The sequence below is a fragment of the Lentzea sp. NPDC051208 genome (genome assembly GCF_040682435.1).
GTDB lineage: Bacteria > Actinomycetota > Actinomycetes > Mycobacteriales > Pseudonocardiaceae > Lentzea > Lentzea kristufekii.
In genome coordinates, this window is the sequence record NZ_JBFBAW010000001.1 from 464,778 (window position 1) to 580,120 (window position 115,343).

Annotated in this window: 100 protein-coding genes (2 of these 100 cut by a window edge); 48 read left to right on the forward strand and 52 right to left on the reverse strand. The window is 69.9% G+C overall.

From position 1 onward, the window contains the following. The 3 genes from AB0M48_RS01930 to AB0M48_RS01940 all read right to left on the reverse strand — a co-directional run. Window positions 1–52, reverse strand: the 5' portion of a protein-coding gene (locus AB0M48_RS01930) for a hypothetical protein (RefSeq protein WP_363835380.1). Its footprint begins 863 nt before the window's first position; the window shows 52 of its 915 coding nt (coding positions 1–52); its start codon is at window positions 50–52; its stop codon lies off the left edge, out of view. Window positions 53–73: 21 nt separating this feature from the next. Further along, window positions 74–520 carry a hypothetical protein gene (locus AB0M48_RS01935; protein WP_363835382.1) on the reverse strand — a complete coding sequence of 149 codons (447 nt, stop codon included), beginning with the start codon at window positions 518–520 and terminating at the stop codon, window positions 74–76. Between the two features lie 77 nt (window positions 521–597). Next, complete coding sequence (locus AB0M48_RS01940; RefSeq protein WP_363835384.1) at window positions 598–1,530, reverse strand: hypothetical protein; 933 nt, start codon at window positions 1,528–1,530, stop codon at window positions 598–600. 138 nt (window positions 1,531–1,668) lie between these two features. Between AB0M48_RS01940 and AB0M48_RS01945 the strand changes: the two genes are divergently transcribed. From AB0M48_RS01945 to AB0M48_RS01960, 4 genes are read left to right on the forward strand one after another with little or no spacing between them, the layout of a single operon-like run. Beyond that, a complete protein-coding gene (locus AB0M48_RS01945; RefSeq protein WP_363835386.1) occupies window positions 1,669–3,066 on the forward strand; it encodes a protein adenylyltransferase SelO in 1,398 nt (465 codons plus the stop codon). Continuing rightward, window positions 3,066–3,461, forward strand: a complete 396-nt coding sequence (gene tsaA, locus AB0M48_RS01950; protein WP_363835388.1) for a tRNA (N6-threonylcarbamoyladenosine(37)-N6)-methyltransferase TrmO — start codon at window positions 3,066–3,068, stop codon at window positions 3,459–3,461. The genes AB0M48_RS01945 and tsaA overlap by 1 nt, the downstream gene beginning before the upstream one ends. Window positions 3,462–3,503: 42 nt before the next feature. Next, window positions 3,504–3,671 (forward strand): hypothetical protein, encoded by a 168-nt coding sequence (locus AB0M48_RS01955; RefSeq protein ID WP_319983989.1) that lies wholly within the window; start codon window positions 3,504–3,506, stop codon window positions 3,669–3,671. 34 nt (window positions 3,672–3,705) lie between these two features. Further along, entirely contained in the window at window positions 3,706–3,918 is a 213-nt protein-coding gene (locus AB0M48_RS01960; RefSeq protein WP_363835391.1) for a DUF3040 domain-containing protein, read from the forward strand. Between the two features lie 70 nt (window positions 3,919–3,988). Here the strand turns inward: AB0M48_RS01960 and AB0M48_RS01965 are convergent, their stop codons facing one another. From AB0M48_RS01965 to AB0M48_RS01975, 3 genes are read right to left on the reverse strand one after another with little or no spacing between them, the layout of a single operon-like run. Then, the gene (locus AB0M48_RS01965; protein ID WP_363835393.1) at window positions 3,989–4,543 is read right to left on the reverse strand and encodes a hemerythrin domain-containing protein; all 555 of its coding nucleotides are present in this window, start codon (window positions 4,541–4,543) and stop codon (window positions 3,989–3,991) included. 12 nt (window positions 4,544–4,555) lie between these two features. After that, a complete protein-coding gene (locus AB0M48_RS01970; RefSeq protein WP_363835395.1) occupies window positions 4,556–5,242 on the reverse strand; it encodes a hypothetical protein in 687 nt (228 codons plus the stop codon). Then, window positions 5,220–5,546 carry a plasmid stabilization protein gene (locus AB0M48_RS01975; protein WP_363835397.1) on the reverse strand — a complete coding sequence of 109 codons (327 nt, stop codon included), beginning with the start codon at window positions 5,544–5,546 and terminating at the stop codon, window positions 5,220–5,222. The genes AB0M48_RS01970 and AB0M48_RS01975 overlap by 23 nt, the downstream gene beginning before the upstream one ends. 80 nt (window positions 5,547–5,626) lie before the next feature. Here AB0M48_RS01975 and AB0M48_RS01980 point away from each other — a divergent pair, with 80 nt between their 5' ends. From AB0M48_RS01980 to AB0M48_RS01990, 3 genes are read left to right on the forward strand one after another with little or no spacing between them, the layout of a single operon-like run. Next, window positions 5,627–6,811, forward strand: a complete 1,185-nt coding sequence (locus AB0M48_RS01980) for a cytochrome P450 (RefSeq protein ID WP_363835399.1) — start codon at window positions 5,627–5,629, stop codon at window positions 6,809–6,811. After that, window positions 6,808–7,602 (forward strand): SDR family oxidoreductase, encoded by a 795-nt coding sequence (locus AB0M48_RS01985; RefSeq protein WP_363835402.1) that lies wholly within the window; start codon window positions 6,808–6,810, stop codon window positions 7,600–7,602. The genes AB0M48_RS01980 and AB0M48_RS01985 overlap by 4 nt, the downstream gene beginning before the upstream one ends. Continuing rightward, window positions 7,602–8,198, forward strand: coding sequence for an NAD(P)H-dependent oxidoreductase (locus tag AB0M48_RS01990; RefSeq protein ID WP_363835404.1), 597 nt, complete (start codon window positions 7,602–7,604; stop codon window positions 8,196–8,198). The genes AB0M48_RS01985 and AB0M48_RS01990 overlap by 1 nt, the downstream gene beginning before the upstream one ends. Here AB0M48_RS01990 and AB0M48_RS01995 read toward each other — a convergent pair. The 4 genes from AB0M48_RS01995 to AB0M48_RS02010 form a co-directional block, all read right to left on the reverse strand. Further along, complete coding sequence (locus AB0M48_RS01995) at window positions 8,108–8,695, reverse strand: phosphatase PAP2 family protein (protein WP_363835406.1); 588 nt, start codon at window positions 8,693–8,695, stop codon at window positions 8,108–8,110. The two genes, AB0M48_RS01990 and AB0M48_RS01995, sit on opposite strands and share 91 nt — an antisense overlap. A 5-nt stretch (window positions 8,696–8,700) precedes the next feature. Beyond that, entirely contained in the window at window positions 8,701–9,708 is a 1,008-nt protein-coding gene (locus AB0M48_RS02000) for an NAD-dependent epimerase/dehydratase family protein (protein WP_363835408.1), read from the reverse strand. Window positions 9,709–9,817: 109 nt separating this feature from the next. Further along, a complete protein-coding gene (locus AB0M48_RS02005) occupies window positions 9,818–12,055 on the reverse strand; it encodes a GH92 family glycosyl hydrolase (RefSeq protein WP_363835409.1) in 2,238 nt (745 codons plus the stop codon). Window positions 12,056–12,076: 21 nt separating this feature from the next. Beyond that, a complete protein-coding gene (locus AB0M48_RS02010) occupies window positions 12,077–12,685 on the reverse strand; it encodes a hypothetical protein (protein ID WP_363835412.1) in 609 nt (202 codons plus the stop codon). A 117-nt stretch (window positions 12,686–12,802) separates the two neighbouring features. Here AB0M48_RS02010 and AB0M48_RS02015 point away from each other — a divergent pair, with 117 nt between their 5' ends. Further along, complete coding sequence (locus tag AB0M48_RS02015; protein ID WP_363835414.1) at window positions 12,803–14,260, forward strand: hypothetical protein; 1,458 nt, start codon at window positions 12,803–12,805, stop codon at window positions 14,258–14,260. On the opposite strand, the gene AB0M48_RS02020 is transcribed toward AB0M48_RS02015, so the two are convergent. Then, window positions 14,250–14,993: an endonuclease/exonuclease/phosphatase family protein gene (locus AB0M48_RS02020; protein WP_363835416.1), complete on the reverse strand. Its 744-nt coding sequence runs from the start codon at window positions 14,991–14,993 to the stop codon at window positions 14,250–14,252. The two genes, AB0M48_RS02015 and AB0M48_RS02020, sit on opposite strands and share 11 nt — an antisense overlap. 142 nt (window positions 14,994–15,135) lie before the next feature. Beyond that, entirely contained in the window at window positions 15,136–17,121 is a 1,986-nt protein-coding gene (gene fusA, locus AB0M48_RS02025; RefSeq protein ID WP_363835418.1) for an elongation factor G, read from the reverse strand. A 283-nt stretch (window positions 17,122–17,404) separates the two neighbouring features. On the opposite strand from fusA, the gene AB0M48_RS02030 reads away from it, so the two are divergent. From AB0M48_RS02030 to AB0M48_RS02045, 4 genes are all read left to right on the forward strand, one after another. Then, window positions 17,405–18,001, forward strand: a complete 597-nt coding sequence (locus tag AB0M48_RS02030; protein ID WP_363835421.1) for an SGNH/GDSL hydrolase family protein — start codon at window positions 17,405–17,407, stop codon at window positions 17,999–18,001. A gap of 90 nt (window positions 18,002–18,091) precedes the next feature. Then, the gene (xylA, locus tag AB0M48_RS02035; RefSeq protein WP_363835890.1) at window positions 18,092–19,243 is read left to right on the forward strand and encodes a xylose isomerase; all 1,152 of its coding nucleotides are present in this window, start codon (window positions 18,092–18,094) and stop codon (window positions 19,241–19,243) included. A 1-nt stretch (window position 19,244) separates the two neighbouring features. Next, window positions 19,245–20,627, forward strand: coding sequence for a xylulokinase (gene xylB / locus AB0M48_RS02040; protein WP_363835423.1), 1,383 nt, complete (start codon window positions 19,245–19,247; stop codon window positions 20,625–20,627). Next, window positions 20,624–21,769 carry an ROK family protein gene (locus AB0M48_RS02045; RefSeq protein ID WP_363835425.1) on the forward strand — a complete coding sequence of 382 codons (1,146 nt, stop codon included), beginning with the start codon at window positions 20,624–20,626 and terminating at the stop codon, window positions 21,767–21,769. Before xylB ends, AB0M48_RS02045 begins: the two co-directional genes overlap by 4 nt. Here AB0M48_RS02045 and AB0M48_RS02050 read toward each other — a convergent pair. Beyond that, on the reverse strand, window positions 21,726–22,022 hold the full coding sequence (locus tag AB0M48_RS02050) for a DUF6223 family protein (RefSeq protein ID WP_363835428.1): 297 nt from the start codon (window positions 22,020–22,022) through the stop codon (window positions 21,726–21,728). The genes AB0M48_RS02045 and AB0M48_RS02050 overlap by 44 nt on opposite strands. A gap of 133 nt (window positions 22,023–22,155) precedes the next feature. Between AB0M48_RS02050 and AB0M48_RS02055 the strand changes: the two genes are divergently transcribed. Both AB0M48_RS02055 and AB0M48_RS02060 read left to right on the forward strand, forming a co-directional pair. Then, window positions 22,156–23,238, forward strand: a complete 1,083-nt coding sequence (locus AB0M48_RS02055) for a histidine kinase (protein WP_363835430.1) — start codon at window positions 22,156–22,158, stop codon at window positions 23,236–23,238. Then, entirely contained in the window at window positions 23,235–23,900 is a 666-nt protein-coding gene (locus AB0M48_RS02060; protein WP_363835432.1) for a response regulator transcription factor, read from the forward strand. The genes AB0M48_RS02055 and AB0M48_RS02060 overlap by 4 nt, the downstream gene beginning before the upstream one ends. Here AB0M48_RS02060 and AB0M48_RS02065 read toward each other — a convergent pair. The 5 genes from AB0M48_RS02065 to AB0M48_RS02085 all read right to left on the reverse strand — a co-directional run bounded on the left by AB0M48_RS02065 (window position 23,855) and on the right by AB0M48_RS02085 (window position 28,331). Then, window positions 23,855–24,250: a hypothetical protein gene (locus AB0M48_RS02065; RefSeq protein WP_363835891.1), complete on the reverse strand. Its 396-nt coding sequence runs from the start codon at window positions 24,248–24,250 to the stop codon at window positions 23,855–23,857. The genes AB0M48_RS02060 and AB0M48_RS02065 overlap by 46 nt on opposite strands. Further along, window positions 24,199–24,717 (reverse strand): hypothetical protein, encoded by a 519-nt coding sequence (locus AB0M48_RS02070; RefSeq protein ID WP_363835910.1) that lies wholly within the window; start codon window positions 24,715–24,717, stop codon window positions 24,199–24,201. Before AB0M48_RS02070 ends, AB0M48_RS02065 begins: the two co-directional genes overlap by 52 nt. Further along, window positions 24,707–25,009 carry a hypothetical protein gene (locus tag AB0M48_RS02075; RefSeq protein ID WP_363835433.1) on the reverse strand — a complete coding sequence of 101 codons (303 nt, stop codon included), beginning with the start codon at window positions 25,007–25,009 and terminating at the stop codon, window positions 24,707–24,709. The genes AB0M48_RS02070 and AB0M48_RS02075 overlap by 11 nt, the downstream gene beginning before the upstream one ends. A 969-nt stretch (window positions 25,010–25,978) precedes the next feature. Continuing rightward, complete coding sequence (gene ligA / locus AB0M48_RS02080) at window positions 25,979–27,973, reverse strand: NAD-dependent DNA ligase LigA (RefSeq protein ID WP_363835435.1); 1,995 nt, start codon at window positions 27,971–27,973, stop codon at window positions 25,979–25,981. Between the two features lie 127 nt (window positions 27,974–28,100). Beyond that, entirely contained in the window at window positions 28,101–28,331 is a 231-nt protein-coding gene (locus AB0M48_RS02085) for a hypothetical protein (protein ID WP_363835436.1), read from the reverse strand. 71 nt (window positions 28,332–28,402) lie between these two features. On the opposite strand from AB0M48_RS02085, the gene AB0M48_RS02090 reads away from it, so the two are divergent. From AB0M48_RS02090 to AB0M48_RS02105, 4 genes are read left to right on the forward strand one after another with little or no spacing between them, the layout of a single operon-like run. Continuing rightward, window positions 28,403–29,410 (forward strand): pyridoxal-phosphate dependent enzyme, encoded by a 1,008-nt coding sequence (locus AB0M48_RS02090; protein ID WP_363835437.1) that lies wholly within the window; start codon window positions 28,403–28,405, stop codon window positions 29,408–29,410. Then, on the forward strand, window positions 29,407–30,528 hold the full coding sequence (locus AB0M48_RS02095) for an ArgE/DapE family deacylase (protein WP_363835438.1): 1,122 nt from the start codon (window positions 29,407–29,409) through the stop codon (window positions 30,526–30,528). Before AB0M48_RS02090 ends, AB0M48_RS02095 begins: the two co-directional genes overlap by 4 nt. A gap of 36 nt (window positions 30,529–30,564) precedes the next feature. Further along, complete coding sequence (locus AB0M48_RS02100) at window positions 30,565–31,266, forward strand: helix-turn-helix domain-containing protein (protein WP_363835439.1); 702 nt, start codon at window positions 30,565–30,567, stop codon at window positions 31,264–31,266. Continuing rightward, complete coding sequence (locus tag AB0M48_RS02105) at window positions 31,263–31,520, forward strand: hypothetical protein (RefSeq protein ID WP_363835892.1); 258 nt, start codon at window positions 31,263–31,265, stop codon at window positions 31,518–31,520. The genes AB0M48_RS02100 and AB0M48_RS02105 overlap by 4 nt, the downstream gene beginning before the upstream one ends. Here AB0M48_RS02105 and AB0M48_RS02110 read toward each other — a convergent pair. Genes AB0M48_RS02110 through AB0M48_RS02125 form a run of 4 tightly spaced genes read right to left on the reverse strand, consistent with a single transcriptional unit; the run spans window position 31,483 to window position 35,193 of the window. Continuing rightward, on the reverse strand, window positions 31,483–32,541 hold the full coding sequence (locus tag AB0M48_RS02110) for an acyltransferase (protein ID WP_363835440.1): 1,059 nt from the start codon (window positions 32,539–32,541) through the stop codon (window positions 31,483–31,485). The genes AB0M48_RS02105 and AB0M48_RS02110 overlap by 38 nt on opposite strands. Continuing rightward, window positions 32,538–33,491: a D-alanine--D-alanine ligase family protein gene (locus AB0M48_RS02115; RefSeq protein WP_363835441.1), complete on the reverse strand. Its 954-nt coding sequence runs from the start codon at window positions 33,489–33,491 to the stop codon at window positions 32,538–32,540. Before AB0M48_RS02115 ends, AB0M48_RS02110 begins: the two co-directional genes overlap by 4 nt. Then, window positions 33,488–34,591, reverse strand: coding sequence for an alanine racemase (alr, locus tag AB0M48_RS02120; protein ID WP_363835442.1), 1,104 nt, complete (start codon window positions 34,589–34,591; stop codon window positions 33,488–33,490). Before alr ends, AB0M48_RS02115 begins: the two co-directional genes overlap by 4 nt. Then, complete coding sequence (locus AB0M48_RS02125; RefSeq protein ID WP_363835443.1) at window positions 34,576–35,193, reverse strand: M15 family metallopeptidase; 618 nt, start codon at window positions 35,191–35,193, stop codon at window positions 34,576–34,578. The genes alr and AB0M48_RS02125 overlap by 16 nt, the downstream gene beginning before the upstream one ends. Window positions 35,194–35,359: 166 nt before the next feature. On the opposite strand from AB0M48_RS02125, the gene AB0M48_RS02130 reads away from it, so the two are divergent. After that, on the forward strand, window positions 35,360–36,211 hold the full coding sequence (locus AB0M48_RS02130) for an NAD(+)/NADH kinase (RefSeq protein ID WP_363835444.1): 852 nt from the start codon (window positions 35,360–35,362) through the stop codon (window positions 36,209–36,211). A 113-nt stretch (window positions 36,212–36,324) separates the two neighbouring features. Beyond that, window positions 36,325–37,272: an alpha/beta hydrolase gene (locus AB0M48_RS02135; protein ID WP_363835445.1), complete on the forward strand. Its 948-nt coding sequence runs from the start codon at window positions 36,325–36,327 to the stop codon at window positions 37,270–37,272. Here AB0M48_RS02135 and AB0M48_RS02140 read toward each other — a convergent pair. Next, on the reverse strand, window positions 37,265–38,635 hold the full coding sequence (locus AB0M48_RS02140) for an MFS transporter (protein WP_363835446.1): 1,371 nt from the start codon (window positions 38,633–38,635) through the stop codon (window positions 37,265–37,267). The two genes, AB0M48_RS02135 and AB0M48_RS02140, sit on opposite strands and share 8 nt — an antisense overlap. Window positions 38,636–38,693: 58 nt before the next feature. Between AB0M48_RS02140 and AB0M48_RS02145 the strand changes: the two genes are divergently transcribed. After that, window positions 38,694–39,365, forward strand: coding sequence for a TetR family transcriptional regulator (locus AB0M48_RS02145; protein WP_363835447.1), 672 nt, complete (start codon window positions 38,694–38,696; stop codon window positions 39,363–39,365). On the opposite strand, the gene AB0M48_RS02150 is transcribed toward AB0M48_RS02145, so the two are convergent. Further along, the gene (locus tag AB0M48_RS02150) at window positions 39,362–40,153 is read right to left on the reverse strand and encodes a GNAT family N-acetyltransferase (RefSeq protein WP_363835448.1); all 792 of its coding nucleotides are present in this window, start codon (window positions 40,151–40,153) and stop codon (window positions 39,362–39,364) included. The genes AB0M48_RS02145 and AB0M48_RS02150 overlap by 4 nt on opposite strands. Before the next feature lie 10 nt (window positions 40,154–40,163). Next, on the reverse strand, window positions 40,164–41,156 hold the full coding sequence (locus AB0M48_RS02155) for a helix-turn-helix domain-containing protein (RefSeq protein WP_363835449.1): 993 nt from the start codon (window positions 41,154–41,156) through the stop codon (window positions 40,164–40,166). Window positions 41,157–41,254: 98 nt separating this feature from the next. Between AB0M48_RS02155 and AB0M48_RS02160 the strand changes: the two genes are divergently transcribed. Then, entirely contained in the window at window positions 41,255–42,217 is a 963-nt protein-coding gene (locus tag AB0M48_RS02160; protein WP_363835450.1) for an alpha/beta hydrolase, read from the forward strand. Here AB0M48_RS02160 and AB0M48_RS02165 read toward each other — a convergent pair. Further along, a complete protein-coding gene (locus tag AB0M48_RS02165) occupies window positions 42,201–44,258 on the reverse strand; it encodes a cellulase family glycosylhydrolase (RefSeq protein WP_363835451.1) in 2,058 nt (685 codons plus the stop codon). The two genes, AB0M48_RS02160 and AB0M48_RS02165, sit on opposite strands and share 17 nt — an antisense overlap. A 191-nt stretch (window positions 44,259–44,449) precedes the next feature. Here AB0M48_RS02165 and AB0M48_RS02170 point away from each other — a divergent pair, with 191 nt between their 5' ends. From AB0M48_RS02170 to AB0M48_RS02205, 8 genes are all read left to right on the forward strand, one after another. Then, entirely contained in the window at window positions 44,450–47,098 is a 2,649-nt protein-coding gene (locus tag AB0M48_RS02170; protein ID WP_363835452.1) for a glycoside hydrolase family 9 protein, read from the forward strand. 126 nt (window positions 47,099–47,224) lie between these two features. Further along, on the forward strand, window positions 47,225–48,256 hold the full coding sequence (locus tag AB0M48_RS02175) for a LacI family DNA-binding transcriptional regulator (protein WP_363835453.1): 1,032 nt from the start codon (window positions 47,225–47,227) through the stop codon (window positions 48,254–48,256). Between the two features lie 1,011 nt (window positions 48,257–49,267). After that, window positions 49,268–50,509, forward strand: a complete 1,242-nt coding sequence (locus tag AB0M48_RS02180; protein ID WP_363835893.1) for an ABC transporter substrate-binding protein — start codon at window positions 49,268–49,270, stop codon at window positions 50,507–50,509. After that, window positions 50,467–51,468: a sugar ABC transporter permease gene (locus AB0M48_RS02185; RefSeq protein ID WP_363835454.1), complete on the forward strand. Its 1,002-nt coding sequence runs from the start codon at window positions 50,467–50,469 to the stop codon at window positions 51,466–51,468. The genes AB0M48_RS02180 and AB0M48_RS02185 overlap by 43 nt, the downstream gene beginning before the upstream one ends. Continuing rightward, a complete protein-coding gene (locus AB0M48_RS02190) occupies window positions 51,468–52,280 on the forward strand; it encodes a carbohydrate ABC transporter permease (protein ID WP_363835455.1) in 813 nt (270 codons plus the stop codon). Before AB0M48_RS02185 ends, AB0M48_RS02190 begins: the two co-directional genes overlap by 1 nt. Before the next feature lie 2 nt (window positions 52,281–52,282). After that, window positions 52,283–53,659, forward strand: coding sequence for a GH1 family beta-glucosidase (locus AB0M48_RS02195; RefSeq protein ID WP_363835456.1), 1,377 nt, complete (start codon window positions 52,283–52,285; stop codon window positions 53,657–53,659). After that, on the forward strand, window positions 53,656–54,675 hold the full coding sequence (locus AB0M48_RS02200) for a LacI family DNA-binding transcriptional regulator (protein WP_363835457.1): 1,020 nt from the start codon (window positions 53,656–53,658) through the stop codon (window positions 54,673–54,675). Before AB0M48_RS02195 ends, AB0M48_RS02200 begins: the two co-directional genes overlap by 4 nt. A gap of 147 nt (window positions 54,676–54,822) precedes the next feature. Beyond that, a complete protein-coding gene (locus AB0M48_RS02205) occupies window positions 54,823–55,128 on the forward strand; it encodes a hypothetical protein (protein WP_319985737.1) in 306 nt (101 codons plus the stop codon). Window positions 55,129–55,213: 85 nt separating this feature from the next. Here the strand turns inward: AB0M48_RS02205 and AB0M48_RS02210 are convergent, their stop codons facing one another. Together AB0M48_RS02210 and AB0M48_RS02215 are read right to left on the reverse strand one after the other, a co-directional pair. Continuing rightward, window positions 55,214–55,435: a beta-galactosidase gene (locus AB0M48_RS02210; protein WP_363835894.1), complete on the reverse strand. Its 222-nt coding sequence runs from the start codon at window positions 55,433–55,435 to the stop codon at window positions 55,214–55,216. Window positions 55,436–55,542: 107 nt separating this feature from the next. After that, window positions 55,543–56,100, reverse strand: coding sequence for an NADPH-dependent FMN reductase (locus AB0M48_RS02215; RefSeq protein WP_363835458.1), 558 nt, complete (start codon window positions 56,098–56,100; stop codon window positions 55,543–55,545). Between the two features lie 88 nt (window positions 56,101–56,188). On the opposite strand from AB0M48_RS02215, the gene AB0M48_RS02220 reads away from it, so the two are divergent. The 7 genes from AB0M48_RS02220 (at window position 56,189) to AB0M48_RS02250 (ending at window position 68,026) form a co-directional block, all read left to right on the forward strand. Then, on the forward strand, window positions 56,189–56,788 hold the full coding sequence (locus AB0M48_RS02220; RefSeq protein WP_363835459.1) for a TetR/AcrR family transcriptional regulator: 600 nt from the start codon (window positions 56,189–56,191) through the stop codon (window positions 56,786–56,788). A 442-nt stretch (window positions 56,789–57,230) separates the two neighbouring features. Next, a complete protein-coding gene (locus tag AB0M48_RS02225; protein ID WP_363835460.1) occupies window positions 57,231–59,807 on the forward strand; it encodes a glycoside hydrolase family 9 protein in 2,577 nt (858 codons plus the stop codon). Between the two features lie 182 nt (window positions 59,808–59,989). Beyond that, complete coding sequence (gene chvE / locus AB0M48_RS02230; RefSeq protein WP_266043986.1) at window positions 59,990–61,075, forward strand: multiple monosaccharide ABC transporter substrate-binding protein; 1,086 nt, start codon at window positions 59,990–59,992, stop codon at window positions 61,073–61,075. 5 nt (window positions 61,076–61,080) lie between these two features. Beyond that, on the forward strand, window positions 61,081–62,604 hold the full coding sequence (gene mmsA, locus AB0M48_RS02235; protein ID WP_363835461.1) for a multiple monosaccharide ABC transporter ATP-binding protein: 1,524 nt from the start codon (window positions 61,081–61,083) through the stop codon (window positions 62,602–62,604). After that, on the forward strand, window positions 62,604–63,818 hold the full coding sequence (gene mmsB / locus AB0M48_RS02240) for a multiple monosaccharide ABC transporter permease (RefSeq protein WP_363835462.1): 1,215 nt from the start codon (window positions 62,604–62,606) through the stop codon (window positions 63,816–63,818). The genes mmsA and mmsB overlap by 1 nt, the downstream gene beginning before the upstream one ends. 34 nt (window positions 63,819–63,852) lie before the next feature. Further along, window positions 63,853–66,927, forward strand: coding sequence for a family 43 glycosylhydrolase (locus tag AB0M48_RS02245; RefSeq protein ID WP_363835463.1), 3,075 nt, complete (start codon window positions 63,853–63,855; stop codon window positions 66,925–66,927). A 13-nt stretch (window positions 66,928–66,940) separates the two neighbouring features. Beyond that, the gene (locus AB0M48_RS02250; RefSeq protein WP_363835464.1) at window positions 66,941–68,026 is read left to right on the forward strand and encodes an aldose epimerase family protein; all 1,086 of its coding nucleotides are present in this window, start codon (window positions 66,941–66,943) and stop codon (window positions 68,024–68,026) included. A 58-nt stretch (window positions 68,027–68,084) separates the two neighbouring features. Here AB0M48_RS02250 and AB0M48_RS02255 read toward each other — a convergent pair whose 3' ends face one another. Beyond that, the gene (locus tag AB0M48_RS02255) at window positions 68,085–68,417 is read right to left on the reverse strand and encodes a hypothetical protein (protein WP_363835465.1); all 333 of its coding nucleotides are present in this window, start codon (window positions 68,415–68,417) and stop codon (window positions 68,085–68,087) included. 213 nt (window positions 68,418–68,630) lie between these two features. On the opposite strand from AB0M48_RS02255, the gene AB0M48_RS02260 reads away from it, so the two are divergent. Both AB0M48_RS02260 and AB0M48_RS02265 read left to right on the forward strand, forming a co-directional pair. Beyond that, window positions 68,631–70,169, forward strand: coding sequence for an amino acid adenylation domain-containing protein (locus AB0M48_RS02260; protein ID WP_363835466.1), 1,539 nt, complete (start codon window positions 68,631–68,633; stop codon window positions 70,167–70,169). Continuing rightward, entirely contained in the window at window positions 70,166–70,405 is a 240-nt protein-coding gene (locus tag AB0M48_RS02265; protein WP_363835467.1) for a hypothetical protein, read from the forward strand. Before AB0M48_RS02260 ends, AB0M48_RS02265 begins: the two co-directional genes overlap by 4 nt. Before the next feature lie 4 nt (window positions 70,406–70,409). Here the strand turns inward: AB0M48_RS02265 and AB0M48_RS02270 are convergent, their stop codons facing one another. The 7 genes from AB0M48_RS02270 to AB0M48_RS02300 form a co-directional block, all read right to left on the reverse strand. Then, a complete protein-coding gene (locus AB0M48_RS02270; protein ID WP_363835468.1) occupies window positions 70,410–72,362 on the reverse strand; it encodes a family 43 glycosylhydrolase in 1,953 nt (650 codons plus the stop codon). Next, entirely contained in the window at window positions 72,359–73,996 is a 1,638-nt protein-coding gene (locus AB0M48_RS02275; RefSeq protein WP_363835469.1) for a ricin-type beta-trefoil lectin domain protein, read from the reverse strand. Before AB0M48_RS02275 ends, AB0M48_RS02270 begins: the two co-directional genes overlap by 4 nt. 63 nt (window positions 73,997–74,059) lie before the next feature. Next, window positions 74,060–75,535, reverse strand: coding sequence for a non-reducing end alpha-L-arabinofuranosidase family hydrolase (locus tag AB0M48_RS02280; RefSeq protein ID WP_363835470.1), 1,476 nt, complete (start codon window positions 75,533–75,535; stop codon window positions 74,060–74,062). Between the two features lie 39 nt (window positions 75,536–75,574). After that, a complete protein-coding gene (locus tag AB0M48_RS02285) occupies window positions 75,575–76,588 on the reverse strand; it encodes a cellulose binding domain-containing protein (RefSeq protein ID WP_363835471.1) in 1,014 nt (337 codons plus the stop codon). Between the two features lie 148 nt (window positions 76,589–76,736). Continuing rightward, the gene (locus AB0M48_RS02290; RefSeq protein WP_363835472.1) at window positions 76,737–77,774 is read right to left on the reverse strand and encodes a LacI family DNA-binding transcriptional regulator; all 1,038 of its coding nucleotides are present in this window, start codon (window positions 77,772–77,774) and stop codon (window positions 76,737–76,739) included. A 141-nt stretch (window positions 77,775–77,915) separates the two neighbouring features. After that, window positions 77,916–78,683 (reverse strand): FadR/GntR family transcriptional regulator, encoded by a 768-nt coding sequence (locus AB0M48_RS02295; protein WP_363835473.1) that lies wholly within the window; start codon window positions 78,681–78,683, stop codon window positions 77,916–77,918. Between the two features lie 293 nt (window positions 78,684–78,976). Further along, entirely contained in the window at window positions 78,977–79,204 is a 228-nt protein-coding gene (locus AB0M48_RS02300) for a hypothetical protein (protein WP_363835474.1), read from the reverse strand. On the opposite strand from AB0M48_RS02300, the gene AB0M48_RS02305 reads away from it, so the two are divergent. After that, window positions 79,191–81,353, forward strand: a complete 2,163-nt coding sequence (locus AB0M48_RS02305) for an RICIN domain-containing protein (RefSeq protein ID WP_363835475.1) — start codon at window positions 79,191–79,193, stop codon at window positions 81,351–81,353. The genes AB0M48_RS02300 and AB0M48_RS02305 overlap by 14 nt on opposite strands. 85 nt (window positions 81,354–81,438) lie before the next feature. Here AB0M48_RS02305 and AB0M48_RS02310 read toward each other — a convergent pair whose 3' ends face one another. Beyond that, window positions 81,439–82,812 (reverse strand): glycoside hydrolase family 6 protein, encoded by a 1,374-nt coding sequence (locus tag AB0M48_RS02310; protein WP_363835476.1) that lies wholly within the window; start codon window positions 82,810–82,812, stop codon window positions 81,439–81,441. Between the two features lie 457 nt (window positions 82,813–83,269). Here AB0M48_RS02310 and AB0M48_RS02315 point away from each other — a divergent pair, with 457 nt between their 5' ends. From AB0M48_RS02315 to AB0M48_RS02340, 6 genes are all read left to right on the forward strand, one after another. Then, the gene (locus AB0M48_RS02315) at window positions 83,270–84,643 is read left to right on the forward strand and encodes an endo-1,4-beta-xylanase (RefSeq protein ID WP_363835477.1); all 1,374 of its coding nucleotides are present in this window, start codon (window positions 83,270–83,272) and stop codon (window positions 84,641–84,643) included. A gap of 76 nt (window positions 84,644–84,719) precedes the next feature. Next, entirely contained in the window at window positions 84,720–86,096 is a 1,377-nt protein-coding gene (locus AB0M48_RS02320; protein WP_363835478.1) for a glycoside hydrolase family 43 protein, read from the forward strand. After that, window positions 86,093–87,430 (forward strand): PHB depolymerase family esterase, encoded by a 1,338-nt coding sequence (locus tag AB0M48_RS02325; RefSeq protein WP_363835479.1) that lies wholly within the window; start codon window positions 86,093–86,095, stop codon window positions 87,428–87,430. The genes AB0M48_RS02320 and AB0M48_RS02325 overlap by 4 nt, the downstream gene beginning before the upstream one ends. Before the next feature lie 25 nt (window positions 87,431–87,455). Next, window positions 87,456–90,290 (forward strand): glycoside hydrolase N-terminal domain-containing protein, encoded by a 2,835-nt coding sequence (locus AB0M48_RS02330; protein ID WP_363835480.1) that lies wholly within the window; start codon window positions 87,456–87,458, stop codon window positions 90,288–90,290. A 45-nt stretch (window positions 90,291–90,335) separates the two neighbouring features. After that, window positions 90,336–91,625, forward strand: coding sequence for a cellulose binding domain-containing protein (locus tag AB0M48_RS02335; protein ID WP_363835481.1), 1,290 nt, complete (start codon window positions 90,336–90,338; stop codon window positions 91,623–91,625). 23 nt (window positions 91,626–91,648) lie between these two features. Beyond that, a complete protein-coding gene (locus AB0M48_RS02340; RefSeq protein WP_363835482.1) occupies window positions 91,649–92,935 on the forward strand; it encodes a ricin-type beta-trefoil lectin domain protein in 1,287 nt (428 codons plus the stop codon). Between the two features lie 301 nt (window positions 92,936–93,236). Here the strand turns inward: AB0M48_RS02340 and mmuM are convergent, their stop codons facing one another. The 7 genes from mmuM to AB0M48_RS02375 form a co-directional block, all read right to left on the reverse strand. Then, entirely contained in the window at window positions 93,237–94,133 is an 897-nt protein-coding gene (gene mmuM / locus AB0M48_RS02345; RefSeq protein WP_363835483.1) for a homocysteine S-methyltransferase, read from the reverse strand. 183 nt (window positions 94,134–94,316) lie between these two features. Further along, window positions 94,317–95,342, reverse strand: a complete 1,026-nt coding sequence (locus AB0M48_RS02350; RefSeq protein WP_266043960.1) for a LacI family DNA-binding transcriptional regulator — start codon at window positions 95,340–95,342, stop codon at window positions 94,317–94,319. A 235-nt stretch (window positions 95,343–95,577) separates the two neighbouring features. Continuing rightward, a complete protein-coding gene (locus AB0M48_RS02355) occupies window positions 95,578–97,329 on the reverse strand; it encodes a glycoside hydrolase family 6 protein (RefSeq protein WP_363835484.1) in 1,752 nt (583 codons plus the stop codon). Between the two features lie 20 nt (window positions 97,330–97,349). Then, window positions 97,350–97,817 (reverse strand): hypothetical protein, encoded by a 468-nt coding sequence (locus tag AB0M48_RS02360; RefSeq protein ID WP_363835485.1) that lies wholly within the window; start codon window positions 97,815–97,817, stop codon window positions 97,350–97,352. Then, entirely contained in the window at window positions 97,802–99,070 is a 1,269-nt protein-coding gene (locus AB0M48_RS02365; protein ID WP_363835486.1) for a lytic polysaccharide monooxygenase, read from the reverse strand. The genes AB0M48_RS02360 and AB0M48_RS02365 overlap by 16 nt, the downstream gene beginning before the upstream one ends. Before the next feature lie 11 nt (window positions 99,071–99,081). After that, window positions 99,082–101,958 carry a glycoside hydrolase family 48 protein gene (locus AB0M48_RS02370; RefSeq protein ID WP_363835487.1) on the reverse strand — a complete coding sequence of 959 codons (2,877 nt, stop codon included), beginning with the start codon at window positions 101,956–101,958 and terminating at the stop codon, window positions 99,082–99,084. Window positions 101,959–102,201: 243 nt separating this feature from the next. Beyond that, complete coding sequence (locus AB0M48_RS02375; protein ID WP_363835488.1) at window positions 102,202–103,134, reverse strand: right-handed parallel beta-helix repeat-containing protein; 933 nt, start codon at window positions 103,132–103,134, stop codon at window positions 102,202–102,204. 182 nt (window positions 103,135–103,316) lie between these two features. Between AB0M48_RS02375 and AB0M48_RS02380 the strand changes: the two genes are divergently transcribed. Then, complete coding sequence (locus tag AB0M48_RS02380) at window positions 103,317–104,072, forward strand: pectate lyase (protein WP_363835895.1); 756 nt, start codon at window positions 103,317–103,319, stop codon at window positions 104,070–104,072. A 33-nt stretch (window positions 104,073–104,105) separates the two neighbouring features. Here the strand turns inward: AB0M48_RS02380 and AB0M48_RS02385 are convergent, their stop codons facing one another. From AB0M48_RS02385 to AB0M48_RS02410, 6 genes are all read right to left on the reverse strand, one after another. After that, a complete protein-coding gene (locus AB0M48_RS02385) occupies window positions 104,106–105,251 on the reverse strand; it encodes an enolase C-terminal domain-like protein (protein ID WP_363835489.1) in 1,146 nt (381 codons plus the stop codon). Further along, window positions 105,248–106,519 carry a sugar ABC transporter substrate-binding protein gene (locus AB0M48_RS02390; protein WP_363835490.1) on the reverse strand — a complete coding sequence of 424 codons (1,272 nt, stop codon included), beginning with the start codon at window positions 106,517–106,519 and terminating at the stop codon, window positions 105,248–105,250. The genes AB0M48_RS02385 and AB0M48_RS02390 overlap by 4 nt, the downstream gene beginning before the upstream one ends. A 10-nt stretch (window positions 106,520–106,529) precedes the next feature. Then, a complete protein-coding gene (locus AB0M48_RS02395; RefSeq protein ID WP_363835491.1) occupies window positions 106,530–107,411 on the reverse strand; it encodes a carbohydrate ABC transporter permease in 882 nt (293 codons plus the stop codon). After that, window positions 107,408–108,283 (reverse strand): sugar ABC transporter permease, encoded by an 876-nt coding sequence (locus AB0M48_RS02400; RefSeq protein WP_363835492.1) that lies wholly within the window; start codon window positions 108,281–108,283, stop codon window positions 107,408–107,410. The genes AB0M48_RS02395 and AB0M48_RS02400 overlap by 4 nt, the downstream gene beginning before the upstream one ends. Then, on the reverse strand, window positions 108,280–110,463 hold the full coding sequence (locus AB0M48_RS02405; RefSeq protein ID WP_363835493.1) for a pectinesterase family protein: 2,184 nt from the start codon (window positions 110,461–110,463) through the stop codon (window positions 108,280–108,282). Before AB0M48_RS02405 ends, AB0M48_RS02400 begins: the two co-directional genes overlap by 4 nt. A 275-nt stretch (window positions 110,464–110,738) precedes the next feature. Next, window positions 110,739–111,911 carry an MFS transporter gene (locus AB0M48_RS02410; RefSeq protein ID WP_363835494.1) on the reverse strand — a complete coding sequence of 391 codons (1,173 nt, stop codon included), beginning with the start codon at window positions 111,909–111,911 and terminating at the stop codon, window positions 110,739–110,741. A gap of 73 nt (window positions 111,912–111,984) precedes the next feature. Here AB0M48_RS02410 and AB0M48_RS02415 point away from each other — a divergent pair, with 73 nt between their 5' ends. Next, window positions 111,985–112,968 (forward strand): LacI family DNA-binding transcriptional regulator, encoded by a 984-nt coding sequence (locus AB0M48_RS02415; protein ID WP_363835495.1) that lies wholly within the window; start codon window positions 111,985–111,987, stop codon window positions 112,966–112,968. Here AB0M48_RS02415 and AB0M48_RS02420 read toward each other — a convergent pair whose 3' ends face one another. After that, window positions 112,969–113,904 (reverse strand): cellulose-binding domain-containing protein, encoded by a 936-nt coding sequence (locus AB0M48_RS02420; RefSeq protein WP_363835496.1) that lies wholly within the window; start codon window positions 113,902–113,904, stop codon window positions 112,969–112,971. A gap of 75 nt (window positions 113,905–113,979) precedes the next feature. Continuing rightward, window positions 113,980–115,343, reverse strand: partial view of an RICIN domain-containing protein gene (locus AB0M48_RS02425; RefSeq protein WP_363835497.1) — the 3' portion only. Its footprint extends 613 nt past the window's final position; 1,364 of the gene's 1,977 nt are visible here — the last part of the coding sequence; its start codon lies off the right edge, out of view — the gene reads right to left on this strand; its stop codon occupies window positions 113,980–113,982.

Below are 115,343 nucleotides of genomic sequence, written 5' to 3' on the forward strand. Positions count from 1 at the left end.
ACACGCGCACGTGCCGCTCCCCGGTCTCCGTCTCCACCACGATCTCGAGCATGCGGAGACTGTAGTAGCGGGCCTAAGCGGAGTTGCGAACGGCGTTGTACCCCTTGTACAGCGCGTCCCACGCCTTCTTGCAGCGGGCGTTGAGCTGCCCGTCCTCGCTCACCCCACCAGCCGCGAACCACGGCTCGCACGGCCCGATCTCGGCGAGCTGGCGGCGCACGTCGGAGAGCGCGGCCTGGCCCGCGGGCGGGAGCTTGGCTGCCTGCTTCTCGACCTCGTCGATCACCCCTGTCACGTCGGGCATGACGTGGCTGCAGTTGTCGGCCGGGGCGACGGGTTCGCCGCGCAGGCGGGCGGCGCAGTCCGTGAGCAGGACGCCGATCGCGTCGAGCCTGGGCTGCAGGTCGGGCAGCGGTGAGCCGGTGGCCGAGGTCACGGCCGGGGTGATCCTGGGCAGGGACGACGTCCCGGCACCGCACCCGAGCAGGAGGAAAGCCAGCGCAATGGCGGAGTAGCGCATGCCGAGCAGCGTAGCGAGACAAAAAGGCCGCCAGAGCCGGGGATGCTCTGGCGGCCTCGTCGTTCACCCGATCAGGTTCACGGGCGGATGTAGGACTTCACGCCGTCCGGGATGCCGACAGCGGCCGTGTCCACGACGTCCTCGCTCACCACGGCGGACTTGCCCTTGCAGCCCGGCTCGGACCAGATCTTCACCGCGCCGTCCGGGGAGAGCGACTTGAAGCCGCTGCGGAAGTCGGCGCACTTGGCCTCGACCTTGACGCGGGTCGAGAAGTTGTCGCCGTTGAAGTCGTCGAAGTTCTTGCCGGAGAAGAAGGTCACCGCGTTCGCGGGCTTGGCGCCGGGAGCCGGCGGAGCGGGCTGGGCGACAGGGGCCTCGGCGGGAGCGACGGCGCGCTTGCCCTCGGGGTTGATGACGAACCACTTGTTGCCGACGTTCTGGCCCTTGATGTCACCGGCCTTCTCGTCCTTGCTGAACAGGTAGATCGGGCGACCGCCGATCGTCACCTGGGTCGCGCCGTCCTGGCGCTTGACGAAGCCGATGTTCTCCCGCTTGATGCCGGGGAAGAAGAGCTTGGTGCCCTTGGCGACCGTGACCGGCGGCCACGTCTTCGCGCAGTCACCGTTGCAGTTGGACACTCCGCCGTTCACCGGGTCGTCGCTGAACCAGTAGACCGAGAGTCCCTTCCCGTTGACGACGGCGGGCTCCAGGCCGCCGGCGTTGGCGACGCGCAGCTCGACCCACTTCTGCTTGACCTCAGGGGATGCGGTGGCCGGAGCCCGGTCACCGGTGTTCTGGTCGGCCTTGTTGGAGTTCGCTGATCCGCGCACGAGGTCCACACCGGACTGCGGGTCGGTCTCCGCCGACGCGTCCGGCGCGTTCTGCTCCTGGGCCTGTTCCTGGGAAGGCGCAGGGGAACCGGACTGCGCGGCACCCTGACCGCAGGCCGTCAGAGCGACGACACCGACCGCGAAAAGGGCAGCAACGAACCCGACTTGCTTGCGACGCATTGTTTTTCTCATTCCTGAGTGGACTGTCGTCAACCTGTTCACCCCCCATCACGTACGGCCTCCCCGAACGGTTCAGCCGGGTTCGAGGTGAGAGCGCGGTCACAGTCACCGCGGAGCTCACCCGGTACCGTTGGAGGCGTGAACATCAGGCTGAGCAGCGACTTCGCGGACGCGGTACCGGAGATGGCGGTCTCGTGGGAGGCCACGCCCGTCCCGGAACCGGAACTCCTGGCACTCAACGAGCCACTCGCGGAGGAACTCGGCCTCGACCCGGCCTGGCTGCGCGCTGACGGTCTGCCCTTTCTGGTGAGCGGCCGCGGAGTCGCCCAGGCCTACGCCGGTCACCAGTTCGGCGGCTACTCACCGCGGCTCGGCGACGGGCGCGCGTTGCTCCTCGGCGAACTGACCGACACCGACGGGCGGCTGCGCGACCTGCACCTGAAGGGTTCCGGCCGCACCCCGTTCGCCCGCGGCGGCGACGGACTGGCCGCCGTCGGCCCGATGCTGCGGGAGTACGTCGTCAGCGAGGCCATGCACGCCCTGGGCGTCCCCACGACCCGAGCACTGGCCGTCGTCTCCACCGGCCACGCCGTCCAGCGCGAGGAACCGCTGGCGGGCGCCGTCCTGGCCAGGGTCGCCGCCTCGCACCTGCGCGTCGGCAGCTTCCAGTACGCCCGCAACACCGGCGACCTGGACCTGCTGCGCCGCCTCGCCGACCACGCGATCGCCCGCCACCACCCCGGCAGCACCTACCTGGAGTTCTTCTCGCACGTGGTCGCCGCCCAGGCGTCCCTGGTCGCCCGGTGGATGCTCGTCGGCTTCATCCACGGCGTGATGAACACCGACAACATGACGATCTCCGGCGAGACCATCGACTACGGCCCGTGCGCGTTCATGGAGGCCTACGACCCGACGACGAAGTACAGCTCCATCGACCATCAGGGCCGCTACGCGTACGGCAACCAGCCGATCATCGCCGAGTGGAACCTCGCCCGTCTCGCCGAGGCCCTGCTGCCGCTGTTCGCCGACGACCAGGACGAGGCCGTCTCGCTCGCTCTCGCGGCGCTGCGGACGTTCGACGCGCAGTTCGAGGAGGCCTGGATCGCCGGCCTGCGGGCGAAGCTCGGCGTGTCCGGTGACGTCTTGCCCCTGCTCAAGGACCTGCTCGCGTTGATGCACGAGAACCACGTCGACTTCACGTCGTTCTTCCACCTGCTCGGCAAGGCCGCCCGGGGTGACGCGGAACCGGCCCGCTCCCTGTTCCTGGACCTCGCGGCCATCGACGCGTGGCTCGCGCGCTGGCGGGAGCTCGGGCCGGACGGCGAGGCGATGGACCGGGTCAACCCCGTCTACGTGCCGCGCAACCACCTCGTGGAGGAGGCGCTGGCAGCCGGGGCGGACGGGGACATGGGTCCGTTCGACCGGTTGCTGAAAGCGGTTACCTCCCCGTTCGGCGAACGGCCCGGCCTGGAATACTTCGCGGCTCCTGCGCCGCAGGACTTCAGTGCCACCTACCGGACCTACTGCGGGACTTGATGAAGCTGCAGCCGATCGGCCACGTCGAATCGCCCCTCACCGACCGCTCCGCCGCGCCCAAGCAGGCGGACGAGGGCGCGCCCGAGGCCTTGCTCGTGTTCGCGCCCGAGTACGCACGGGCGATGCGGGAACTCCGACCGGGCCAGGAGGTCCTGGTCCTCACCTGGCTCGACCGCGCCGACAGGTCGGTGCTGGCCGTGCATCCCCGCAGCGACCCCGCCCGGCCGGAGACAGGCGTGTTCTCCACGCGGTCGCCGGACCGGCCGAACCCCATCGGCCTGCACCACGTCCGGATCACGGCGGTGGACGGCCTCGGCGTGCGGGTGGCGCACCTGGAGGCCGTCGACGGCACGCCGATCGTGGACGTCAAGCCGGTGCTGGGGACGGAACGCTGACCTGCCGGGGAGCGGGGTTTGACCGGCGGGTACCCCGTCGTCATGAGCCAACCAGTACCGCCGGCGGAGCCCGTGCCGACCACGCCGGGCCCCGACCAGCCACGCCCCACCGGACCCGACCAGCCCCAGCCGCCAGGACCGGATCCCGATCCCCTGCGCCCGCCCGGACCGGACCCCGACCCGCTGCCGCCGGAACCCAGGCCGATCTAGTGGTGTGAACGGCGAAAAACCGGGTACAGGCGTCGTGTCACTGCCGGACCTCACTCTGGAGCACACCATGCTCAGTCGAGAGGAACATCAGCGGCTCGTCGACATCGGGAACCACCTGCGCGTCTCCGACCCGGACCTGGCCCGCGCGCTGAGCGAAGGCCCCCTCTCGCAGAGGAACCTTCGTCAGCGCGCAGTCGCCGCGCTGGCCGCGCTGTCGTTCAGGAAGCGACAGGGATCGGCTGGCTGACGGCCGCCAGACGCACGGACGGGGCCGCGGTACTGCACCGCGACCCCGCCATCGTGTGCACTGAAGACGCTCAGGAGGAAGCCGCCTTCTGCAGCTCCTTGCGCAGCTGCTCCTTCGACATGCTCGACACGTTGTCCAGTCCCAGGTTCTTGGCCTGCATGAGCAGTTCCTCGCGCGTGGCCTGACCCGGCATCTCGCCGAGGTGGTCGGCGCGGCTGCGCGCGAACGCCTCGCCGAGCTCGTAGCGGCGTTCCGCGCTGAGCCGCTGGCGCATGCCCGGCAGGACGGTCTTCTCCTCTTCCTCCACGTGGTGGGTGATGGAGTCGACGACGTCCTGCAGCGCCTTCTCGTACTGCGGCGAGTCGTAGTCGGTGTCGAGGAGCTTGGCGAGCAGCTGCTCGGCCTCGGCGTGCTCCTCCTGGCTGTGCTCGACCTCGTCCTCCCCGCCCGCGTCCTTGGCGACCGGGTAGACCTCACCCTCCTCGGCGCGGCTGTGGGCGACGAGCAGGCCGCAGAGCACCGGGGTGAGCAGCGGCCGTTTCTCCGGGTGGTTCTTCAGCTCGTCGAACAGGCGCTCCACCTCGCGGTGGTCCTGCATGATCAGGTCGACGACGTCGTACTGCATGGTGGTTCTCCTTCAGTTCGGGTGATTCCTCGGATAGCGCGTGGAGATGGGCGCGATGCCGCGCCGTCCGATTCGGCCGAGCGCGACGCCGAAAGCGGTGATCACGGCGATGGCGACGACCACGGCGATGACGATCGACCAGGTCAGCGTGGTGCCGAGCAGCCCGGAGGCCGCACCGGCGATCACGCCGGCGACGAGTCCGTTGACGAGGTTCACGAGTCCGGCGACTCCCAGCGCGGTGCCGATCAGGCGTGGGCGCCGGGCGTTGCGCCAGCCGGTCTGGCCGGCGTCGACCTCAACGCCCAGGGTGTCGTCGTGCAGCTGGCGGACGAACACGTCCCTTGTGGACGGTTCGAGTTCGGCGTAGACGGCCCTGATGCGGTTGATCCCCAGACCTGCCTGGACGTCCTCGATGGTCAGCTCCACCGTGCGGAACAGGGTGGCGAGCCCGATCAGGAACAGCGCGGTGAAGACGACCAGCAGCAACGTGAGCAGCACGGTGCGCGGCACCACCTGTGCGACGAACCCGAGAGCGATCATGGACGCGGAGATCGTCGTCAGCAGGTGGCCCGCTCGTCCTGTCGCGTCGGTGATCGTCGCCGTGCGGATCATCTGCAACGTGTTGTGTTCCATCGTGAGGATCGTGAGCGCCGACGTCTTGTCCACTTCCGGCACGTCAGCGTCCGAGCGCGTGGGCAAGTTCCTTCTTCGTCATCGTGGAGCGGCCCTTGACGTTCTTCTTCTTGGCCTCGCTGTAGAGCTGTTCCTTGGTGAGGCCCTTCGGGCGGTTGGTGCCCGACCGCTGTCCGCCGCGCTTCTGCGGTGACATGTCCTCAGTGGACGACTTGCTCGCAGTCTTCGACTCACCGGCCTGGGCCCGGTTCTTGTTCACCGTCCGCGCCGCGATCTCCTTCGCGCGCTTCGGCGAGGCGCCTCGGTCCTCGGCGGAGTCCTTGATGTGCTCGTACTGGCGTTCTCGTTTCGCACTCGATCCCGCGGGCATCACGACCTCCTGACTCGATGCTGGTCCCGAATACCCCCGGTCAGGACGATTCACACCCGATCGATAGGGTAGCCGGGGTCATGGCGATCTCTTCCCGACTCGACACCGCGCGCGTGCTCGCGACGGTGCTGCTGCCCACCCTCGCCAAGGGCGTCATCGTCCGCAGGCCCGGTGTGATGGCGGCAGCTGAGAAGGTCCAGTCCGACACGAGGGCCATCGACACGATGCGGAGGCTGCGCGACCGCTACGGCCCGGAACCGGTGCGCCTGCGCATCACCGGCCGCAGCGTCGCGGTGCTGGTCGACCCCACCGACGTCGGCAGGCTGCTCGCCGGGTCGCCGGAACCGTTCGCGCTGGCCACGAAGGAGAAGAAGGCCGCCCTGAAGCACTTCCAGCCGCACGGGGTGCTCATCTCGGAGGGCCCGGAACGGGATCGGCTGCGCCGGCTCAACGAACGCGCGCTGCGACCGGAGAACGTGCCGGTGGAGGCGATCGTGCGCGACGAGGCCGACCTGCTCACCCGGCACGTGATGAGCACCGGCGAGCTGACGTGGGAGGCGTTCAACCAGGCGTGGTGGCGCATCGCGCGCAGGATCGTCCTCGGCAACGGCGCCCGCGGCGACGACCAGCTCACCGACGACCTGAAGGCGCTGCGTCAGAACGCCAACTGGGCTTTCCTGCACCCGAAGCAGCGTGACCTGCGCGAACGCTTCCAGCGCCGACTCGACGAACACCTGGCCCGGCGCGAGGAGGGCAGTCTGGCCGCGCAGCCCGGTGACCTGTCCGGTCAGGTGCCGCACTGGCTGTTCGCGTTCGACGCGGCCGGGATCGTCACGCTGCGTGCGCTGGCCATCGGGGCGCGTGGCATGAACGGCGTCCTGGAGTCCGCGCGGTTGTGGCCGACGACGCCGGTGATCCTGCGCGAGAGCACGATCGCCACCCGCTGGCACGGCACGTGGCTGCCGGAGAACACCGAGTTCGTCGTGTTCACGCCGTTCTTCCACCGCGACCCGGACAGGCTGCCGTTCGCCGACCGGTACGCCCCGGAGATCTGGGACCAGCCGCGCGACCCGGCGATCGTGCCGTTCAGCGCCGGGCCCGGCGAGTGCCCCGGCCGCGACCTGGTGCTGACCACCGCCGCGACGATGCTGGACACGCTCTCCGAGCACCTCGCGTTCCCTGCCCTGAGCGCTCCGCTGCCGGGCACGCTGAACCACTTCGGCATCCGCATGCCGGCCCAGCCGAAGGGTACTCGCGTGTCATGAACACACCCCGCTACGCCGTGGTGACCGGCTCGGACTCCGGCATCGGCAAGGCCGTGGCCGTCGCGCTGGCCCGCGGTGGCGTCGACGTCGGCATCACGTACCACGAGGACGCCGGAGGAGCCGAGAAGACAGCGCGGGAGGTCCGCGAGGCCGGTGTGCGCTGCGCGGTGCGGCAACTGGACCTCACCGACCTGCCGGACGCGGCCGGCGTCGTGGACGAGCTGGCCGCCGAACTGGGCGGCGTCGACGTCCTGGTGAACTGCGCCGGCACCGGGAGCAGCCAGAAGGCGCTGGACATGCCGTTCGACACCTGGCGGTCGGTGCTCTCGGTCGACCTGGACGGCGCGTTCCTGTGCTGCCAGCGCGCGGCCAGGCACATGATCCAGGCCGGACGCGGCGGACGGATCATCAACATCACGTCCGTGCACGAACACCTGCCGCGCGTGGGCGCCGCGCCCTACTGCGCCGCGAAGGCCGGGCTCGGCGCGCTCACCGAGGTGCTCGCACTCGAACTGTCCGAACACGGCATCACGGTCAACTCGGTGGCACCGGGCGAGATCTCGACGCCGATGACCGGCCAGGAGGACGTCGACCCGCACACCCAGGCCCGTCCGGGCGTGCCGCTCGGCAGGCCGGGCAGTGCTCACGAGGTCGCCGCCGTGGTGGCGTTCCTGGCGACCCCGGCCGCGAGCTACGTGACCGGGGCGTCGCTCGTCGTGGACGGCGGGATGTCGTTGATGGGGCCTCAGGCGAGCCAGCTCATGACCGACGAGAAGTGGAGGCAGACCTGATGCGTGCCGTGGTGCTCAACTGCACCTTGAAGAAGTCACCGGAGCAGTCCAACACCGATCTGCTCGCCCAGGTGGTGATCGACGAGCTGACCAAGAAGGACGTCGAGGTCACCTCGTTCCGGCTGGCCGACCACGAGATCCCGCCCGGCGTCGTGACCGACCTCGGCGGCGGCGACGAGTGGCCGAACGTCCACCGGCTGCTGCTCGACTCCGAGATCCTGGTGTTCGCGACCCCGACGTGGGTCGGCCGTCCGTCGTCGCTCGCGCAACGGGCGCTGGAACGGATGGACGCCATGATCTCCGAGACCGACGACCAGGACCGGCCGGTGGCCTACAACCGGGTCGCGGGCGTCGTGGTGACCGGCAACGAGGACGGCGCGCACCACGTGATCAGCGAGATCTGCGGCGGTCTCGGCGACATCGGCTACACGATCCCCGGCCAGGCGTGGACGTACTGGAACCGAGGCCCCGGCCCTGGTCCCAGCTACGCCGACACCGACGAGGGTCACGAGTGGTCGGAGAACACCGCCCGCACCATGGCCGCCAACCTGCACGCCGTCGCCCTGGCCCTGGCGGAACGCCCGATCCCGGCCTGAGCCAGCGCCACGACCGCGCCGATCGCCAAGCCGCCCAGGACGTCCGTGGGCCAGTGCACACGGGTCCTGAGGCGGCTGTAGGCGACCAGCAACACCAGCGGTGTCACGAAGAAGGCGGCGTCGCGGTCCGCCAGCGCGGTGGCGGTGCCGAACGCGGCCGCCGTCGTCGCGTGCTTGGACGGGAACGACGACGAGTCCGGGTGTTCCGGCAAGGCCTGCCGCGCCGGCATGTTCGCGACCACGGGCCGGCGCCGGTGCACGACCACGCTCACCAGGTGCCCCAGCGGCATGGCGACCACGGCCGCCGTGAGCGCACGTTTCGCGGTCTTCTTCTTGCCGCACAACGCGAGCAGTCCGGCGACGGGCAGCCACAGGAGGCCACCCCGCGCGGTCAGGCTGACGGCGATGATGATCGGGTGCGGACGCCTGGTGGGCAACGCCTCGCTGTTGTGCAGCGAGTCCTCGTCGAGTTCGTCTAATTCGTCCTCACCTGTCATGTGGCTCATCTACCCAGAACCGGGCTGGCCGGAACCTCCCGCCCCTGTCCCAGCCCCAGCACGATCGCCTTGAGCGCCTCCTGCGCGTCGAACTCCGGTTTCCAGCCGAGCTCCGTCCTGGCGCGCGAAGCGTCCAGCAGCGGTGACTTCAGGGCCAGGTCGACCCATCCGGGCGGCGTGGGCTGCAGGTGCAGCCTCCAGGAGACGTTCGCCAGTGACCGCATCAGCTTCGGAGGAACGGACACGTGCCGGCCACCGAGCACCTCGGCCAGCGCCCGGGGAGTGATGACGGGGTCCGCCACGAGGTTGATCCCGCCGTGCAGCCGCTGCTTCAGGATCCGCGCGACACCGTCGGCGACGTCGTCCGCGTGGACGAACTGCAGCACCAGGTCGCGCGGAATCGGCAGGACGGGAATCCGGTGCCGGAACACGGCTCTCGGCACCAGGCTGCCGAGGAAGTAGTCGCGGATCTCGGATCCGGCATCGGACTGCAGGATGAGGCCGGGCCGCGGCCGGGAGATGAGCAGGTCGGACTCGAACTTGTTGAGCATGTGCTCCACGGCGGCCTTGTGCCTGCTGTAGAAGGACGTCCTCACGCCGTCGACGGGCCACGACTCGTCGACACGACGGTCCTTGCTGCCGGGTGAGTACGCGCCGACCGACGACATGTGGACCAGGTGCGGCACACCGGCCTTCACCGCCGCGCTGAAGACCTGGGCGGATCCGGCCACGTTCGTCCGGTACAGCTGCCGTTCGTCCCGCGAGGGCTGGATGAGCCACGCCAGGTGCACCACGGCGTCAGCCTTCTCGAACGCGGTGCGCAGCACCTCCTCGGCGCCGGCACGCCCGATCTCGACGGGCGTCCAGGGCACACCCCGGTACGGCGGGGCGTCGCCGGGCGGGCGACGCGAGATGCCGTGCACTTCGACGTCCGGTTCCTCGGCCAGCCTGCGCAGGAGCGCCGTTCCGACGTTGCCACTCGCTCCGGTGACGACGATCTTGCGTGCGGGCATGGTTCCTCCGGGTGTCGGCCTGTGCTGCCGGATACCCGTTCAGGTGACGTCGAGAACCGCCTTCAGGACGATGTTCGTGACAAAGGACGAAGCGTGCCGATGGGCCGGATCAGTCTTCGAGACGGGAGACGAGCACCCCGCCGTGCTTGACGAACGACTCGGGCAACCACGGCTGGTCGATCCTGCGGCCGTTCCACCGCGTTTCCTGCACGTGGACACCCGGTGTGCCGGTGGCGAGGACCGTGATGCTCTTCGCGGTGATCCGGGCCTTCGGGAACATCGGGCTGGAGACGTGCAGCTCGGCGCTGCTCGGCGTGCGCGGGTACAGGCCGAGCGCGGCGAAGACGTACCAGGCCGACATGGTGCCGAGGTCGTCGTTGCCGGGCAGGCCGGACGGGCCGGTGCGGTAGACCAGCCTCGCCATCGCCCGCACCGTCTCCTGGGTCTTGCGCGGCTGCCCGAGCTCGTTGTAGATCCACGGCGTGTGGATGCCCGGCTCGTTCGTCGGGTCGTACCGCAGCGCGTCGCCGCCCGTCGCCCACGAGCCGTCCGCGCGCTTGAAGAACCCGTCCAGCCTGGAAGCCGCGACGTCCTTGCCGCCCATCGCCTCGGCCAGGCCCTGGACGTCGTGCGGCACCATCCACGTGTAGGTGGCGCTGCTGCCCTGCGCGAAGCCCAGGTCGGAGGCCGGGTTGAACGGCGTCACCCAGGTGCCGTCGGCCTTGCGGGCCTGCTGGTAGCCGGTGGCCGGGTTGAAGGTGTTGCGCCACCAGCCCGCGCGCTTCTGCATCTCCTCGCTGGGGCGGCCGAGCCTGCGGCCCAGGTCGGCGAGCGCCTGGTCGGCGACGGAGTCCTCCAGGGTCTCGGCGGCGCCTCCCCAGCAATGGCACGTGTCGTGCGGGGCGTAGCCGAGGCGCATGTACTCCGCGAGGTTCGGGCGCTGGCCCTCGCACTGACCGGGGCAGCCCTTGTCGGACAGCCCGTCCGGGTGCGGGACGGTCGCCTGGCGCAGCAGTGAGTCGTAGGCCGCCCGCACGTCGAAGTCCTTGGCGCCCATGGCGTACATGCCCGCGATGGCCGGGGCGGACGGGTCGCCGGTCATCACGTGCGTCGGGCCGGTGATGTGGACCCAGCGGTCCCACACGTCACCGTTCTCGCGCGAGGTCTGCAGCAACGACTGGGCGTACCCGCTCGCGACGTCCGGCGCGAGCAGGGCCAGCAGCTGGGTCTGGGCGCGGTACTGGTCCCAGCCGGAGAAGTTGCCGTACCGGGTGGTCCGGCCCACGTCGCTGATCACGTTGGGCTGCAGGAAGGTGTGGTAGAGCGCGGTGTAGAAGATCGTGCGCTCGTCCGCGGTGCCGCCGTCGATCTCGACCGCGCGCAACTGCTTCGCCCAGGCCTTCTTCGCCTCCTTCGCCACGTCCGCGACGGTCGCGCGCTTCGGGATCTCCGCCGCGAGGTTGCGCTTGGCCGCGTCGAGGCTGGTGTAGGAGATGCCGACGCGCATCCTCACCTCTTTGTCCGCGAAGGACACGTAGCCGCCGGATCCCCTGCCGGCGCGCGCACTTCCGGTCAGGTAGCCCTCGCCGCCGCTCGCGGTCGTGCTGCCGGGCCTGAGTTCGCCGTCGACCCAGGTGCCGTGAGCCGAGATCGGGCGGTCGAACGACGCCGTGAAGTGCAGGCGGTAGTAGGTCTTCTGGTTGTTCGTGCCGCCGTTCGCGCGCCTGCCGCAGAACGCGCCGGTCAGCACCGAACCCGAGACCGAGCCGGTCGCCGGGTCGATCGTGATGTCGGCGTCCTCGCTGCCGTTGAGCGAGTTCGAGGTGCGGAACAGCAGCGATCCGTTGACGGGGAAGGTGAACTCGCCGATGCCCGCGCGGGTCGTCACGGAGAGGTCCGCCGTGGCACCGGACTTCAGGCCCACCCGGTAGCGGCCGGCCTCGGCCTTCTCGTCGGCGTGGGAGAAGTCGCTCGCGAAGATCTGGTCCCTGGTGTCCGCGGTCGGCGACGAGGTGATCTCCCCGACGTGCGGCATGATCGGGATGTCCCCGGCGGCACCGGGATGGCAGCCCGCGCCGTTGACGTGCGTGAGGCTGAACCCGCGCACCCTCGTCGCGTCGTACGCGTAACCGTTGGCAGCGCCCGTGTTCGTCTGGTCGCCGCGCGTCGACGTCGGGCTCCACGAGATCATCCCGAACGGCCGCACCGCGCCCGGATACGTGTTGCCGCCGCCCGCCGAGCCGATCAGCGGGTCGACGTAGCGGGTGTCGTCTCTCACCGCCGCACTCGCGGGAGTCGCCAGCGCGGCGGTGAGGACAGTGACCAGGAAGACCGGGAGCGCTCTCACGTCCCGGGACCCTAACCGGTTTCAGTAAACGCAGGGTGGCCGGTAACCGTCGATCTTCAGGCCCTGGAACTCCAGTTCGTTCTTCGTGTTGCCGACGAACACCAGGCCACGGGCGTCGTCGAGCGCGTCGGCGAGCGGGTAGGACGGCTTGCCGAGCGCGGGCAGATGTGTCCAGTCCGTTGTCTCGAAACTGAAGAACCGCTTCACGAGCCTGCCGCCGGTGGACGGCACCTTGGTGACCCACTTGTCGCCACCGCTCCAGAACGACGCGGGACGCAGCTGAACGTGGAGGTCGTCGGTGGCGCGGTAGGTCATCCAGAAACCGGCCGACTCGGACAGGTCCGCCTCGGCCTCGAACTTGTTGCCCAGCCACACGACCATGACAGCCCAGTCGTCGGCCAGGAACTTGATCTTCGCCGTGTGCCCGTGCCGTCCCCTGGGCACGAGGATGCTGCCGGTCGCGGGTTCCGTGGCACCTTCACCACTGGCGATCCACTGCTGCAACCGGTCGATGGACGGGGTGGCGCACTCGCGGCCGCGCGAGGCGTTCGCCACCGCCGTGGAGCTGAGCGTGAACAGCACCGCGCACGCGATCACCGCGACGCGGCCGAACGTCGATTTCAAGCGCATCTGGCGGACCGTAGCGGAGATTGGTTTAAACCATTTCCGTTCACCGTTGACAGGGTCTCACTTGGCTACCTGGACAGCGGATTGTGAGGGCTGCGCGCGAGGGACACAGTGAGCCTCGTGCAGCCCGCCAGATGCATCGCATCCATAGGTGTCGTAACGGTTTTCGCCCTCCAACTGGCCACTCCGGCGCTGGCGTCGGCCGACTGCTCCCCCACTGTCGACGAGCGGTCGTTCGCCACGGCTCCCCAGCTCCGCGCTCTCAACGCCACCGTCGCCGGGTTCGGCGTCCGTGCGACCGGCAGCCCTGCTCACCACCGCCTGATCTCCTGGCTGGAACACCGCGTGGACCGGCTGCCGGGGGTGTCCGTGCGGTCCGAGCCCTTCGCGATCGAGCGCTGGCAACCAGGTCCGGGTCTGCTGTTCTCGGGCGGCGTCGTGCCGGTCGCCGGCGCGATCCCGTACTCCGATCCCGGCCTGCGTTCCGGCGAGCTGGTCCGCCTGCCCGCCGGTACCCCGATCACGGCCGCGAACGCGGGCGGCAGGGTCGTGCTGCGCGACTTCCCCGTCCTCGACCGCGGCTACCTCGCCGAACCGCTGCTGGACCGGGACATGGTCGACGCGGGCAAGGCCGGCGCCGCTGGCGTCGTCGTCGCCTTCCCGTTCCCGCACGAGCAGGTGAAGGGCTACTGGGACCCGCACGTCGGCACCCACTACCGCGTGCCGGGCGCGTTCGTCGGCTCCGACGCGGCCGCGAGGCTCGTGCCGGGCACCCGGACGACCATCAGCGTCCTCGCCGCGCGCCTCCCGGCCGTCACGCGCTCGCTGGTCGCGACGCTGCCCGGCCTGAGCAGCGAACGGATCGTCCTCGACACCAACACCGACGGCGTGGGGTGGGTGCAGGAGAACGGCACCGTCGCGCTGCTCGCGCTGGCCGAGCACTTCGCGCGCCTGCCGGTGCGTTGCCGGCCGCGCACCCTCGAGTTCGTCTTCGCGACGGGCCACCTGCACCGCCCGGCGGAGGGCAGCGAGTTCCGCGCCCGTGCGCTCGACGCCGAGTACGACTCGGGTTCCGTCGCCTTCGCGTTCGTGCTGGAACACCTCGGGACGCGGGAGTTCCTGCCTCGCGACGGTGCACTCCTGCCGACGGGACTGGCCGAGCCGTCCGGCTGGTTCGCGGGCAGTCCGGTACTGGCGCGGACGGCGGCGACGGCGCTGGCCGGGCGTTCGGTCGACCGCACCTTCGTCCTGCCGGGCAGTGATCCGCCGGTACCGGGCCGGGTGCCGCCGCAGTGCTCGTTCGGCGGCATCGGCACGCACTTCCACTCGCACCTGATCCCGACGATGGCGATGATCTCCGGGCCGTGGACGCTCTGGGCTCCCTCGTTCGGATCGGCTGCCGTCGACCACGACCGCATGCGACGCCAGGTGCTGGCCGCGGGTGACGCGATCACGGCGCTGGCCCCGTTGCCGCGTGCGCAGATCGCCGGGCCGTACCTCGGCCTGCGGCAGGCGCGGGCAGCCGGTGCGCCGACCTGTTCCCACGACCTGCCACCGGAGTGGGCGCCTAGAAACTGATCAACGCCTGGACGGCCAGGTGGTCGGACGGGTACTGGCCGTTCAGCTGGAAGGCGTTCATCGCGGCGGCCTCGACCGTGGCGCCGCGGGTGAGGATCCAGTCGATGCGCGGGCCGTCCGGGACGAGCGGGCCGTACCCGTGGAACGTCCCGTACGCCGGGGTCGTCCGCGGGCCGGCGAGCCACGTGTCGGCCAGTGCGGAGGTCAGGGTGGTGTGGGCCGGTGAGCCGGGGACGTCGTTGAAGTCGCCGGTGACCACGACCGGCAGCGTCTGGGCCTGGAGGCGGTCGCGGACGAACTCCGCGCTGCACAGGCGGGAGTGCGCCGACTCGTGGTCGAAGTGCGTGTTGACGGCCACGAACTGCTTGCCGGTCAGGCGGTCCGCGAACCGGACCCACGTGACCATGCGGATCACGTTGTTGCCCCATGATCGGGAACCCACGACGTCCGGGGTGGCGGAGAGCCAGTGGTGGTCGAACTCCAGCGGTTGCAGGCGGAGCGTGTCGAAGAAGATCGCCATGAACTCGTCGTGGCTGCCGCCCGCGCGGCCGAGGCCGATCCAGTCGTAGTGGTCCGGCAGGTCGTGCGCGATGTCGTTCAACTGTCCATACAGGCCTTCTTGCGTGCCGAGCAGGGCCGGCCGTTCCTTGAGCAGGAACTGGGCCATGACCGGACGTCGGGCAGCCCACGAGTTCGGCTCGGCGGTCGAGGCATACCGGAGGTTGAAGGACATGACGCTCAAAGGGTCCACTCGGCCGATCATGGCACAGGCCCGCCCTGGATCAGGGCGGGCCTGCGTTTACCTACGTTGAATCACACAAGATGGAAGCGAATGTTGGGCGAGTCGACGAAAAGCATGTCGACTCCCCCAACATTCACGCAGGCGCATAACCGGTCGGGGTGGCGGTGAAGCTGCCACGGCCTTGCGTCCGGCTCCGCAACCTCGTCACGTAGCCGAACATCTCCGCCAACGGCACGCTCGCCGTCACCACGGTCGCACCGGGCCTGGCCTCCGAACCGAGGATCCTGCCCCGGCGCGTCGCCAGATCACCCAGCACGCCACCGAGGTACTCCTCCGGCACGGTCACCGTGACCTCGGCGATCGGTTCGAGCAACGTCATGGCGCCGGCCTTCAGCGCCTCGCGCAGCCCGAGCCGGCCCGCCGTGCGGAACGCCATCTCCGAGGAGTCCTTGACGTGCGTGGACCCGTCGGTCAGCGTCACCCGCACACCGGTCACCGGGTGGCCGAGAGGTCCCTCGGCCAGCGCGTCCCGGCAGCCCTGTTCGACCGCGCGGACGAACTCCTGCGGCACGCGCCCGCCGGTGACGGCCGAGCGGAACTCGAAACCGGTCTCCAGCGGCTCGGTGTCGAGCACGACGTGAGCGAACTGTCCCTGCCCTCCGTCCTGCTTGACGTGCCGGTAGACGAATCCCGTGACGCCCGTGCCCACGGTCTCGCGGTACGAGACGCGCGGCCGTCCCATGGTGAGCTCGATGCGGTGCAGCGTGCGCGCCTTCTCCACCGAGACCTCCAGGTGCAGCTCGCCCTGGCCGGACAGCACCGTCTGACCGGTCTCCGGGTCCGTCCCGAACCGCAGGGACGGGTCCTCGTCGACCAGGTGCGCCAGCGCCTCGGTCAGCCGGGCGTTGTCCGCGCTGGTCCGCGTCTCCACGGCCACCGACACGACCGGATCGGCCGACTCCGCGGGTTCGAGCAGCAACGGAGCCGACGGCGCGCACAACGTCGTCCCGGTGCGGGCCGACTTCAGCCCCACCAGCGCCACGATGTCGCCCGCGACGGCCTGGTCGACCGGCGTGTGCCGGTCGGCCTGGACGCGCAGGATCCGGCCGATGCGTTCGTTGCGGCCGCCCACCTGGACCGTCTCTCCCTTGTGGAGGGTGCCCGAGTAGACGCGGACGTACGCGAGCCGTCCGGTGGCGGTGGCGTTCACCTTGAACACCAGAGCCGCGAACGGCGCGTCCGGATCCGGCTGCCGTTCCTGGCCGTCGACGCCGCGCACCGGCGGAACGTCCACAGGGGACGGCAGGTACGCGATCACCGCGTCCAGCAACGCCTCGACTCCGCGGTTGCGGTACGCCGAGCCGCACAACACGACGGTGGCCTGACCTCGCTGGGTCAGTTCCCGCAGAGCGTTTCCGAGAGTCTGCTCGGACAGGCCTCCCGCGAAGAACTCCTCCAATGCCTCGGGATGCAGTTCCGCCACCGCCTCCTCCAGGAGGCGACGACGCCGTTGTGCCTCTGCCAGCAGCGTTTCCGGCACAGGTCCCTCGGTCATGCCGTCGTCCCAGATCAGCGCACGCATGCGCACCAGGTCGACGACACCGCGGAACCCGTCCTCCACGCCGATCGGCAGCTGCACCACGAGCGGCACGGTGTGCAGCCGCGTGCGGATCGACTCGACGACCTGGTCGAGGTCCGCGCCCGCCCGGTCGAGCTTGTTGACGAACGCGATCCTCGGCACGCCGTACCGATCCGCCTGCCGCCACACCGATTCGCTCTGCGGCTCCACACCCGCCACACCGTCGAACACCGCGACGGCCCCGTCGAGCACGCGCAGGGATCTCTCGACCTCGTCGGCGAAGTCGACGTGTCCCGGTGTGTCGATGAGGTTGATGCGATGGGAGTCCCACGTGCAGGTCACGGCCGCGGCGAAGATCGTGATGCCGCGGTCGCGTTCCTGCGGGTCGAAGTCGGTGACGGTGGTGCCGTCGTGGACCTCGCCGCGCTTGTGGGTGCTGCCGGTGGCGAACAGGACGCGTTCGGTGAGCGTGGTCTTGCCCGCGTCGACGTGGGCAAGGATGCCGAGGTTGCGGACAGCGTTCAACGTGGTCGTGCGCATGGCTTCGTGCCTTTGGTGTCAAGGACTTACGGGGTCAGCGCGATGACCCGGCGAACTCCGCTCGGGAGTTCGTCAGACAGTCCGGCGCCCGGCGCGCAGCAGGCGACCGGCGCACGAGGACACGAGGATCACGTCGAAACGGGACGGGAGGACGACGGCGGCGGTACGCACGGCCGGTCTCCTCTCGCCTCGGTGATGATGATCGTGGAGTGTAGACACATGAGCGGTGCCTCACAACGCATTTGAGGCGGAACACCTCCACGACGCCCGTCGTTCACCAGGTATGCGCCTGTGTTTGCTCGGCGACTCGATCGCCGCCGGAGTGGGCAGCACGCGCCGGGAGGACACGCTCGGCCCGTTGCTCGCCGAACGCCTGCGAAAGGCGGGACACCGGGTCGACCTCGCCGTGCACGCGTTCGCGGGCGCCCGCTCTGCCGACCTGCGCGCCCAGGTGCGCACCGCGGTCGCGAGCGGAGCCGATATCGCGGTGGTGGTCATCGGCGCGAACGACCTGACCAGGTTCGTCCCCGCGCACGTCGGTGCCCGGCAACTGCACGACGCCGTCGCGGACCTGCGCGCGTCGGGGGCCGAGGTCGTCGTCGCTACGGCACCGGACCTGAGCATCGTCTCGCACGTCCCGCCCGCGTTGCGCGACGTCGTGTCGGCCGTGAGCCGCGACTACGCCCAGGTGCAGCAGCAGGCCGTCATCCGGGCCGGCGGAGTCGTCGCCCACGTCGAACGCGCCGTCACGCCCCGGTTCGCCGCCGATCCCTCGCTGTTCGCCGCCGACCGCTTCCACCCGTCCGCCGCCGGCTACCGCGCGATCGCCGAGGCTCTGGCACCCGCGGTCGAGGCCGCCGCGGACCGGCGAGGCGTCTGAACGATTACGACCATGCGTCTCCGGCGTTGCGATCAACGCCGCGGCGTCGTACTGTCCGCACTAAGTTCAAGCATTGAACGAATGAGGTGGATGATGAGCACGCCCACTCCGGCGGACAAGTTCTCCTTCGGTCTGTGGACCGTGGGCTGGCAGGGCCGCGACCCGTTCGGCGAGGCCACGCGCCCCGAACTCGACGTGGTCGAGGCGGTGCACCGGCTCGCCGAGCTGGGCGCCTACGGGCTGACGTTCCACGACGACGACCTGTTCGGCTTCGAGGCGACGCACCGCGACCAGCAGATCAGCCGGTTGCAGGGCGCGCTCGCCGAAACCGGTCTCGTCATCCCGATGGTGACGACGAACCTGTTCAGCCACCCCGTCTTCAAGGACGGCGGCTTCACCAGCAACGACCGCGGCGTGCGGCGGTTCGCGCTGCAGAAGGTGCTGCGCAACGTCGAGCTGGCGGCGGAGCTCGGTGCCAAGACCTTCGTGCTGTGGGGCGGGCGTGAGGGCTCCGAGTACGACGTGGCCAAGGACGTGCGGGCGGCGCTCGACCGGTACCGCGAGGCGATGAACCTGCTGACGCAGTTCGTCACCGACCGCGGTTACGACATGCGGTTCGCGCTCGAGCCGAAGCCGAACGAGCCGCGCGGCGACATCCTGCTGCCGACGGTAGGGCACGCGCTCGCGTTCATCACCTCGCTCGACCGGCCCGAACTGGTCGGTCTGAACCCCGAGGTCGGGCACGAGCAGATGGCCGGGCTGAACTTCGTGCACGGCATCGCGCAGGCGTTGTGGCACGACAAGCTGTTCCACATCGACCTCAACGGTCAGCGCAGCATCAAGTACGACCAGGACCTGGTGTTCGGGCACGGCGACCTGATGAACGCGTTCGCGCTGGTCGACCTGCTGGAGACCGCCGGCTACGACGGTCCGCGGCACTTCGACTACAAGCCGTCGCGGACCGAGGACATCACGGGCGTCTGGGACTCGGCCAAGGCGAACATGGCCACGTACCTGCTGCTCCGCGACCGCGCGGCCGCGTTCCGCGCGGACCCCGAGGTGCAGGAGGCGCTGGCCGTGGCGGGTGTCGCGGAGCTCTCGCAGCCGACGCTCAACGCCGGCGAGTCCTACGACGACCTGATCAAGGACACCGGGTTCGACCCCGACCAGGCGGGCGAGCGCGGCTACGGCTTCGTCCGGCTCAACCAGCTCGCCCTCGAGCACCTCACGGGAGCGCGCTGACATGACGCTCGTCGCCGGCGTCGACTCCTCGACGCAGTCGTGCAAGGTCGTGGTTCGCGACGCGGAGACCGGCAGGCTCGTCCGGGAGGGCCGCGCGGCTCACCCGGACGGCACCGAGGTGCACCCCTCGCACTGGTGGTCGGCTCTGCAGTCCGCGCTCGCCGACGCCGGCGGACTGTCCGACGTCGCGGCGCTGAGCGTCGCCGGGCAGCAGCACGGCATGGTCTGCCTCGACGAGGACGGCGAGGTCGTGCGCGAGGCGTTGCTGTGGAACGACACCCGTTCCGCGGCGGCCGCGGCCTCGCTGACGGACGAGCTGGGCGCTGCGCAGTGGGCGGCGCGGATCGGACTCGTGCCGGTCGCGTCGTTCACGATCACGAAGCTGCGCTGGCTCGCCCAGCACGAACCGGCCAACGCCAAGCGCACCGCCGCCGTCTGCCTGCCGCACGACTGGCTGACGTGGCGGCTGCGCGGCACCGGGTCGCTCTCCGACCTGGTCACCGACCGCTCGGACGCGTCCGGCACCGGCTACTTCGACTCGGTGTCGAACGAGTACGTGCCTGACCTGCTCTCTCTCGCGCTCGGCCGCGCCGACGTGGTGCTCCCCCGTGTCCTGGGCCCGGCGGAGTTCGTGGACGGACCGGTCCGGCTCGGCGCGGGCGCGGGCGACAACGCGGCGGCCATGCTCGGGGTCGGCGGCGGCACCGACGTCGTGGTGTCGCTCGGCACCTCCGGCGTCGTCACGGCCACCAGCGACGTCCGCGCGGAGGACCCGTCCGGCATCGTGGCGGGGTTCGCCGACGCCACCGGCCGCTACCTCCCGCTGGCCTGCACCCTGAACGCCGCCCGCGTGCTGGACGCGACGGCCCGCATGCTGGGCGTCGACCTCGCCCGGCTCAGCGACCTCGCACTGTCCGCGAAGCCCGGTGCGGAGGGTGTGGTGATGGTTCCGTACCTGGAAGGCGAGCGGACGCCGAACCTGCCGGACGCGACGGGTGCGTTGCACGGACTGACGCTCACAAACGCCACGCCCGCGAACATCGCCCGTGCGGCCGTCGAAGGCATGCTGTGCGGTCTTGCGGTCGGCCTCGACGCGCTCGCTGAGCAAGGTGCGGACGTCACAGGCGTGCGGCTCGTCGGAGGAGCAGCGGTTTCTCCCGCGGTGCGGGAGATCGCGCCGATGGTGTTCGGTGTGCCCGTGACGGTGCCCGCGCCGGATGAGTACGTGGCGAACGGTGCGGCGCGGCAGGCCGCGTGGACGCTCACGAACGGGACGACGCCTCCGGAGTGGACGCTGGCGGACAGCACGCGGTACGAGGCCGAGGCGGTGCCGGAGATCCGGGCGCGGTACGGGGACGCGGCACAGCGATACTTGAGTCGATGACCACCGTCGACCACCTGCGGCAGGTTCGCCTCGGCAACCTGCGCACGGTGCTGCTCGCCCTCGTCGACCGCCCCGGTTCGCGCGCCGACCTCGCGGCGCGCACCGGCCTGACGAAGGCCACCCTGTCCAACCTCACCGAGCCGTTGCTGGCGGGCGGGATCCTGGTGGAGGAGCCCGCCACGCTGGCCGGCATGGGCAGGCCGTCCAAGCCGTTGCGCTTCCACCCCGCCGGGCCGGTCGCGGTCGGGGCGGAGATCAACGTCAGCCACCTCGCCGTCGAGACGCTCGGACTCGACGGTGCCACGCTCGAACGCCGTCTCGTCCCCGCCGACATGCGCAAAGCGACGGCGGACGAGGTGCTCGACCGGGTCGCCGGACTGATCCGCGAGGTCACCGAGGGCTCCGAGCGCACGCTGCTCGGAGTGGGACTCGCATTCCCCGGTGTCGTGCACGACGGCGCCATCGTCCGAGCGCCCAACCTGCCCAAGCTCGTCGGCGAACGACTGGCCGAGAGGCTCGGTGAGCGAACCGGCCTCGACGTCCAGCTCGACAACGAGGCGAACCTCGCCGCGCTCGCCCACCTGTGGCCGCGGCACCTGGCGGGCGAGGACTTCGTGCACGTGACGGCCGACGTCGGCATCGGCGCGGGCGTCGTGCTGGGCGGCGAGGTCTACCGCGGGGTCAGCGGGTTCGCGGGCGAGCTGGGGCACGTCGTGATCGAGCGCAACGGCATCCGGTGCACGTGTGGCAGCCGCGGTTGTGTCGAGCGGTACGCGGGGCTCGACGTCATCCTGCGCGAGGCGGGACGACGCCGGCTCGACTCGTTGCGCAAGGCGCTCGAAGCGGGCGACCCCAAGGCCGCGGCGGCCGTGCGGACGGCCGGGGAGGCGCTCGGGGTCGGCATCGCGACGCTGATGAACCTCTTCGACGTCCCGACGGTCGTGCTCGGCGGCAGCTACGCCGTGCTGTACGACCACCTCCGCGAAGCCGTGCAGTCCGAACTGGACGGCAGGGTGCTCGCGGGCGGCGAACGGCACACCCGGCTGCTCGCCTCGCCCCTCGGCGAGTTCGCGGTGGTGCGGGGTGCGGCCGGGCTGATCACGAGGCGCGCGGTGCAGCAGCCCGAGCGGCTCTTCGCATAGCCAGGCCGCCCAGCACCACACCGGCCACGCCCACCGCGAGCGACACGTAGCCACCGACGATGCCGTAGCCGGTACCGGGGCCGCCCTTCGCCATCAACACCACCGCGACACCGATCACCGCCCCGACCGCACCCAGCACGACGGCCCACAGACCACGCCGTGTGAGCGCCAACAGTCCGAGCACACCGAGGACCACACCGACGAGCGACAACGTGCGGCCGGCGGACATCTCATAAGCAGCGGAAAGCAACATGGGCACCAGCCAACCGCCGAACCGGCGTCACGTCGTCGTGCGGGCGCAGACACCGCTGTACTGCGCGCGCAGTAGTCCGACAATGCTCCCGCTGAAGGATCTACCAGCGCGGACGGGGGATTAAGGTGCACGGATGAGCAAGCGCTGGCTGGACTGGGCGATCGCCGCGGGAGTCGCGACGAGCCTCGTCGTGGCGGGCCACCCCGCGACCGTTCCCGGCTACGCGCTGCTCGCCGCCAGCGGGCTGGTCCTCCTCGCGCGCACACGGTCGCCGAGAGCCGTGCTGGCGGCGACCGGGCTCCTCGCACTCGGCTACCAGGCCACCGGCGCGGACGTGCCGGTGATCGCCTTCCTGTTCGCCGTCTACTCGACGATGCGGGCGGGCCACCGCGTGTTCACGCTCGCCGGTTCCGTCCTGATGCTCGCCACGCTCCCCCTCGCCGCACTCGCCTCGCCGCGCGACCTCACCACGTACGAGGCGTTCGCGCAGACCCGCGACGTCCTGCAGATCGCGTGGCTGATCGCCGCCGCGGCCGCCGGCGAGGCGCTGAGGCAGGCCGAGCGCAGAGCCGACGAAGCCGAACGCACCAAGGAGGAAACGGCGCGACGACGGGCCAACGAGGAACGCCTGCACATCGCCCGCGAACTGCACGACTCGCTCACCCACCAGATCTCGGTGATCAAGCTGCAGGCCGAGGTCGCCGTCCACCTCGCCCGCAAACGCGGTGAGGAGGTGCCCGAACCCCTCCTGGTGATCCGCGACGCGGGCCGGGAAGCGTCCAGGGAACTCCGCGCCACGCTCGAAGCCCTGCGCGACGACGACAAGAACCCGCCGCACGGCATCAAGGACGTCCCCGATCTCGTCGAACGCGCCAGGGCCACCGGCTTGGACGCCCGGCTCACGATCGAAGGCCGCCACGACGACGTGCCGGCAGCGGTGGAGCGCACGGCGTACCGGATCGTGCAGGAGTCGCTCACGAACATCGCCCGCCACGCCGCCGCGGCGACCGCGCGGGTCCACATCGACTACCGCGAGGACACGGTGATCATCGAGGTGGACGACGACGGCACGGCGGCACCGGGGAACACCGCACCGGGCGTCGGGCTGCTCGGCATGCGCGAACGCGTCACCGCGCTGGGCGGCCACCTCCAGGCGGCGCCCCGGACCGAAGGCGGTTTCCGCGTGCAGGCCGAACTCCCCGTGGCACAGCCGTGATCCGCGTCCTGCTGGTCGACGACCAGCCGCTGATGCGCCGCGGTTTCCGCGCGCTGTTGGAAGCCGAGGACGACATCGAGGTCGTCGCCGAGGCCGGGACCGGCCGGGAAGGCCTCGACCAGGCCAGGAAACACCTCCCGGACATCGCCCTGATCGACATCCAGATGCCCGAGATGGACGGCATCGAGGCCACCGGGCACATCGCCGCCGACCCGTCCCTGGCGGGCACGCACGTCGTGATCCTCACCAACTACGGCCTGGACGAGTACGTCTTCCACGCGCTGAAGGCAGGCGCGGCAGGGTTCCTCGTCAAGGACGTGCAACCGGAGGACTTCCTGCACGCCGTCCGGGTCGCGGCCCGCGGCGACGCCCTCCTGGCCCCGTCGATCACCCGCAGGCTGATCGACCGGTACGTGAGCCAGCCGCTGCAACGGGACCTGAGCGTCGACCACCTCACCAACAGGGAACTCGAAGCCGTCGTGCTGGTCGCCCGCGGCCTGTCGAACGACGAGATCGCCGCGAGCATGGTGATCAGCCCGCTCACCGCGAAGACCCACGTCAACCGCGCGATGACGAAGCTGCACGCCCGCGACCGGGCTCAGCTCGTGGTGATCGCCTACGAGTCGGGCCTGGTGGTCCCGCAGGCCTCCGAACGCGGGTAGGCCTCCGCGCAGATCCGGTTCTCGGCGTCCGCGACGGACAGCGACCAGCGGATGATCCGCGCGTCGTTCGCTCCCGTCACCAGCTCGTCCTCCCGCGTGAACGCCACGGCCTGCACCGGTCCGGTGTGCCCGGTCAGCGTGGTGCCCGACCGGGTGCCGAGGTCCCACACGACTACCGCGTCGTCCTCTCCCCCGGAGGCCAGCGCGGTGCCGGACGGGCTGAACGCCAGCGCCACCACGGGCGCGGAATGGCCGGTCAGCGTCATCAGCTCGGCACCGGTGGCCACGTCCCAGACCTTCACCGTCCGGTTGGCGCCCGCCGTCGCGAACCTCGTGCCGTCCGGGCTGATCGCGAGGTGGAGTGCCGCTGCTCGCGCCGCGCTCGTTTCTTCAGCCGCCGCGTCGCCGACTTCGTGCGCCTGGCCTGCAACTCGGTGCGGACGCGGGCGTGCCAGCGCCGGTAGCGTCCCAGCCCGCGGCCCTGGAAGTCGTCCGCGTCGCTGGTGGTCGCGAGGTTCACGATGCCCCGGTCCACGCCGAGCCAGTCGACCGGCTCGAACAGCGGCTCCTCGGGCATCTCGCAGGTCGCGATCAGCAACCACATGCCGTCGCGGTGCACGAGATCACTCTCGCCCTTGCGGTACTCACGCAGGGTCTTGAGCTGCTCTGGAGAACCCGCGAAGCGCACGTCCTTCATCCGGTCCACCGTGGTCCAGATCGACACGGTGCCCGCGTCGTGGTTCCACGACAGGCACCGGTCGTCGAACGGCTGCGCCGCATCCGGCCGGAACCCGATCGGTTTCGACTCAGCCTTCACCCGGCGCTTCGAGCCAGGGCTTGCCGAGGTTCCCGGCGCGGATGGTCGCGTGCAGCGCGGCATAGGCGTCCGCGACTTTCTTGATCACGTGCTGGGCGGCCTGCGCGCCCAGACCACGGGCCTTCAATTCCGCGTAGGTGTGCTTGCGCAACGCGTACTCACGGAACACCCGGTGCTCGAACGCGATCCGCGACACCCAGTCCGCGGACTCGTTGCAGCCATGCGGAGTCGCCGCCAACGCGGACGCCTGCACGGCGTCCAGCAGCAGCTTCACCTGCACAACGATCTTCACGAAGCAGACCGTACATCGGCCTGGGCACCTCAAAGGGTTTAGTGGGATCCCGGCACAGCGGTGAGCGACCCCACAGCCCGTTCCGGAAACACTCCGGGCACCACGGCCGTTACACGTGTTGGTCGGTGCGGTCCGTGTCCCCCGGGCCTCACCTCATCGCCTTCGCGGAAGACCGCACAACCGGTACCGCGTCGAGCAACTCGCCGAGAGGCGACCGATCGCATCGGCCTTCCCGAACTCGCCCTCGAGCCGTCACTTTCCCCCGACGGACGGCTCGAGGGCGTCCGGTCGGCGCGGACCTCTCCTGCCGCGCCGACCACCCGGTTTTCTCGATCCTTTGCACAGCAAGAAGATCGAGGTGGCCGACGGTGACCGGCCACACAGACCCTCCTGGAACACAACGGATCCCCTCGCCGTTGTACAGGGTGGTCGGTGCGGAACGAGTCCCCGGGCCCCAACACAAAGCCTTCGCGGAGCGCCGTTCACCCGGAACCGCGTCGTGCACACCGCCGAGAGGCGACCGCCGCACCGACCAACAGACCACGCCCTCAAGCCGCACACCCCCCTCGGCGACTTGAGGGCCTTCCCACCACCGCATTCCCTTTACGCCGCACCAGATGGTCGGCGTGGAACGGGCCGCAGGGCCCAGCAGACCAAGGCCCTCGAGCCGTACACCCCCAGACGGCCCGAGGGCCCTTCCCTCTTCCGCAATTCCCTTGCACAGCAACACCATCCGGTGAGCCAGCACACAGATCACCAGGAAACACAACGGAACCCCGCACCGTTGCACCAGACGGTCGGCGCGGAACGAGTCCCCGGGCCCCACCACAACAGCCCTCGCGGAGCACCGTTCACCCGGAACCGCGTCGTGCACACCGCCGAGAGGCGACCGCCGCACCGACCACCCACACTCGCCCCCAGGCTGCCGTCCTCCCCCAGGCAGCGTGGGGGCTTCCCGCATCTGCGGGGTCAGGCGACTCCGGCGGCGATCAGCTTCGCCCAGATCTCGGCCTGGTCGACCACCTCGACGCCGAGCTTCTCCGCCTTCGTGAGCTTGCCTGCGCCGACGCCCTCGCCCGTGATGAGCAGGTCGGTGGTGGCCGAGACCGACGAGGCGGCGGTGGCGCCGGCTCGTTCGCACATCTTCTGGAACGTCGGGCGGGTGACCTTCTCGCCGGAGCGCGGGTCGCTGATGGAACCCGTGATCACGACGGACTTGCCTTCCAGGGGTGCGCCGGCGACGACCACCGGTGGCAGGTCCTCCTCCCGCACCTCCAGCGAGACGCCGCGTTCCCGCAGGCGTTCGATCTCCGGGCGCAGGCGGGCCAGGTGGAAGTTGAGGGACTCGGCGACCTTCTGGCCGATGTCCTCGACGGCCACGAGCTTCTCGACGCCCGCGTCGGCGACGGCTTCCAGGGAGCCGAAGCCCGCGCGGCACAGGCGGGCCGCGGTGCCTTCGGAGGCCATCGGGATCGACAGGCCGATCAGCGCGCGGCGCAGGCCCACTGAGCGGCTGCGGTCGATGGACTCGATCATCCGGGTCGCGGAGACCTCGCCCACGCGGTCGAACTCCAGCAGGCGTTCCTTGGTGAGCGTGTAGAAGTCGGACGGGTTCACCAGGTCGCCGGTCTCGGCGAGGCGCTCGATCCACACCTGGCCGATGGCGTCGATGTCGGCGGCGGCGCGGGACGACCAGTGGATCAGGCGGCGCACGGTCTGGGCGGGGCAGGCCGAGTTCGTGCAGAACAGCTCGCGGCTGTTGCCCTGCTCGGTCAGCGGCTGGGCGCAGGACGGGCACTCCGACGGCGGGACGATCTCCTGCTCGGCGCCGGTGCGCTTCGACTCGTCGAGCACGCCCGCGACGAACGGGATCACGTCGCCGGCGCGGCGGACCAGGACCGTGTCGCCGATCTTGATGCCGCGCGAGCGGATGACCTCCTGGTTGGCCAGCGTCGCGCGGGTGACGGTGGTGCCGCCGACGAACACGGGCTCGAGCCACGCGACCGGGGCGATCTTGCCGGTCTTGCCCACGTCCCACACGACGTCCTTCAGCACCGTCGTCTTCTCCTCGGCGGCGAACTTGTACGCGATGGCGCCGCGCGGGGACGACGACCGGGTGCCCGCGGCGGCGAACGCGTCGCGGTTCGCCAGGCGCAGCACGGCGCCGTCGAGGTCGTAGTCGAGGGTGTTGCGGGCCTGCTCGATGCCGCTGATCAGTTCCTGGGCCTCGGCCGCGGTGGAGCAGTGCTTCATCTCCGCGACGCTGAAGCCCAGCTTGCGCAGGCCCGCGTCGAGGTCGGAGTCGGCGCTCTCCGGCTCGGTCGTCAGGTCGAACGCGAAGAACTGCATGCGCCGGCCCTCGACCGCCTTCGGATCCTTGGCGCGCAACGTGCCCGCCGCCGCGTTGCGCGGGTTGATCAGCGGCTTGTCCGGGTGCGCCGCGTTGTACGTGTCGAACGTGGAGCGCAGCATCACGCACTCACCGCGCACCTCGACGCGCCCCGGCGCCTCGACCTTGTCCGGCACGCCGTCGCACAACGCGCGCGTGAGGAACGTGACGTCGTCGCCCGTCGTGCCGTCGCCACGGGTGACCGCGCGCGCAAGGCGCCCGTTCTCGTACACCAGCGCCAGCGACAGGCCGTCGAGCTTCGGCATGACGACGACGGGCTGACCGGGGAACCGCGCGAAGAACGACTCGACCTGCTCGGGCTTGTTCGCCTTCTCCAGGGAGAGCATCGGCCGCGAGTGCCGCACCGGCGCGTGCAGCACCGACGGCGCGCCCACGTGGTCCAGCGGGTTGTCCTTCGGCGCGAGCTCCGGGTGCTCCGCGATCAGGGCGCGGAACTCGTCCTCGATCGCGTCGTACTCCGCGTCCGCCACCAGCGGCTCACCCTGGTAGTACGCGTCACGCAGCTCGACGATCCGCCCGGCGAGCTCCTGAATCCGATCCCCAGCAGCACTCATGGGAGGGACGTTACCGGGCACCACCGACAAAAATGGACGGTCGAGCCTGGAAGTCCGCTCGAGTCGCGGTGGAGCCGATCGCCGCTCCACTTCGGACAGCGACAACGGAGCCGCCACACCCAGGCCTCTAGTCGCGCGGCCCGCGCAACGTCAGCACCACCCGCAACACGTGCTCGACGGCCGCCGGGAACACCGCTCCCCGCAGTTCGTCACGATGCACCAGGGTCTGCCCGGCGAACTCGACCATCCGCTCCGGCCCGACCCGCCGCACCACGAGCGCGGCGACCTCCTCCAGCTCGAGGCCGGGGTTGTCGAGGCGGGTCAGCGCGAACTCGACGATCAGCTCCTCGTCGCTCACCCTGCCACCTCCTCCCCCCGCAACTCGTCGGATTCTTCCACCGATACAGGTCGAGAACATGCGCTGGACCGATGATCCGGACCACCCGCACGCTGTCCCGCATGAAGTTCTCACGGCCAGAGGCCCGCAGCTGGCGATGTCCTCCCGCGCCCACCGGGGTGCGGGACTTCCACGCCGGGCTGCCCGGCTACGCGCCCACTCCGCTCACCGCACTGCCGGCCCTCGCCGCGGAACTCGGGATCGGCCGCCTGTTCGTCAAGGACGAATCCTCCCGGCTCGGGCTGCCCGCTTTCAAGGCTCTCGGTGCGTCCTGGGCCGTTCACCGCGTTCTCGAACGGCATTCGGGCCAGGTCACGCTCACCACCGCGACCGACGGCAACCACGGCCGGGCGGTCGCGCGGATGGCCCGGTTGCGTGGCCAGCACGCCCACGTCTTCGTGCCGCACACCGTGCCCGAGCCGGCGATCGAGGCGATCCGGGCCGAGAACGCCCAGGTCACGGTGGTCGAGGGCACGTACGACGACGCGGTCGCCAGAGCCGCCGAAGCGGACGGGGTCCTCGTGCAGGACATGGGGTGGCCGGGCTACGAAGAGGTCCCGGCCTGGATCGTCGAGGGCTACGGCACGCTCTGCCACGAGATCGACGAGCAGCTCGACTCCGAACCCGACCTGGTCGTCGTCCCGGTCGGGGTCGGCTCGTTCGCGCAGGCCGTGATCACCCACTACCGCGGCCGCGACTCCCGCACGAGGCTCCTCGCCGTGGAACCGGACAGCGCCGCCTGTGTCCTCGAAAGCCTGAAAGCGGGCGAACTCAGGACCGTCCCCACCGGCGACACGATCATGGCCGGACTCAACTGCGGCACACCGTCCGCCACCTCCTGGCCGTATCTGCTCAACGGCCTGGACGCCGCCGTGGCCATCTCCGAATCCGAGTGCACCAAAGCGATGCAGGACCTCCACGCGCAGAACGTCCACTCGGGACCGTGCGGCGCCGCACCTCTCGCCGGACTGCGTGCCATCCGTGCCGATTTCGGCCAACTCGACACCGTCGTGCTCATCAGCACCGAAGGACGCCCGTGAACCCACGTGACCTGCTGGCCCGACTCGTCTCCATCGACTCGGTCAACCCCGGCCTCGTCCCCGGCGGCAACGGCGAACACGAGATCGCCGGCTTCATCGCCACCTGGTTCCGCGCCCACGGCTTCGAGGTGCACCGCCTGGAGCGACGGCCGGGCAGGCCCTCGCTCGTCGCCGTCAAGAAGGGCACCGGTGGCGGGAGGTCCCTGATGCTCAACGGTCACATCGACACGGTCGGCTTCACGGGCTACGACGGCGACCCGCTGAAGCCGCACGTCGAGAACGGCAGGATGTTCGGCCGCGGCACGTTCGACATGAAGGGCGGCATCGCGGCCATGATGGTCGCCGCGGCCAGAGCCACCGAACGCCCGCTGCGCGGCGACGTCATCGTCGCGTGCGTGGCCGACGAGGAACACGGCAGCTTCGGCACGGAAGAGGTGCTCGACCACTTCACCGCCGACGCCGCCATCGTCACCGAACCCAGCCACCTCGAAGTCACCCTAACGCACAAGGGTTTCGTCTGGTTCGACGTCGAGATCGGGGGCAGGGCCGCCCACGGCTCGCGCCCGGAACTCGGCATCGACGCCATCGCCAAGGCCGGCCACTTCCTCGTGGCGCTGGAACAGCTCGGCCGCGACCTGCGAGACGGCCCGCGACACCCCCTGCTCGGCACCGGCACGGTCCACGCGTCGCTGATCAGCGGCGGCGAGGAGGCCTCGACCTACCCGTCGGCCTGCCGGATCACCCTCGAACGCCGCACGGTGCCGGGAGAGTCCCCGCAGCAGACCGAGGACGAGCTGCGCGCGATCCTCCACCACCTGACCGCGACCGTCCCGGACTTCACCGCCACCCTCACCCGAGGCCTCGCCAGGGACCCCTTCGAGGCCGACCCCGAAGCCCAGATCGTCCGCACGCTCATCGCGCAGCTCGGCGAGCCGCCGATCATCCGCGCGGAGCCGTTCTGGACCGACTGCGCCCTGCTGGACCGCGCGGGTATCCCCTGCCTGCTGTTCGGCGTCGACGGCGCGGGCGCCCACGCGGCCACCGAGTACGTCGACCTGGCGTCCCTCGACCGGCTCACCGACGTCCTGACCGGCACGATCACCGCCTTCTGCCACTAAGTTCACTCCCTGGGGAGCACGGGTGGGTGAACGGGGATGCCACGCAAGGAACGGCCGCTCGACGCGGGCGACTCGGCGGTGCTCGCGTTCGCGCGGGAGCTCAGGTCGCTGCGGGAACGGGCGGGCGGCCCGACCTACCGCCGGCTCAGTGCGCTGACGCACTACTCGGAGGCGGCCCTGTCCCAGGCCGCCTCCGGGCGCAAGCGGCCGACGCTGCCGGTCACGCTCGCGTACGTGCGGGCGTGCGGCGGTTCGGAGGAGGAGTGGGAACGCCGCTGGCACGCCGCGGCCGAGGCCGAACCCCGGCCCGAGCAGGACCCCGGTGCGCCCTGCGCGGGGCTGACCGCGTTCGGGCAGCAGGACGCCGACCGGTTCTTCGGCCGCGACCGCCTGATCGACCGGCTCACCCGCCTGGCCGGGGACGAACGCGTCGTCGTGGTCGTCGGCGCGTCCGGTGCAGGCAAGTCGTCGCTGCTCAGGGCCGGTCTGATGCCTCGGCTCGGCGACCGGGACGCGCTGTTCACGCCCGGCCCCAGCCCGATGCAGGAGTGCGAAAGAGCTCTGCGGGACGCCGCCGAGGACACCGTTCTCGTGGTCGACCAGTTCGAGGAGATCTTCACCCTCTGCGAGGACCGCGACACCCGCAGGCGGTTCGTCGACCGGCTGACCGCGCACCGGGTGGTGCTGGGCGCCCGCTCGCCACCCTGTCCGGCCACACCGAGCGGGTCTACGCGCTGACGTTCCCGGCCGACGGCCACACGCTGCTCAGCGCGGGCGGCGACCGGACCGTCCGAGCGTGGGAGGCCGACGTCGAGCACGCCGCCGAACGCATCTGCGCCACGGTGTCGCCGCCCCTGTCCGCCCCCGACTGGAACCGCCACTTCCCGGACGTCGACCTCACCCCGCCCTGCCGACGACCGTCGTCAGATCGACGATCTGGGCAGCTTCACCTCGTCACTCACTGCGTTCCCCTTTCCTCGCCACCTGTGTAGCGGGAGGGGGTTCTTCACGGTCGACGCCGGGAGCTGAAGAAACAACGGTGAACAACCGCGATCCTCGCCGCATGACCGGTTCCTCGACGTAACGCCAGCTGAGCGCCGCTGCCACGATCGTGAGCAGCGCCGCGACCGGACCGGCGGCGACGCCCAGTTCCGGGCGCAGCCACAGGGTGAGCGGGTAGTTCCACAGGTAGGCGCCGTAGGACAGCACGCCCAGCGCCACCAGCGGCCGGATCGGCGTCGCCACCCGCTCCCACCTCGACCAGACCAGCAACAGCACGGCCGTGCAGGCCGCGATCACCGGGCCCGCCACGAGGTAGGTCAGCGCGTGGCCGCGGAGAGGCACCACCGAGAGCACCGCCAGGCCGGTCAGGGCGATCGGCACGGTCCAGCGCGGCGCCGTGGTCAGCTTCAGCCTGGTCGCGGCGCCGATCACGAAGCACACGAACCACGACGTCGGCAGCGCGTAGGCGTTGTCGGCGTTCGGCCACAGCCAGACGAGCGTCGCCGTGCAGGCCGCGAGCGCGCCCAGCGCCGCGACGACCAGAACCGCGCCGGTCCTATTGCGCACCCAGGCGAACGCCAGCAGCGCGGGCCACAGCAGGTAGAACTGCTCCTCCGTCGCGAGCGTCCAGCCGTGGAACGCCGCCGGGCTGACACCGCTGATCGGCAGGTTGCCGGTGAACGTCACCAGGACGATGACCGTTTTGAGCAGCTTGTCCCGCTCCCCCAGCGGGTCGAACACGAGCGTCACGACGGCGAAGACCACGAGCAGCGCCACCAGCGCGGGCAGCAGTCTGCGCGCCCGCCGCAGGTAGAACCGCTGGAAGCCGACGCGTCCGGTGGTCGTGAGCTCCCTCTGCAGGACACCGGTGATCAGGTAGCCGCTCAGCGTGAAGAACACGACCACGCCGACGACACCCGCACCGGGGAACACGTCGGGGAACGCGTGCCGCAGCATCACGAGGAGGATCGCGATGCCGCGCAGCACGTCCAGTCCGGCGATGCGCCTCACCGCATCGCTCCGCGCACGAGCTTGTCCAGCAGGTCCGGATAGGACAGTCCGGCGGCCGCGAACATCTTGGGCACCTGCGACTCCGCCGTCATGCCGGGCATGGTGTTGACCTCGTTGAGCACGAACCCGTCCCCGGTCAGGAAGAAGTCGACCCGCGCGAGCCCGCGGCAGCCGAGCGCCTCGTAGACCTCGAGCGCCGCGTGTTCCAGCGCCTTGAGCTCGGTGTCGGCCAGCGGTGCCGGGATCACGAACTGGGCGCTGCCGTCGTACTTCACGGTCGTGTCGAACAGGCCGGGAACCCTGATCTCGAGCGGCGGACCGGTCCGGCGGCCCTCCTCCGGGTCGTCGAGGACCGCGATGTCGATCTCCCGGCCGCGCAGGACCTCCTCGACCAGCACGCGGTCGTCCAGTTCCAGGGCCTGGCGCACAGCGGGTTCGAGGTCTTCCTCAAGCTCGACGAGCCTCACCCCGAAACTCGACCCCGCCGCCACCGGCTTCACCACGGCAGGACCGGTGAAGTCCACAGTGGACGCGTTGGTGACCAGAACACCCTTCGCCGTGCGGACCCCGACCGCCTCGGCGACGAGCTTGGTGGCCCACTTGTCCATCGCGAGCGCGCCGGCCCGCAGCGGCGAGCCCACGTACGGCACGCCGGCCAGTTCGCACAGGCCCGCGAGCGTGCCGTCCTCCCCCAGCGGCCCGTGGACCAGCGGCAGCACCACGTCACAGGTGGTCAGGACGCCGAGCGCGGCGGCGAGGCTGCCGGACGTCAGCGGGTCGAGCACCTGGCCGTCCTGCCCGTGCCACCGGCCGTCGCGGCCGATCGTGAGCGCCACGGCCTGGTACTTCGCCGGGTCGAGCGCCTCGCGGACCGACTGCGCCGACGCCACCGAGACGTCGTGCTCGCAGTTCTGCCCGCCGCCGATCACGGCGACGCGGATCCCCCTCATCGGACGTTCCTCCGCACCCTCGCCCCGATGCCCGTCACGATCTCGTGCGGGATCGTCCCCGCCCAGCGGGCCCAGTCCTCCACCGTCGGCTCGCCGTCGTCGCCCGGCCCGAACACCACCGCCTCGTCCCCCGGCAGCACCGCGTCGTCCCCCACGTCGACCACGACCTGGTCCATCGAGATCACCCCGGCGACCGGCCGGCGACGTCCGGCCAGCCACACCTCCGCCCGCGCCGACGCGGTGCGCGGCAGGCCGTCCGCATAGCCCACCGGCAGCAGCGCCAGCGTCGTCGCGCGGTCGGTGACGTGCGCGTGCCCGTACCCGACCCCGGTGCCCGCGGCGACTCGCCGCACCTGGACCACCGGCGCCGTGAACCGCAGGGCGGAGCGCAGCCGGGTGGTCCCGGACGGGTCGATGCCCACCAGCCCGGCGCCGATCCGGACGACGTCGAGGTGAGTTCCGGGGTCCGTCAGCGCCGCGCTCGTGGCGGCCAGGTGCCGCACCGACGGCCGAAGCCCAGCCTGGCGAGCCATCTCGACTCCGCTGGTGAACGCGCGTTTGCCGGGCTCACTCACTCCAGGAATGTCGGCGCAAGGCAGATGTCCCATCACTCCGACGACCGAGACCCTCCCGGCCCGCTCCGCACGACGTGCCGCCGACATCAGCGACAGCCAGGACTCCGGCGCGGCCCCGTCCCGCGCCATCCCCGTGTCCAACTGGAGGTGCACCCGCACCCCGCCCTCCAGCGCCGCGAGGTGGTCCAGGCCCGGCACGCTCAGGTCGATCCCGTACCGGACGGCCGTGCGCACGTCCACGTCGACGGGGTTGAGCCAGCTGAGCACCGGAACGTCCACACCGGACTCCCGCACCTGCACGGCCTCCGCCAGCGACGTGACCCCGATCCAGGTGGCTCCCGCGGCCACCGCAGTGCGGGCGACGTCGCCGAGGCCGTGCCCGAACCCGTCGGCCTTCACCACCGCCATGACAGCGCCCCGCGCACACGCGACGAACCGTCTCGTGTTGTCGGCCACCGCGGTCAGGTCGATCTGCAACGCCGGCTCCAGGGCCGCCTGGCGCAGGCTCGTCACGCGCGCGCCCACGCAGGCACCTCCACCGGTCCGTAGACGGCGTGGCCGGCGCCGGTCAGCAACGCCCAGTAGCGGTCGCCGTAGGACCAGTGCCACCACTCGGTCGGGTAGTTGATCAGACCGGCGGCACCCAGCGCGCCGGCCAGCACCGTCCGGTTGTGGCGGGCCTCGTCGTCGACCGGCGCACCGAAGAAGCAGGCGCCGTCGCTCTCCTCGGGAGTGGCGTCGACCGCCGTGCCCATCCACAGCTCCGCACCCGACGTCGTGACCAGCGTCAGGTCCACGGCCGCGCCCGCGACGTGCGGAGCGACGGCCAGCGGTGCCACGAACCGGCTGGACAACCGGTCGAGCTCGACCCCGTCGGCGGTGGGGTGGAGCTCACGCAGTTCGGCCGTGTAGCGCTCGATGATCGCGCTCTGGCCGGCGATCGTGCGGTGCCCCTCGATCACCCGCAGGTCCACACCGGACGGAAGCAGCGCGCGAGCCACGTCGAGCCGCCGCGCGAGCCCTTCGCGCACCAGCACTCCGGGCGCGTGGTCCAGTGGCACCAAAGGATCCCCGTTGTCGAGCACGCGGACGGCGCGCACGATCGGATCGGCTAGCAGGATGGTCATGCGGCCAACCTAGGAACGTGCGTCCATCCTGGACTCCTCCTCCAGGCCACGCCCGCCCGCCGGACGACCGAATCAGGGGCGTGGACATCAGCCGTTCGGCCGAGGGACGCACGGCGCGCGGGATTTCGGCAGACTGGTGTCGTGACCCGACAGAGGACGATCTGACGTGCACGCCGCCGGCCTGGTGCTGCACCCCCGACGAGACTCCGCCGCCGCCGTCGAGGCGATCCTCGGCTGGGCGGCCAAGCGCGGTGTCGAGATCCTCGGCATCTCGGACGAGATCCAGCGCCTGCGCTGCGAGGCCACCCCGGTCACCGCGGACGAACTGGGCCGCCGGGCCGACCTGCTGGTGAGCCTCGGCGGTGACGGCACGATGCTGCGCGCCATGCGCATGGCCGACGGCGAACGGGCCCCGGTCCTCGGCGTCAACCTGGGCAAACTCGGCTTCCTGGCCGAGGTCGACGTCCCGGACCTGCCCGCCGCCCTGAGCGCCATCGACGCCCACGAGTTCACCGTCGAACCCCGCATCGCCGTCGACGCGCGCTTCAACGACCAGGAGGTCACCGCGTTCAACGACGTCGCCGTGGTCCGCATCCCCGGCGAGGGCAGCGCCCGCGTCGCCGTCCGGGTGGCCGGCCAGCCGTTCGTCAGCTACGCCGCCGACGCCGTCATCGTGGCCACCCCGACCGGCTCCACCGCCTACAGCTTCTCGGCGGGCGGCCCGATCACCAGCCCGTCCGTCGAGGCGCTGCTCGTCACCCCGGCCGCCCCGCACTCCGCCTACAGCCGGGGCGTGGTGCTGTCGGTGAACGACGAGGTCGACCTCGACCTGCTGCCCTCCAGCGGCCGCCTGGCCGTGGAGGTGGACGGTATGGTCGCCGGGTACGTCGAACCCGGCCAGCGGGTGTCGTTGCGCGGCCGTGCCGGTGCCGCGCGGGTGGTGCGGCTCGGGATGACGACGTTCTACCAGCGGGCCCGGCGCAAGCTGGGGCTCACCGACTCGGCCGAACTCGGGTGAGGCCGGCGGCGTCTGGCCGGCGGTCGCCCACCACCTCGTTCCCTGATCTCCACCCGTGCTCGAGCGCCGCTTGTTCGGATGTCCGCGCCGAGCAACGGATGGGGGCAAGGGACATGGAGCTGAACAGGCGCAGGGTGTTCGCGCTGGGTGCGGGCGCCGCGCTCGCGGCGGGCACGGGGGCCGCCGCTGCCGACACCGGGAGGACGGCACCGGAGCCGAACCTCCCCGGCTTCAAGCACAACTACGCCGAGGTGAACGGGGTACGCCTGCACTACGTGACCGGCGGGCGGGGCGAACCGCTGCTCCTGCTGCCGGGGTGGCCGCAGACCTGGTGGTTGTACAACAAGATCATGCCCGCGCTCGCGACGAAGTTCCGGGTCATCGCGGTGGACATGCGCGGCCAGGGCGGGTCGGACAAGCCGCAGGGCGGGTTCGACAAGAAGACGATGGCGACCGACATCCACGAGCTCGTCAAGAAGCTCGGGTACGACCAGGTCAACGTCGTCGGGCACGACCTGGGCAGCATGGTCGCGTTCTCCTTCGCGGCCAACTTCCCCGCCGCGACGAAGAAGGTCGCGTTCATGGACGTGCTGCACCCCGACGAGAGCTTCTACCAGATCCCGCTGCTGCCCCCGCCGGGCGGATTCAGCATCTGGTGGTTCGCGTTCAACCAGGTCATGGGCCTGCCGGAGCAGCTGCTGGCCGGCCGGTTCCGCTACCTGATCGACTGGCTGTTCGCCAACACCGCGTTCACGCCGTCCGCCATCGACGAGCGGTCGCGGCGGATCTACGCGCAGAACTACAACTCGCCGGACGCCATCCGCGCGAGCAACGGCTGGTACCAGGCGTTCCACCAGGACATCGCGGACGGCAAGACCTACGCCAAGCTGACGCCGCCGGTGCTGGGCCTGGCCTCGATCTCGTCCTACGACCAGTTCCTGGGCGCGCTGCCGAACGTCGCGAACCAGTTCGAGGTCGTGCGCGTCGACGGGTCCGGCCACTGGCTCGCCGAGGAGCAGCCGGACGTCGTCGCCCGCGAGATCACGCGGTTCTTCAGCTGACCGGACGTGCCGAGGGGATGAACGCCGCGATCACGACTGCCAGCAGCGCGGTCGCGGCGCCCAGCCCCATGATCAGCTGGAAGCTGAACGGCACGCCCACCTGCGTGAGCACGACGCCCGCCACCGCGCTCGACACCGACGTGCCGATCGCGCGCATCAGCGTGTTGAGGCTGTTGGCCGCGGCCGTCTCCGACGTCGGCACGGCACCCATGATCAGGGCGGGCATCGCGCCGTAACCCAGGCCGATGCCCGCGCCGATCACGGCCGAGATCACGACGAGCTGCCACACCGCGGTCAGCATGAAAACCCCTGTGCCGTAACCAAGAGCGACCACGAGCGCGCCGAGGACCAACGTGACGCGAGGGCCCCGAGCGTTCGAGATCTTCGCGCACACCGGCGCCGTCGCCATCATCACCAGTCCGGACGGCACCAGCACCAGGCCCGTGACGAGCAACGACTGCCCGAGCCCGTGGCCCGTCGAGGTCGGCAGCTGCAGGATCTGGGGCAGCACCAGCGACTGCGCGAACATGGCGAACGCGAACACCGCCGAGGCGATGTTGGTCAGCAGCACCTGACGCCGGGCCGTGGTGCGCAGATCGACCAGCGGCTGCGGCGACCGCAGCTCCCACCAGCCCCACAGCCCGAGCACGACGGCCGCGGCGACGAACAGGGCCGTGGTGGTGGCACCGCTCCAGGTGGACGCCTTCGACACGCCGAGCAGCAGGCAGACCAGCGCGACCGACAGCCCCAGGGCGCCGAGGACGTCGAACCGTCCGCCACCTCGGACCGGCGACTCCGGCACGACGACCAGGACCGCGATCAGCACGAGCACACCGGCCGCGGCCGACGTCCAGAACAGCATGTGCCAGTCGCTCTGCTCCACCAGGAACGCCGCCGCGGGCAGGCCGAGCGCTCCGCCGACGCCCAGCGAGGCGCTCATCAGCGCCGTCGCCCCGGCCAGCCGTTCCAGCGGCAGCTCGTCGCGCATGATGCTGATGCCGAGCGGGATGACGCCGACCGCGAGCCCCTGCACCACGCGGCCGATGACCAGCGGCACCAGCGAGTAGCTCAGCGCGGCGATCACCGAGCCCGCGATCAGCATGAGCAGGCTGACCAGCAGCATGCGGCGCTTGCCGTACATGTCGCCGAGCCGGCCGATGACCGGCGTCGCGACCGCGCCGGCCAGCAGGGTCGACGTGATCACCCAGGTGGTGTCGCCGGGTGAGGAGTTCAGCAGTGCGGGGAACCTCGGCAGGAGCGGGATGACCAGCGTCTGCATCAGCGACACCGTGATGCCGCCCAGTGCCAGGACTGCCACGACGACGTTCGGACGGGTCACCGGGGCCGTTTCTTCGCGGAGCACGTCACCGAGTCTAAGTCAGTCACTTGACTTAACATCGGGTGGTGCGAGGATGTCCCGGATGTCCGAAGCGGAGGTGACCATGAACAAGGTGGACAGCCAGTCCAAGACGGAACGCGCGCACGCCACCCGCGAGCTGATCCTCACGGCGGCCGAGCGGCTGTTCGCCGAGCACGGCGTGGTCGCGGTCTCGAACCGCCAGGTCAGCGAGGCGGCCGGCCAGGGCAACAACACCGCCGTCGGCTACCACTTCGGCACCAAGGCCGACCTCGTGCGGGCCATCGCGCGCAAGCACCTGGCGCACATCGAGGAGATCAGGCAGCGGATGGTCTCCGGCCTCGGCGACTCCCCCGGCCTGCGCGACTGGCTCGACTGCCTCGTGCGCCCGGTCACCGTGCACCTGGAAGCGGTCGGCAGTCCCACCTGGTTCGCCCGGTTCGGCGCGCAGGTCATGACCGACCCGACGCTGCGGCCGATCATCGTGGAGGAGACGCGCTCTTCGCCGTCCCAGGTGCGCATCCTGGCGGGCCTGAACGCCTGCCTCGCCGACCTGCCGGACGACGTGCGCGCCGAACGCCACGACATGGCGCGCCAGCTGCTGGTGCACATGATCGCCGAACGCGAGCGCGCGCTCGCCGACGGCACCCCGACCCCGCGGGCGAACTGGCCCGACGCCGCGGCCGGACTGGTCGACGCCCTCGTCGGGCTGTGGCGCGCTCCCGTCAGCCGTTAGGCCTTCAGCGCGTAGAACCTGATCGGCGAGTTCGGCTCGAACCCGATCCGCGGGTAGACCGGTGCTCCGGCGGCCGTGGCGTGCAGCGTGGCGCGGGTGATCCCGGTCGCCCGCCACGCCTCGTACAACGCCTTGCGCGTCACCGCCTCGCCGTAGCCCCGCCGCTCCGCTCCGGGCTCGGTCGCGACCAGCACCACGAAGAGCCGCCCGGCCGTCTCGACCGCACCCGCGCACGTCACCGGCACGCCGTCCCTGAGGCCCAGGTACGCGTGCACCCCGCTCTTCCACAGCGCCGAACCCGCGATGCCGTCACGTCCGGCCTCCAGGTCGAACCCGTAGGCACGGGAGTTGATGTCCGCGTACACCAGCAGCTGTGCGTCGGTCGTGACCCGCTCGAACGTCAGCTCCGCGTGCGAAGGCTCGGGGATCGGCAGCAGGTCGCCCGCCATCCCGGTGCCGGGAAACGCGAACTCCAACCCGGCACGGTCGGCCAGCGCGTCGAGGTCGGCACCCTCCGCCAGGCCCTCGAACACCCACAGGAAACCGGACTTCTGCTTCGTTCGCATGACGTCCGCGGCTTCGGCGAAGCGCTGCGCGAGCAGGTCGGCGCCGATGCCGGACTCGGTGAGCGTCACGCAGTTCCAGAACGGGAACAGGCAGTCCGCCCATCGCACGGCGATGCCGGGCAGATCACGCACGTCCGCGTCCGGGTTCTGGTCCAGCACCATGGCGCGCCACCCGACGGTGAGCTGCTCCACGGACTCCAGCGCTTCGGTCGACTCGATCATGCTCTCAAGCCTAGTCTGCGGCGTTCTCCCGCAGTCGCCGCAACATCAACGCCAGGTGCAGCCGGAACCGGCCGGCCGCCGAGTCGAGCTCGAACCCGAGCACCGACTCGACGCGGGCGAGCCGTGCGGTCATCGTGCTGTGGTGCCGGTGCAACGCCGCCGCGGCCTTGCGCACCGAAGCCGTGGCGCACAACGCGTCCAGCATCGGGATCATGCCCGGCTCCGCGGCGAGCCGGTCGAGCGCGCGCACGTCGGGCAACGCCTCGATGTCCGCGAGGGCGACCTGCTCGGCCAGAAGTGCCAGGCCGCCAAGCCTTTCCCACCAGACCACCGGCTCACTGTCCGATGTGTACCGCAACGCCGTCCGCGCGGCCTGCCAGGACTTGGCCGCGTCGATCGCGGGCAGCGACGGGCCTACCCCGAGACGTCCGGTGATCTCCGGGACCTCGGTGGTCAGCACCGCACGCACGGCCCCCAGCAGCACCGACCGTCCGGGCACCTCCCCGATGGCCGCCAGCACGCGCAACGGCGCCGTGGCGGCGATGCCGAGCAGGTGCAGCGCGCGAGATCGTTCCGCCGTGCCGACGCCGTCGGACAGGACGAGCTCGATCAGCGCGGGATCACCCAGTTCCGGCAGGGGCACGCTGGAGTGTTCGAGCAGCACGGCGGCGGCGATCGCGAACCGTTCCAGCAGCATGTCGTCCAGCGGCGCGGGCGCGCCCTGCCGGGCGACCCAGACCTCCACACCGCCTTCGAGCGCACGGACCGACGCCTTCACGGGCACCGGGCCCGCCGTGACCGCGCCCCCGGCGTCGGCGCGCAGCTGGAGGCCCTGGCCGGGCGCGTGCAGGCCGACCGGGCACCCGGCGAGTTCGGACGTGCTGCGCACCAACGCGTCCAGGCCCGCGCGTTCGGTGATCAGGCGATCGAAGAACCCGATCACCCTCACCGCGCTCTCGGCGTCGGCGTCCAGCCCGGACAACCTCAGCAGCAGGCCCTTCATGCCGTCACCATAGCCCCGACAGGTGGCTGGCCGAGTGCCCGAATCGCCCGCCACGTGTCGGCTGCCCGCACCGCCGTTCCGAGCCGAGGATTGATCCCATGAGCTACGACGTGGATCCCGAACTGCTGCCCTGGCTCGACATGCTGCCGCAGGTGGTCATGACCGACTACGAGGCACTGGTCGCCGCCCGCACCCAGCAGTCGGAGCTGGCGAACCTCATCCCCGTGTACGAGCCGGCCAACCCGATCGACGTCCGCGACGAGACGGTTCCCGGTCCTTCCGGCGCCCCGGACGTGCGGGTGCGCGTCTACGGCCGCGCCGGTCGCGAGAACCCCGTCCCCGGCCTGGTCTACATCCACGGCGGTGGGTTCGTCCTCGGCAGCGTCGAGATGTTCGAGGCGCACGTGCTGAAGCTCGTGGACCAGCTGGACGTCGTGGTCGTGTCCGTCGACTACCGGCTCGCTCCCGAGCACCCGTTCCCGGCACCGGTCGAGGACTGCTACGCGGCCCTCACGTGGACGGCGGCCAAGGCCGGCGAACTCGGCATCGACCCCGCACGGCTCGGCATCGGCGGCGAGAGCGCGGGTGGCGGGCTCACCGCCGGAACCGTGCTGATGGCGCGCGATCGCGGCGGCCCCGAGCTCGCCTTCCAGTTCCTCGGCATCCCCGAGCTCGACGACCGGCTCGACACGGACTCGATGCGGGACTACATCGACACCCCGCTGTGGAACCGCCCCAACGCGCTCTACAGCTGGACCGCCTACCTGGGCGCGGAACCGGGCGGCGACGACGTCTCGCCGTACGCCGCCCCGTCCCGTGCCACCGACCTTTCCGGGCTCCCGCCCGCGTTCGTCACGACCTGTCAGTACGACCCGCTGCGCGACGAAGGCGTCGAGTACGCGCGACGGCTCGCGCACGCGGGTGTACCGACCGAGCTGCGCCTGTACCCCGGCACGTTCCACGGTTCCTCGCTCGTCGAGAGCGCGGAGGTCTCACGCCGGATGTTCGCCGACGAGGTGGACGCGTTGCGCCGGGGCCTGAAGGTCACAGACTCCCGGTGACCGTGCTGCCGGACTTGGTCACGTAGTAGGTGACGGTGGCGCCACTCCAGTAGTGGAACGTCAGCGTCACCCGCGCGTTGTCGTTGACCTCGGCGAAGAACTCCGGGGTCAGCGTCGTCACGCCGGTCGTGTAGTTCGGCGCGAACGTCCGGTCGAACTCCTTGAAGGACGTCCAGTTGTGCGGGCCGGCGTTCGACCCGTCGGCGTACTTCGCCTCCATGGTGGCGAGCAGGTCGCCGCGGAAGGTGGTCGGGATCGCGAACGAACCGGTGGTGCCGGTCGCGGCGGACAGCACGGGTGTGTCGTGGGTGATCAGGTTGACCCGCCACGGCACACCTGCGGAGAAGTGGGCCGTCAGCACGGCGTTCGTGCCGTAGGCACGTGATCCGCTCAGCCTGGTCATCGCCGCGGCGGTCAGGGTGAGCTGGTCTCCCGAGATCGTGTAGTCGGTGCCGCGCACCAGTTCGGTCGTGCCCTGGCGCAGGCCGGTGAACGTGGTCCCGTTGGTGTTCAACGTGATCGTCTTGGCGGTGACGGCGCTCGACCGGGCGCTGAACACCTGGTCGGACGACGCCGTGCCGGAGCGGGTGGTCCAGCTCGACTTGATCTGCGCGATCAGTTCGGGGTCGCTCCACTGGAAGGACGTGCGGCCGAGGTGCTGGCCGTTGTCCCACAGCATCGTGGTGATCTTCTTGGTGCGGGCGTAGTAGCCGAAGTGCTCGAAGAACTTCAGCTTCTCGCCCTGTTCGATCGTGCCGGTGTGGCGGTCGAACCCGAGCAGTCCGTACTCACCCAGCACCACCGGGACGCCGCGCGCGACGAAGGTGTTGTGCACGCGGTCGAACGAGTCGGTCAGGTCCTTCTGCGCGGTCGCGTCGTACCGCGTCCCACCGGCCACGTTCACGCTGAACGGCCAGTAGCCGTAGTAGTGCACGGTCGCGGCCAGGTTCGGGTCGCCGAACCCGCGGATGGAGGTGGCCAGCTCGTCGAGGCGTGCCTGGTCCGACGACGTGTGCAGGGTGGGCAGCACCAGGAGGCGGTTCGCGTTGTTGCCGCCCGAGCGCCGCACGATGTCGCGGAAGGAGGCGTTCAGCTCGTGCAGCAGCTGTGCGTTCTGGGCGTCACCCGAGCTGCCGGTGAACTGCGGCTCGTTCACGCTCTCGAACACGAGCTTGCCCGGCGAGTCGCGGAAAGCCGTCGCCAGCTGCGTCCAGATCGCGTTGTAGCGGGCGAGCACGCCGGTGCGGTCGGACGGCATGGCCGCGATCCACTGCCACGAGTCGTGGTGAATGTTGATCATCACGTGGAAGCCGTCCGCCAGTGCCCAGCCGACGACCTCCTTGACGCGGTTCAGGTACGCCGCCTCGATCACGTGGTCCTGGCTCTGGTGCTGGCCCCACGTGACGGGGATGCGGATGCTCTTGAAGCCCTGCGCCTTCACGTTGTCCAGCAGGGCCTCAGTGACGCGCGGGTTGCCCCAGGACGTCTCGTCGCTGCCGGTGGCGTCCAGCGTGTTGCCGAGGTTCCACCCCGGCTGCATCGCCGCCACCTGCGCCATCGCGTCACCCGGCACCGGGTTCCCGGTGGTGGTCGTGGTGGTCGTCGTCGTCGTGGTGGTCGGCGGTGTGCCCGTGTCGCCGGTGCACGTGACCCCGTTGAGGGAGAACGACTGCGGTGCCGTGTTGGTGCCGGACCAGCTGCCGTTGAAGCCGAAGGACACCGAGGCGTTCGGTTCGATCACCGCGTTGTAGCCGGCGTTGACGGCGGTGGCGTCGGCGCCGGACGACGTGACGGTGGCGTTCCACGCCTGGGTCACCCGCTGGCCGGACGGCCACGTCCAGGTCAGGCGCCAGCCGTCGACGCGCTCACCGAGGTTCGTCACGGAGACGTTGGCGGTGAACCCGCCGTTCCACTGACTCGGTACCGCGTAGTCCACCTTGCAGCCCGGCGCCGCCGCGGCCGGGGCCGCGACCGCCAGGCCGATGCTCGCGGCCACCGAGACGAAAGCCGCCATGAGCGCGAAGCCGCGCCTTCCGGTCATGACACACCTCCCGATTCTGGGAGCGTTCCCAGGTGGCCGGACTGTAGTGAGCCGCGATCGAGGCGGACAGACGAGCCGTCGAATCGAGTCGAACGCGGAAACGCCTCTGTCGCACTGCTTTCGTGACCGTTACAGTCCCGAACCTGGGAGCGCTCCCAGATTCGTCCGAACTCCCGACTTCGGAGGCTGACGTGCACGGACGCAGAGCTGTCACAGCCGTCCTCGTCGCGGTGCTCGCGGTGGTGGCCGGTCCGCTGGTGTCCCCTTCGGCGGCCGCACCGGCGTTCAACTACGGGGAGGCGCTGCAGAAGTCGGTCTGGTTCTACGACGCCCAGCGCTCGGGCAAGCTGCCCGCGAACAACCGGGTGAGCTGGCGCGGGGACTCGGCACTGCGCGACGGCGCCGACGTCGGCCTCGACCTGTCCGGCGGCTTCTACGACGCGGGCGACCACGTGAAGTTCGGGCTGCCCTTCGCGTTCAGCGTGTCGATGCTCGCCTGGGGTGCCGTCGAGAACCGGGCCGCCTACGTGAGCTCCGGTCAGCTCCCGCACCTCATGGCGAACCTGCGGCACGGCACGGACTGGATCATCAAGGCGCACCCGTCCCCGAACGTCGTCTACGGGCAGGTCGGCGCGGGCAACCCCGACCACGCGTGGTGGGGTTCGGCGGAGGTCATGCCGATGGCCCGTCCTTCGTACAAAGTGGACAGTTCGTGCCCCGGCTCCGACCTCGCCGGCGAGTACGCGGCCGCGATGGCGTCGGCGTCGATGGTCTTCAAGGACACCGACCCGACCTACGCGACCACTCTCCTCACGCACGCCAAGCAGCTCTACACGTTCGCGGACACCTACCGCGGCAAGTACAGCTCGTGCATCACGGACGCCGCGAGCTTCTACAACTCCTGGAGCGGCTACCAGGACGAGCTCGTCTGGGGCGCCATCTGGCTGCACCGCGCCACCGGTGACGCGAGCTACCTGACCAAGGCGAAGACGGAGTACCAGAAGCTCGGCACCGAGCCGCAGAGCACGGAACGCTCCTACAAGTGGACCATCGCCTGGGACGACAAGTCCTACGGGGCCTACGTCCTGATGGCGAAGCTGACCGGCGAGCAGACCTACGTCAACGACGCCAACCGCTGGCTCGACTTCTGGACCACCGGCTACAACGGCAACCGGGTGCGCTACTCCCCCGGTGGCCAGGCGGTGCTCGACAGCTGGGGTTCGCTGCGGTACGCCGCCAACACCGCGTTCGCGGCGCTGACCTACTCGGACTGGCTGTCCACACGCGACAGCGCACGCGCCAGGACCTACCACGACTTCGGCGTTCGGCAGATCAACTACGCCCTCGGCGACAACCCGCGCAACGCGAGTTACGTCGTCGGGTTCGGCACCAACCCGCCGCGCAACCCCCACCACCGGGGCGCGCACGGTTCGTGGGCCGACAGCATCCAGGAGCCCGCTGTCAGCCGGCACGTGCTCTACGGCGCGCTGGTCGGTGGTCCCAGCACCAACAACGACGCCTACACCGACAGCCGCAGCGACTACGTGATGAACGAGGTCGCGCTCGACTACAACGCGGGCTTCACCGGTGCGCTCGCCCGCCTGTACGGGGAGTTCGGCGGCACTCCGCTCGCCTCCTTCCCGACCGCCGAGACCCCGGACGGCCCCGAGCTGACCGTGCAGGCGTCGGTGAACCAGAGCGCCGCCCAGTTCACCGAGATCAAGGCGTTCGTGCTCAACAAGAGCGCGTGGCCGGCACGGACGTTCAACGGCACGCTGCGCTACTACTTCACGCTCGACGGCGCCACCACACCCGGCCAGATCACGGTCACCACGAACTACAACCAGTGCGGCACACCCGGCGCGCCGGTGCAGCACAGCGGCGCCGTGTACTACGTGGAGATCCCGTGCACCGGTGTGGCTCCGGCCGGGCAGTCCGCGTTCCGCAAGGAGGTCCAGTTCCGCATCACCAGCGCGGGCACGTGGGACCCGGCCAACGACTGGTCCCACACCGGCCTCGGCAGCGGCAACACCGTCGCCCAGACCGACCGGATCACGCTGCGCCAGGACGGCAAGACGGTGTGGGGCAACGAGCCCGGCGGCGCCGTGGAGGACAGCGAACCACCTTCGGTCCCGAGTGGACTGACCGCCTCCGACGCCGGTCCGACGAGCGTCACGCTGACCTGGACGGCCTCGGCCGACAACGTCGGGGTGACCGGGTACGACGTGCTCAGCGGCACTACCGTCACGGCATCGGCGACCACGACCAGTGTGCGGGTCACCGGCCTCACGCCGGACACGCCGTACTCGTTCTCGGTGCGCGCCCGGGACGCGGCGGGCAACGTGTCCGCGGCCAGTGCTCCGGTCGCCACGCGCACCCTCCCCGGCGTCGCCTCCACTCTCACGGTGCAGCACAAGGGATCCGGCGCGGCCACGACGAACCAGATAGGTGCCACGCTCCAGCTGACGAACCGCGGCACGGCGCCGGTCAGCCTCACCACCACGACGATCAGGTACTGGTTCACCGGCGACGCGCCGTCTGCGACCTACCAGGTGTGGTGCGACTGGGCGCAGATCGGATGCGCCACCGTCCAGGCACGGGTGGTCAAGCTGCCCACCGCGCGCACGGGCGCCGATGCGTACGTCGAGGTCTCCTTCAGCTCCGGCAGCCTCGCGGTCGGAGCGAGCACAGGCGACATCCAGGTGCGCGTAGCGAAGTCCGATTGGTCCTCTTTCGACCAGACCAACGACCACAGCTACCGCGTCAGCAACGCACTCACCGACTTCGACAGGGTCACCGCCCACACGGCCGGTTCCCTCACGTGGGGCGTCGAGCCCTGACGAACTTCGGGACGGGACGTTCTGCACGGCACAGGCGTCCCGTCCCGTTCCCACTCGCGGTCGCGCTCTCACGAACCCGACACACGAGCGTTTCGTCACACCGGATCACCGTCGCGGGCTCCTACGATGAGCGTCATGACGGAGATCGACCGGCAGCGAAGGCCCGGCCCGCGGATCGAAGAGGTCGCCCGGCTGGCCGGCGTGTCCAAGTCGACGGTCTCCAGGGTGATCAACGGCGAGCAGTACGTGAGCGCCAAGGCCCGCGACGCCGTGCACACGGCGATCACCGACCTCAAGTACAGCCCGAACCAGGCGGCCCGCTCCCTCGCGGGCAACAGGGCGAACGCCATCGCGCTGATCGTCTCCGAACAGGGCAGCAGGGTGCTCGGCGACCCGTTCTTCGCAGGGGTGCTGCGCGGCGTGCACGCGGAGCTCACCGGGCGGCGCATCCAGCTGCTGCTCATGCTGAGCCGGCCGGAGGACCACGACGACCTCCTCGCCTACCTGGCGAGCGGCCACGTCGACGGCGCGCTGCTGGTGAGCCTGCACGGCGACGACCCGCTGCCGCTCCGGCTCCAGGAGTTCGGCCTGCCGGTGGTGGCAGGCGGCCGCCCCCTCGCGGCGGGCTCGGTCCCGTTCGTCGACTCGGACAACTTCACCGGCGGCCTCGACGCCGTGCGGCACCTGGTCTCACTGGGACGCACCCGGATCGCGACCGTGGCGGGCCCGCGCGACATGGCGGCGGGCCTCGACCGGCTCAGCGGCTGGCGACGAGGCCTCGGCGAGGCGAAGCTCTCCGCGGACCTCGTGGCGGAAGCCGACTTCACACCCGAGAGCGGCGCCATCGCCATGTCGGAACTGCTCGACCGCGCCCCCGGGATCGACGCCGTCTTCGTCGCCGCCGACATCATCGCCCTGGGCGTGCTGAAGGTGCTGCACGCCCGCGGCAGGCGCGTGCCCGAGGACGTGGCGGTCGTCGGGTTCGACGACTCACTGCTCGCGTCGACCGCGACCCCGCCGCTCACCACCGTCCGCCAGGACGTCGAGCAGCTCGGCCGCACGATGACGTGGCGGCTGCTGGGCGAGCTGGCGGGCGACGCCGGTCTTCCGCCCTCGCTGCTGCTGCCGACGTCTCTGGTGCTCCGCGCGAGCGCCTGATGCCGCGCGTGGCCTGAGCTGGGCTGGGCTGGGTGTCCGCTGGGCGGCGGTGTCTGCTGGGCGGCGGTGTCCGCTGGGGCGCGACGCCAGCAGGGCGCGGTGCCTGCTGGACAGCGGGGCGTGCACGACACGGTGCCAGCAGAGCGCGGCGCCACCCCAGGGGCGCGGCGCCATTAGGACGTGGCGCCAGCAGGGCGGCAGTGCATGCACGACACGGTGCCAGCAGAGCGCGGCGCCACCCCAGGACGCGGTGCCATTAGGACTCGATGCCAGCAGAGCGCAGGCCACTGAACACAGGCTTCGTCGAGGGCGGCGGCTGCCAGAGGCGGCTGCCAGAGGCGGCGGCTGCCAGAGGCGATGCACGCGGCCGAAGGCCGCCGGCACCTGACCCCGCCTCCTCCTGCCCCTGCCTCCTCCTGACCCCGCCTCCATCGACGCCGCCTCCTCCACCCGGCGTGGCCCTGCCTGACGCGGTGCACCTCTGACGTCCCAACCCGACACAGCACCCGCCTCGCACCGCCCCACCAACGCACCGCCTCAGCCCGCCCACGGCCCAGCAACGCGGTGCGCACCCGACTCCATCCAACCCAGTCGCTGCCCCCGAAAGCCGCCCCACGCAACCCCTTCCGCGCCCAACGCAGTCCTCCAAATGGCGCCGTCTCCCACCGACGCCACCCCTCACCTGACGCGCCCGCCCACCCAACAATCTCCCCACCCGCCGCCTCCCGACTCGACGCGGTGCGTGCCGGGAGAAGCACGGACTGTTAACCCATCGGACATATTTCCGGGAACGCTCCCAGGTTTCAAAACTGTGACCTGAACCATGAACCACGAGGTCACCCGGTCGAGCGACAGCGAAAGTCCCTGGCACGGGCCGAAGTGTGTCTTGACACACGTTCGAAGCCGGGACGACACTCCTCGACGTCTGGGAGCGCTCCCAGAACCCGCCGCCGAGACCAGAGGAGTTCTCCCGTGCGACACCGTTGGATCAGCGTGCTGATCTGTGCCGCCGTGTCCGCCGCCGCCACCACAGCGTGCGGGACAGGTGGGGCCAGTCAGACCGCGGATGGCAAGACCGAGCTGACGATCGCCACGTTCAACGAGTTCGGTTATGAAGAGCTGTTCAAGGAGTACGAGGCGGCTCACCCGGACGTCAAGATCACGCAGCGCAAGACCGGTCAGGGTCAGCCCCACCACCAGAACCTGTTCACCAAGCTGGGTGCGGGTTCCGGCCTCGCGGACATCGAGGGCGTCGAGGAGGGCTACCTCAGCCAGGTGATGTCGAAGGCCTCCCAGTTCAACGATCTCAAGGAGATCGGCCCGAAGATCGAGGACGGGCGCTGGCTGGACTGGAAGACCCAGGCGATGACCACCAAGGACGGCAAGCTCATCGGCTACGGCACCGACATCGGTCCGCTGGCCATGTGCTACCGCAAGGACCTGTTCGCGCAGGCCGGTCTGCCGTCCGACCCCGAGGGCGTCAAGGCCCTGTTCGCCACGTGGGACAGCTACTTCGCCGCCGGCGACCAGTTCGTCGCCAAGGTCCCGGGCGTCGCGTGGTTCGACAGCGCCGCGCAGGTCTACAACGCGATGCACAACCAGCTCGAGACGGGCTACTACGACAAGTCCGACAAGCTGGTCGTCGACACCAACGCCGACATCAAGTCCAACTGGACCGCGGTGACCGGTGCCGTCGCCAAGGGACAGTCGGCTCGCCTCGGTGCGTTCAGCAACGAGTGGAACACCGGCTTCAAGCTCGGCAAGTTCGCCACGAAGACCTGCCCGTCGTGGATGCTCGGCGTGGTCGAGACGCAGGCGGGCCCCGAGAACAAGGACAAGTGGGCGGTCACCGACGCGTTCCCGAACGGTGGCGGCAACTGGGGTGGCTCGTACCTGAGCGTGCCGAAGCAGAGCAAGAACGCGAAGAAGGCCGCCGAGCTCGCCGCCTGGCTGACCGCGCCGGAGCAGCAGATCAAGGCGTTCAAGGCGAAGGGCACCTTCCCCAGCCAGAACAAGGCCCTCGAGGCGCCTGAGCTGCTGGAGCAGACCAACGCCTACTTCGGCGGCGTCAAGGCCGGCGAGCTGTTCGCCACGCAGGCCAAGAAGATCAAGGCCGCGCAGTACAAGGGTCCGGCCGACGGCCAGATCCAGGAGACGGTCTTCAGCCCGGCACTGCAGTCGGTCGAGCAGGGCAAGAACGCTGACGAGGCATGGACGACCGCCGTCGAAGGCGCGAAGAAGGCGGCCAAGTAGTGACCGCCACTCTCTCCAAGGTTGACCGCGGGCGAGTTCAGGAGACTCGCCCGCGGCCTCCGCGGCGGTACCGGCTGTCCAATCTGGACACCAAGGTGTCGCCGTACCTGTTCGTCGCACCGTTCTTCGTGCTCTTCGGGGCGATCGGGTTGTTCCCGCTGCTCTACACGGCCTACGTCTCCCTGTTCGACTGGGAGGTCGGCGCCGACGAGCCGCTGTTCATCGGTCTGGAGAACTACCGGACGCTGTTCGAGGACGACCAGTTCTGGAACGCGCTCTTCAACACCTTCAGCATCTTCCTGCTCTCGAGCGCGCCGCAGATCGTCGTCGCGGTGCTGATCGCGGCGCTGCTGAACGCGAACCTGCGGGCCCGCACCGGGTGGCGCATGGGCGTGCTGCTGCCCTACGTGGCGAGCCTCGTGGCGTTGACGATCATCTTCGGCAACCTGTTCGGCCCGCAGTACGGCCTGGTGAACGACGTGCTCGGGCTCGTCGGCATCGACCCGATCGACTGGCAGGCCAGCACGTTCGGCAGCCACGTCGCCATCGCGTCGATGGTCAACTGGCGGTGGACCGGCTACAACGCCCTGATCATCCTCGCCGCGATGCAGGCGATCCCCCGTGACGTCTACGAGGCGGCGCTGGTGGACGGCGCGAGCGCGCTGCGGCAGTTCTTCAGCATCACGCTCCCGATGCTGAAGCCGACGCTGATCTTCGTGGTCGTCACCTCGACCATCGGCGGCCTGCAGATCTTCACCGAGCCGAAGCTGTTCGAGCCGTCCGGCGGCAGCGGCGGCGGCACGGAGCACCAGTACCAGACCGTCGTGCTCTACCTGTACCAGTCGGCGTTCCAGGGTCTCGACCTCGGCTACGCCTCCGCGATCGCGTGGGTGCTGTTCATGATCGTGATCATTGTCGCCGCCCTCAACTTCTTCCTCACCAGGAGGGCCGTGCGATGATGAGACGACCTTCCTTCGCGATCTACGGAATCCTCGGCGCGTTCGTGCTCGGTTCCGCTTTCCCGTTCTACTGGTCGTTCCTGGTCGCGAGCCGCGACAACTCGGTGCTGACCGGCGACTTCACGCTGATTCCCGGCGGGAACTTCTTCGCCAACGCGGCACGGGTGTTCGACACCGTGCCGTTCTGGAAGGCCCTGGGCAACAGCTTCCTCGTGTCCGGCACCGTGACGTTCTCGGTGGTGCTGCTCTCGACGCTGGCCGGGTTCGCGTTCGCCAAGCTGCGCTTCCGCGGCAGGGGCGTGCTGTTCCTGTTCGTGGTGGCGACGCTGGCGGTGCCGACCCAGCTCGGGATCATCCCGCTGTACATGGCGATGGCCGAGTTCGGCTGGGCCGGCAGGCTGGAAGCCGTGATCGTGCCGAACCTCGTCACCGCGTTCGGCGTGTTCTGGATGCGGCAGTACCTGCTCGACGCCATCCCCGACGAACTCGTCGAGGCCGCGCGGATGGACGGCTGCAGCCTGTGGCGCGCGTTCTGGCACGTCGCACTGCCCGCCGCCAGGCCGGCCGCCGCGATGCTGGGCGTGTTCACGTTCATGCAGTCCTGGAACGACTTCCTGTGGCCGTTGGTCGTGCTCAACGCCGACAACCCGACGCTGCAGGTCGCGCTGGAGAAGCTGCAAAGCGGTTACTACGTCGACTACTCGCTCGTACTCGCCGGAACCACGCTCGCGACGGTTCCGGTGCTCATCGTCTTCCTCGTGCTCGGGCGGCAGATCGTCGCCGGTGTGATGCAGGGCGCCGTCAAGGGGTGAAAATGGAGAACATTGTTTTCCCGCAGGGTTTTCTGTGGGGAGCCGCGACCGCCGCGTTCCAGGTGGAAGGTGCGACCGACGTGGACGGCCGCACAGACTCCATCTGGGACGAGTTCTGCCGTCAGCCCGGCAAGGTGGTGGGCGGCGACTGCGGTGAACCCGCCGCCGACCACTACCGGCGCTTCGAGCAGGACGTCGCCATGATGGCGGACCTGGGAATCAAGGCCTACCGGTTCTCGATCGCCTGGCCGCGCGTGCGCCCGGACGGCGGGAAGGTCAACCAGGCTGGGCTCGACTTCTACCAGCGGTTGATCGACTCGTTGCTGGCGCACGACATCGTGCCGTGGCCGACGCTGTACCACTGGGACCTGCCGCAGAAGCTGGAGGAGGTGGGCGGCTGGGCGAACCGCGACACCGCGTTCCGGTTCGCCGACTACGCGGCCGCCACCGTCGAGGCGCTCGGCGACCGGGTCGGCACCTGGACGACGATGAACGAGCCGTGGTGCTCCGCGTTCCTCGGCTACGCGGGCGGAATCCACGCCCCCGGCCGCACCGAGCCGGCGGCGGCCGTCGCCGCCGTGCACCACCTGTTGCTCGCGCACGGGCTCGCGTCCGACACCATCCGCGCGGCCCAGCCGGATGCCAAGGTGGGCATCACGCTCAACATGTACCCGATCATCCCCGTGGACCCCGGCAACCCGGCGGACCTCGACGTCGCGCGCAGGCTCGACGGGCTGCAGCAGCGGATCTTCCTGGACCCGTTGCTGCGCGGGGAGTACCCGGCCGACATCCTCGAGGACCTCGAGCCGTTCGGGTTCAGCGAGCACATCAAGGACGGCGACCTCGGTGTCATCTCGGGGCCGATGGACATGCTCGGCGTGAACTACTACACCGAGCACTACGTCAGCTCGTCGCCCAACGGTGAGGCTGGTCCGTCGCCGTGGGTCGGCGTGCAGCACGCGTCGTTCCCGCCCCGGGACGCCCCCATGACCGACATGGGCTGGGAGGTCAGGCCGGACGGGCTCACCACGGTGCTGATGCGGGTGCACCAGGACTACCCGCGGCTTCCGCTGTACATCACGGAGAACGGCGCCGCGTTCCGCGACGACTTCTCCGGCAACGGTGCGATCGACGACGTGGACCGCACCGGTTTCATCGCGTCCCACCTGCGCGCCGCCCACGCGGCGATCGAGGCGGGCGTCGACCTGCGCGGTTACTTCTGCTGGTCGCTGCTGGACAACTTCGAGTGGGCCGAGGGGTACGCGAAGCGGTTCGGCATCGTCCACGTCGACTACGACACGCAGATCCGCACGCCGAAGATGAGTGCGAGGTGGTACAGCAGGGTCGCGCGCGACAACGCGCTGGTCGCCGTCTCATGACGGAAAGCAGGAGTCGGCGCCCCGGCCCGCGCATCGAGGAGGTCGCGCGCGTGGCCGGGGTGTCGAAGTCGACCGTCTCCAGGGTGATCAACGGCGAGAAGTACGTGAGCGAGCGGTCCCGCCAGTCGGTGCACCGCGCGATCGCGCTGCTCGGGTACAGCCCGAACCACGCCGCGCGCACCCTCGCGGGCAGCAAGGCGAACGCGATCGCGCTGGTGATCTCCGAGCAGGGCAGCCGGGTCCTCGCGGACCCGTTCTTCGCCGGCGTGCTGCGCGGGGTGCACGCGGAGCTCGCGGGACGGCACGTCCAGCTCCTGCTGATGATGAACCAGCCGCTCGACGGTGAGGACCAGATCGCGTACCTCACCGGCGGGCACGTAGACGGTGCCCTCGTCGTGAGCCTGCACGGCGAGGACCCGTTGCCGAGAACGTTGTACGAAACAGGACTGCCCATCGTGGTGGGGGGCCGCCCGCTCGCGGGCGGCTCCGTCCCGTTCGTCGACGCCGACAACTTCAACGGCGCCCTCGGCGCCGTCCGCTTCCTCATCTCCCTGGGCCGCGAGAAGATCGCCACGATCGCCGGGCCGGTCGACATGGCGGTCGGCATGGACCGCCTGAGCGGCTGGCGGTGCGGGCTGGCGGAACACGGCATGGGCGTGGAACTCGTGGTGCACAGCGACTTCACACCCGACAGCGGTGCGCTCGCGATGGAGGAGCTGCTGCGCAGGGCACCCGATCTCGACGCGGTCTTCGTGGCGGCGGACATCATGGCGCTGGGCGCGTTGCGGGTGCTCCAGGCGCGCGGCTACCGGATCCCCGACGACGTGGCGGTGGTGGGGTTCGACGACTCCGTGCTCGCGTCGACGGCCGTACCGCCGCTCACCACTGTGCGACAGGACGTGGAGGGGTTCGGCCGGACCCTGACCTGGCGGCTGCTCGCCGAGCTGGCCGGCGAGGAGAAGCTGCCGCACTCCATGCTGCTGCCCACGTCACTGGTGCGCCGATCGAGCGCGTGATCGTGCTTGCCCGCCAACGGTTCGATCGCCCCCGCGTCGAATCGACTCGAACCATTCGACGCGGAAGTAATTCCTCCCGGGCCTGAACCACAGCCAGGACCAGGCCGTATTACGACATGCGAGTGGGAGAGAGAGCGGGGGTTGCGGATGCAGGCGGGCCGATTCTTCGACGAGTCACCGGACGAGGGTCCGGAACTGCCGGACACGGCGGTGCTGCGCGTGCTGTGGATGACCGCGCAGGGAATGGTGTGGCCGTGGTTGCTGCAGAGCATGTGCCGGCGCGACGCCATCGAGCACGCCCTGAAGAGCGAACTGATCTGGGCGCCGGTCGGCGACCACCTCGGCTACCACATCACGGACGCCGGGCGGCGGCGGATCATGGACTGGTACCAGGAGAACCGCCCCGGCACCCAGGACGACTCGGCGCACTGGCGCGCCGTCACGATGCGCTGAAGGACGCCGGCCGGACCCTGCGCGTGACGCGCTCGGCGTGGAAGCGGAAGGCGCGGTAGGTGAAGCCGGCCTCCTGGCGGGCTCCTCAGCCGACACGCCGGCCGCAGGCAGCGATCTCCGGGTGTTGCGGGGCGAGCCACGGCGGCACCGCGTACGTCGGCGTGCCGCGCACGACGGAGATCCCGCGTTCGTGTGCGCCGTCGAGCACCGGCCGCAGCCAGTCGAGCTCGAACCGGCCGTTCTCCGGCTCCCACGTCGACCACACCGACTCGCCGACCCTGATGACGGCGAAACCGGCCTGGGCCATCAGGTCCAAGCCGGTTCCGAGCCGACAGGAGTCGGCGTTTCCGTTGGGGCACTGGGCCTTTCGGGCCACGTCCGACTCGAATCGACCGTCGAACGTGGACCCCGGGCTCAGACGGTGGCGGCGGCGCGGGCGGCGAGGCCTTCGACCACACCGGACAGCTTCTCGGTGACCTCGGGGTCGTCGACCGGGTGCAGATCGGCGAAGCGCACCACCGACGAGGGGATCGAGAGGGTCAGGTCCTCGGCGACCACGCCGCCGGCGATCTTGACCGCCTTGCGGGCCTCGTCCTGCGCCCACACGCCGCCGTACTGGCCGAACGCGGTGCCCACGACGGCGACCGGCTTGCCGGACAGGGCGCCGGCGCCGTAGGGACGGGACAGCCAGTCGATGGCGTTCTTCAGCACGGCGGGGATGGTGCCGTTGTACTCGGGCGACACCAGGAGCAGGGCGTCCGCGCCGGCGGCGGCCTCCCGCAGCCGGGTGGCGGAGGCGGGCACGCTGCCCTCGGCGTCGATGTCCTCGTTGTAGAACGGCACGGTGTCCAGGCCCTCGAACACGCCGACCTCGACGTGCTCGGGCGCGATCTGGACCGCCGCCTCCGCGAGCCTGCGGTTGTGCGATCCCGAACGGAGGCTGCCGACGAGCGTGAGGATGCGGACGGCCATGGCGTGACTCCCAGGTTCGGTGTGTGGTCGGACGACTCTCCACGCTAAACGGGACGCGGCCCGGTTATCTTCCGGATAGGCTACCGAGGTGATCGACAGCACATCCCTGCACCTCGCCCGCGCGGAGCCGCAGCTGCGCGCGGACGCGGTGCGCAACCGGGCGTTGCTGCTCGAGGCCGCCGCCCGGCTGGCGGCACGGCGGGGCGCGGCGGCGATCACGATGGAGGCGGTCGCCGCGGAGGCCGGGGTCGGCAAGGGCACGGTGTCGCGGCGCTTCGGTGACCGCAACGGCCTGATCCGGGCCCTGCTGGACCGTTCGGAGAGCCAGTTCCAGGAGGCGTTCCTCAGCGGACCGCCACCGCTCGGGCCCGAGGCCGACCCGGCCACGAGACTCAGGGCGTTCGGCCCGGCCTTGCTCCGCCACGAGCACGCCGACCTCGAGCTCTACCTGGCGGCCGAACCGTCACCGGGCCGCCGGTTCGCGGTCCCGGCCCGGCAGTTGCGCCACCGGCACGTGGCCGTGCTGGTGCGGGCGCTCCTGCCCGGTGCCGACGCCGAACTGCTCGCCCACACCCTGCTGGTGTCGGTGGACGTCGTGCTGACCGACCACCTCGTCCGCGGCCGCGGCATGCCGCTGGAACGGGTGGAGGCCGCCTGGCACGACCTGGTCGACCGGCTCCTGGCCTGACCGGCTGGGTCCCCCACATCGCTGCGGCGGACCAGCCGGGCCTCGGTGATACGGCGTGAACACGGCACCGGCGGGGTCGCGTGCGGCGATCCGTTCGAAAACCCGGCGGTGGCCCGCGTTCGAGGCGGCGCACAGGGCGCGGTCACCGCGGCCCGTGCAGCGAGCGATGTTGATCACCTGGCTCTCCAGCGCGCACCACTCGTCTGACGACTCCACGAAGTCGCGCGGCGACGGTGGCTCCGTTCTCAACGCCGGGACGTAGCGGATCGCCTGTCTGTCCACAGTGGAGTTACAGCGGTCGCGCCCGTGCTTCGAGTCGAATCGACCGTCGAAAGGACGCCGGTGACCGAACAGGGGCTTGTAGCCGTCACCGGACTCGGCCTACGGTCCCCCTGGGAGCGCTCCCAGAGCGCCCGTCGACGAGGACGGAGAACCTCACAGCATGAGATCGCAACCCCCACGTCTCCTCGCCGCGACCCTGCTCGCGGTGCTGACGGCGAGCTCACTCCAGGCCGCGGGCGCCGCTGCGGCGGCAGACTACGAACGCGTGCTCAACGGCACGTTCGACAGCGGCGCCGCCGATCCCTGGTGGGCCGGCGCCGGAGTGACCAACCGGGTCACCGGCGGCGAGTTGTGCGCGGCGGTCACCGGCGGCACCACGAACCCGTGGGACGCCCTGATCGGCCAGAACGGCGTCCCGTTCGAGACCGGCCAGTCCTACACCTTCTCGTTCGACGCCCGCGCCACGACGGCGCAGCCGATCACGGCCGCCGCGGGTGAGAGCGTGAGCCCGTACCGCGGGATCGCGAGCCAGCAGTTCACGCTCTCCCCCGAGAAGCAGCGCTTCACGTTCACCTTCACGTCCACATTGGACTTCCCGGACGCGGGCAACGGACAGGTCGCGTTCCAGCTGGGCGGCCAGCCCGCCGACAACACGATCTGCGTGGACAACGTCTCCGTGATCGGTGGCGTGAAGCCGCCCGGTGGCGTCAACCCCAACCCCACCAGGAAGGTCCAGGTCGACCTGGTCGGGTACGTGCCGGGCCTGCCCAAGCGGGCGACCCTCGTCTCCACGGCGACGACGCCGCAGACGTGGACGCTCAAGAACTCCGCGGGCGCGACGGTGGCCACCGGCCAGAGCACGCCCAAGGGCGCGGACGCCACGTCCGGCGACTCGGTGCACCAGATCGACTTCTCGTCGTTCGACACGGCCGGCACCGGCTACACGCTGTCCGTCGGCGAGGACAGCAGCTTCCCGTTCGACATCTCCGCGGACCCGATCAAGAAGCTGCGCTACGACTCGCTCGCGTTCTTCTACCACCAGCGCAGCGGAACCCCGATCGAGGCGCAGTACGTCGGGGACGAGTACTCGCGCCCCGCCGGTCACGTCAACGTCGCTCCCAACCAGGGTGACGACAACGTGCCGTGCCGGGCGGACCTGGCCTGCGGCTACACGCTCGACGTGCGCGGCGGCTGGTACGACGCGGGCGACCACGGCAAGTACGTGGTCAACGGCGGCATCGCGGCCTGGCAGCTGCTCAACTCCTACGAGCGGGCCACCCGCGTCGGTGACGCGTCCGCGTACCGCGACGGCACGCTCGCCATCCCGGAGAAGACCAACGGCGTGCCGGACCTCCTCGACGAGGCGCGCTGGGAGGTCGACTTCCTGCTGAAGATGCAGGCACCGGACGGCATGGCGCACCACAAGATCCACGACGCGAACTGGACGGCCCTGCCGACCAGGCCCGAACTGGACGACCAGCCGCGCCGGCTGTCCGCGACCAGCACCGCCGCGACGCTGAACCTGGCCGCGGTCGCCGCGCAGGCGTCCCGGCTGTGGAAGGGCATCGACGCCACGTACTCGGCGACGCTGCTCACGGCCGCCCGCAAGGCCTACGCCGCGGCCAAGGCCAACCCGGCCAAGCTCGCCGACCCGAACGACGGCACCGGCGGTGGCGCCTACAGCGACAGCACCGTCAGCGACGAGTTCTACTGGGCCGCCTCCGAGCTGTACGCGACCACGGGTGACAGCGCCTACCGGACCGACGTCACCGCCTCGCCGCACTACAAGGCGGCAGGCCTGACCAGGGCCGGCTTCTACTGGGGCGGCACGGCGCCGCTGGGTGACATCACGCTCGCCCTCGCACCCAACGGCCTCCCGGCGGCGGACGTCACGGCGATCAAGTCCGCGTTCGCCACCGTCGCGGACCAGCACCTGACCGCCATGGCGGGGATGGGCTACGCCGCGCCGTACGACAACAGCACGGACGGGTACGTCTGGGGCTCGAACTCCGCGGTCCTGAACAACGCCCAGGTGCTCGCTCTCGCCCACGACTTCACCGGTGCGGCCAAGTACCGCGACGGCGTGTTCGAGGCGCTGCACTACGTCCTCGGCCGCAACCCGCTGAGCACCTCGTACGTGGCGGGCTACGGCGACCAGGCGATGCGCAACGCGCACCACCGGTTCTGGGCCAACCAGAACGACCCGACCCTGCCGATCGCGCCGCCCGGATCGCTCTCCGGCGGCCCGAACAGCGCCCTGCAGGACCCGGTGGCGCAGCGCCTGCTCGCCGGCTGCCCGCAGCAGAAGTGCTGGGTGGACGACATCGGCGCCTACTCGGTCAACGAGGTGGCGGTGAACTGGAACTCCGCGCTCGCCTGGGTCTCGGGCTGGGCGGCGGAGAAGTCCGGGACCTCGACGCCGAAGTCGGACTGCGAGGTCGGCTTCACCGCCGGCAGGTGGAACGACGGCCTGTCGGCGCAGGTGAAGATCACCAACACCGGCACGACCGCGTGGACGTCGTGGAAGCTCGAGTTCGCGTTCCCCGGCACCCAGAAGGTCACCGCCGGCTGGTCGGCGACGTGGAGCCAGACCGGACGTGACGTGACGGCGGCCAGCATGCCGTGGAACGGCCAGGTGCAGCCGGGCAAGTCCGTCCACATCGGATTCAACGGCTCCGGTACCGGAACCGACCCGACCGCCTTCACGATCAACGGGAAGGCCTGCAAGATCGCCTGACCGCGCACCAGGGATGCGCCCGCTGTCACTTCGGTGGCAGCGGGCGCTTGGCGTTTGCGGCCTCTGTGAGCGCTAACAGGCACTACCTGCTGTTATCCAGATGAAACTTGACGGGCCAGTTGTTAGCGATAACACTCGCCGCCTACAGCACTGTTGCCTGTCGGTGACATCGAGGAGAAGCAATGAGGCTTGCCAGGATCGCGGCCACCACCGCACTCGCCGTCACCCTCGCGGCCTGTGGTTCGGCGCAGAAGACGGTCGACCAGCAGACCACCTCCAGCGAGGGTGCGCTGGTGGGTGTCACCATGCCGACGCGGTCGTCCGAACGCTGGATCCACGACGGCGACAACATCAAGAAGGCCCTGGAGGGCAAGGGGTACAAGGTCGACCTCCAGTACGCGGAGAACGACATCCCGACCCAGGCCAACCAGATCGAGAACCAGATCACCAAGGGCGCGAAGCTCCTGATCGTCGCCTCGATCGACGGCACCGCGATCACCTCGCAGCTGCAGCAGGCCGCCGACGCCAAGATCCCGGTGATCGCCTACGACCGGTTGATCCGCAAGAGCCCGAACGTCGACTACTACGCGACGTTCGACAACTTCAAGGTCGGCGTGGAGCAGGCGAACTCGCTGCTGGCCGGCCTGAAGACGAAGGGCGAGGGCCCGTTCAACGTCGAGCTGTTCGCAGGGTCGCCGGACGACAACAACGCCACGTTCTTCTTCAACGGCGCCATGTCCGTGCTCCAGCCGCTCATCGACCAGGGCAAGCTCGTGGTCAAGTCGGGTCAGAAGGACTTCAAGACCGTCGCGATCCTGCGCTGGGACCCCGCGACCGCGCAGAAGCGCATGGAGGACCTGCTCACCTCGACCTACGGCGGTGCCAAGGTCGACGGCGTGCTCTCCCCCTACGACGGCATCTCGATCGGCATCCTCTCCGCGCTCAAGAGCGGTGGCTACGGAGCGGCCGGCCAGGCCTACCCGATCGTCACCGGTCAGGACGCCGAGGTCGCCTCGGTGAAGTCGATCATCGCCGGTGAGCAGTACTCCACGATCCACAAGGACACCCGCCTGCTCGCCGACGTCACGGTGAAGATGGCCGACGCGGTGCTCAAGGGCGGCAAGCCCGAGGTCAACAACACCAAGGACTACGACAACGGCAACAAGGTCGTCCCGTCGTTCCTGCTCCAGCCCGTCCCCGTGGACAAGGCGAACTACCAGAAGGAACTGATCGACTCCGGTTACTACACCGCCGACCAGCTCAGGTAGGTCCTGTGTCCGACGACATCCTGGTGATGCGCGGCATCACCAAGAGGTTCGCGGGTGTCACCGCGCTGCACGAGGTCTCCCTGACCGTGCGGCGCGGTGAGATCCACGCGATCTGCGGCGAGAACGGCGCGGGCAAGTCCACGCTGATGAAGGTGCTGTCCGGGGTGCACCCGCACGGCACGTACGACGGCGACATCCTCTTCGAGGGCGAGCCGTGCGCGTTCGACGGCATTCGCGACAGCGAGCGCCGCGGCATCGTGATCATCCACCAGGAGCTGGCGCTGTGCGGCCAGCTCTCCGTTGCGGAGAACCTGTTCCTGGGCAACGAGAGGTCCCGGCGCGGGTTCATCGACTGGAACCGCACCAACCACGAGGCCCAGGCGCTGCTCGACCGCGTGGGACTGCGGGAGAACCCGACGACCCCGGTGAACGACCTCGGCGTCGGCAAGCAGCAGCTCGTCGAGATCGCCAAGGCGCTGTCCAAGGAGGTCAGCCTCCTGATCCTGGACGAGCCGACGGCCGCGTTGAACGACGACGACTCGCAGCACCTGCTGGACCTGCTCGACGGTCTGCGGAACGAGGGCATCACCTCGGTGATCATCTCCCACAAGCTGGGCGAGGTCATCAAGATCGCCGACACGGTCACGGTGCTGCGCGACGGCAAGACGATCGAGACGTTGCCCGCCAAGGGGCTCAGCGAGGAACGCATCATCTCCGGCATGGTCGGCCGCGACCTGGAGCACCGGTTCCCGCCGCGCACGCCCGACATCGGCGAGGAGGTGCTGCGCATCGAGGACTGGACGGTGCACAGCCCCGCCCAGCCGGACCGGGTGGTCGTCGACAACGCCACGCTGTCGTTGCGGCGCGGGGAGATCGTCGGTCTCGCCGGCCTGATGGGCGCGGGCCGCACCGAGCTCGCGATGAGCGTCTTCGGCCGTTCGTACGGCGTCGGCATCTCCGGGCGCGTGCTCAAGGACGGCCAGGAGATCGACACGCGCACCGTGCGCGGCGCGATCCGGCACGGCCTCGCGTACGTGAGCGAGGACCGCAAGAAGTACGGCCTCAACCTCATCGAGGGCGTGCAGCGCAACGTCTCCGCCGCCGCGCTGGACAAGCTCGCAAGCCGCGGCTGGGTGAACGAGAACGAGGAGTACACGGTCGCGGAACGGTTCCGGAAGTCGATGGGCATCAGGACCGCCGCCGTGTCGACGCCGACCGGCACGCTGTCCGGCGGCAACCAGCAGAAGGTCGTGCTGGCGAAGTGGATGTTCACCGACCCGGACGTGCTGATCCTCGACGAACCGACGCGTGGCATCGACGTCGGCGCGAAGTACGAGATCTACTCGATCATCAACGACCTCGCCGCCCAGGGCCGCGCGGTGCTGGTGATCTCCTCGGAGCTGCCGGAGCTCCTCGGCCTGTGCGACCGCGTGTACGCGCTGTCGGAAGGCCGCATCACCGGCGAGGTCAGCCGTGAAGAGGCAACGCAGGAACGCTTGATGCAGTACATGACGCGAGGACAGAGCTGATGACCACGAAGATCGCGCCCGCTCCCGCCGCCGCACCGCCCGCGCGGTCGCGGCGGTTCTCGATCAACCTGCGGCAGTCGGGCATCTACGTCGCGTTCGCGCTGATCGTCGTGCTGTTCGCGGTGCTGACCGACGGCGCCCTGCTGCAGCCGCAGAACATCTCGAACATCATCGTGCAGAACTCCTACGTGCTGATCCTCGCGATCGGCATGATCCTGGTGATCATCGGCGGGCACATCGACCTGTCGGTCGGTTCGACGGTGGCGCTGACCGGGGCGATCTGCGCGGTGCTGACCGTCCAGTGGGGACTCCCGTGGCCGGTGGCGGTGCTCCTGACGCTGCTCTCGGGCGCGTTGATCGGCGCCGCGCAAGGCTACTGGATCGCCTACTTCGGCATTCCCGCGTTCATCGTCACGCTGGCCGGCATGCTGGTGTTCCGCGCGCTCACGCTGACCACGCTGGGCAACCAGGGCATCGGGCCGTTCCCCGACGAGATCCGCTCGCTGGCGAACGGCTTCACGGGCGGCTACCTCGGCAACATCGGTCTCGGGCCGCTCGGCGGCGCCGACCTGGTGAGCCTGCTCGCCGGTCTCGCGTTCGTGGTGGGGTTCGCGTTGTCGCAGTGGCGCAAGCGCGCGGCCCGGCTCGGCTACGGCCAGGTCGTCGAGCCGATGCCGGTGTTCGTCCTCAAGATCGTGGGCGTCGGTGTCGTCGTGATGGCGGTCGTGGTGCAGCTCGCCCGGTTCCGCAACCTGCCGTGGGTGCTGGTGCTGCTCGCGGCGCTCGCGCTCGGCTACTCGCTGATGGCCGGCAACTCCGTGTTCGGACGGCACATCTACTCGATCGGCGGCAACGTGCAGGCCGCCACGCTGTCCGGCGTGAAGGTCAAGGCCGTCACGTTCTGGGTGTTCGTCAACATGGGCGCGCTGGCCGCGCTGGCCGGCGTGATCTTCGCCGGCCGGCTCAACCAGGCGGGCCCGACGGCGGGCATGTCGTTCGAGCTGGACGCCATCGCGGCCGCCTTCATCGGTGGCGCCGCGGTCCAGGGCGGTGTCGGCAAGGTCGTCGGCGCCATCACCGGCGGCCTGATCATGGGCGTGATCAACAACGGCATGTCGTTGATCGGCGCGCCCAGTGAACGCGTGATGCTCGTGAAGGGTCTCGTCCTGCTCGCGGCGGTCGCCTACGACGTGTGGACCAAGCGACGCGCCTGAAGTTCCTCCCCTGCCCGGAAGGCGAACAACAACGATGTTGTCATCCCTGCGCCATTTCGGAGTCGTCGTGGCCGTGACGGCCGCCCTGCTCCCCGTCACGCCGGCCGCCGCCGAACCGCTCGTGCGGACGGCGGCGAACGCCGTGGAAGTCCCGAACATCGACGACGTCCGCGGCCACCTGACCCTGCCCACCACGGGAACCAACGACACGACCATCACGTGGAAGTCGTCCAACGGCAAGGTGATCACGCCGACCGGTGAGGTGAGCCGCCCTCCTGCGGGCAGCAAGCCCGCCAAGGTCGTGCTGACGGCGAAGGTGAGCCGCGGGCAGCAGAGCGCCACCCGCGCGCTCACCGCCACCGTCGCCCCGTTGCCCGTCAAGGAACCGTTGGCGGGCTACAGCTTCTTCTACTTCACCGGCGAGGGCAGCCCGATCGGTGAGCAGATCTACGCCGCCGCCAGCAACGGGAACAACCCGCTCGACTTCTCCGAGGTCAACGGCGGCCAGCCGGTGCTGAAGTCCAGCCTCGGCGAGCTGGGCGTGCGCGACCCGTTCATCCTGCGCTCCCCCGAGGGCGACAAGTTCTTCCTGCTGGCCACCGACCTGAAGATCAACGGTGGGCGCGGCTGGGACGCGGCGCAGCGCAGCGGCAGCCGGTCGCTGATGGTGTGGGAGTCGACGGACCTGCGGAACTGGTCGCGCCAGCGCAGCGTCGAGGTCTCGCCGCCGACCGCGGGCAACACGTGGGCACCGGAGGCGTTCTGGGACGCCAAGCGCGGGCACTACGTCGTCTACTGGGCCTCGAAGCTGTACGCGGAGAGCGATCCCGGCCACACGGGCGACAGCTACAACCGGATGATGTACGCGACCACGCGCGACTTCGTGACGTTCAGCCCGGCGAAGGTGTGGATCGACCCCGGTTACTCGGTCATCGACTCGACGGTCATCGAGCACAACGGCACGTACTACCGGTACACGAAGGACGAGCGGAACAACTCGTCGTCCTCGCCGTGCAGCAAGTACATCACCGCGGAGAAGTCGGCGGACCTGCTGAACCCGAAGTACGACTTCGTCGCGGAGTGCATCGGCAAGGCCACCGCGACGAGTCCTGGCCTGAGCGCCGGTGAGGGCCCGACCGGGTTCAAGTCCAACACCGAGGACAAGTGGTACCTCTTCATCGACGAGTACGGCGGCCGCGGCTACGTGCCGTTCGAGACGACCGACCTCGCCTCCGGGAAGTGGACGATGTCCACGGGCGCGCGCCTGCCCACGTCCCCGCGCCACGGCACGGTGCTCCCGGTGACCCAGGCCGAGCTGGCCCGGCTCACCGCTCCCCCGGCGCCGGTGAAGGCCGACGCGAAGGGCCTGGTCGCGCACTGGCCGCTCACCGGTTCCGCCGCCGACGCCACCGGTCACGGCTATGACGGCGTGCTCGCCGGCAACGCCACGTTCTCCGAGGGGTCCCTGTCGCTGCGCGGCGGGCACGTCCAGCTGCCGAACAACATGCTGACCGGCGCCCAGGCGGCCACGATCTCCGCCGACGTGCTGGTGGATCCGGCCCAGCAGACGCCGTACTTCCTGTACGGCTTCGGCAACACCGCGCCGAACGGCACCGGCAACGGGTACCTGTTCAGCACCGGCGACACCTACCGGGGGGCGATCGCCACCGGCAACTGGACGACCGAGCAGGGCGCGAACTCCGGCCGTGCGCTGCCCCGCGGCGTCTGGAAGAACGTGACGCTGACGATCGGCGGCGGTGTGGAGGTGCTCTACCTGGACGGCGTCGAGGTGGCGCGCAACACCGGCGTCACCGCCAAGCCCTCCGACCTCGGCGGCGGGATCACCGCGGCCAACTACCTCGGCCGGTCGGTCTACGCGGCGGACCGGACGCTCCTCGGCAGGATGAAGGACGTCCGCCTCTACAACCGGGCGCTCTCCGGCACCGACGTGGCGGCGCTCCCGTTCAACGCGACCCTGATCCGGTCGGTCGCGCACAGCTCGCTCAAGGCACCCGCCGTCATCGAACCGGGCAGCGTCGTGCTCCCCGTGCGGCCGGGCACCGACCTGCGGCGGGTCCAGCTCGACTTCGGACTCGCCCCCGGCGCGACCATCACGCCCAGCGGGCCGGTCGACCTGCGCAAGCCGCGGCAGTTCACCGTGCGGTCGGGCCGCGAGAGTCGGGTGTGGACGGTCGAGGCCCACGAGATGCGCAGCCCTGTGCTGCCGGGCCTGAACGCCGACCCGAACATCGTCGCGTTCGGCGACACCTACTACATCTACGCGACAACGGACGGCTTCGACGGCTGGAGCGGCACGAAGTTCTCCGCCTGGTCGTCGAAGAACCTGGTCGACTGGAAGGACGAGGGCGTCATCCTCGACCTCGGTCCCGGCGTGAGCTGGGCCGACCGCAACGCGTGGGCACCCGCGATCGTCGAACGCGGCGGGAAGTACTACTTCTACTTCTGCGCGGAGGCCAAGATCGGCGTCGCCGTGAGCGACTCCCCGACCGGCCCGTTCGTCGACTCGGGCCGGCCCCTGATCTCGCGCAACCCCACGGGCGGTGGCCAGGCCATCGACCCCGCCGTCTTCGTCGACCGCTCCGGGCAGGCGTACCTGTACTGGGGCAACGGTGAGGCCTACGTCGTTCCGCTCAACAGTGACATGATCTCCTACGACCCGGCCAAGATCACCCGCCTCACCGGGCTGACGGACTTCCGGGAGGGCCTGTTCATGGTGGAGCGCAAAGGCACGTACTACCTGAGCTGGTCGATCGACGACACGCGCAGCGAGGACTACCGCGTCGCGTACGCGACCGCGCCCAGCCCCACCGGCCCGTTCACGAACCGCGGCCTGATCCTGAGCAAGGACCTGAAGCTCGGGATCAAGGGCACCGGACACAGCTCGATGCTGCAGGTGCCGGGCACCGACGACTGGTACCTCGTGTACCACCGCTTCGCCATCCCCGGCGGGGACGGCACGCACCGCGAGACCACGATCGACAGGATGAGGTTCGGCCGCGACGGCTCCATCGTCCCGGTCGCGCCGACGCTGGAGAGCGTCGCACCACAACGGATCCGGCCGCAGCACTGCCGGGCCCTGATCAACTGATACGAGGAGTTCGATGTCGCAGCGGGAACCCGAGCTACGCCGGGAACTGTTCGGACGGGCCGGTGACACCGACGTGCACCGGTACGTCCTGGCGTGGCCGGGCGGGCTCACCGTGCGGGTGCTGGACTACGGCGGGGTGATCCAGTCGCTGGAGGCACCGGACCGCCACGGTGTGCCCGCCAACGTGGTCCTCGGGTTCCCCGCGCTCGACGACTACGTCGCGAACAACCGGCCCGACGCGGCCAGGGTGTTCTTCGGCGCCGTGATCGGCCGGTACGCCAACCGGATCGCCCGCGGCGCCTTCACCCTGGACGACGTCCAGCACCAGCTCCCCCTCAACAACGGCCCGAACAGCCTGCACGGCGGGCCGGCGGGCTTCGACACGCGGGTGTGGTCCGCGACCGAACTGCACGAGACGGACAGCGTGGGCGTGCGGCTCGAACTGGTGAGCCCGCACGGGGACGGCGGCTTCCCCGGAACCGTGGACGCGCAGGTGACATACCGGCTCGACCGGCACAACCGCCTCAGCATCACCTACCGCGCGACGACGGACGCGCCGACCGTCCTCAACATGACCAACCACACCTACTGGAACCTGGCCGGGGAAGGCAGCGGCGACGTGCACCGCCAGTCGCTGATGCTCAACGCGAGCCGGTTCTGCGCCGTCGACGAGTCCCTGATCCCGGTGGGAGCGCCCGTGCCGGTCGAGGCGACCCCGTTCGACTTCCGGCTGCCGACCGCGATCGGTTCCCGCATCCGCGCGGCCCACCCCCAGCTGCGCATCGCGGGAGGCTACGACCACAACTGGGTGCTGGACTCGTCCGGCGCCACCTTCGCCGCGCAGGCCTGCGACCCCGTCTCCGGGCGCCTGCTGACCATGTGGACCAGCGAACCCGGCCTGCAGTTCTACTCCGGCAACTTCCTGACCGAGGACCTGGTCGGCACCAGTGGCCGCCCGTACGGCCCCGGCGCCGGCTTCGCCCTGGAGGCACAGCACTTCCCGGACTCGCCGAACCGCCAGGACTTCCCCAGCACGGTGCTGCGGCCCGGCGACGTCTACCACCAGGAGACGGTCTTCCAGCTGTCCACTGCGGACTAGGGTCGGTGTCGAAGTCCGGCGCGGCTGTCGCGGACCAGACTTCGACGCAGGCCTTAGCTCAGGCGGCGTGACTGCACGTGGGGCAGGTGCATTCGGCACACGTGCAGTTGGCGCACGAGTCGGTGCACCCGTCGCAGGCGCACTGTGCGTGGTTGCAGGTCGGGCAGTCGCATTCCGAGCAGTCGCACTGCGCGCACGAGTCCGCGCAGTGCGCGCACCTGCACTTGTCGCACTCGTCGTAGTGCACGCCGCGATCCGTCACGTGTTCGCGGTGCAGGTGTCCGTCGTGCAAGTAGTCGACGTGGTCCCGGTGCACGAGGGCGTCGTGCCCGCAACCGGGACCGTGGGTGTGGCGGTGCAGTTCCGCGGGAGCGTGCTCGACAGTCGTCATAGGACAGATGCTCATATGCGCAGACGACCATGACAAACGCAGGAGCATTTGATCACCCGTCCGGGTGACGGGACGCCGCAGTTCGGGGCGTCAGAAAAGCATTGCACCACAAGCACTTTCGATTCGACGGGCGATTCGACACGACGTGAACTTCCCGGCGGGCTGTCTCGTTCAAGCGGTTGCCCACGCACCGCTCACGAAAGGGCACCTGTCGTGACAACCGTGTTCCAGGAATCCGCCCTGTTCGATCTGTCCCCCGCCGACCGCGAACTGTTCCAGGTGTTCGGCGCCGGTCCCGTCCGGACCCCTCCGTCCGACCACGTCCACCACGCCTTCGAGACGCACGCGGCGCGCCGCCCGCACCTGACCGCCGTGGAACACCTCGGCGAGTCCCTGACCTACGGGGAACTCGACGCCAGAGCCACGCTGCTGGCGGAACTGCTGGTCCGCGGTGGCGTGCGCCCCGGTGACCACGTGGGCCTGTTCCTGACGCGGTCGATCTCCATGGTGGTGGGCATCCTGGCGGTGCTCAAGGCGGGAGCGGCCTACGTGCCGCAGGACGTGCGCAACACGCCCGAGGCCCACCTGCGGCACATCGTCCGGGCCGCGCACGTCGACGTGGTGCTCACGACGACCGCGGACACGGCCTCGCTGCCCCCTCACCTGGCCACCATCATCACGATCGACACCCTGCCCGACGTCGGCGCGTTCTGCCGCACCTTCACGGCGGAGTCGGACATCGCCGCCGTCATCTTCACCTCCGGCACCACCGGGTGTCCCAACGGCGTGCGGGTCTCCCACGCCAACCTGTGCAACGTCCTGCTCACCACTCCCGGCTCGCTGGGCGTCGGACCGGGGACCAGGGTGTCCCAGCTGCTCAACATCGCCTTCGACATGGCGATGTGGGAGATCCTCGGCACGCTCGCGAACGGCGGCACGCTCGTGATCCGGGGCGACGACCTCGCGCGGACGGCGAGCACGGTCGACGTCGTGATCGCCACGCCCAGCGTGCTGGCGACGCTGGATCCCGCCGCGTGCCAACGGGTGCACACGGTCGCGGTCGCCGGCGAGCGCTGCCCGCAGGCCCTCGCGGACGTGTGGGCTCACCGCGTGGCCTTCTACAACGCGTGCGGTCCCACCGAGGTCACCATCGTCAACACCGTGCACCGCTACGAACCGGGCGCCGGGCAGCTCACCATCGGCAGGCCGGTGCCGAACACGACCGTGTACGTGCTCGACGACGACCTGCTGCCGTGCCCCATCGGCGCGGTCGGCGAGATGTGGGCCGGCGGCGCCTGCGTGACGGCGGGGTACCTGGGCGACCTCGACCTCACCGCGGAGCGGTACCGCCCCGACCCGTTCCTCGGCGGCGACCACCTCATGTTCCGGACGCGCGACCTCGGCAGGTGGACGCGCGAAGGCCGGCTGGAGCACCGCGGCCGCACCGACGACCAGGTCAAGGTGCGCGGGTTCCGCGTCGAACTGGACGCGGTCACGGCGGCGCTGGAGCGTGCGGAGGACTGCGACCGCGCCACGACCGTGGTGCACGACGGCAGGCTCGTCGGGTTCATCAGCCCCGGCACCGCGACGCCGGAGCAGGCGCGGCGGGCGGTCTCGCAACGGCTGCCGTACTACTGCGTGCCGACGTTGATCGTCCCGGTCGACGCGCTGCCCACGACCGACCGCGGCAAGGTCGACCGGCGTGCGCTGCTGTCCCATGTGGACGGACTGCGGCGGGAGCCCGTGGCATGACGGTGCGGCACGTCGTCCTGCCACCGGCGGATCGGCTCGTCTACGAGGAGCACCTCGCGCAGTGCGCCTCGTGCGAGCGCGAGGTCTGCGGGCTGGCGGGACTGAGGGGCCTGCTGTCGCGCGTCCCGGAGGCGTGGGCGGTGCGGCGGCGCCGGCTCGTGGTCATGGCGGCGACGGTTCTCGTCGCCGCCATGACCGGTGCGGTGCTCGGCGTGCTGTTCTTCTGCTACCTCTGACCCGTCAGGGAGTGGACAGCTCGAAGCGCTGCACCCCGACGGAGCCGCCGAGCGCCTGCGTGGCGTGGTTGAAGATGCCGAACCGGTAGCCCATGAAGAACTGCCACTCGTTCTTCAGTGTGAAGCCGCTGCCCAGCGACGTGAAGTTCACGCCGTCCGTGCTGTAGGAGAACCGGGCCTGCCGTCCGCTGCCGGGACGGATGTCGGCGTTGGCGCGCAACCAGATCCGGGTGCCGGTGAGGTTCGCGCTCGCGACCTCGGTGCCGGTGCCGGTGGTGTTCCAGCTGCTGTCCATGGTGAGGCCGTTGACCATGACCACTCGGTTGCGGCCGTTGTCGCGTTTGACCCCGATCCACGCCGAGGAGTCGCGCAGCATCGCCAGACCGGTGCGGTCGCCGTCGCGCATCGACGCGAGGTCGAGCGTGACTGTGGCCGTGGACGTCGGCCCCTGTATTCGGTGGGTGAGGGTGTTGCGGGCGTTGTACAGGTCGTTGGTGACGGTCGCGGTGGACAGCCTGAGCCCGTTGTTGACGCTGTACTTCGTGGTGTCCGGGTTGTGGTTCCACTCCCACTGCGGCCCGAGTCTCGTGCCGTCGAAGGTGTCCACCCCGATCATCGGTTTGACCTGGCGCGGTGGCGGGGGCAGGTTCGGCATCGGGTAGTTCGCGCCCCAGCCGCCGTTGACCGTGGTGATGCGCGGCCAGCCGTCGGAGGTCCAGGTGATCGGCGCGAGCACCGGCACGCGGCCGCCGGGGTAGGCGTCCACGAAGGCCATGTAGTACCAGTCGCCGTTCTGCGTCTGCACCATGCCGCCCTGGTGTGGCACTCCTCCGCCCTGGATCGGCGTGGGCATGTTCAGCAGCACCTGCTGGACGGTGTACGGGCCCCACGGGCTCGACGACTTGAGCACGTACTGGCCGTTCGCGGGCCTGGTGAGCCAGATGTAGTAGCTGCCGTTGCGCTTGTAGAACCGTGCGCCCTCCAGGGTGCCGATGTTGGACGGCGTCTGGAACACCTGCTGCGAACGCACCTCCGACTTCCCGTCCGCCGACAGCTGCGCGACGCTGATCGTGGTGTTGCCGTACGCGACGTACATCGTGTCGTTGTCGTCGACCAGCATTCCCGCGTCGTAGTAGCACTTGTTGATCGTCGAGTGCTTCGACCACTGCCCGTCCACGGCCGCGGCGGTGTAGATGTGGGTCTGGGCGAAGTCGACGCACCCGCCCCAGTAGAAGGTGTTGTTGCTCTTGCGGTGGTTGAGGAACGACGCCCAGATCCCCCGCACGTACCCCCTGCTGCCGTTGAGGTCGTACTTGGCGCCGAAGTCCAGACGTGGCACCGAGTGCCCGGCGAATTCCCAGTTCACGAGATCGTAGGAACGTAGGATCGGCGCTCCCGGCGAGTAGTGCATGGTCGACGCCGAGTAGTAGTACGCGTCACCGACGCGGATGATGTCGATGTCCGCGAAGTCCTGCCACAGCACCGGGTTGGTGAACGACGCCGGCCGGGGCGTGGTCGTGGTGGTCGTCGTTGTCGTGGTCGTCGTCGGTTCCGTGCCGCCGTTGCAGGTGGTTCCGTTGAGGCGGAACGACACCGGGTCGGGGTTGGCGGAGCCGGACGTGGCGTTGAACCCGAACTCGACCTTGCCGCCGGTCGGCACGGACCCGTTGTAGGGGGCGTTGCGCGCGCTGACCTCGCCGCCGCTCTGCGTGATCACGGCGTTCCAGTGCTGCCCGACCTGCTGGCCGGAGGCGTACGTCCACTCGAGCGTCCAGCCGGTGATCGCGTCACCGGTGTTCGTGATGGACACGGACGCGCCGAAGCCGCCCTGCCACTCGGAGGTCTTGGTGTAGGTGACCGAACAGCCGGGAGCGGCCTGTGCGGTCGTGCTCGCGGCGAGGCTCGCGGCCACGAGCGTGAGGGCGGACACCGCCGCCGCGACAGGGGCCCACCTCATGATCGCGACCACCTCTGGTTGGTCTGGCCGTTGCAGGTCCACAGCACCAGCTTCGAGCCGTTGCCGGTCGCGGCCCGTTCGACGTCGAGGCACAGACCGGCGTTGGTGTTGCGCAGCGTCCCGTCGGAGCCCAGCGTCCAGCGCTGGTTCGCCTGCCCGTTGCACTGCCAGACGATGACCCTCGTGCCGTTGGCGGTGCCCTGGTCGTACGCGTCGAGGCACTTGTCGCCGAACACGCGGACCTCGCCGTTCGGCCAGGACGTCCACCGCTGCGAGGCGGGCGTGAGGCAGTCCTGGATCACGACCGCGGCCCCGGCCGCCGTGGACTGGTTCTCGACGTCGAGACAGCGGTTCGACCCGGCTCCGCGCAGCCGCGAGGTGGTGTTCTGCAGCGGACTTCCGCCGGTCACCCGGAACGCGGTCACGCCGTGCGCGGGGACGGAGGCGGAGATCGCGCCCGAGGTGCTGGACGTGCCGCCGGTCCAGAGGTCGGTCAGCGTGAAGCTGCCGCCGGACAGGCCGATCTGGGCGGCCGTGGTGGCGATGGTGGCGGTGCCGCCGCCGCGGTTGAACAGGCCGACGGCCACCGAACCGTCCGCGAGCGGTTTGGCGAACACCTCGGTGGCGCCGTCGTCCCGCACCCGGCGCCCGCCCGCGCCGAGGCCGTCCTGGTTCACCGCGATCAGGCGCTGGTTGCGCAGGATCGCGCTGACGTCGGCGGACATGGTGCGGATGTCGTTGCCCGCCATGAGCGGCGCCGCCATCAGCGACCACAGCGTGAAGTGCGAGCGCGACTCGGTGAGCGTGAGACCAGGACGTCCGACGACGAGCATGTCCGGGTCGTTCCAGTGGCCGGGACCGGACTGCACCGCGAGCGGGGCGGTGATGTCGACGACGTTGCCCACGCCCATCGGGTAGCTGTTGGTGTTGCCGTTCTGCCAGATGTCGAGCAGGTCCTCGGTGGTGCGCCACAGGTCGGCGACCTCGCTCCAGTCGTACCTGTCGCCGGTGGGAGCGTGGAAGCTGTTGGAGTTGATGCTGTAGACGATTGGGCGGCCGGTGGCGCGCAGGGCGTCGCGCATGATCGTGAACCGGGCGATCTGCTCGTCGCGGGTGCCGGCACCCGAGCACCAGTCGTACTTCAGGTAGTCCACGCCCCACGACGCGAAGATCCGCGCGTCCTGGACCTCGTGGCCCTTGCTGCCGGTCGAACCGGGGTGGGCGCCGGTGCCCTGCGCGCACGTCTTCTCGTTCGGCGCCTGGTAGATGCCGAACTTCAGGCCGCGGGCGTGGATGTAGTCGCCCAGCGCCTTCATCCCGCTCGGGAACTTCGACGGGTGCGCCCGCAGGTTGTCGGCGGAGTCGCGCTGCGGGTCGAACCAGCAGTCGTCCACGACGACGTACTGGTAACCGGCGTCGCGCATCCCCGACGACACCATCGCGTCGGCGGCCTGGCGGACCTGGCCCTCGGTGATGCCGCAGCCGAAGCTGTTCCAGCTGTTCCAGCCGAGCGGCGGGGTGAGAGCCGGGCTGCCGGGAGCGGCGGGCGCGGCGGCGGGGTTCGCGGTGACGGTCGCCATCGCCGCCAGCAGAACGGCGGCGAGGTGGGTGAGTTTCCTGGGCCAGGAGGGCATCGTTGCCCCTTTCTCGCAGGGGGACGCCGCCGGTGCGCGTGCCCGGCGGCGTCGGTCCTGCACTCAGCAGGTCGAGTTGGTCTGGGTCAGCAGGCCGAGCCGCCAGGGCAGCCGGTTGTACTCACCCCCGGCGCCCGGATCCATGCCCTGGTAGAGGTAGCTGAGCTTGCAGGGGCTGATCTCCATCGTCTGGTCGACGTTCGTGCGCACCATCTCGCCGTGGCTGATGTCGCGGGTCCACTGTCCACCCGGGAACGTGACGTTGTTCGCGCGGGCGAACGGGTTCGACTCGCTCTCCGCCAGGCCCGTCCACGGACCGGTGATCGAGGGCGCGGTCCAGGAGCGGAACCACCGGCGGCCGTCCGAGCCGATCGCCTCGTGCACCAGCAGCCACTGGTTCTTGCCGGCGATCTTGTAGACGTTGGCGGCCTCGAACAACCGGTTGCGGTCGCTGTCCTGCATGGCGATCACCGTGTTGGTGAAGCCGTTCGGGAACTGCGCGAGGCTGGTCTCCGACCGGTAGAGGTGACCGTTGTCGTCGGAGGAGAACAGGTAGCACTTCCCGGTGTCGCACACCGTCCAGAAGTCGACCCAGTAGCCGTTGCCGATGTTGTCGCGGATGATCTGCGGCATCCCGCCGGCGTAGAAGTTCTTCGGCGTGGACCACGACGCCGGGTTGGAGATGTCCGTGGTCGTGGAGTACGACGCGTTGTCCCCGGTCTGGTAGACGAGGTACCAGAGGCGTTGCGGCGCGAAGTAGAACACCTGCGGCGCGGCCCGGTACCCGCCGCCGATGCCGGAGCGGTCGAGGTAGAAGTGCGGTGCGGCCGACGCCTGGGACCAGTCGCTGAAACTGGTGTACATCAGGTTGTAGCCGTTGGTGTAGGTCGACGCGAACACGTGGTACTTGCCGTTGTAGTAGATGACGCTCGGGTCCTTCACCGCGACGTTCGGGTGCGTGGCGTCCGGCTTCGGGCTGATCAGCACGCCGCTGGAGTTCCAGCGGAAGCTCGACGGCAGGCTGCCCACGGGCGGGTTGCCCGTCGTGGTCGTCGTCGTGGTCGTCGTCGTGGTGGTGGTCGTGGTCGTCGTCGTGGGGCCGACGTCACCGGTGCACAGGGTGCCGTTGAGCGTGAACGCCGTGGGGTTCGGGTTCGTCGAACCGGTGGAGGAACCGTTGAACCCGAACTCGACCCGGCCACCGGTGGGGATCGCCGCGTTGTACGAGACGTTGCGGACGGTCACCTCGCTCCCCGACTGGGTCGCCTCGGCGTTCCAGGCCTGCTTCACCTGCTGGCCCGCGGAGAAACTCCAGGTGAGCGTCCAGCCGTTGACGGCGTCACCGAGGTTGGTGACGCTGACGTTCGCCGTGAAGCCACCGTCCCACTGCGACGGTGCGGAGTAGGTCACCGAGCAGCCCGGGGCGGCCGCGGCGGGAGGCACCGCCACCGCGGCGAGCGCGGACACAGCGATGAGCGGGACGGCGGCGACGGCCGTGAGCCGGGCTCGTCGTGATGTGAACAATCGTGCGAAGAACATGATCACCCTTCGTCGTCGGAGGGAGCGGAGGAGCTCAGATCACGCGCCGGCACAGGTGGCGTTTCCGACCGCCGCCGCACCGGGACCGGACGCGAGGAAGCCGAACGTCACCGAGGCGCCGGGGCTGACCGAGCCGTTGTAGGGGGCGTTGGTGACCGTGACCGAACCGCTGGCGACACCGCCCCAGATCTGCGACACGGTGTGCCCGTTGGGAAGCGTGAACCGGACCGTCCAGCCGGACAGTGCGGACGCGGTGGGGTTGGCGACCGTGACGTCGGCCTGGAAACCACCGTTCCAGGTGCCCGTGACGCTCGACGTGGCCGTGCAGGCGCCGCCGGGCGCGGGAGGATCGCCGATGCTGCCGGGAACCGACGACAGCGCGGTGAACCAGACCGCCGCCATCTTGCTGTAGCCGGTGGCGTTCGGGTGGATGCCGTCGGGCAGGTCGGCGATCGGCACCGCCGGGTACATGTCCACGACGTGCACCCGCTTGCCCGCCGCGGCTTTCGCTCGCAGCAGCGGGACGATGGCGGAGTTGTAGGCGCGCACGGTGGAGTCGGCGAAGCGGATCGGGATGATGGTCGAGACGAACACGTTGGCGTTCGGCGCCTGAGCGGTGATCTTGTCCACCAGCGCGGACAGCCTTCGCGGCGCGCCGGCGGGATCGCTGCCGTACATGTCGTTGGTGCCGATGTGCAGCAGGATCGTGCGCGGGGTGTAGGTCCTCAGCCAGTTCACGACGTTCGCGTCGACCTGGGCGATGGTCCAGCCGGGGTGCCCCTCGTGGTTGCGGTCGGGCATGGAGCCCGGCCCGTCCGCGAGCGAGCCCACGAAGTCGACGGAGCGTCCGGCGGCACGCAGCTTCGTGCCGAGGTCGAGGCGGTAGCCGCCGAGGGAGCCGCCCTGGGTGATGGAGTCGCCCAGCGGCATCACCCTCACCGGGTCGGCGAAGGGGACCGGTTCATCCACAGTGGACTGTTCGGCGAAGGCGGGCGACGCGGCCAGCAGGGTGGCGATCAGCGCACCGCACAGCGCTTTGAGCGGGCTCGGCATGATGAGCCTTTCGACGAGCGGTCAGCGGCGGGGCGGCTTCCAGCAATGTAGCTAAAATGTGAGCGCTAACCTTTAGCAAAACGGCTCGTTTACGCGCTCAAGCCGCAATCAGGCGCATTGCGCTGTTAACGCGAACAAGTCTTGCTCGTCACCGCGGTCGCGCGACCGAACCGCCCTCGCGCACCGGCATCGGCACCCGGCGGATCAGCGGCGGCCGGACCACGCGCCCACGCCGTCCCAGCACCTCCACGAGGACCTCGACCGCCTGCACGCCGAGCTCGTGGTGCGGCAGGGCGATGGTGGTCAGCCGGGGCCGCATCCAGGAGGCGACGGGGTGGTCGTCGAACCCCAGCACGGAGACGTCACCCGGCACCGCGAGCCCGGCCTCCCCGAGAGCCTGGTAAGCCCCGAACGCCAGGCGGTCGTCGAAGCACACCAGCGCCTTGGGCAGGTGGTGGCGCAGCAGGTCCCTGGTCGCGTCGTACCCGTCCTCCGGCGTCCACCGGGGACAGCGGTGCGCGCTGACCACCTCGACGCCCGCTGCCGCGAACACCTCGCGCAGCCCCATGAGGCGCTGCACGGCCGCGATGCTGCGAGGCGGGACGTCGTAGTGACCCGGTCCGGCGCCGATCAGGTGAATGCCGTGGCGGTGCCCCGCCTCGACGAGCAGGCGTGCCGCCGAACGTCCGCCCTGCACCTCGTCGGACACCACCGACGGGATGGCCGAACCGGCCCCGGCGGTGGCGTTGAGCAGCACGGTGGGCCCGTGGTGCAGGCCTTCCGGCACCGTGATCGCCCTCGTGTGCGTGGTGGCGAAGACGATGCCGTCCGCGCGCCGGTCGCGCATCGCCTGGACCAGCGACCGCTCGAGCACCGGGTCCCCGCCCGTCTCCCCGGCGAACAGCATGAACCCGTGCCGGTAGGCGGCCTCCACCGCGCCCTTCACGACCTCGCCCGCCAACCCGGACGAGGTGACGGTGTCGAGCACGAACCCGATCGTCCGCGACGGTCCCGGACGCGGCCCGCTCACCAGCGTGCCGCGCCGGTAACCCAGCTCCTGGGCCGTGGAACGAACCCTCCGCTCGGCGTCCTCGGAGATGCGCAGTTCGCGCGCGCGTCCGGTCAGCACGAGCGATGCCGTCGTCACCGACACCCCGCTCGCCGCCGCGACGTCGGCCAGGGTCACGCGAGTTCGTCCCACCGCAGATCCGCCTCCCGAGCCGTACGGGCCCGGCCGCGTCGCAGCCGGATGTTCCACGAACTGGTTGTGGTCACACGCCTTCCGCCGAACGGCCCTGGCGGAGGGGACCGTCCGGCGACGAGCGTCCTACCGCTTCAGGCGACCGGGGTCTCCGGCGTCGCCGCGGCGCACGAGCCACGCCTCGGTGATGTGGGTGAACATCGCCTGCGCCGCACCGGCCTCGTCGCGGGCGGCGATGCGTTCGCAGATGCGGCGGTGCCCCTTGTTGGAGGCCGTGCACATGTCCCGGCCGCTGCGCCCGTGGTAGCCGGCGGAGTTGAGGACCTGCCTCTCCAGCGAACGCACCACACCACGGGCGATGCGGTTGCCCGAGGCCTGCATGATCGTGTCGTGGAACAGGCGGTCGTGCTCCTCGTAGCTGGGGGTGTCGCCGACGAGCTCGTCCATCCGGTCCACCAGGGCGCGCAACCGGTCCACGGTGTCCTGGCCGGCGGTGCGCGCGGCGACCTGCGCCATGTCCGACTCGAGCAACCGGCGCGTCACCACCACGTCGTCGAGGATCGCGAGGCTCTCGTCCTCGGCGACGGCGGCGGCGAGCACCAGCTCGTCGAGCATGTTCCACTGCGCCATCGGGGTGACGGTGGTGCCCGCGCCCTGGCGCACCCGCACCAACCCCTTCTCCTGCAGGACCTTCACCGCCTCGCGGATCACCGTCCTGCTCACCGAGAAGGTCTCGCACAGCACGGGCTCGGGCGGGAGCGTGGTTCCTTCGGCGTAGGTGCCGCGCACGACGCGTTGCACGAGCTCGGCGGTGACCGCGACGGCCAGGCTCGCCGGTCTCCGCGTCCATCCGGGGGTCGCGGCCGCATCCTGGTCCGGACGTGTCACCGACATTTCGCCTCCGTTGTGCCGCACCCTGTTGCGAGGACTCGACAGTATACGTAACACCATTGACGTCACACGTCATACGAGTTACGTTCGCGTTGTCCTGAACCGGCCCGGACGCCCGGCCTCCCGTCCGCGGAGACCCGTCCGCACGCCCCGTTCCACGGTGCCGTCGCCGCGAAGTCCTGGCCGGCCGCCGGCGCGTTCCCCGGCAGGCTCGACGAACCCGGGCGTCCACACAGGACACGAGCTGTCCCGTCCGCCGCAGCGGGAGAGGTGATCAGGCCACACCCACCAGGAGGTCACTTGTCCACGTCCTCGTTCCCCGCTGTGCGCGGGCGGATCGCGCTCGCCGCCACGGCAGCGGTGATCGCCGCCCTCGCCACCGCTCCCCCCGCCTCCGCGGCCACCACGACCCTCCACGCCTCTCCCTCGGGCAGCGGCACCGCCTGCTCCGCCGCGGCGCCGTGCTCGTTGCCGGGAGCGCAGGCTACGGTGAGGTCCCGCAACGCCTCGATGTCCGGTGACATCGTCGTGGAACTGGCCGGCGGCACTTATAGGCTCACCGAGCCGTTCCGGCTCACCGCGGCGGACTCCGGCAGCAACGGGTACCGCGTGCTGTGGCAGGCCGCCGCGTCGGCACGTCCCGTCATCAGCGGCGCCAGGGCGGTCACCGGGTGGTCGCTGGCCGACGCCGGCAGGAACATCTGGCGGGCAGGCGTCGGCACGGGTGTGGAAAGCCGCCAGCTGTACGTCAACGGTGCCATCGCGACCCGCGCGCGGGCCCAGGTGAACCGCGCCGACTTCACGTTCACCGACACCGGCATGCGCTTCTCGAACAGTGCGCTGAACTACCTCAACAACCTGGCTAACCAGAACCGCGTCGAGGTGGAGAGCGTCAACTCGTTCACCGACCGCTACTCGCCGGTGCAGAGCATCGCCGGGAACTTCCTCACGATGCAACAACCCGCGTGGAACAACAACACCTTCGGCTACGACACGCTCAGCAAACCGCACCGGGCCGGCCCGCTGTACCTGGCGAACGCGTACGAGTTCCTCGACGCGCAAGGCGAGTGGTACGTCGATCCCGGTGCGGGAGCGCTCTACTACATCCCGCTCGCCGGGCAGAACATGAGCAACGTCAGCGTGGAACTGCCGGTGCTGCAGTCACTGGTCAACGTCGGCGGCACCTACGACGCTCCGGCGCGCAACATCACGTTCAGCGGCATCACCTTCACCGGCACGTCCTGGCTCGGCCCCAGCAGCAACCAGGGGTTCGCCGACCAGCAGACCGGCGCCTACATGGCGGGCAACCAGAACTGGCCCGCCGACCGGATCAACTCCTGCCAGCAGGGCTGTGCGCAGTTCGAGGCGGTGCGCCCGCACTGGTTCCAGATGCCCGCCGCGGTCCAGGTCTCGGCGGCCGGCGGCATCACCTTCACCGACTCGCAGTTCGTCAACCTCGGCCAGACCGCGATCGGCATCGGCAACGACGCCAACGCGCACGCCAGCGGTGTGGGACTCGGCGCGTCCGGCATCACGATCACCAGGTCGGAGATCGCCCGCAACTCGGCGGGCGGCGTCGTGGTCGGTGGCGTGCGGGCCGACGCGCACCACCCGAGCGACCAGCGGATGGTCAACCGGGACATCACGGTGAGCCACAACAGGATCCACGACCTCGGCGTCGAGTACCGCGGCAACGTGTCGGTGCTCAACACCTACGTCAGCACGGCGACCGTGTCCCACAACGAGATCTACAACATGCCGTACTCCGGCCTGTCCCTCGGCTACGGCTGGGGCGCCAACGACGCGGGCGGCAGCAACCACTACGCGAACCGCGGTCTGTACAACTACCAGCCGCGGTACTCGACGCCCACCACCGCGTCCAACAACAAGCTCATCAACAACTACGTCCACGACGTCATGCAGCAGATGACCGACGGCGGCTGCATCTACACGCTCGCCTGGAACCCGAACGCGGAGATCAGCGGCAACCACTGCCTGCGCACCAACGGCTGGTTCGGCCTCTACTTCGACGAGGGCTCCAAGTACTACCGTGCGACCGGCAACGTGTTCTCCTCCACCGGCACCTGGGCCACCGCCAACTATTGGGGAGGCGAGAACATGGGCAACTGGACCCTCACCGGCAACTGGTCGACCAACAACAGCACCAACGTGACCAACGGCGACCGCGGCAACGTCGTCAACGGCAACGTGGTGGTGTCAAACGGCAACTGGCCGTCCGGCGCCCAGGCGGTCATGGCCAACGCGGGTCCGGGCGGCAGCGGGGGCGGCCGGGACAACGTCACGGTCGTCGGCAGCCAGTCGGGCCGCTGCCTCGACGTCGCCACCACGAGCAACAACACCCAGGCGCGGCTCTGGGACTGCAACGGCGGCACGAACCAGCGCTGGAACCACACGGCCGGCAGGCAGCTCACCGTGCAGGGCAAATGTCTCGACGCCTCCGGCGGAGGGACCGCCAACGGTACCGCGGCGATCCTGTGGGACTGCCACGGCGGCGTGAACCAGCAGTGGAGCGTCAACGGTGACGGCACCATCACCGGCGCGCAGTCGGGGCTGTGCCTCGACGCCAGCGGCAACGGCACCGCGAACGGCACGCTGATCCACCTCTGGTCGTGCCACGGCGGGACGAACCAGCAGTGGAGTCTGCGCGGCTGAGAACGGCCGGTGGTGTGGCCCGCCAACCTTCCAGGCCACACCACCGGGTCCCCGCACCGGCCGGTGCGGGGACCCGTTCACCGCCTCAGGAGCAGGCGACGCCGTTCAGCACCGCGGACGAGAACGGCGGCGTGCCACCGTTGTAGTTCGCGTTGAACCCGATGCTCAGCTGGGCACCGGCCCCGAGCGAGCCGTTCCAGGCGGTGTTCGTCACCCGGACCTCGTCGCCGGAGTCGGTCCACGTCCCGTTCCAGCCCTGCGTGACGGACACGCCGGGAGCGGAGAACGAGAAGGTCCAGCCGTTGATCGCCTGACCACGGTTCTCGATCACGATCTCACCGGTGTAGCCGCCCTGCCACTGGCTGACGACGCGGTGGGTCGCCTTGCAGCCGCCGATGGGATTGCCACTCGTGGTGGTCGTCGTCGTAGTGGTCGTCGTGGTCGTCGTCGTGCTGGTCGGGCCGGCGGCCATCGCGAGCTCGTAGGCGCGCTGCGGCACGAACTGACCGGCCGGCGCGATGCAGCCGTCGGACTCACCCGGCAGCTTCACCCACAGGTACGCCTCGATCTTGGCGTCACCCGTGTTCGTCGTGCTGGGGATGCCGATCGCGCGTCCCGCCGGGTCGCACCACTCGCTGCCGTTCGGACCGTTGCCGTTGCGGCTGGTGTCGACGACTGCCTTGAGGCGGCTGTCACCGACCGCGTTGAGCACGTTCTTGGCGAAGTTCACCTCGTCGGAGGTGGAGCGGTAGTTCGACACGTTCGTCGAGATGCCGTCGGCGCTGTTGGAGATGTCCGCGCCGCGCAAGCGGTTCGCGGCCTCCGCCGGGCTCAGCCACGCGGAGTGCCCGATGTCGAAGTACACCTTCGCCTGCGCGGAGCCGGACTTGAGCTTCTTGCCGGCGTAGGCCATGGACGCCTTGGTCTGGTTCTGCTGGTCCGCGGTCTGGCAGGTGGACATCAGCGGCAGCACGTCCGGTTCGAGCACGATCGTCGCCGGACGGCCTGCCAGGCCCGCGGCCACCTCGTCCACCCACGCCCGGTAGGCCGCGTGGGAGGACGCCCCGCCGCCGCTGGGGCCACCGCAGTCGCGGTTGGGGATGTTGTAGACGACCAGGATCGGGATCTTGCCGGCGGAGGCCGCCGCGCCGACGAACGAGCTGATCTCCGACCGCACCGTGGAGGTGTTGGTCGTGGTGTACCAGCGCGCCTGCGGAACCGACGCGATGCGGTCCCGGATGACCGCGGCACGCGAGTCTCCCGGGTTCGCGGCGACCCACCTGGCGCTCGAGCTCGACGGGTCGACGTAGAACGCCGACTCGGCCGCGCTGACGGTCGCGCCGCCGCTGACCACCAGGGTGGTGACCCCGGCGACGAGCGCGGACGCGAACAGGCACGCGCCCGCCGCTCGCTTCCTCGGTGTCGTCGTGTCTTCTCGGGACGGAACAGTTGCTGACATTCAGGTCCTCGCAGCGTCGTTGCCATGGGGAAGGGGTTCGCGATACGTGAGAGCGCTCTCACGGGCAGTGCGCAGAACGTGCGGCGCACAGCCGAGCACTCGGTCCGCTTCGGACCGGCATCGCTGAAAAGCGAATACGAGTTCGGGCCAAGGTAGCTGCGAAACAACGTTTCGTCAACGCTAAAGATGTTAGCGCTAACTTTAGCAGAATACGGTTTCAATACCGTTCGACGATCGTGCTCAAACGGTTTGACGTCCGCACTGGGAGCGCTCCCCTACATTTGTGCGCCGATCGAGTCAACCTGCTGTCGAATTCGACAGTGCGTTCTTGTGAGCGTGAACAGGGAGCTGAGACACTCCTTGTCGTTCAACGGGATCCGGCACTGGCGCACCGGACCTCGTGAGCTGACCCCGTCCATCACACCCTGCAACGGGTGTTCCTGCGAAAGCGTGAATGATGAGACTGACATCGAAGTCAGTGGCTCTGATCCCGATCATTGCCACGGTCGCGGCCGCGGCAATCGGCGCCACCCTGATCGCACCTCCCGTCGCGAACGCGGCGACCACCCTCGGCGCGGCGGCCCAGCAAAGCGGCCGTTACTTCGGTACGGCCGTGGCCGCGAACAAGCTCGGGGACTCGACCTACGTCGGGATCCTGAACCGCGAGTTCGACATGGTCACGGCCGAGAACGAGATGAAGATGGACGCCACTGAGCCGAATCAGGGGCAGTTCAGCTACGGCAACGCGGACCGGATCGTGAACCAGGCGCGCAACCAGGGCAAGCGAATCCGCGGGCACGCGCTGGCGTGGCACTCGCAGCAGCCCGGCTGGATGCAGAACATGTCGGGCACGGCGCTGCGCAACGCGATGCTGAACCACGTCACGCAGGTCGCGACCTACTACCGGGGCAAGATCTACGCCTGGGACGTGGTGAACGAGGCCTTCGCCGACGGCAGCAGCGGCGGACGCCGCGACTCCAACCTGCAGCGCACCGGCAACGACTGGATCGAGGCCGCGTTCCGCGCCGCCCGTGCCGCCGACCCCGGCGCGAAGCTCTGCTACAACGACTACAACACCGACGACTGGTCGCACGCCAAGACCCAGGGCGTCTACCGGATGGTGCAGGACTTCAAGTCCCGCGGTGTGCCGATCGACTGCGTCGGCTTCCAGTCCCACTTCAACGCGCAGAGCCCGGTTCCCTCGAACTACCAGACCACCCTGCAGAACTTCGCCAACCTCGGCGTCGACGTGCAGATCACCGAGCTGGACATCGAGGGCTCCGGTAGTTCCCAGGCGTCGAACTACGACCGCGTGACGCGGGCCTGCCTCGCCGTGACGCGGTGCACCGGCATCACCGTGTGGGGCATCCGCGACACCGACTCGTGGCGCGCCTCCGGCACCCCGCTGCTGTTCGACGGCAACGGCAACAAGAAGGCCGCCTACAACTCGGTGCTCGACGCGCTCAACTCGGCTGGTCCCGGCACGACGACGACCACCACCACGACCACGACCACGACGACCACGAGCAACGACCCCGGTCCGGGCGGCTGCACCGCGACGGTGTCGCTGAACCAGTGGAACGGCGGTTTCGTCGCCACGATCAAGGTCACCGCCGGCTCCAGCGCCCTGCGCGGCTGGAGGGTCACCACCACGCTGTCGAACGGCACGGTCACCGGCTCCTGGAGTGCCAACCGAAGCGGCACCAGCGGAGCCATCAACTGGTCCAACGTGGACTACAACGGCAACGTGGCCGCCGGCCAGTCCACCGAGTTCGGCTTCCAGGGCAACGGGAGCGGAGACGGGCTGAACCCGTCCTGCACCGCCAGCTGACTCCCGCACCACACGACCGGCAAGCTCCGGCGGACGGGTCACCGTCCGCCGGAGGGCCCTGCCCTGGGAGACGACAATGGTCAAGACACGAAGGCTTTGGACGAGCATCGCCCTGGTGGTGGGCTCGTTCCTGATGGTGGTGGTCGCGCCGGCGAGGGCGGACAACCCGATCGTGCAGCACATCTACACGGCTGACCCGGCACCGCTGGTCCACAACGGACGGGTCTACCTCTACACCGGCCACGACGAGGACGGCTCGACCTGGTTCACCATGAAGGAGTGGCGGGTCTGGTCCTCGGCCGACATGGTGAACTGGACCGACCACGGCTCTCCCCTGAGCCTCGCCTCGTTCAGCTGGGCGAAACAGGACGCGTGGGCCGGCCAGGCCGTGGAACGCAACGGCAAGTTCTACTGGTACGTCCCCGTCGTCACCAAGACCACCGGACGACCGGCCATCGGTGTGGCCGTCGCCGACAGCCCCACCGGCCCGTTCCGCGACGCCCTCGGCCGCCCATTGGTGGAGAACGGCGAGATCGACCCCACGGTCATGATCGACGATGACGGCCAGGCGTACCTGTACTGGGGCAACCCCAACCTCTCCTACGTCCGCCTCAACGCCGACATGACGTCCTATTCGGGCGGCATCACCAGGATCCCGCTCACCACGGCGGGCTTCGGTACCCGCACCGGCGACCCGAACCGGCCCACCCTCTACGAGGAAGGTCCCTGGGTCTACAAGCGCAACGGCCTGTACTACAACGTCTTCGCGGCCAAGTGCTGCTCGGAGTTCATCGCCTACTCCACCTCCCCCGGCCCGACCGGGCCGTGGACCTACCGCGGCACCGTGATGGCCACGCAGGGCAGCAGCTTCACCAACCACCCCGGCATCATCGACTTCAAGGGCAGCTCGTACTTCTTCTACCACAACGGCGCCCTGCCCGGCGGTGGCGGCTTCACCCGCTCCGTGGCCGTCGAGAAGTTCAGCTACAACGCCGACGGCAGCATCCCGTCCCTCGCCATGACGACGGCGGGACCACCGGCGGCCGACACCCTCAACCCCTACGCACGGCAGGAAGCCGAAACCATCGCGTGGGGCAACGGCATCGAGACCGAGGCCTCCAGCGAGGGCGGCATGAACGTCGGCTACATCAACAACGGTGACAACATCAAGGTGAAGAACGTCGCCTTCGGCAACGGCGCCTCGACGTTCACCGCCCGCGTCGCGTCCACCGTCGCGGGAAGCTCCGTCGAGGTGCGCAGCGGCAGTCCGACCGGCACTCTCGCCGGCCGCTGCACCGTGCCCAACACCGGCGGCTGGCAGGCGTGGACCACCGTCACGTGCCCGGTGAGCGGGCTGAACGGTACGCGCGACCTCTACCTGAGGTTCAGCGGTGGCAGCGGTTATCTGCTCAACATGAACTGGTGGCAGTTCAGCGGGGGGAGCCCATCATGAGCAACTCGAAGTCCCGCGGCCGGACGAGTCTCGACGGCCTCAGCCTCGCCGGCATCGTCGCGGCCGTGCTGATGCTGGTCGCCGCCGTCGCGCTCTCACTCGTGCCCCAGCCGGCGCAGGCCGCGTCCCTGGTGCGGGTCACGAACTTCGGCACCAACCCGACCGGCCTGAACATGTACGTCTACGCCCCCGACCGGCTCGCGGAACGCCCGGCCCTGCTCGTGATGATCCACTACTGCACCGGTTCCGCGAGCGCGGTGCACAACGGCGGCGGACGCGACTACGTCACCGCCGCGGACCGCAACGGGTACGTGATCGTCTATCCCGAGGCCACCAGGGACGGGCACTGCTTCGACGTGTCGACCCAGAACGCGTTGCGACGCAACGGAGGCAGCGACTCCACGGGAATCATGTCGATGGTGTCGTACGCGCGCCAGCGCTACAACGTGGACCCGGAGCGCATCGTCGTCTCGGGCATCTCGTCCGGCGCGATGATGACCAACGTGCTGGCCGCCCAGTACCCGGACGTGTTCAGCGCGGGCGCGGCCTTCGCCGGTGTCCCGGCGGGCTGCTTCGCGACGACGGACGGGTCGATGTGGAACAGCCAGTGCTCGGGCGGCACCCTGCTGAAGACCCCGCAGCAGTGGGGAGACCAGGCCAGGGCGATGTACCCCGGCTACACCGGGCGCTACCCGCGCATGCAGTTGTGGCACGGCACCGCCGACACGACGCTGGCGTACCCGAACTTCGGTGAGGCGCTCGACCAGTGGACGAACGTGCACGGCGTGAGCAGGACGCCGACGACCACCGACCAGCCGCAGCCGAACTGGACGCGCACTCGTTACGGCACCGGCACGCCGGCCGTCGTCGAGGGCATCAGCGCCCAGGGCACCGGGCACGACGTGCCGACCGCGGGGATGGTCGCGCACGCGATCACGTTCCTCGGCCTCGATCGTCCGCCCACGACGACGACAACCACCACGACCACGACCACGACGACCACCACGACACCGCCGCAGGGCTGCTCGGTGAAGGCCGTGGTCAACGCCTGGAACACCGGCCTGACCGAGACGATCACCATCACCAACACGTCCTCGGTACCGGTGAACGGCTGGGAGCTGCAGTTCACGCTGCCCGGCGGGCAGACCGTCACGGGCGGATGGAGCGCGACCTACTCCCCCGCCACCGGCCAGGTGACCGCCCGCAACGTCGGCTACAACGCGCAGATCCAGCCCTCGGCCCAGGTGTCGATCGGCTTCCAGGCCACGCACACGGGCAACAGCGCAGCCGCGGACGGGTTCACGCTCAACGGCGTGCGTTGCGCCGTGAGCTGACCGCGCACACCTCTGGAGGACCGGCATGTCCGAACTGAACCGCCGGCAGCTCATCAAGCTCGGTGCGGGTGTGGCACTGACGCAGGCGGGGTGGACCGCGAGCCCCGCCACCGCGGACGTACGCGCACCGGGCGAGCTCTCGCTGTGGTACGCCGGACCTGCCGGGAACGACTGGCTGCGCGCTCTGCCGATCGGCAACGGGCGGCTCGGCGCGATGGTGTTCGGCAACACCGACACCGAACGCCTGCAGCTCAACGAGGACACGGTGTGGGCGGGCGGTCCGCACGACTACACCAACCCGCGGGGCGCCGGATCGCTCGCCGAGATCCGGCGGCTCGTGTTCGCCGGGCAGTGGACGCAGGCGCAGTCGCTGATCGACCAGACCATGCTCGGCGTTCCCGCCGGGCAGCTGGCCTACCAGCCGGTCGGTGACCTGCGCCTGACGTTCCCCTCCGCGACCGCGTCGTCCTACCAGCGGTCGCTCGACCTCACCACGGCCACGACGGTCGTGACCTACACGGCGAACAACGTCCGCCACCAGCGGGAGGTGTTCGCCAGCGCGCCGGACCAGGTGATCGTGATGCGCCTGACGGCGCAGACGCCCGGCTCGATCTCGTTCACCGCGTCGTTCAGCTCACCGCAGCGCACCACCACGTCCACAGTGGACGGCACGACGATCGGGCTGGACGGGATCTCCGGCACCCAGCGCGGCATCGCGGGCACCGTCCGGTTCCTGGCGCTCGCCAGGGCGGTGGCCGAGGGCGGCACCGTCAGCAGCTCCGGCGGGACGTTGCGCGTCACCGGCGCGAACGCGGTGACGGTGCTGATCTCCATCGGCAGCAGCTACGTCGACTTCCGCACGGTCGACGGCGACTACCAGGGCAGTGCCCGCGCCCGCCTGAACGCGGCGCAGGGCATCGCCTTCGACACGCTGCGGGCCCGGCACGTCGCCGACTACCAGGCCTTGTTCGGGCGCGTGTCGCTCGACCTCGGGCGCACCGCGGCGGCGGACCAGCCGACCGACGTCCGGATCACCCGGCACGCGGGCACGAGCGACCCGCAGTTCGCGGTGCTGCTCTTCCAGTACGGCCGCTACCTGCTGATCTCGTCGTCGCGCCCCGGCACGCAGCCGGCGAACCTCCAGGGCATCTGGAACGACCAGATGGCCCCGTCGTGGGACTCGAAGTACACCATCAACGCGAACCTGCCGATGAACTACTGGCCGGCGGACACCACCAACCTCGGCGAGTGCCTCCAGCCGGTGTTCCGCATGGTCGGCGACCTGACCGTCACCGGTGCCCGCACCGCGCAGCTGCAGTACAACGCCCGCGGCTGGGTCACCCACCACAACACGGACGCCTGGCGCGGTTCCTCGGTCGTCGACTTCGCCGCGGCGGGCATGTGGCAGACCGGCGGGGCGTGGCTGTCGACGCTGATCTGGGACCACTACCTGTTCACCGGTGACCTCGGCTTCCTGCGCGCGTACTACCCGGCGTTGAAGGGTTGCGCGCAGTTCTTCCTGGACACGCTCGTCACCGAGCCGAGCCTCGGCAACCTCGTCACCAACCCGTCGAACTCGCCGGAGCTCAACCACCACACCAACGCCAGCGTCTGCGCCGGGCCGACGATGGACATGCAGATCCTGCGCGACCTGTTCGACGGCTGTGCGGGCGCCTCCGAGGTGCTCGGCGTCGACGCCGACTTCCGCACCCAGGTGCGCACCGCGCGGCAGCGGCTCGCCCCGACGAGGATCGGGTCGCGGGGCAACGTGATGGAGTGGCTGTACGACTGGACCGAGACCGAGCGCAACCACCGGCACGTCTCGCACCTCTACGGCCTGCACCCGAGCAACCAGATCACCAAGCGCGGCACTCCCCAGCTGCACGCCGCGGCGCTGCGCACCCTGGAGCTGCGGGGTGACGCGGGCACCGGGTGGTCGCTGGCCTGGAAGATCAATTTCTGGGCGCGGCTGGAGGAGGGCGCCAGGGCGCACGACCTGCTCCGGTCGCTGGTGACGACCGAACGCCTCGCGCCCAACATGTTCGACCTGCACCCGCCGTTCCAGATCGACGGCAACTTCGGCGCGACCTCCGGTGTCGCGGAGATGCTGCTGCACAGCCACGCCGGGGAGCTGCACGTGCTGCCGGCGCTGCCACCGGCCTGGTCCGCGGGCAGCTTCGCGGGCCTGCGCGGGCGTGGTGGGTACACCGTCGGCGCGATCTGGGGGGCCGACGGTTCCACCACCCTGACCGTGACGCCGGACCGCGACGGCACCGCCCGGATCCGCAACCGGGTCTTCGCCGGCACGTTCGAGCTGCGCGACACGACGAGCGGCGCCGTGATCGAGCCGGCCAAGCCGGAGTCCGACGTCGTCACGTTCTCCGTCCACCGTGGACGCACCTACCGCGTGACCGGTCAGGCCTCCGGTCCCGGCGTGCGGCCCGGCGTCCACTACCGGCTCGTCGCCCGGCACAGCGGGAAGTGCGCCGACGTCAGCGGTGCGTCCACGGCGGCAGGAGCGCTGGTGCAGCAGTGGTCCGCGACCAGCGGGCTGAACCAGCAGTTCGACTTCCTCGACTCCGGCGGCGGCCACTACCGCGTGCGGGTCCGGCACAGCGGCCTGGTGCTCCAGGTCGCGAGCTCCAGCAGTGGCGCCGACATCACCCAGCAGCCTGACTCCGGCGCGACGAGCCAGCAGTGGCGGGTGGTTGACCACGGCGGTGGCGTGATCAGCCTCGTCAACCGCCAGAGCGGGCTCGCCGCAGACGTCTGGGAGGCGTCGGCCGCCGACGGTGCCCGGCTCTCCCAGTGGAGTCCGACCGGCTCCAACAACCAGCGGTTCCAACTCCAGCAAGCCTGACGAGCGAAGGGACGACGATGTTCCACCTGCACAAGGGGTTCTGCCATGGCGCGGCATAGGTCCGTGCTCGCGGCGGCCGTCGCGAGCGCCGTGGTCTTCCTGGGCGCGGCGGGGATCGCGCTGGGCGGCCAGACCGCCGGGGATGTCGGCACGGCGGCGGCGACCGCGGGGTGCGGCAAGCCACCGGCGCTCACGAGCGGCCAGCACACGATCAACAGCGGTGGCCAGAACCGCTCGTTCATCCTGCGGCTGCCGCCCAACTACGACAGCAACCGCCAGTACCGGCTGTTCGTGGGCTTCCACTGGCGGGGCGGCACCGCGAACGACGTCGACTCCGGTGGCACCGACGGCTACAACTGGTCCTACTACGGGCTGCGACGGCTCTCCGACGCGGCGAACAACGGCACGATCTTCGTGGCGCCGCAGGGCAACGGCAACGGCTGGGCCAACCCCGGCGGCCAGGACCTGAGGTTCGTCGACGACCTGGTCAACCGCCTCGACTCGGGGCTGTGCATCGACACGACCCAGCGGTTCGCCGGTGGCTTCAGCTACGGCGGCGGCATGTCGTACGCGGTGGCCTGCGCCCGCGCGAACGTCTTCCGCGCAGTGATCGCCTACTCGGGCGCGCAGCTCAGCGGGTGCGACGGCGGCACCCAGCCGATCGGCTACATGGGCATCCACGGCATCAGCGACAACGTGCTCGGCATCGGCCTGGGCCGCGGGCTGCGCGACACGTTCGTGCGCAACAACGGCTGCACGCCGCAGAACGCTCCCGAACCGCGGGCGGGCAGCCGGACGCACATCGTCACGAACTACAGCGGCTGCCGGGCGGGCTATCCCGTCGTCTGGGCCGCGTTCGACGGCGGCCACACGCCGGGACCGATCGACTCGGGCGGCGACGGCTGGCGGACCTGGACGTCCGGTGAGGTGTGGAAGTTCATCACCCAATTCCCGGGCGGCGGCGGCCCGACGAGCACCACCACGACGACGACCACGACCACGACGCCTCCCGGTGACGCGGCCTGCCGCGTGAGCAACGTGATCAGCGCCTGGAACAACGGCCTGACGTCGAACATCACCATCACGAACACCGGTTCCTCGCCGGTCAGCGGGTGGTCGCTGGTCTTCACCCTGCCCGGCGGGCAGACGATCACGTCCGGCTGGAGCGCCACCTACTCCCCCACGTCCGGGCAGGTGACCGCGAGAAACGTCCAGTACAACGGCGACATCGCGCCGAACGCGTCGATCACCGTCGGTTTCCAGGCCACGCACACCGGCAACGACTCGGCGCCGGCCTCGTACAGCCTCAACGGCAACACGTGCTCAGTCGCCTGACCGCCACCACAGGGAGCGCGAACATGCACCAGCACAAGAAGTGGTGGCTCACCGCGGTGGCCATCGCCGCACTCGTCTTCTCCGGCGCCGGCGCCGGCACCGGTGTCGCCGACCCCGCGGCACCTCTTGCCGCAACGCCGGGCTGCGGCAAGGCACCGACCCTGCGCAGCGGCACGCACACGATCCAGAGCGGAGGCAAGACCAGGTCGTTCGTCCTGAGCGTCCCGGACGACTACGACAACACCCGGCAGCACCGGCTGGTCTTCGGCTTCCACTGGTGGGGCGGCACGATGAACGACGTCGCCTCCGGCGGGAGCGACGGCGACGTCTACGCCCACTACGGCCTGCGGCGGCTGGCGAACAACACGGCGATCTTCGTGGCGCCGCAGGGCATCGGCAACGGCTGGGCCAACTCCGGCGGCGAGGACGTCACGTTCGTCGACGACATGCTCCGCCGGATCGAGAACGACCTCTGCGTCGACACGACGCAGCGCTTCGCTCTCGGCTTCAGCTACGGCGGCGCGATGAGCATCTCGCTCGCGTGCTCGCGGCCGAACGTCTTCCGCGCGATCGCCGCCATCGCGAGCCCCGGCGAGATCAGCGGGTGCGCGGGCGGCACCGCGCCCGTCGCGTTCATGGGGATCCACGGCATCGGCGACAACATCGGCTCCGGCCGCGGCCAGCGGGACAGGTGGGTGCGCAACAACGGCTGCCAGCCCCAGAACGCACCGGAACCGGCGGCAGGCAGCCGCACGCACATCACCACCACCTACGCCGGTTGCCGAGCCGGGTACCCGGTCGTCTGGGCGCCGTTCGACGGAGGCCACCAGCAGGGACCGGTGGACGGGTGCGCGGGCTGCGAGAGCGGAGCGCGCAGCTGGGTGAAGACCGAGGTCTGGAAGTTCTTCACCGGCGGCACCACCCCCACCCCGACGACGTTCCGGCTGCGCGGCGACGCCTCAGGCCGTTGCCTCGACGTCAGCGGAGCCGGCACGGCCAACGGGTCACCGATGGTCGTGTGGGACTGCCACAGCAACGCCAACCAGCAGTTCACCCGCACCGGCCAGACCCTCCAGGTCCTGGGCAAGTGCCTGGACGCTCCGGCCAACGCCGCGGCGGGCACCGCGGTGCGGCTCTGGGACTGCAACGGCGGCGCGAACCAGCAGTGGAACGTCAACGCGGGCGGCACGATCGCCAACGCCCAGACCGGGCTGTGCCTGGACGTCAACGGCGCCGGCACCGCCAACGGCACCGCCGCGATCGTGTGGACCTGCCACGGAGGTGCGAACCAGCGTTGGGCGCAGGTGTAGGCCGGGTTCCCGCGGGTTCGATGGGACTCGCGGGCGGGAGGTCTGCAGGAGGTGCCGCCGGGACGGCCTCATACGGGCGTGTCTGGTCGTGTCAGCGGTGCCGCCGGGGCTTTCGCCCGTGCCCCGTCGAGGACGAGATCGCGGGGCGTTGTTCGGCCGAACGGAGGGCTTTCACCGATCTCGGGTCGGTGGGAGCCCTCTCACCTCGCCTCCAACGAGGCGTGTCCGGTCGCTTCGGCGATACCGCCTCGCGGAACGTCGGCCGTGGAGGCTTCACCGACCTGAAGCCGACTGAAGCCTTTCACCTCGCCGCCGCCAGCCTTTCCGCCAGCACCGCGATCGCGTCCGGCCCGGTCCGGCAGCACCCACCCACCAACCGCGCACCGCCGCCGACCCAGTCCAAGGCCTGCGCGGCGAACCCGCCCCCATCCCCAGACCAGGACCGGGCCACCGCGTCCCACTGCTCACCGCTGTTCGGGTACACCACGACCGGCAGCCCGCTCACCCGCCGGGCCACGGCGACCGCGCCCGCCACGTCCTGCGGCGCGCAGCAGTTCACGCCGACGGCGATGACCTCGTCCACGCCGGCCGCGACCGCGAACGCCTCCTCGAGCGGTTGCCCGGCGCAGGTCCGGTCGCCGCGCACGGTGTAGGAGAGCCAGACCGGCACCCCGCTGCCGCGCACCACCTCCAGCACGGCTTCGGCCTCGTCCACGTCGGGAACCGTCTCGACGGCGAGCACGTCCGGCCCGGCCTCGCAGAGCGTCTCGATGCGAGGACCGTGGAAGCGGACCAGTTCCTGCCGGCTCAGGCCGTAGCGGCCCCGGTACTCCGAGCCGTCCGCGAGCACCGCGCCGTACGGGCCGACCGACGCCGCGACCCAGCGCGGTCCGTCCACTTCGGACGCGGCGGAGCGGGCCAGCTCGGCGCTGGACCGCAGCAGGCGCGCGGTCTCGGACTCGCTGATGCCTCGGCGGGCGAAGCCCTCGAAGCTCGCCTGGTAGCTCGCGGTGATGGCGACCTCGGCGCCCGCCCGGTAGTAGGCGAGGTGCGCGGCGCGCACGGCGTCCGGGTCGGTGAGCAGCAACCGGGCCGACCAGAGCTCGTCGGACAGGTCGTGCCCGGCGAGTTCCAGGGCCGTCGACATCCCGCCGTCGAGCACGACCATCCTGCGTGCCAAAGCCTCTGCCAGTTCCATCCCGGCGAGTCTACGGCCGGGAAAGCGAAGGGGAGGGGTGCGCGACGGCCGCTCCGCCGTGGTGTCGCGCACCCCTCCAGGACGATCTGCGGGGGCCTCCGCGTGTGCGCGCCGCATTTCCGCACGCGCAGAAGCCGTCCCAGCGACCGCCCGTCTTGTGCCGGTCCGCCGGTGGCGGACCGGTCAGCCTGTCGCGCCGCGATGTACGGCGTGATCCGGTGTGCTCGCCCGCCGGGACAGTCTGGGAGGCAACAGCATCAGCGGTGGCGGCTGCTTGCCCTCCAGCTTGGCGACGAGCAGGTCGACCGCGTGCCTGCCGAGTTCCTCCGCGGGCAGGCGCACCGAGGTGAGCAGGGGGGACGTCTGCTCAGCCAGTTCGTCCGGGCAGATCGCGACCACGGCGACGTCACCGGGGACCTGGCGGCCGGCCGCGCGCAGGCACGAGGTGATCCAGCCGAGGGCCGCCTCGTTGTGCACGACCAGCGCGGTCATCGACGGGTGCGCGCGGATCAGCGCCTTGGTCGCCCTGAGCACCGAGTCGTGGTCGCCCTCGACTGCCAGTGCCGTCGCGGCCACTCCCCTGCGCATGGCTGCCGCGCTGAACCCGTTCATGGTCCGGTGGGCGAAGCCGGTGCTGCGGCGGTAGACCGCGCTCGGCGCGCCGAGGAAACCGATGGAACGGTGCCCGAGGTCGGCGAGGTGGTCGACGCACTTCGCGCCCGCCGCCTCGAAGTCCAGGTCCACGCAGGTGAGCCCGCGGGCGGCCGCCGGGTGTCCGATGAGGACGGACGGTTTGGACAGCTGGCGGAGCAACGGCACGCGGTCGTCGTCCATCTCCACGTCCATCACCAGGAAACCGTCGACCTGGGCGCTGTTCGCGGCACGGCGCAGTCCCGCCGCGCCGTCGTCCGCGGTCATCAGCAGGAGGTCCATGTCGTACCTGCGCGCTGTCGTCACCGCCGCCGTGACGAAGCGCATCACCGCCGGCAGGTGTGTGCCCGCCCGCAGCGGCAGCACCAGCCCGATCACGTTCGTCCTGCCGGTGGACAGCGCGCGGTCGGAGGCGTGGGGCTGGTAGCCCAGCTCCCTGATGCTGTCGCGGACTCTCGTCTTCGTGTCCGCGGAGATCGATCTCTTGCCCGTGAGCACGTAGGAGACTGTGCTCGGGGCGACCCCCGCATGCCGCGCGACATCCGCGATGGTGACCACACAGCCTCCTTTCACACTTTCACTCACTGAGTGTGTCGACACCATAGGGAGCACCTTCTGATGACATCAAGAGAGATGTGCGCGTTAACATTGCGCGTCAACGGTGGTCCAGACGAATTCTGCACCGTCTGGAAAGTTGCCGGACAGAACTCCGTATCAATTAAGAGGAGCGTGCCCACGCGTCCGGAACTCCAGACGCGAGCCCGACCGCATGGGCACGCTCACACACTCAGGCTCAGAGCGCCGGGTAGGCGTTCCGCATGAGCTCCTGGAACTGCGCGGAGAACCAGTGGCCGGACAGCGGGGCCTTCGGAAGCGCACCGGACATGCTGTTGCCGTTGCGCGCGTTCCCGGTGTAGGTCGGGTCGCACATCTTGTCCGCGCCCTTGCCCTCGTTGTTCGGGATCTCCTCGCTGGCGCCGTCGGACTCGCCCGGCGGCTTGATCCACACGTAGGCGTCGATGCCCGCCGCGGGTGCGGCCTTCGGGCGCTCGCCGATGCCCGCGCCGGCCTGGTTGCACCAGTTGCCGAGGTGGATGCGCCGGTCGAGCCTGCCGCCGTCGACGTAGGCGTCCACGGTCGTCCTCGGTCCAGGACCGGACGGACGGGCCGAGCCACCCCAGCCGTTGCGGCTGGTGTCGATCAGCATGCCCACGTTCGCGTCGAAGCCCGCCTGCACGGCCCGCTGCCGGAACGCCTGCGCGTAGGGCAGCTCACCGGTGTAGCGGTTCCAGTCCACCCACTTCGACTGGCGCACCGACGTGCCGTTGATCGACTCGTCGATCGAGAAGTGCGGCTCGGTGAGGATGCCGTAGTTGGCGGTGTTGGCGATGAAGCCCTGCACGTTGGCCTTGGTGCTGCCGGACGCGTTGGCCGCCTGGAACAGCAGGTCCGCCGTCGCGCCGAAGTTGTCGTCCCAGCCCAGCCAGCCGTGGTGGCCGATGTCGATGTAGTTGTAGACGTTCGGGACGGCACCCAGCTTCGCGAGCGCGTACCCGACACCGGTGACGTAGTTGCCGTTGGCCTTCATGACGTCGCACTGCGGCGTCTGCGTGGGCCGCGGCGTCACGTTGGTGATGAGGTTCGGCAGCGAGTCGATCTCCACCACGGTCACGATGCGCAGGTTCGCGTACGCGGGCCTGGCGAGGATCGACGCGATCGGGTCGATGTACTCGGTCTTGTAGCGATCGATCTCCGTGGCCTTGAGCTCGCCGTTGGACGCCAGCGCCGCGCAGTCACGACCCGGCAGGTTGTAGATCACGAGCTGGATGACGAGCGGTGAGCCCGCCGCCTGGCGCACCGCCTCGTCCAGGTGCGCGGCCAGCCCGCGGGCACCGGTGGTGCCGTTGATCGCCGCGATGCGGTCCATCCACACACCGGTCGGCTGGTTCGCGATCCTGCTGCCGCCGGGCTCCGCGTTCGCCTTGGCCGCCCAGTCCGGGTTCACGTAGACCTTGGCGTTCGCGTACGGGTTGTCGACGCGGTTGCCGGGGTCAGGGTTGTTCGACGTCGTGGTGGTCGTAGTGGTGGTGGTCGTGGTCGTCGTCGTGCTCGTGGGCGGCGCTCCGGTGCACACCGTGCCGTTCAGGGAGAACGTCGTCGGGTTCGCGTCACCGCTCGCGGCGTTGGAGCCGTTGAAGCCGATGTCGATCGACGCGTTGGTGCCCAGGTTGCCGTTCCACGGCATGCTCGCCGCGGTCACGTCCGCGCCGGACTGCGTCCAGGTCGCGCTCCACCCCTGCGCCACGCGCTGGTTGCCGGGCAACGCGAACTTCAGCGTCCAGCCACCCGTCACCGCGTCACCCAGGTTGGTGATCTTCACCGAGGCGCCGAACCCTCCGCCGCCCCAGCTGTTCGCCGTGTAGTCGACACGGCAGCCAGGTGCGGCGCCCGCGGGTGGCGCGCTGAGCGCCACCGCGACCGTCGCCGCGGTGGTGGCGACCACGACTCCCGCCGCGGCCCACCGCCTCTGTCCGTAGAGCTTCATTGCTCCGGTTCTCCTGTCTCTCAATGGTGCTTGATCTCAACGAGCGAACACGCGCTGGGCGTGCACTCGAGTCTTTTGAGGCCGAGGTACTCCATCCCGATCGAGCCGGTGAGCGCGAAACCGTCCCCGAAGGCGAGGTCCGGGTCACCCCGGACCTCGCCCTTCGCGAGCGCCGCCCGCCAGGCCTGTTCCAGGCCAGGGCGCAGAACCAGCAGCCCGAGCCGCTCGTAGGGCGGCTTGGCGCAGGTCCCCCACTCCGCGATGAACGGCGCGTAGACCTTCGACCGCACCGGACCGGCGAAGTCGGTGAAGTCGTCGTCCCGCTCGACGGTCGCGCACTCGTCGGTCAGCTCGTGCAGCCACGCGGCGACACCGTCGACGCCTCTGCTGAGGTCCGGCGTGGGTTCGGCGCGTCCGACGAGGAGGACGAACGCGACCGAACCCACTACCAGGAGGGCGGCCAGGGCCCTCGTCACCGGATGGCGCACGCGGAACCGTTGAGCGTGAAGGACGTCGGGTCAGCCGGCGTGGACGCCGTGGTGGCGTTGAACCCGAACGACACCGAGCCTCCGGCCGGGATGTCCGCGTTGTACGACACCCCCTTCGCGGTCGCCTGCCCGCTCGCGACGGTGACCGTCGACGACCAGGCCTGCGAGAGCTGCTGTCCGGAAGGGAAGGCCCACACGAGCTGCCACGCGCTGATCGCGCTGGTGCCGCTGTTGGACACCGTCACGTTCGCGGTGAACCCGCCGCTCCACGTGCTCGGCCGCGCGTACGTCACCGTGCAGGAGCCGGTACTACCGCCACCGGTCGTCGTTCTGACCGTGACGCCGGGGGACGCCGGCGAGGCGTTGCCCGCCGAGTCCGTCGCGACCACCGTGAACGAGTACTGGGTGTCCGCCGTCAGGCCGCTGACCGTCGCCGAGTTCGTGGCGGAGGTGGCGACCACCTGGCTGCCGTTGTAGACGCGGTATCCCGTCACACCCACGTTGTCCGTCGCGGCGGGCCAGTCCAGCTTCACCGAGCTGCCGGTGATGCCGGACGCGACCGGCGTGCCGGGCGCCGACGGGGCTGTGGTGTCGGGCGTTCCGGTGCCACCGCCGAACACGACGTCCGAACAGCTGTAGAACGCCTCCGGGCTGTCCGAGCGCTGCCAGAGCGAGTAGATGATGTGCCGGCCGGACTTGTTGGGAAGCCGGGCCTGCCACGCGTACTCGCCGTTCGCCAGCGGCGGGTTCGTCACCTTGTCGAACGGGACCGGCTCGAGGTCGGACCACTTGAGCGGCATCGTCGGGTCGAAGCCGTCCTTGGTGACGTACTGCTCCCAGGTGCCGGGGTGCGGCGCCCACGCGTTGTACCGGAAGGTGACCGAGCTGTTCGCCTGCACCTGCGTCGCGGGCCAGTCGGCCCGCGCCAGGTTGTAGGCGGAGAACTTCGTGGTGGGACCGCACAGGCTGCCGTCGGGAACGATCTCCCGGTGACGTCCGGCGGCGTTGCTGATCAGGTTGCCGAACCAGTCCCACAACGGTTGCTTCCCGCCCTGGGCAACCGCGGCGGCACACGCCGGGTTGGTGGGCTGGAGGTCACCGCCACCGCCGCCTGCGCGGCCGTCCTCGTAGCAGAGGTACGTGCGGCTGCCGGGCCAGACCATCGACCCGTGCGCGACGGCCGTGCCACCGGTGTGCACCAGCACGGCGCCCACCGCGGCTGCGACCGCCAACAACGCTATGCGTTTTCTCATCTCCAGCCTCCTCACCCGTAGATCTCGGCGTGCAGGGCGAACGCCGTGGCGATCTCGGCTTGCGCCCAGAACCGGTGGTAGGTGAACGTCGGTGCCGGTCCACCGTCCAGATAGGACTGCACCTTCGGCCACTGGGGGTCGTTGCGGAACATCGACCGCATGGACAGGAACGACGAGCCCTGACCGATCTGGTCACCGTTGGGCATCTTCCCGGTCCAGCCCGGCGGCACGTACGGGCCTTCCGCGGTGGAGGTGTTGTAGACGTCGTCGAACCGGTTGTAGTCCGTGCGGGTCTCCGGCGTCGCGATGCCCAAACTGTCCTGGTGCGAGAGCAACGACGTCAGCAGCGACTCACCCGTGGTCTTGGCCGCGGCGTTGCCCGACTTCGCCGCGTAGTTGAGCAGCACCTTGGCGTACGACGCGGCGATGCCGACGTCCTGGTTGTGGTTGACCACGCGGACCCGCAGGTTCGCGTTCGCGCCGGGGTTGGTCGCGTTCCACGTGTCCGGTGCTCCCGACCACTCCAGGTCCGCGGGGATCTGGAAGTTCGTGCCGGTCGTGGTGTTCGCGATCGCCCACGGCACCCACTTGTCGAGGATCTTCTTGGCGCGCGCGTCACCGGTCAGCCGGTACAGCGCCGCCGTGCGCTCGATCCCCCACACCTGGAAGCCGAACCACCGGTTGCTCGGCGGGTCGCGCCACACGGGGTGGGCGTCGTAGTGCATGCCGTAGAACGTCGGCGTGCCCGCCGGAGGCGAGGCGTACTGCCCCTCCCAGCTGTTCGTGACACCGCCGGCGAGACCACCGTCGGCCGACTGCAGCCACTGCAGCATCTCGAGCTGCCGGTTGAGGCTCGTCGCCCAGTCCTGCTGCCCGGTGGCGGACAACGGCTTGAGTGCCGGCACGTTCGCGAGAGCGTGCGCTGCCAACGGGTTCTGGTAGCCCTGGTGCGAGGCACCGTCACCGATGCGCCACGCCCAGCCGGCGGACGTGTCGGTCGCACCGCCCCACGCGTAGTACCAGGACATCAGGTAGTGAGCGCTGTTCTTGCCCGTCGCGCCGGGGCACGACGCGGGGCTGTTGCAGTTGCCGACGCGCTTGAAGTACTTGTCGAACATGGCGTACCGCAGGTAGTCGCCCATCTTCGCGGACTTGCCGATCTCGCTGGAGATGTCGCCGGCCTTGCCCTGCGCCGTGGCCCACTGCTGGGCGAGCAGCGCCACCTGCACCACGCGGGCGTCCGCGTCCGGTGCGTTGGTGTACTTCCACTGCTTGGCGTAGGACGCGTCCTTGGTGAACAGGTCCAGGAAGCCGTTGGGTCCACCGTGCTTGAACGTGTCGCACGAGGGCTGCGGGATCGTCTCCCACACCGACTCCGACGAACCGCGCTGGTAGGTGTTGATGTACGCGGGGGCCGTCGTGCCGTCGCCGCACCGGCCGAAGCCGTAGGTGTTGTCGACGTCGATGAGCCAGTGCATGCCGTAGACGTCCGAGTTGCCGTACGCGGACTTCAGCTCGGCCGCGATCGGGTCCTGGCCGACGGGAACGGTGCCGTCCAGCGTCGACGGGTAGGCGTCCATCCTCGGGTGCTCGGGCGCGTACGTGGCCGGCTTCGACGGGTCGTACTTGTCGTTGGTCGGCTGGTCGGCCTTCGCCGGGATGATGAACTTCTCCATCGAGGCGAACGCGGACTTGAACGGCGCCCAGTCACCGGTGACCCGGCCGTAGCTCGCTTCCAGCCACAGGTAGTAGCTGAACGCCTCGGACGTGGTCTGGTGACCGTGGTCCGGTGCCTCCACCATCAGCGTCTCGACCGAGTGGTACGGCACGAGGAGGTCGCCGAACTTGCGGAAGTAGCCGCTCGCCGGGTCCTTGATCTTGTTGTACTGATCGAGGAACGCCTTGTTGAAGTCCGACGTGGACGGGTCGATCTCGTTGACCGTGACGCTCGCCGGGCTGTACCCGGTGGCCGAGGCCGTGAACGTGGCCGTACCGAGCGCGCCACCGTTGTTCGCCGACGTCACCGTCACCGTCTGCTTCGCGGTGCCGGAGAACGTGAGCGTGGCCGGGGTCGCTGTCAGGTCCGCGCTGCCGCTGCGGGCGAGCGTGACCGTGACGGGCTGGCTCGGTGCCGTGGCCAGGGAGACGTCGAACGTCGCCGTCTGGCCCTGCTTGACCGAGACCGTGCTCGGCGAGGCCAGCACCGCCGGTCCGGACAGGACCTTGACCGCGGCCGGTGCCGAGGTCTTGGTGGCACCGAGGTTGTCCGTCGCCCTCGCGGTGATGCTGTGGTCACCTGCCGGCGCCGACGTCCACGTGCCGCTGAACGGCGCGCTGGTGTCGGTGGCGATCAGGGTGTCCCCCGCGTAGAAGTCGACCTTGGCCACCGTGCCGTCGGTGTCCTGCGCGGTCGCCGCCAGCGGGATCTGCGCGGGCAGGGTGTAGCTGCTGCCGCTCGTGGGCGCCGTCAGCGCCACCGAGGGCGACTGGTTCGGCCCGGTGCAGGACACGCCGTTCACGGCGAAGTCCGTCGGTGGCCGGTTCGTCGCACCCTTGCTGCCGTTGAAGCCGACCTGCGCGGTGCCACCCGCAGCCAGGGTCGGGGCCCAGGGCGGGTTGGTCACGCTCACCACTGCGCCGGTCTGCGTGAAGTTGCCGCTCCAGCCCTGCGTGACCCGTTGCCCGTCCGGGAACGTCCAGGTCAGGTTCCAGCCGTTCAGCGCCTCCCCGTCGTTCCGGATCGACACAGCAGCGCCGAATCCGGTGTTCCACTCGTTGGTGATCTGGTAGGTGACGCTGCAGGCCACCGCGGCCGGTGCCGCGACGGCGGGAGTTCCGCCGACCAACACCACCGCCGCAACCGCCAACGCCACTTTTCGTCGAGTCATGCCGCCGCCCTCTCGACAACTGGGAGCGCTCCCAGAGTTCACCGCACTGTAACGTGGCCCACAGCGATCAAAGGACCAGAGGTGTAGCCGAATCTGGGCCAGAAAGTCCTGCCGATTGCGCCTTTCAGCACAACAGCGGTTGCTCTGCCGGTTCCTCTTACTGCTCTCTTCGAGTGGAATCCTGGGAGCGGTCCCAGAAGAAGGTGGGGGCGCCCACGCCACTTCGGGCGCCCCCTGGTCTCGTCAGCCGCGTCCGGCTCCCGCACCGGCCGTGACCACGCTCTTCACGCTGCTGGCGCTGTCCAGCGGGTACGAGTAGGGAAGGCTCTTCACAGAGCCGCCCTGGTCGCCCGTTCCCGAGTTGACGAAGTGGTTGTTGCGCGCCACCAGCGACCCACCGGGCGAACTACCCTCACCGCGGTGGAACGGGTCCTTGGTGTTCTCGAAGTAGTTGCCTTCGACCAGGACCCCGGCCTCGACGGTCGACGCGACGCCGTAGTCCGTCACACCGCCGTAATAGTTGTTGTAGACGTGCACCGGGTTGCCGAAGCGAACCCGCGGGTGACGCTGCTGCGTGCCGTCGAACCAGTTGTGGTGGTAGGTCACCCGGAGCTTGCCGCGGTCCTCAGAACCGTTGTCGTCGCTGTGACCCAGCAGCATCGTCTTGTTGTGACTGGTGAACTTGTTCCAGGACACCGTGACGTAGTCCGAGGCCCGCTTGACGTCGACCGCACCGTCGTAGCCGTTGGAGAAGGTGTTGTGGTCGATCCACACGCGGGTGGAGTACTGCACGTTGACCGCGTCGTCACCCCAGCTGCGGAAGTTGAGGTTGCGCACGATCACGTTCGAGGCGTTGGCGATGTTCAGCCCTTGCCCCGTGATCGTCGCGGTCGAGCCGACGCCCTCGATGGTCTTGTTCGAGGCGACCTTCGCCATGCTCGACAGCGAGATCGTGCCGGAGACCCGGATCACGGCCGCGCCCGACGCCTTCGCGGCCGCGACGAACGCGGACGCCGTGGTGACGGTGATCGGTGAGGCGCTGCCGCCTCCCGTCGTGCCACCACCCTGAGTGGCCCAGCCGACCAGCCCGAACGGAGCGGCGGCCGCCTGGGGAACGGACATCGCACCCAGGACCAGCGCGACGGCGGAAATCAATGCTGTGCGCTTTGGAATCATTTACTCGCTCCCAATGAGAGTGAGCGGCGGTAGAACTCACACAACCAGCACCGGGCAAAACGGTCAACCAGTTCGACGATATTCGATTCGAACGTTCGATTAGAGGTTGACAGAAAAGATCTTCGCTCTACCATCTAATTACCGCCGCGCATCCCCCTGCAAGCGGAGCGCACATGAAGAAAATGGCACCATTGGTGTTGGCCGCGGCCCTGGCCGCGTTTCTCGCACCTCAGGCACAGGCAGCGGGCAGCACCTTCCCCACCCCGTCCGGATCGAAACCGGTCGGCACGACCATCAAGGTCGGATCGAGCGGCTACGACGGCGGCATGCAACGGTTCTACGGCACCGGCGCACTCGGTTCCGGCGGCCAGGGCGAGGACCAGGGCCCGATCTTCCAGCTGGCCGACGGCGCGACGCTGAAGAACGTCGTGCTCGGCGCGCCGGCCGCGGACGGCGTCCACTGCCTCGGCACCTGCACGCTGACCAACGTCTGGTGGGAGGACGTCGGCGAGGACGCGGCCACGTTCAAGGGCACGTCGTCGTCGCAGACCATGACCATCAGCGGTGGTGGCGCGCGCAAGGCGTCGGACAAAGTGTTCCAGCACAACGGGCCGGGCACGATGATCATCCGCAACTTCCAGGTGGACGACTTCGGCAAGCTCTACCGGTCCTGCGGGAACTGCAAGACGCAGCACAAGCGGCACGTCGTGCTGGAGAACGTCACCGCGTTCTCCCCCGGCAAGTCGCTGGTCGGCATCAACACCAACTACGGCGACACCGCGCGGTTCTCGAGGATCACCATCGTCGGGGACAGCAGCAAGAAGATCGCTATCTGCGACAAGTACCAGGGCGTCACGAGCGGTGAGCCGAAGAAAATCGGCACCGGGGCGGACAGCACGAACTGCCTGTTCAAGTCCTCGGACATCACCTACAAGTAGAGGAAATGCCCCGGCCACTGGCCGGGGCATTTCTCACCACACTTCAAGAGTGTGAACTCCGATGTGTTCGAAATTCCAGTCGTCGCCGATTCCGGGTATCAGCGGAAGCGTCACGCACCCGTTCTCGTCCAGCGGATCGGGAATGGAGTTCCGATGCGGCGGGACCCGGTCGAAGTCGACCTGCGGGTGCAGCAGACCCCGTTCGTACCACCGGCCGGCATCCGTCGCACCGAGCACGGTGAGGCTGCCCGCCCCGTTGCCGTGGATCTCGCAGTCCATGTTGAACGACTCCGCGAGGTGCACGGTCTTGAGCACCGGGGTGATGCCGCCACTGCCCGCGGGGCCCGCCCGCAGGATGTCGCACGCCCCGGCGGCGATCCACTCGGCGCGGGTGAGGTGCTTGCCCCACGCCACCTCCGGGCCGATCACCGGGATGTCCAGCTGCTCGGAGAGCCACCGGTAGGAGCTGATCGAGGCCTCCTCCATCGGCTCCTCGAACCAGTAGAAGTCCAGCTCCTGCAACGCCCTGCCGAGCCGCAGCGCCTCGGTCCGCGAGTACCAGTGGCTCGCGTCGAGCATCAGCGCGATGCCGGGCCCCACCGCGTCCCGCACGGCCTGGCACGCCTCGACGTCACGGGACACGCTGGGCGCACCGGGCACCGGCGGCATCCACGTGTGCAGCTTGATGGCCCGGTAGCCCACCGACACGAGGTGCTTGGCGAAGTCCGCGTAGTCGCCCGGTGTCGCCAGCCCGTCCGTGTCACCGCACATCGTGCTGCCGTAGGCGGGAATCCGGTCGCGGGCGCCGCCGGCGAGCTTCCACGCCGGCAGCTCGGCCCGGCGTGCCACCAGGTCCCACAGCGCCTGGTCGACGAACCCGAGCGCGCGGTCGGTGAACCCGCCGTGCGCGCCCCGCTGCCGTCGCGCGAGCAGCCGCCACAGCCGTTCGCGGTCCCACGGGTCCTGCCCCAGCAGCACCGGCCGCACGTGCTTGTCCAGCACGGCGGGCCGCAGCTGGTCGGGCTGGACCTGGCAGTACCCCGTGACGCCGTCGGTGTCGGTGATCTCCAGCAGTGCCTCGACGACCTCGTGCTCGGGCGCCGGATGCCGGTGCCCCTCCGGGTCGACGGACGTGGCCGCCGTGGTCTTGAACGTCCGCACCACCACCCGTTCGATCACTTGCGCTTCTCCCAGTCCTGCTGGGCGGTGGTGAGCTTGGCCGCGAGCTGGTCGAGGAACTCCTGCGCGGGCATCTGGCCCAGCAACACCTTCTGGTAGAGCGGTTCGGTGTCGGTCTTGGTGATCGACGAGTACTCCGGCAGGTAGACCGGCGCGGGCACGAGCACGGTGGCCGGGTCCTCCAGCACCCCGAGCGCCATCTTCACGGCCGGGTTCTTCTGGATCCACTCGGCGCCGCGCACGTCCGTGTTCGCCGGGATCTGGCCGACCTTCTCGTTCCAGTAGCCGTTGCTCTCGGCCGACGTCAGGAACTCGACGAACTTCCACGACGCGTCGCGGTTCTTGCTGCCCTTGAACACCGCGAAACCGTCGGTCGGGTTCGGCACCACCGTGCGCTTGCCGGACGGTCCCTTGGGCAACGGCATGGCGGCGACGCGTTCCGGGCCGAGGGCCTTCATCACGTCCGCGGTCGAGCCGAGGTTGTGGTGCATCATCGCCACCGTGCCGCCGGTGAACTGCGCGACCATCTGCGTGTAGCTGTTGTTCACGTCGGCCTCGGGCGTGGCCTTCTTGTACAGCTCGGCCACCTTGCGCACGAGCTCGGCGTTGCGCGGGTCGGCGACCGTGCTCTTGCCGCCCTCGTAGAACTTCTCCACACCGGAGTAGGAGTAGGCCTCGGACAGCAGCTGGAAGACCGATCCCGCACCACCGCGGATCGTGAAGCCGTACTGGTTTTCCGCCGGCCTCGTCAGCTGGACGGCGGCCTTGGTCAGGTCGTCCCAGGTGACCGGTTCCGGGATCTTGTTCTCCTCGAACCGGTCGGACCGGTACCAGATGATGTCCATGTTGCCCGACGCGGGAACGGCGTAGAGCTTGCCGTCCGGTGCGGTCTGCCGCACCGTCTCCAGCAGGCCTGGCAACAGCTTCCCCTTGAGCGCGCCGTTCTCGATCCGGTCGTCCGCCGGTTCGAGCGCGTCCTGCCCGACGAGGTGTGCGAGGTAGGACGTCGTGACACCGCCGACGTCCGGAGTGGACCCGCCGGCGATGGCCGTGTCGTACTTCTGCTGCACCGACGAGCTCGGGATGCCGACGTACTCGATCTTGATGTCCGGGTTCGCCGCCTCGAACCGCTTGATCAGCTCCTGGTAGATGGGTGTGCGGCCGGGGCCGCCGTTGTTGTCCCAGAACGTGACCGTCGTGGGCCCGTCCTGTCCCCCCGCGGAACACGCGCTCAGCACGAGCGCCAGCGCGACCAGCAGTCTCTTCATGTCCTCTTCCTCATCCCTTGACCGCGCCGGCGCTGAGTCCCTGCACCAGGAACCGCTGCACCACGGCGAAAACCAGTACGACCGGCACCGCGGCGACGACTCCGCCCGCCGCGAGCGCCCCGAAGTCGGTGTTGAACTCCCCCAGCGCGTAGCTCAGCCCGACCGGCAGCGTGAACTTGTCCTGCTTGCTCGCGAACATCAGCGCGAACAGGAAGTTGTTCCAGGCACCGATGAACGCGAACGACCCGACGGCCACGAGCGCGGGCTTGAGCTGCGGCAGCGTCACCGCGAAGAACGCGCGCAGCCGCGAACAGCCGTCGACCATGGCGGCCTCTTCGAGCTCGATCGGGACGTTGCGCACGAAGCCGCTCATCAGGATCAGCGCGAGCGGCAGCTGGAACGCGGTGTCCGCGATCACCAGGCCGGTGAGGCTGTTCAGCAGCCCGGCCGACTTGAAGATCACGAACAACGGGATCAGCATCATCGCGCCGGGGATGAACTGCGTGCACAGCAACGCCAGCAGGAAGACCCGTTGACCGCGGAACTTGAAGCGCGCCAGGGCGTAGCCGCCCATGAGCGCGAACACGGTGACGACGATCATCGTGCCGACCCCGATGATCAGGCTGTTCTGGAAGAACACCCCGAACCCGATGCCGTTCCACACCGTGTCGAAGTGCTCGAGCGTGATCGGCCACGGCACGAGCGAGGTCTGGCCCGTCGGCCGGAACGCGAAGACGAGCATCCAGTAGAACGGGATCAGCGTGAACAGCAGGTAGAGCACCAGCGGGAGGTGCAGCCGGAAGTACCGGCTCGGGTCGCGGTGCTTCTTGCGTCGCGGCGGCGCCGGTGGCGGCACGACCGTCGTCGTCGGGCGGCTGAGTGTCTGGGTCATGCCCTGCTCCCGAACTTGGACAGCCTCAGGTAGAGGATGGAGAAGAACAGCAGGATCACGAAGCCGGCCATCGTCAGCGCCGAGCCGTAGCCGAAGTCGTGCGAGTCGACGGCTTTTCGGGCCACGTAGAGCGGCAGCGTGGTGGTCTGGTTTGCCGGTCCACCACCGGTGAGGGTGTAGATGAGGTCGACGTTGTTGAACTCCCACACCGCCCGCAGCAACGTGGACAGCACGATCGCGTCCCGCAGGTGCGGCAGGGTGACGCTGATGAACTTGCGCCACCGCCCGGCGCCGTCGACCGAGGCGGCCTCGTACAGGTCGTTCGGGATGGTCTGCAGGTCGGCGAGCAGCAGGATCGCGAAGAACGGCACCCCGCGCCACAGCTCGGTGATGACGGTCGCGGGGAACACGGTCGCCGGATCACCGAGCACCGAGGTGCCGGGATCACCGATGCCCCACTGGGCGAGCTGCTGGAAGATCCCCGTCGACGGGTTGTAGAGCAGGATCCAGATGCCGGTGGTGAGCACACCGGACACCGCCCACGGCGAGAAGACCAGCGCCCGTGCGAGCGCCCGGCCGACGAACGTCTCGTTGACGATCAGCGCGAGGACGAGTCCCAGCACCAGTTGCAGACCGACCTCGACGACCACCCACTTGGCGCTGAACACGAGGCTTTGCCAGAACAGCTGGTCCTCGAACAGCATCCGCCGGAAGTTCTCGAAGCCGATGAAGCCGTTCTTCCACGGCTGCGTGACGGTGTGCTGGCGGAGGCTGAACCACCCGACGCTGGCGATCGGGTAGACCAGGAACACCGCCATCAGCACGAGCGTCGGGGCGATCAGGGCGTACGGCGCCCACGTGCGGGTCCTCACGCCGGGTTCCACCCGCTCAGGTAGGCGGTCTTCGTGTGCTGCCGCGCCTGCTCGTCGGTGAGCTGGGGACGGTCGGTTCCGGTGCCCGCGCCCGGCCCGGTGTTGCGGTACTCGGCGAACCTGGCCTCACGCCAGGGGAACCCGGACATGTCGGTCCACGGCTGGCTCTTGATCGCCGCGGGCAGCTCGGTGTCGCGGATGACGACCTGTGCGATCGCGTCCGGGTCACCGCCGGGGTGCCAGGGCCGGCCGAGGAAGTACGTACCGGCCGGGGCGTCGCTGCGGATCTTCGAGTTGACGATCAGGAAGCCGTGCGGGTTGTCCTTCCGCGTGCTGGCGGCGGTCACGTACCCGTTGGGGTCGCTCCCGCGGTTCAGCGCGGTGATGGTCGCCCGTTCGAACACGGCCGTCGCCCGGCCGAAGAGGAAGTCGACGTCCCCGGTGATCGCGCAGTCCCGGTAGTACTGCCGCGACCGCGTGTTCACGGCCGGGGTGTCGGCGTACAGGGTGTCCTGGTGGCCTTCGAAGCGCACGCGGTCGAACAGCATTCGATCGCCGGTCGCCTTGACCGCGACGGCCTGCGTGGCGGTGATCTCCGGGTGCTTCTTGCGGTCGAACGAGTTGCGGAAGGTGACGTCGCGGGCGGTGAACCCGTCCGCCGCGATGGTCGCCGTGGCGCTGCCCGTCGTGCCGTAGGTGGTGCCGTCGGGCTTCTTCGTGCCGCTGGCGTTGTCGAAGTCGATCACCACGTCCTGGGCGCGTCCGGTGGCGCCCCGCAGGGTGAGGTCCTTCTTGGTCGCCGGGATCTTGACGACCTCCCGGTACACGCCCTTGGGCAGCGTGATCACGCCTCCGGCCGGTGCCGCGTCGATCGCGGACTGCACGGTGGCGAAACCCTTGCCCACCACGATGTGGTGTCCTGCCGGTGGCGCGCCCGCCCGGAGGTGCTTGATCCGGTGCGCGGGTTCGAGACCGCGGTTCAGGGTCGGCGTCCACCCGGCGTCGGTGCCGAGCGCCTTGTCGGGGAACGCCGCGTTGTGCGCGTTCACCAGGCTCACCGGCTTGCCGTCGACGAGGTTGCCGGTGTCGGTGATCGCCGTGCCGCCCCAGTTGTAGACGATCTTCTCCGGCGCGATGCCCTTGACGTAGTTGTTCTGCGCGTAGATCTGGGACTTGACGCCGACGCCCCAGCTGTAGGTCTGCTCGCCTTCGTACAGGTTGTTGTAGACGTGCACCTGGCCGAACCGCACGCGGGGCGCGCGTTCCAGCACGTTGCGGAAGACGTTGTGGTGCACCGAGACCCGCAGCTTGCCCGGGTCGGTCGTGGAGGAGTTCGACGAGCCGATCAGCATGGTCTTGCCGTGCTCGGCGAAGACGTTGCGGGACACGGTGACGAGGTCGGACCCGTTCGTGATGTCGAGCTGCCCGTCGTGCACCTGGTACGGCCGTCCGAAGTGGAGCGGCTGGGTGCTGTCCACGTTCGGCTCGTCGGTGAACGTGCTGTGGTCGACCCACACGTTCTCGGAACGCTGGACCGACACCGAGTCGTAGAGGGAGTTCCAGTTGCCGGGCGGGGAGCCGGGGCTGTTGTCCGTGGGATCCCACTGCGGGAAGCAGTCCCGGGTGTCGCGGAAGGTCAGGTTGCGCACGATCACGTTGCGCGCGTTGTGGATCCTGAGGCTGCCCCCGGTGATCCCGGCCCCGCGTCCGACCCCGATGATCGTGGTGTCCGCGAGGACGTTCAGCGCGATGACCGCTTCCTGCTTCTTCGCCGACGCCACCCGAGCGTCCTCGAGCGCCCCTTCGGGTTCACGCTCCCATCCCCAGACCGCCGGGTCGTACGCCGCGAGGTAGCCGGCGAACGTGTAGCCGTCGGTCGCGTAGTCCTCACACCGCAACGGTTTCCCGTCCGCGCCGGTGTTCGCGTCGATCACTCCCCTGACCTTGATGATCCGGGGAGCCGGGGCCGCGAGCGCCGCGACGAGCTCGGCGCGCGTGCGCACCTCGTGCACGTTCGCGGTGGGGGCCGCCGCTCCCCCGGTCGTGCCCGGCCCGGCCGACGCCCAGCCGTCCCCCGCGGGCAGCACCTGCCGCGCGGGGTCGTGACCGGCGTGCGCGGGGAGGTTCACCACCCCGGTGGATGCGCAGGCCAGAACCAGCGCGCCAACGAAAAGCCGCATGACGGAATACCCTTCGGAAAGGAGGATTCACATTCTTGAACAAGGTCCACGATCGTGAACCGAGTATTACGAATGCTTCCGGCATGCGTCAACGAAGTGAATTCATTCGACGATTCGCCCCGGCGTTCGACGATTCTTCGAATCGAATACCGTCGAACGTCCGGGGTGGTGGATCAGCGGTTGATCAATTCTTGCGCTCTCGGTGTAGTGCGAACAGACGAACGCCGCGATCGGAACTCGATCGCGGCGTTCGTCCTTCGACGATCAGGGAGACCTCAGCCCTTGGGCTGTCGCAGCGAAGGCGTGAGCACCAGTGCGGGCAGCAACAACAGCGGCACGACCAGCAAGGCCCGCAACACCCCCATCTCGTTGCCGAGCAGCCCCACGAGCGGCGGCCCCGCCAGGAAAGCGGTGTAGCCGATCACCGCGACGACGCTGACCCGTGCCGCCGCGCGCTCGGGATCGTCGGCGGCCGCGCTCATGCCCACCGGGAAGCCCAGCGCCGTCCCGAGTCCCCAGACGGCCACGCCGGCGACCGCCACGCCGAACGACCCGGCGGACACCGCCAGTGTCACGCCCGAGGCGGCCAGCAGCATCGAGAGGACGACAGCAGGCACGCGGCCCCAGCGGTCCAGCGCGATGGTGCCGAAGATCCTGCCGAACGTCATCGTCGTGACGAACACGCCGAACACCAGGGCGCCCAAGGCCGGGTCGACCTCGTAGCCGTCGATGAACGCCACCGCCACCCAGTCGTTCGCGGTGCCCTCGGTGAACGCCAGCACCAGCACGAGCAGCCCGATCAGCAACGTGCGCGGTTCCCGCCACGCCGCCATGACACCGCTGCCGCTGCCGTGTTCCGCCTCGGCGGCCAGGCTGTACGTGCGCGCGGCCAGCAGCGTGCCGCCGGCGACGATCACGGCCACCACGGCCAGGTGTGCGGTGACGGGCAGGACCGCCCACGCCGCGAACGACGCCAGACCGGCCGCGGCGACCGTGCCGAGGCTCCACATGGCGTGGAAGCGCGGCATCACCGTCTTGCCGAGGGCGCGTTCCACCTCCGCTGCCTCGACGTTCATCGCCACGTCGCACAGGCCCGAGCCGTAGCCGAGCACGAAGATCCCGATCGCCGTCACCGTCGGCGACGGGTAGGTGCCGATACCGACGCCCGCCACCGCGAGTCCCACGGCGACCGTCACCGCCGAGAGGCTGACCGTCCGTTTCGGCCTGAGCCGGTGCGTGACCTCGCCCGCGGTGAGCATCGCCAGGCACGCGCCCGCGGACATCGACAGCAGCAGCAACCCCAGCGCGCCGGGCGTCAGGCCCAGTGCGTCACGGGCGGCGGGCACGCGGGCGAACCACGTCGCCACGGCCACGCCGTTCAGCCCGAAGGTGACCGCGACCCCCGCGGCGGCGGCTCGGACCTGACTGCGTGGCACCGTGACCGACATCCCGGTCCTCCTTTCTCGATACACGAAGTCTCCACCCCATACATGGAAGCGCTTCCACCGCAATACTGCTGAGATGACGGGAGAACGCACCGCGACACTCGACGACGTGGCACGGGCCGCAGGCGTGTCCCGGGCCACCGCCTCGCGCGTGGTCACCGGCCAGGGTCCGGCATCGCCGCGGGCACGGGACAGGGTGGCCGCGGCCGTCGCGGCGCTCGGCTACGTGCCGGACGCCTCCGCCCGCGCGCTGGTCACCCGCACCGGCACGCGCCTCGCCATCGCCGTCATCGGCCACACCGCCGCCGTGCTCGACGACCCCTACGTCGGCCGCGTCCTGACGTCGGCGGCGCACGTCGCCGCCGAGCGCGAGGTCGGTGTCTCCCTGCACTGGCTGCCCCTGGCCGATCCCGGTTCGCTCGCCCGGCTGGCCGACGGCCGCGGGCTCGGTGGCCTGGTGGTGGTGAACCCGACGCGTCCCGCGCTGGAGAGCGTGCCGCGGACCCTGCGCGGACGGGTCGCCGCGGTCGGGGTCGGCGCACGGCACGTGCCGTCGTTCGACGTGGACAACCGCGCCGGCACGGACGGGGTCGTGCGGCACCTCGTGCGCACCGGCAGGCGCCGGATCGCGATGGTCACCGGGCCGGCCTGGCTGCCGTGCTGCGACCGCGCCGTCGACGCCTACCGGAGGGTGCTGCGCGACAGCGGCGCCGAACCCCGGGTCGTCACCGGCGACTTCACCGCCGCCCGCGGCACCGAGGCCGCCACCGAGATCATGGCGCGGTGGCCGGACACCGACGCGGTGTTCGCGCTCAGCGACCTCACCGCGCTGGGTGTCCTCGACGGACTTCACGCGCTGGGCGTGCGGGTGCCGGGGGACGTGGCCGTCGCCGGGTTCGACGACATCGCGTTCGCGGGACTCAGCCGCCCGGCGCTCACGACGAGCACGCACCCGGTGGAGGACATCGCCGCCGCGGCGGCACAGGCCGTCCTCGACCGCCGTGACACGTCTGGAGCGACGTTCTACCCCTCCGCTCTCGTCGTGCGGGACAGCGCGTGATCACTCGACCGAACAGGGCTGACCGTTGAGCGCGAACACGCTCGGAACGGAGTTACCGCCCCGCACCGCTCCGTTGAACCCGATCGACACCGAGCCGCCGGGCTGGATCTGCGGGTTGTAGTCGGCGTTCGCGGCGTTGACGGTCGCGCCGGACTGCCGTGCTTTCGCGTTCCACATGTCGGTGACGGTCTGCCCGTTCGCGAAACTCCACCGCAGCGTCCAGCCGTTGATCGAGGTGGAACCGGTGTTGCGCACGCTCACATTCGCCTGGAAGCCACCCGGCCACTGGCCGGAGATGCGGTAGGAGACCGCGCACGTCCGTGCGGGCGGCTTCGGCGGCACGGTCGTCGTGGGCGCCGGGCGGGGAGGCACCGTGGTCGAGGGAGCCGGTCCCGGCGGCACCGCGGTCGTGCCCGGCGCCGGGAGAGCGGTGGTGGCAGGGGGCAGGGGCGCGTCGAGACCGTCGCAGGGCGGTCCCCACAGGCCCTTGTCCGTCGCGGCCGCCTCGGACTCCGCCGTGAGCAGCGCACCGCCGTCGACACCTTGCGCCCGCAGCACGCCCTGCCGCACCGCGAGCAACGCGTAGTCGGTGCCGTCCTCCAGCGTCAGGTTCACGTCGCCGGAGAGGACGGGACTGATCCGGACGGCGCTGGCCAGCAGCGTCGTCGTGGCGAACGACAGCGCACCCTCGGCCCAGCAGGCCGGGGGCTCCGCCAGCTGCGCGATGCGGGCCTTCGTGCCATCCGCCAGCTCGACGGTCCGGCCGTCGACCACGTCGCGCACGAAGTGCAGCACGCCCTGGTACCGCGCGTCCTCGTTCACGAGGGACGGCGGTTTCCAGGGCGTGCGGGTGGACGGCGTCGGCGACGGCGGCCCTGCCGTGCAGGCTGCGGTGAGCAGGACCAGAACCACGAGCCAGTGCTTGCGCGCCACCACTACCCCAAATTGTCGTTGAACCATCAACAACCCTAGTGGATCACGGGCCCGGTTCAATCGACCGTTCGGAGTGGACTACCTGCGCGGAACGGCGGTCGCCGACCAACGCTGGTTGGCGCCGGAAGTCGGTTGGTACAAACCAATTCTGGCACCGTCCTCACGCGACTCGCCGACCACGTCGAGCAGACTTCCGTTCTCCTGGTTGACGAAAGTCCACGTGCCGTCGCCGGTGGACGAGAGCACCCATCTCGCGGACGGGCTGTCGGAGGAGCTCAGCACGACGTTGCCGCCGCTTGCCGCGATGCGCTGACCCGTGGCGGCGTTGATGATGGAGAACTGGGCGCGGTTGTCGTAGCCGCCGGATCGGCGTTCCACGCGCCACACCTGCTCGGCCGCCGCCGGGTCGGTGGTGCGCTGCACGAGCGAGGTGCCCGACGGCGCGAGCGACTTGCCGCTCTGCACACCGGTGAGCCGGTACTCGCCGCCCAGAGCCGCCGCGCGGTTCACCCCGCTGACGCCGCTCACCTCGAACGTGGTGACCGACTTCGCCGGCACGGAGAGCGTCGCCTTGCGGTCCTTCACGCGCACAGCGGCGCCCTTCATCAGCGCGCCGTGCTGGTCCGTCACCACCGGCCGGACGGAAGCGTTCTGCCGCACCGATCCGAACGCCGACAGGTCCAGCGTCACGGACTGCGCCTGATCGGACTTGTTCAGGTGCACCAAGGACTTCAGCTCGGTGTCGCGCACCGCCGCCACGTCGGTCGTGGTGTTGACCTTCACGAGGCGGTCGCCGGGCTTGACGAAGTGGGTGAAGTTGCGCAGCGCGTGGAACTTCGTGTTGACGCGCGCCGGGCACGTCGCGAGCGTGTCCTGTGCCCCGCAGTCGAACGGGATCTGGATCACGCCCCAGTTCATGCCGTCCGGGGACTCGGCGCCGGGCGTCATGTTGTTGTAGTCCTCGATCGCCTGCCACAGCAGCCAGGCGCGCGGTTCCAGCTCGCGCAGGTCGTCGATCACGCGCTCGGCGATGCCGAGGCCCGGTTCCATGCTGGTGAAGCTCTGCCCGGAACCCCAGTGCCCGTCGACCTCGCTCATCCACAACGGCTTGCCCGCGCCTTTGGCGATGTCACGGGCGGATGTGCGGCGCGCTGTGCCGTACGTGTGCACGTTCAGCTGGCTGACCTGGGCGCGCACCGAGGCGGGATAGCCCGCCCAGTCGTCGGCGAAGATGCCGGGGTTGGTCTCGTCCGGTGCGGACACCGTCGCCTTGAGCTTGTTGGCGCGCAGGGCCTCTGCCATCGCGGGCACCACCTTCGCCTGCAGGGCTGGCCCGATGTGGGCGCCTTCCTGCCGTCCGCCCGTCGGGTTGCCGTCCGGGCCGAGCGTCGTGCGCCAGTAGGAGGTGTTGGGCTCGTTGAACGGGTCGACCGTGGCGAACT

Bases quoted from the DNA above. Each gene is read 5' to 3' on its own strand.
- AB0M48_RS01935 (WP_363835382.1), bottom strand. From the start codon at position 520: ATGCGCTACTCCGCCATTGCGCTGGCTTTCCTCCTGCTCGGGTGCGGT.
- AB0M48_RS01940 (WP_363835384.1), bottom strand. From the start codon at position 1,530: ATGCGTCGCAAGCAAGTCGGGTTCGTTGCTGCCCTTTTCGCGGTCGGT.
- tsaA (WP_363835388.1), top strand. From the start codon at position 3,066: ATGAAGCTGCAGCCGATCGGCCACGTCGAATCGCCCCTCACCGACCGC.
- AB0M48_RS01955 (WP_319983989.1), top strand. From the start codon at position 3,504: ATGAGCCAACCAGTACCGCCGGCGGAGCCCGTGCCGACCACGCCGGGC.
- AB0M48_RS01965 (WP_363835393.1), bottom strand. From the start codon at position 4,543: ATGCAGTACGACGTCGTCGACCTGATCATGCAGGACCACCGCGAGGTG.
- AB0M48_RS01975 (WP_363835397.1), bottom strand. From the start codon at position 5,546: ATGCCCGCGGGATCGAGTGCGAAACGAGAACGCCAGTACGAGCACATC.
- AB0M48_RS01980 (WP_363835399.1), top strand. From the start codon at position 5,627: ATGGCGATCTCTTCCCGACTCGACACCGCGCGCGTGCTCGCGACGGTG.
- AB0M48_RS01985 (WP_363835402.1), top strand. From the start codon at position 6,808: ATGAACACACCCCGCTACGCCGTGGTGACCGGCTCGGACTCCGGCATC.
- AB0M48_RS01990 (WP_363835404.1), top strand. From the start codon at position 7,602: ATGCGTGCCGTGGTGCTCAACTGCACCTTGAAGAAGTCACCGGAGCAG.
- AB0M48_RS01995 (WP_363835406.1), bottom strand. From the start codon at position 8,695: ATGACAGGTGAGGACGAATTAGACGAACTCGACGAGGACTCGCTGCAC.
- AB0M48_RS02000 (WP_363835408.1), bottom strand. From the start codon at position 9,708: ATGCCCGCACGCAAGATCGTCGTCACCGGAGCGAGTGGCAACGTCGGA.
- AB0M48_RS02010 (WP_363835412.1), bottom strand. From the start codon at position 12,685: ATGCGCTTGAAATCGACGTTCGGCCGCGTCGCGGTGATCGCGTGCGCG.
- AB0M48_RS02020 (WP_363835416.1), bottom strand. From the start codon at position 14,993: ATGTCCTTCAACCTCCGGTATGCCTCGACCGCCGAGCCGAACTCGTGG.
- fusA (WP_363835418.1), bottom strand. From the start codon at position 17,121: ATGCGCACGACCACGTTGAACGCTGTCCGCAACCTCGGCATCCTTGCC.
- AB0M48_RS02030 (WP_363835421.1), top strand. From the start codon at position 17,405: ATGCGCCTGTGTTTGCTCGGCGACTCGATCGCCGCCGGAGTGGGCAGC.
- xylA (WP_363835890.1), top strand. From the start codon at position 18,092: ATGATGAGCACGCCCACTCCGGCGGACAAGTTCTCCTTCGGTCTGTGG.
- xylB (WP_363835423.1), top strand. From the start codon at position 19,245: ATGACGCTCGTCGCCGGCGTCGACTCCTCGACGCAGTCGTGCAAGGTC.
- AB0M48_RS02045 (WP_363835425.1), top strand. From the start codon at position 20,624: ATGACCACCGTCGACCACCTGCGGCAGGTTCGCCTCGGCAACCTGCGC.
- AB0M48_RS02050 (WP_363835428.1), bottom strand. From the start codon at position 22,022: ATGTTGCTTTCCGCTGCTTATGAGATGTCCGCCGGCCGCACGTTGTCG.
- AB0M48_RS02055 (WP_363835430.1), top strand. From the start codon at position 22,156: ATGAGCAAGCGCTGGCTGGACTGGGCGATCGCCGCGGGAGTCGCGACG.
- ligA (WP_363835435.1), bottom strand. From the start codon at position 27,973: ATGAGTGCTGCTGGGGATCGGATTCAGGAGCTCGCCGGGCGGATCGTC.
- AB0M48_RS02090 (WP_363835437.1), top strand. From the start codon at position 28,403: ATGATCCGGACCACCCGCACGCTGTCCCGCATGAAGTTCTCACGGCCA.
- AB0M48_RS02100 (WP_363835439.1), top strand. From the start codon at position 30,565: ATGCCACGCAAGGAACGGCCGCTCGACGCGGGCGACTCGGCGGTGCTC.
- AB0M48_RS02115 (WP_363835441.1), bottom strand. From the start codon at position 33,491: ATGAGGGGGATCCGCGTCGCCGTGATCGGCGGCGGGCAGAACTGCGAG.
- AB0M48_RS02125 (WP_363835443.1), bottom strand. From the start codon at position 35,193: ATGACCATCCTGCTAGCCGATCCGATCGTGCGCGCCGTCCGCGTGCTC.
- AB0M48_RS02135 (WP_363835445.1), top strand. From the start codon at position 36,325: ATGGAGCTGAACAGGCGCAGGGTGTTCGCGCTGGGTGCGGGCGCCGCG.
- AB0M48_RS02145 (WP_363835447.1), top strand. From the start codon at position 38,694: ATGTCCGAAGCGGAGGTGACCATGAACAAGGTGGACAGCCAGTCCAAG.
- AB0M48_RS02150 (WP_363835448.1), bottom strand. From the start codon at position 40,153: ATGATCGAGTCGACCGAAGCGCTGGAGTCCGTGGAGCAGCTCACCGTC.
- AB0M48_RS02155 (WP_363835449.1), bottom strand. From the start codon at position 41,156: ATGAAGGGCCTGCTGCTGAGGTTGTCCGGGCTGGACGCCGACGCCGAG.
- AB0M48_RS02160 (WP_363835450.1), top strand. From the start codon at position 41,255: ATGAGCTACGACGTGGATCCCGAACTGCTGCCCTGGCTCGACATGCTG.
- AB0M48_RS02165 (WP_363835451.1), bottom strand. From the start codon at position 44,258: ATGACCGGAAGGCGCGGCTTCGCGCTCATGGCGGCTTTCGTCTCGGTG.
- AB0M48_RS02175 (WP_363835453.1), top strand. From the start codon at position 47,225: ATGAGCGTCATGACGGAGATCGACCGGCAGCGAAGGCCCGGCCCGCGG.
- AB0M48_RS02185 (WP_363835454.1), top strand. From the start codon at position 50,467: ATGGACGACCGCCGTCGAAGGCGCGAAGAAGGCGGCCAAGTAGTGACC.
- AB0M48_RS02190 (WP_363835455.1), top strand. From the start codon at position 51,468: ATGAGACGACCTTCCTTCGCGATCTACGGAATCCTCGGCGCGTTCGTG.
- AB0M48_RS02195 (WP_363835456.1), top strand. From the start codon at position 52,283: ATGGAGAACATTGTTTTCCCGCAGGGTTTTCTGTGGGGAGCCGCGACC.
- AB0M48_RS02200 (WP_363835457.1), top strand. From the start codon at position 53,656: ATGACGGAAAGCAGGAGTCGGCGCCCCGGCCCGCGCATCGAGGAGGTC.
- AB0M48_RS02205 (WP_319985737.1), top strand. From the start codon at position 54,823: ATGCAGGCGGGCCGATTCTTCGACGAGTCACCGGACGAGGGTCCGGAA.
- AB0M48_RS02210 (WP_363835894.1), bottom strand. From the start codon at position 55,435: ATGGCCCAGGCCGGTTTCGCCGTCATCAGGGTCGGCGAGTCGGTGTGG.
- AB0M48_RS02215 (WP_363835458.1), bottom strand. From the start codon at position 56,100: ATGGCCGTCCGCATCCTCACGCTCGTCGGCAGCCTCCGTTCGGGATCG.
- AB0M48_RS02225 (WP_363835460.1), top strand. From the start codon at position 57,231: ATGAGATCGCAACCCCCACGTCTCCTCGCCGCGACCCTGCTCGCGGTG.
- chvE (WP_266043986.1), top strand. From the start codon at position 59,990: ATGAGGCTTGCCAGGATCGCGGCCACCACCGCACTCGCCGTCACCCTC.
- mmsB (WP_363835462.1), top strand. From the start codon at position 62,604: ATGACCACGAAGATCGCGCCCGCTCCCGCCGCCGCACCGCCCGCGCGG.
- AB0M48_RS02245 (WP_363835463.1), top strand. From the start codon at position 63,853: ATGTTGTCATCCCTGCGCCATTTCGGAGTCGTCGTGGCCGTGACGGCC.
- AB0M48_RS02250 (WP_363835464.1), top strand. From the start codon at position 66,941: ATGTCGCAGCGGGAACCCGAGCTACGCCGGGAACTGTTCGGACGGGCC.
- AB0M48_RS02255 (WP_363835465.1), bottom strand. From the start codon at position 68,417: ATGACGACTGTCGAGCACGCTCCCGCGGAACTGCACCGCCACACCCAC.
- AB0M48_RS02265 (WP_363835467.1), top strand. From the start codon at position 70,166: ATGACGGTGCGGCACGTCGTCCTGCCACCGGCGGATCGGCTCGTCTAC.
- AB0M48_RS02270 (WP_363835468.1), bottom strand. From the start codon at position 72,362: ATGAGGTGGGCCCCTGTCGCGGCGGCGGTGTCCGCCCTCACGCTCGTG.
- AB0M48_RS02275 (WP_363835469.1), bottom strand. From the start codon at position 73,996: ATGCCCTCCTGGCCCAGGAAACTCACCCACCTCGCCGCCGTTCTGCTG.
- AB0M48_RS02280 (WP_363835470.1), bottom strand. From the start codon at position 75,535: ATGTTCTTCGCACGATTGTTCACATCACGACGAGCCCGGCTCACGGCC.
- AB0M48_RS02285 (WP_363835471.1), bottom strand. From the start codon at position 76,588: ATGCCGAGCCCGCTCAAAGCGCTGTGCGGTGCGCTGATCGCCACCCTG.
- AB0M48_RS02295 (WP_363835473.1), bottom strand. From the start codon at position 78,683: ATGTCGGTGACACGTCCGGACCAGGATGCGGCCGCGACCCCCGGATGG.
- AB0M48_RS02305 (WP_363835475.1), top strand. From the start codon at position 79,191: ATGTCCGGTGACATCGTCGTGGAACTGGCCGGCGGCACTTATAGGCTC.
- AB0M48_RS02300 (WP_363835474.1), bottom strand. From the start codon at position 79,204: ATGTCACCGGACATCGAGGCGTTGCGGGACCTCACCGTAGCCTGCGCT.
- AB0M48_RS02310 (WP_363835476.1), bottom strand. From the start codon at position 82,812: ATGTCAGCAACTGTTCCGTCCCGAGAAGACACGACGACACCGAGGAAG.
- AB0M48_RS02315 (WP_363835477.1), top strand. From the start codon at position 83,270: ATGAGACTGACATCGAAGTCAGTGGCTCTGATCCCGATCATTGCCACG.
- AB0M48_RS02320 (WP_363835478.1), top strand. From the start codon at position 84,720: ATGGTCAAGACACGAAGGCTTTGGACGAGCATCGCCCTGGTGGTGGGC.
- AB0M48_RS02325 (WP_363835479.1), top strand. From the start codon at position 86,093: ATGAGCAACTCGAAGTCCCGCGGCCGGACGAGTCTCGACGGCCTCAGC.
- AB0M48_RS02330 (WP_363835480.1), top strand. From the start codon at position 87,456: ATGTCCGAACTGAACCGCCGGCAGCTCATCAAGCTCGGTGCGGGTGTG.
- AB0M48_RS02335 (WP_363835481.1), top strand. From the start codon at position 90,336: ATGGCGCGGCATAGGTCCGTGCTCGCGGCGGCCGTCGCGAGCGCCGTG.
- AB0M48_RS02340 (WP_363835482.1), top strand. From the start codon at position 91,649: ATGCACCAGCACAAGAAGTGGTGGCTCACCGCGGTGGCCATCGCCGCA.
- mmuM (WP_363835483.1), bottom strand. From the start codon at position 94,133: ATGGAACTGGCAGAGGCTTTGGCACGCAGGATGGTCGTGCTCGACGGC.
- AB0M48_RS02355 (WP_363835484.1), bottom strand. From the start codon at position 97,329: ATGAAGCTCTACGGACAGAGGCGGTGGGCCGCGGCGGGAGTCGTGGTC.
- AB0M48_RS02365 (WP_363835486.1), bottom strand. From the start codon at position 99,070: ATGAGAAAACGCATAGCGTTGTTGGCGGTCGCAGCCGCGGTGGGCGCC.
- AB0M48_RS02370 (WP_363835487.1), bottom strand. From the start codon at position 101,958: ATGACTCGACGAAAAGTGGCGTTGGCGGTTGCGGCGGTGGTGTTGGTC.
- AB0M48_RS02375 (WP_363835488.1), bottom strand. From the start codon at position 103,134: ATGATTCCAAAGCGCACAGCATTGATTTCCGCCGTCGCGCTGGTCCTG.
- AB0M48_RS02380 (WP_363835895.1), top strand. From the start codon at position 103,317: ATGGCACCATTGGTGTTGGCCGCGGCCCTGGCCGCGTTTCTCGCACCT.
- AB0M48_RS02390 (WP_363835490.1), bottom strand. From the start codon at position 106,519: ATGAAGAGACTGCTGGTCGCGCTGGCGCTCGTGCTGAGCGCGTGTTCC.
- AB0M48_RS02395 (WP_363835491.1), bottom strand. From the start codon at position 107,411: ATGACCCAGACACTCAGCCGCCCGACGACGACGGTCGTGCCGCCACCG.
- AB0M48_RS02405 (WP_363835493.1), bottom strand. From the start codon at position 110,463: ATGCGGCTTTTCGTTGGCGCGCTGGTTCTGGCCTGCGCATCCACCGGG.
- AB0M48_RS02410 (WP_363835494.1), bottom strand. From the start codon at position 111,911: ATGTCGGTCACGGTGCCACGCAGTCAGGTCCGAGCCGCCGCCGCGGGG.
- AB0M48_RS02415 (WP_363835495.1), top strand. From the start codon at position 111,985: ATGACGGGAGAACGCACCGCGACACTCGACGACGTGGCACGGGCCGCA.